Genomic DNA, 114,761 nt, shown 5'->3' with positions numbered 1-114,761 from the left:
CAGACGAGCCCGCCGAGTCGGGCGCACGGAAGCGCCGCCGCGGCACCGCCCGCAAGGCCGCGGGGTCGACAGCGTCCGCGGCCGCCGACGCTCCCGAGAGCGCCGAGCCGGAGACGGACGGCGGACAGACTGCCGCGCAGCGCACGGCACAGCCCCCGGTGGCGCTCTTCCAGGCGCCCGTGTTCACCGAGCCTGAGTTCCAGACCCCGCAGAGCGCCGCCGCCGCTGCCGCTGCCGATTCGGCGGCCGAAGAGGCCGACGAGCTGGAAGAGGACGAAGAGGAGGCGCCCGCGGCCTCCGAGCGTCCCCGCCGTCGTCGCCGCCGCGCCGACACGTCCGGCGACGGCCAGGGTGCGGACCAGGGTGCCGAGGGCGACGAAAGCGACGACGAGGCCAAGGAGTCCGGCGCGGACGACGCGTCCGACGAGGGCCAGGACGAGCGTCCCGCACGCCGTCGTCGCCGTGGTGGGCGGCGCCGCCGCCGCGGTGACAGCTCCGAGTCTTCGGACGAGGCCGCCGCGGATTCCGGTGCCGGTGGCCGTGAGGGCCAGTCGCAGCAGCGTGGCGACGCCGAGAGCGAGGGCGAAGAGGCCGCGGAGTCCGACGAGGCCGACGAGGATGCCGAGGAGACCCGGGGCGGTTCGGGAGGCGGCTCCGGCTCGTCCAGCAGCTCACGTCGCCGTCGCCGTCGCCGCCGTCGTGGCAGCGACTCCGGCGATTCCGGTGCGGGCCGCGAGAGCGAGGACGACGACCCGGAGCGCACCGTCGTCAAGATCCGCGAGCCTCGCCGCAAGAAGGACGAACCCGTCGACGAGGTGCAGGCGATCAAGGGATCGACGCGCCTGGAAGCGAAGAAGCAGCGCCGTCGCGAGGGGCGCGAGCAGGGCCGCCGCAGGGTGCCGATCATCACCGAGTCGGAGTTCCTGGCGCGCCGTGAGGCCGTGAAGCGGGAGATGATCGTCCGGCAGAGCGGTGAGCGCACGCAGATCGGCGTGCTTGAGGACGACGTGCTGGTCGAGCACTTCGTCAACAAGGAGCAGTCCACCTCGTACGTCGGCAACGTCTACCTCGGCAAGGTGCAGAACGTCCTGCCGTCGATGGAGGCCGCCTTCGTCGACATCGGCAAGGGTCGCAACGCCGTTCTGTACGCCGGCGAGGTCAACTTCGAGGCGCTGGGCATGGCCAACGGCCCGCGTCGCATCGAGACCGCGCTGAAGTCCGGCCAGTCGGTGCTGGTGCAGGTCACCAAGGACCCGATGGGTCACAAGGGTGCCCGCCTGACCAGCCAGGTCTCGCTGCCCGGCCGCTACCTGGTCTACGTGCCCGAAGGGTCGATGACCGGCATCAGCCGCAAGCTGCCCGACACCGAGCGCTCGCGTCTGAAGCAGATCCTGAAGAAGGTCGTCCCCGAGGACGCGGGCGTCATCGTCCGCACGGCCGCCGAAGGCGCCAGCGAGGACGAGCTGCGCCGCGACGTCGAACGGCTGCAGTCGCAGTGGGAGGACATCCAGCGCAAGTCGCAGAAGGGCAACGCCCCGACGCTGCTCTACGGCGAGCCGGACATGACGGTGCGCGTCGTGCGCGACATCTTCAACGAGGACTTCTCCAAGGTCATCGTCAGCGGTGACGAGGCATGGGAGACCATCCACGGCTACGTCTCGCACGTCGCGCCTGACCTCGCGGAGCGGCTGGAGAGGTGGACGTCGGACGTGGACGTCTTCGCCACGTACCGCATCGACGAGCAGCTGATGAAGGCGCTGGACCGCAAGGTGTGGCTGCCGAGCGGCGGTTCGCTGGTGATCGACCGGACGGAGGCGATGATCGTCGTCGACGTCAACACCGGCAAGTTCACCGGCCAGGGCGGCAACCTGGAGGAGACCGTCACCAGGAACAACCTGGAGGCGGCCGAGGAGATCGTGCGCCAGCTGCGGCTGCGCGACCTCGGCGGCATCATCGTGATCGACTTCATCGACATGGTGCTGGAGTCCAACCGGGACCTGGTGCTGCGGCGCCTGCTGGAGTGCCTGGGCCGGGACCGTACGAAGCACCAGGTCGCCGAGGTGACGTCGCTGGGGCTCGTGCAGATGACGCGGAAGCGCGTCGGGCAGGGGCTGCTGGAGTCCTTCTCGGAGCCGTGCGTGCACTGCAACGGGCGCGGCGTCCACGTGCACATGGAGCAGCCCGCTGCCGCCGGCGGCAAGAAGGGCAAGAAGCGGGGCGGCAAGAGCGGCGGCGAGAAGCAGGCGCAGCTCCAGACCAAGGCCCCGTCCGAGACCGAGGCAGAGCCCGTGTCCCTGCCCGAGCCTGAGGCGGCCGCCGAGGCCGAGGGCACGAAGGGTGCCAAGGGTGTAAAGGCAGGCAAGGCCGGCAAGGCAGCGGCCAAGGCCGAAAAGGCCTACGCGGACGAGGAGTTCACGCCGGACGAGGAGCTGTACGGCTCGGTCGCTGAGGCCGAAGCCGCAGCCGCGTCCGGACGCCGCACCCGGCGCCGTGGCAGCCGTAAGGCGACGGCACCGCAGGGTGCTCCGCAGCCGGCACCGGTGCAGGGCGAGCAGGAGTCCGCGGAGCGGGAGCCGGTGCCGGTCGCCGCTGCTTCCGTGTCGGAGCCGGTGACGCAGACCTCCGCGCAGACCCTGCCGGCGGCGCCGGCGAGCGGAAGTACGGACCGCGAGAAATCCGAGCAGCCGAGAACGGGCCCCGTCGATACCGACGAGAGCACCCCGAAGGGGGCCACCGGCCCGGGAAACGGGCAAGGCCGCTCGCGGGAAAGCTCCGAAGCTGGTGGCAGGGTCGCCACCGCTGACGTGAGTGACGCGGGCGGCGTTCAGCAGGACGCCGGTCATCCGGAGCCGGGCGCGCAGCCGGAAACGGAGCGCCCCGCCCGGAGCCGCCGCCGGGTCGCCCGCAAGGCCTCGGCCCCCGCGGGGGCGCCGCCCGCCTCCGAGGAGGCTGTGGTGACCGTCGTGGCGTCGAAGGCGGACGAGCAGTCGGCGCAGGAGCAGCCGTCGGTCGAGGCGGTGCCGGATGCGTCGGCTCCGGAGGCGGCTCCTCCGGTGCGTGCGCGGCGCCGCGTCAGCCGCAGCGTCTCCGCTCCGGCGGGGTCGCCGTCGGCGTCGGACGATGCGGACGCGATCGTGCTGCCATCTTCGGAGCTCACGGCCGCACCGCAGCAGCCGTCGGTCGAGGCGGTGCCGGATGCGTCGGCTTCGGAGGCGGCTCCTCCGGTGCGTGCGCGGCGCCGTGCCACCCGCAGCGTCTCCGCTCCGGCGGGGTCGCCGTCGGCGTCGGACGATGCGGACGCGGAGCCGGAGTCCTCTGATGCCGGTGACGGCGACGAGGACGGCACGGCGGACGCCGCCTCCGGGATGTCCACCGCGAAGAAGTCCGCGGCGAAGAGGGCGACGGCGAAGAGGGCCACGGCGAAGAAGGCGGCTTCCGCTGCCAAGAGGTCGGCCACGTCTAGGAAGACGGCCGCGGCCGAGCAGGACGCACCGTCCTCGGTGTCCGCCCCGGCCGACGAGGAGCAGCCGGAGGACTGACGGGACTGACCGGACCGACCGGCGAGAAGCGGAAGGGCCGCTCACGGCGCACACACGCCGTCGAGCGGCCCTTGCCCGTACGGGGTCGGCGTTCCGGGTCGGCGATCCGTTGCGGACCGTCCACGGCAACGCCCTAGGCCCTTTCCCGCAGAGGGATTCCGCCCCGCCGGGCATCCGCAGAGCGTCGGGGACGCCGAGGGCACCGGTTTGACCAGCGTGTGCGGCGCCCCGTAACCTTGAGCGCTGGCGTGTCAATCGGGATGCGCCACGCTCCTGAGCAACTCCCTCCCGCTGTACCAGCACGGGAGAGGCCGCTCAATCCACTCGGATCAGATCGTGGAGCCCCGGCTGCGGTGTCCTCACCGCCTGCCGGATCCATGCCGGGCGGCTGGCGTCAGGGGTTCCGTGACGAGAGAGAGAGTTCCGCGTGTACGCAATCGTGCGCACCGGCGGCCGCCAGCAGAAGGTGGCTGTAGGCGACGTCATCGAGGTCGACCGTATTTCCGAGAGCAAGGCCGGCGAGCGCGTCGAGCTCTCAGCCCTGCTCGTCGTGGACGGTGACACGGTCACCAGCGACCCGTGGGTGCTGGACGGGGTGAAGATCGCGGCCGAGGTCGTGGACCACCACAAGGGCGACAAGATCCGCATCCAGAAGTACAAGAACAAGACCGGTTACAAGAAGCGGATCGGTCACCGCCAGCTGCACACCGCGCTGAAGATCACCGACATCCCCACGCCGGCCAAGAAGAAGAAGTAAGGACTGAGCTAGAGATGGCACACAAGAAGGGCGCATCGTCCACCCGGAACGGCCGCGACTCCAACCCTCAGTACCTGGGTGTGAAGCGCTTCGGCGGTCAGCTCGTCAACGCCGGTGAGATCATCGTCCGCCAGCGCGGCACCCACTTCCACCCCGGTGCGGGTGTCGGCCGCGGCGGCGACGACACGCTGTTCGCGCTGGACGCCGGTGCGGTGCAGTTCGGCACGCGCCGTGGCCGCAGGGTCGTGAACATCGTTCCTGCCGCTGAGTAATCAGCCGCGCCAGTAGCGCATCGCAGCACGTATCACCACCGAGGGCGGACGGCCGCTCCCGTGCGTACGCATCACTCGTACATACGGGAAGCGGGTCCGCCCTCGGTGCGTTGGCACCCTCATCGACGGGCCGCCCCGGGGGCACGTCCCGCCGTCGGCACGTCCGCCGCGGTAACCCGCGGCACGCACACCATGCACCGAACCTCAGCCTGGAGGCACTTCACATGACCACCTTCGTGGACCGCGTCGAGCTGTATGTCGCCGCGGGTAACGGGGGCCACGGCTGTGCCTCCGTCCACCGGGAGAAGTTCAAGCCGCTCGGCGGTCCGGACGGCGGCAACGGCGGCCGTGGCGGTGACGTCGTCCTCGTCGTCGACCCCGACGTGACGACCCTGCTCGACTACCACCACAGCCCGCACCGCAAGGCCACCAACGGCAGGCCGGGGGAGGGCGGTGACCGCTCCGGGGCCGACGGCAAGGACCTGGTGCTGCCCGTTCCGGACGGCACGGTCGTCCTCGGCAGGAACGGCGAGGTACTGGCCGACATGGTCGGCAAGGGCACCGTCTTCATCGCGGGCCAGGGAGGCCGCGGCGGACTCGGCAACGCCGCCCTCGCCTCACCCCGGCGCAAGGCCCCGGGATTCGCGCTGCTCGGCGAGCCCGGTGAGGCACGCGACATCGTGCTGGAGCTGAAGACCGTCGCGGACGTGGCCCTCGTCGGCTATCCGTCGGCGGGCAAGTCCTCGCTCATCTCCGTGCTTTCGGCGGCGAAGCCGAAGATCGCCGACTATCCCTTCACCACGCTCGTTCCCAACCTCGGTGTGGTCACGGCCGGTTCGTCGGTCTTCACGATCGCGGACGTCCCCGGTCTGATCCCGGGGGCGAGCGAAGGCAAGGGGCTGGGGCTGGACTTCCTGCGGCACGTCGAGCGCTGCTCGGTCCTCGTGCACGTACTGGACTGCGCGACCCTCGAATCCGACCGCGACCCGGTCAGCGACCTGGACGTCATCGAGGCCGAACTGGCGCAGTACGGCGGCCTGGAGGGACGGCCGCGCGTCGTCGTACTCAACAAGGTCGACATCCCCGACGGCCAGGACCTCGCCGACATCATCCGCCCCGACCTCCAGGACCGCGGCTACCAGGTGTTCGAGGTCTCCGCGGTTTCCCGGCAGGGGCTGAAGGAGCTGTCGTTCGCCCTCGCCAAGGTCGTCGACGAGGCGCGCGCCGCCAGGCCGAAGGAGGAGACGACGCGGGTCGTCATCCGCCCGAAGGCCGTGGACGACGCGGGCTTCAAGGTCACGAAGGAGGCCGACGGCTTCTTCCGTGTCCGCGGTGAGAAGCCCGAACGCTGGGTCCACCAGACCGACTTCAACAACGACGAGGCCGTCGGCTACCTCGCCGACCGCCTCAACCGCCTCGGTGTCGAGGACGAGTTGATGAAGGCGGGTGCACGCGAGGGCGACGGCGTCGCGATCGGCGGGGAGGACGACGCGGTCGTCTTCGACTGGGAGCCGACGATGATGGCGGGCGCGGAGATGCTCGGCCGCCGCGGCGAGGACCACCGCATGGAGGCCCCGCGTCCGGCCGCCCAGCGCCGGCGTGACCGCGAGGCGGAGCGCGACGAAGCGCTGGGCGAGTACGAGGACTTCGACCCGTTCGAGGAGTAGACCGGCTGCCGCCTCACCTGGGGGAGTCGGTGGGTCTCCGTGACGCCGGGCGATCGGCGTCACGCCGATTCCGTCCTCGGACCATGAGCCGCGTGTTCTCGGCGAGCGCGGTCACCGTCCACTTGGCCGCACCGTGGATGTTGCCCTTCGAAGACCGCTTCGTGGTCCGACGCGCCGCCGCGGATCGTCAACAGCTCCTCGGGCCGCCCGGGTTCGTCCGCGAACCGCTCGAGGCGGCCGCCGTCGCGGCCGCCGGGCCCGTGCCGTCCGAGTCCCGGTTTCGTCCTCGCACCCGCGGGTGTGGTGCAAGGATCGGTTCTCACGTCCTTTCGTGAGGAGCCACCCCTTGAATCCCGACGAGCTGTTCGGCGATCTCGCCGACGAACTCGCCCCGCGCGGCGCCGTTGCCGGCGCCATGTTCGGCAAGCGTGCCCTCAAGGCGGGCGGAAAGGCATTCGCCTGCCTCAAGGGAGACGTCCTTGCCGTCAAGCTCGGGGACGGCACCCCTGCGCACGCCGAGGCGCACGCGCTGAGCGGTGCCGAGCTCTTCGACCCTTCCGGCAAGGGGCGCCCCTTCAAGGACTGGGTGGCCATCCCCGTCAGCCATGCCGGACAGTGGCCGCACTACGCCGGCACCGCGCTCGACGGTCTCGGCTGAGCACGCCCGGCCTCAAGGAATTAGCCAAGGCTCCCGCGGCAGCGGACTGCCCGTCTCCAGCAGGGACTTGAGGTTCGACAGCACCGCCGCCCAGCCGGCGGCCGCCTGCTCCCGCTCGTTCTCGTCCTCCAGATCCTCGTGGGTCACTGTGAGCCGGACGATCTCTCCGTGCGGCTCGATGTCGAAGGTGACCCGCGAGGGCTCGTCCGCCGGCTGCGCAGCCGGGTCCGACCAGGTCGTCACGAGGCGCGTGGGAGGCTCGCTGACCGCCACCGTCCCGACGACGTCCGCCACCCCTGAGCCGTCCGTGCGCTGGTGCTCCCACGAGGAGCCGGCCTGCCAGTCGGAGACGTTGCGGTGGCCCCAGTAGGAGCCGGAGATGTCGGCGTCGGTGAGTGCCTGCCACACCTTCTCCGGGGTGCTTTCGATGTAGACGACGTACACGAATCGCGGCTTGTCGGCCATGGCGTTCTCCGCTCGTTGCTTGAGTGCGCTCAGCGACCGGAGGCGCGGGCGCTCGAACTTGTCGATCCACCGTTCCTGGATCGTGTGAAGGGGGACGGGGTTGAGGTAGTGGAGCTTCTCCCTGCCCCGCCGCACCGTGCTGACCAGGTTGGCCGCCTCCAGAATCGCCAGGTGCTGCGTCGCCGCCTGGCGGGTCATCTCGAGGCGCCCGCACAGCTCGCCCAGGGTCTGCCCGTTGTGTTCGTGCAGACGGTCCAGCAGATGCCGCCTGGTCCGGTCGGCCAGGGCCTTGAAGACCGTGTCCACGTCTGTGCTCACAGCTCCATCATGCAAGTAAATACCTGCATGTTCAAGCCCATGTGCGACGGGTCCAGTGCTCGGGTGGCTTTCTCCGTGGTCCCAGGCCAGAGGTAGCAGGGGAAAGGGCGTGGCCACCGGTGGTCACAGCGTGCGAAGACGAGTGACCGACCGGTGGCCACGGGTGGAGGGCGGGCGTCAGCCGACCCCGACCGCTCCGACCTCTCCCGTGCGCTTGAGCTTCTGCCAGCGCATGCGTCCGCCGGTGGCCGCGGTGACGCACGAGTGGATCAGCACCAGATACATCAGCTGCCGGTACACGATCTGCTGCAGCGGCAGCATCAGCAGGTAGCGGTACCTCTCCCTGTCCAGCCGGAAGGCGTACGCGGCGGACATCAGCTGGACGGCCAGGACGAGCCCCCAGGCGGCCAGCGACTTCAGCGGATCGATGAAGATTGCCGCGTAGAGCGTGAAGAGGTCGATCAGCGGCGCGAGGAGCGGTGTGACGATCTGGAAGAGGACGACCATCGGCATCCCGACCCGCCCGAACCGCCCCGACGGTCCGGGGTCGAGGACGGACCGGCGGTGCTTCCAGAGCGCCTGCATCGTGCCGTAGCTCCAGCGGTAACGCTGCCGCCACAACTGCCGCATGGAACCCGGCGCCTCCGTCCAGGCGATGGCGTGCTCGGCGTACACGACCCGCCAGCCGCTGCGTTGCAGGGCGATGGTGACGTCCGTGTCCTCCGCGAGGGTCCCCTCGCTCATGCCGCCGGTGCAGGCGAGTGCCTCGCGGCGGAAGGCGCCGACGGCACCCGGGATGGTGGGCATGCAGCGCAGCAGGTCGTACATGCGGCGGTCGAGGTTGAAGCCCATCACGTATTCGATGTGCTGCCAGGCCCCGATGAGGGTTCTGCGGTTGCCGACCTTGGCGTTGCCCGCGACCGCGCCGACGGACGGGTCGCCGAAGGGCTGCACCAGCGCGTGGATCGTGTCCGGTTCGAAGACCGTGTCGCCGTCCATCATCACCACGATGCCCCAACGGGCATGTGCGACCCCTCTGTTGAGAGCGGTGGCCTTGCCCGAGTTCTCCTGCCTCACGACCCTGACGTTGCGCAGTGTGAGCGCCTCGACCAGCTCCGGGGTGCCGTCCGTCGAACCGTCGTCGACCACGATGATCTCGATGGGATGCGTGCTCCGGGCGAGCGAGGTGACCGTGCCGACGATGCATTCCTTCTCGTTGTACGCCGGGACGATGACGCTCACCGGTTCCACCACCTGCGGGCCCCAGAAGAAGCCCGGGCGGTTGCGCTGCCGGTGGTGGCGGCGGGCCAGGACGAGCATGAGCGCGGAGCGGCCGAGCACGGCGAGGCCGACGACGGTGAGCCCGACGACCAGCCCCGGCATCGTGAACTCCGCGACCGCCGTTGCCGCGACGAGTGCCTTGCCCTGCCACAGAGGGGGCCCGGAGGCCGGCCGGTGGGCGCTGGGCCGTCGCACCGCCTCGCTGACGGTGGTGAAGTCGTAGCCGCGGGCCTTCATCTTCTCGATGTACTCGGGCAGCGCCCTGAGTGTCTGGGAGCGATCGCCCCCGGAATCGTGGAAGAGCACCGACGTGCCCTTGGCGCCCTTGGGGGTGGCGTTCTCGACGATCTTCGACACCCCGGGGTTCTGCCAGTCCTCGCTGTCGGTGTCCACGAAGGCGCTCGTGTAGCCGTTGGTGCCGAGCCGCCGGTAGACGGGCCAGCTGTAGTTGTCTACGGCGTCCGGTGTGGAGGAGTAAGGGGCCCGGAAGAGCGAGGTGTTGATCCCCGCGGCGCCGGCGAGCGCGAGCTGCGTCTGTGCGATCTCCCGGTCGACGCGCTCGGCGCTCTGGTACGAGAGGTCGACGTGCGTGAAGGTGTGGATGCCGACCTCGTTGCCCCCGTCGACGATCTCGCGCACGGCGTCCGGATAGCGGGCCGTCATCGATCCGACGACGAAGAAGGTGCCCGGTACGTCGTACTTCTCGAGGATGGCGAGGACCTTCGGGGTCCACTTCGGGTCGGGGCCGTCGTCGAAGGTGAGCGCGATGGTCCTGCGCGGGACGGGCCGGTTGCGTGCCTTGCCGTTGGGGAACGACAGCGTGGACCCGCCACTCAGGACTCTCTTCGGGACGCGGTCGGAGGAGGCGTTCTCGCGCACGCGCGTGTCGTCGCCCAGTTCGGCGTGCAGATACCCGTTGAAGAGCATCACGCCGACCAGCGCGAACAGGGCGAGTAAGGCGAGGACGGCGCGTGGTCCGAAGAAGGCGGGGCGGCGCGTGGCGGACAGCTGGCCCGGCTTGGCGTGTCTGGCGCGTGTGGCGGTGGAGGTCATCTGCTTCGGGGGCCCCTCACCGGACGGATGCAGGGGCGGAGCGAGTGGGCGTCGCACCTGCGGGTTCGTTCACCGTCCTGTCCGGCAGCCTCTTTCTGCAGGCGGCCTTTCCGAGGTGCTTCCTGCAGATCTTGCGGCACTGCTTGCGGCACGGCCGCACGGAGTTGCGTGCGGAGGGTGAGTTGTCCTTGCGGACACTTTCGGTGCCGGGGTCCTTTGTGTTGCTGACGCTGTCGAACGGGGCGATTTCCGAAGGGGCGAGCGAGGGACCTCCCATGAAGGACACGCCGACCATCCCCCCGTACACGAGGAACGCGGCGCCGAGCACGATCCCCGCCCGGCGCAGGAGAAGAGCCCGGCGGCCGGTGGCGTCCACGAAGACGAGCTTGTCCGCTTCCCCGGACTGATCAGCGCTCCCGTGCCGTCTGCGGTCGTCGGAAGGCGCGTCGGTAGGCGAGAGAGTCATGGCCGGGCATCCTGGAGACCTTTCTTGTGATTTCTCTGTGTCTCCGTCCGGCACACCGGATGAGTGCCATGGTTTCTGCTGAGCCGGGTGCTCTCGCGAACTGCTGTCCTGCGAGGGCCACTTCGAACGATGCGACGAGGGCCACTTCGAACGATGCGGAACGACGTGGAAACGGCACGGGAAGGGGTGATCGGCGTGCGGCGCTGGATGGTGCGGCTCGCAGGCGTTCTCGCGGTCGTCTGCGCCGGATGCTCGCCGTCCGCCGCGCCGCCTGACGGCGCCGAGCGCGGCGGAGCCGGATCCGCCGTCCCCTTCGCTCCGTACGTGAACGCCACCACGGCCGCCGGCACGGAAACCGCCGGCATGCCCTCGGCGTTCCACGTGTCGTTCGCCGTCGCCTCGGGGGACGACGAGTGCGCCCCCATGTGGGACGACGAGACCGCCATCGACGACGCGGCCGCGAAGAAACGGATCGGAGGGCTGCGGGAGAGCGGTGCGGACATCCGCGTCTCCTTCGGCGGCGCGACCGACACCGAACTCGCCCTGGCCTGCGACAGCCCGGCCGAACTCGCCGCCGCCTACGAGCAGGTGCTGGACCGGACGGGTGCGAAGGCGGCGGACTTCGACATCGAAGGGGACACGCTCGGGGACTCCGCGGCCACGGCGCGCCGCGCGCAGGCGATCGAACTCCTTCAGAGCCGGCGCGACGGACTGGAGGTGTCGTTCACGCTTCCCGTGATGCCCTCAGGACTGACGCCGCAGGGCAAGGAGTTGCTCCGCAACGCCGCCGATCAGGACGTGGAGATCTCCGCCGTGAACGTCATGGCGATGAGCTACAGCCCGTCCCACACAGGCGACATGGGCGACTACGCGATGGTGGCGGCGCGGTCCACGCACGACGAGTTGACCGGTCTCCTCGGTCTGTCCGACGCCGACGCCTGGCGGGCGCTGCGGCTGACGGTGATGATCGGCGTCAACGACATCGAGGCCGAGACCTTCACGCTGGACGACGCGGCACAACTGGCCGCGTTCGCAGCGAAGAGAGACCTCGGCGGGCTGTCCATGTGGTCCTCCGCACGCGACCGGGAGTGCGCGGGCGGCGAGCAGGCGGAGGTGGACGAAACCTGCAGCGGTGTCGCCCAGGACAAGGGCGCCTTCGCGGCCGCGCTGTCGGGCTGAGCGGGCTGCGGCCGCGAGACGAGCGGCGAGCCCCCGTCCGGCACCGGCAGCGCCACCGGTGGAGCGCCGAAAATGCGGTGCGTCCCGGAGCGGGGACGGGCTAGCGTCCCGGCATGACGACGCCTCCTCGCATACGTCCGCGGTTCGACGCCGACGAGCGGACCCAGCTCGTCGCATGGCTCGACATGCAGCGCGCCGTCATCCACTGGAAGTGCGAGGGGCTCTCCGAGGCGGACGCCCACCGGTCCGTGCTGCCCGCCTCGCCGCACATGACGATGGCCGGACTCGTCTCCCACATGCGCTGGGTCGAGCACTGCTGGTTCGAGGTCCTGCTGATCGGAGGGCCCGCCGAAGGGCCACTCTTCGAGGACGGGCCCGAGGACGCGGAGATGATGGTCGAGGGCATCCCCCTCGCGCGGCTGCTGGAGGAGTACGGGCGGCAGTGCGAGGTGTCGAACCGGATCACCGCGTCGCACGAGCTCGACACCGTGGGCCGGTACCCCGGCCACAAGGCGGATCAGACGTCTCTGCGGTGGATCCTGCACCACATGATCGAGGAGACGGCCCGCCATGCCGGCCACGCGGATGTCGTCCGTGAGCTGCTCGACGGGAGGAAGGGGTACTTCTGACCGGGGGCGGGGGAGGGCGAGGCGCTAGGAGGCCCGAGGACGAGTTCACCGCGCTCCGGGCCCGGGCGGCCGGGGACCCGCACGTGCTCGGAGTGGTCCTCAGCGGCTCGCAGGCACGCGAGGGCACGGCGACTTCCCTCTCGGACCACGACGTACTGCTCGTCATCGACGACGCGCGGGAGGCGCCGGCCGGTGAAGAACGGCGGGATGCGCGCCTCGACGTCACCGTGATGCCGCTGAGGGAGTTCCGCGGGCACGCGCTGCCCGGCTCCGGCACGGAGTGGAACCGGGCGGCGTTCACCCGCGCCAAGGTGCTGAAGGACACCGAAGAGGGCCTCATCGCCGAACTCGTCGAGCAGAAGGGCAAGTTGACGCCGGGGGAGGCCTCGGAATGCGCGCCGGGACTCCTAGACGCCTTCCTGAACAGCATCTACCGGTGCCTGAAGAACGACCGGGACGGCAACACCGTCGCCGCGCGCCTCGACGCCGCCGAGTGCGTCCCCTTTCATCTCGCGTACGTGTTTGCCCTGCACGAGCGGGTGCGGCCGTACAACAAGTATCTGAGCTGGGAGTTGCGGCACCACCCGCTCGGCCGCCACGCATGGGCCCACGACCATCTTCTCGGGCTGCTCGCCGAAGTGGTCTCTCCTCGATGCGCCACCGCGGTACGGCAGTTGTTCAAGGAGCTGGAACCGCATGCCCGTTCCGCCGGGCACGGGCATGTGCTGGATTCGTGGGGCGACGACGTGCTGCTCATGCGCGGTGGGGCGTGATGCCCGATGGGTTGCCGCGTACCGAGCGCGGCCGGAAGGGGACGAGAGCGGTCTCACACTGGAAGAGGCCATCTCGGCGAGGTTCGACAACGGCTCCTGCTGAACCGTACGGCCTGCTCCGGCAGGTCCTTCCCCGGTCTCCGACGAGCAGCCCTGACAGGGGAGTTGGAGTGGCGGTTATTCAGGTGAGCCGCCCGTCCTTCGGCGCTAGGTTGAGACCATGGCAGTAGGCAGTCTTTTCCTCTGACGGGTCCCCTCGATGCATCCGAGAGGCCGTGTGCACCGCACCGGCGCCGGTTGACCCTGCGCATCGCCGAGTTGCCGCGCCCCTTGTACACGCGCGGCTGTCCCGACCCGCTGAGCCGAAAGACGGTTTCGACCCATGCCTGAGCAGTCCTCTTCCCGTGACGTACTTGCCGATTGGTTCCGCGAGCACGCCACCACTCTTTCAACCCTCGATCCGCGGCAACCGCTGGACGATCTCGAGCCGCTCCGCGACATCGTGGGAGAAGCCCGCGTCGTGGCCGTGGGCGAGAACGCCCATTTCGTCGAGGAGTTCTCCCTCGCTCGCCGGCGGGTGCTGCGCTTTCTCGCGGAACGGTGCGGATTCACCGTCTTCGCCTTCGAGTTCGGCTTCAGCGAGGCCTTCGCGCTCGACCGGTGGCTCCAAGGCGAGGGTGACAACGGCGACTTGGCGAATGTGAGCCGGAGCGCGGCCGATTGGGGTGCCGCGGAGCTGATGCACTGGCTGCGCCGCCACAACCGCACCAGCCGCCACCCTCTCCGGTTCGCAGGTATCGACCTCCCCGAGGCCGGCGGTGCCCTACGTCCGGCCCTGGAACCGGTGGCCCAATACCTCCGCGAGGCCGACCCCGCTGCTCTCCCCGTACTGGAGACCGCTCTGGAGATCAGCGACCGGTTCCTCGACGGTGCGGGCTCCGGCGCCGCGGCAGCCCCCGCGTGGGCAGGTCTTCCCGCCGCTGAACAGGACGCGCTGACCGCCTCGTTGGCACGTCTGCTGCTCCGCATGCGCGCCGTCGAGCCCCTCTGTGTCTCCCGCAGCAGTCAGAACCGCTTCGACATCGCCCTGCGCCGGGTGGAGGCGGCATGCCACACCGACTACATGTTCCGGGCGATGAACGGCCTGATGTCCGGGCAGGGAGCCGCGGCCGATCTGTCGGTTCGGGAGATCTTCATGGCCGAATCGGTGCGCCGGCACCTCGATCTCGCCGGACCGGACGCCCGGATCGTGCTCGCCGCCCACAACAACCACATCCAGACGACGGCGCTGGAGTTCGACGGCGCGCTCACGGCGCTCCCCATGGGACAGCACCTGCGGCGCATGCTCGGTCAGGGCTACAGGTCGGTTGCCCTCGTCCACACCGCCGACCACGTCCCGGAGATGTTTCCCGATCCGAGCGCCGGGGTCGGCTTCACACTCGCCGACGCCGATCTCGAACCTCCTCAGGAGGGCAGCGTCGAGGCCGCACTCGTCGATGCCGGGCACGGCGGCGACATCACGCTCACCGATCTGCGCCGGTCACCGCGCGACGCGGAGCGGAAGCCACTGCTCCAGCGGATCCGCACGCAGAGCGCAGTCCTGTCCATCCCGGTCCCCGACGCGTTCGACGCCGTCCTCGCCGTCTCGACGGTCACCCGGGACCGGACAGTGCGGTTCTGACAGCCGCCTTCTTCTGCGCGCCGGGACTCCTCAACTCCCTGGCCGGCAGGGGTGGTCGGGGCCTTCGCCCTCCGTCTCCGCGGCCCCTCCGCACCGGACCGTCGCGTTTTCTTCACCCCAGCCGGGGCAACCGCTGAACCGCCGGGCGCCCGACGCCCGGCGTGGTCCAGGGCAGGGGAGGCGGCAGCCATGAACGCACCGGCAGTGATGAGACGGGGGCGGCGGAGCGCGAAGCGGGTCGCCGACAGCACGATGCTCGAAGGCGTCGCCCGGGCAGGCATGGTCGCTCAGGGCGTGCTGTACATCCTCGTCGGTCTGGCCGCGCTGCGCATCGCCTTCGGCGACGGGGGCGGCAGCCAGGCCGATCAGAGCGGTGCGTTGCGGGAGCTGGCGGCGCAGCCCTTCGGCCGCCTGCTCGTGTGGGCCGTCGGAATCGGGCTGGCGGGGCTCGCCCTGTGGCGGTTGTCCGAGGCCGTGTTCGGCGCGTCGGAGAAGGGCGGCCGCAAGAAGCGCAAGCGGCTGATGTCGGCGGGACGGTTCGTGGTGTACGCAGTGCTGGCCGTCTCTGTGCTCTCGTTCGCCAACGGGGCGAAGAGCGGCGGCTCCAGCGATGCGAAGTCGGAGGACATCACCGCCCGGGCGCTGTCCGTACCGGCGGGGGAGTTGCTGGTCGGCGGAGTCGGGCTGGTCGTCGCGGCGTTCGGCGCCTGGGGTGCGGTGCAGGCCCTACGGCGCAAGTATCACGACCAGTTGAGGATGTCGCGCATTCCGCGGCGGAACCGCAAGTGGGTGGACCTGCTGGGTGTGAGCGGCGGCGTCGCCCGGGGAGCGGTCCTCGTGGCCCTGGGATTCTTCGCGATGGAGGCGGCCTGGTCCTCCGACGCCGACGAAGCCAAGGGCATGGACGGCGCGTTGCGGTCGTTCGCCGACACCCCCGCGGGCCCGTGGCTGCTCGTCGCCATCGCCGTGGGCGTCGCCCTCTACGGCCTCTTCTCCTTCATGCTGGCCCGATGGCGCCGCGTTTGAGTGTCCGTCCGAAAGCGGGAACGGCGGCACTGCCCCGGGGCTCAATTCCCGCTCGGCTGAAGGGGCTTTGCCATACCGATTCGTGCTGCCCGTCCGGGAGCGGAGCGCCGGGCAGCCCGGTTTCCTCGAAACCGTGACGGCGGTACAGGGCGATCGATCGCGCGGCCGTTCCCGGGGATGACGGCAAGGCTCAGCAGCCCGGCGCCCGACCTGACGGGCGCCCGGAGGCTCCGGTGCCGGGCGCACGGGAGCACCGCACGGCCCTGCCGTCAGTGACGGCCCCGGCCGAGCTCCGCGACCGCACGGTCGAACGCCGAGTCCCGGTCGTACTCGAACTCCTCGTCGGTGAAGACCGGTTCGGCGATGTGCGGCGGGATGCCGGTGCCGTCGAAGGTGCGTCCGTCGCGGGTGCGGAACTCCTCGTGGAGGAGCAGGAAGCTCCAGCCGTTCGGGAGGCGCCGCTCCAGCGTGTCGGAGAAGACGCCCTGCGTGTGCCGGACGGACCTGGCCGAACGAGCGCGGAGCGCCGTCAATCGGTGGCCGTTCGGCGGCGACCAGGCATACGGCCCGGCGGCGAAGCGCCCCGGGACGCGGATGCCTCCCGGGGCCTCGTCAGGGCGTGCCGCCGTTCTCAGGCGGCACTCTTCTCCCTCAGCGTCCGCAGAACCTGCCGCGCGGTGTCGGCGCTGGACTGCGGGTTCTGGCCGGTGACCAGGTTGCCGTCGGTCACGACCTTGCTCGCCCAGGCCGGACCGGTCTTGACGAGGGCGCCGAGCTCGCGGAGCCTGCTCTCCACGAAGTACGGCACCGCCTCGCCGAGTCCGCCCTGCCGCTCCTCCTCGTCGGTGAAGACGGTGAGCCTGCGGCCGGCGAAGGGGAAGCCGTCGCGGGCCTCCTGGCCGCTGGTGCTGAGCAATCCCGCGGGACCGTGGCACAGCGCCGCGACGACCTTGCCGCTCCGGTCCGTGTCCCTGAGCAGACGGGCGAGGTCCGCGTCCTGAGCCAGGTCCTCCATGGGGCCGTGACCGCCGGGGATGTAGACCCCGTCGTAGTCGGCGGCACGCAGGTCACCGAGGGCGAGCGGCTTGTCCAACTGGTCGGAGAGTCCCTCCAGATAGGCGCGGAACTCCTTCGCGGAGGCCTCGTCCACGTTGCCGCGCTCGTCGAGGCTGATCGGGTCGACGGTGGGCGGTACGCCGCCGGGGGTGGCGATGTCCACGTCGATGCCTGCCTCCCGCAGTACGCGGTGCGAGACGGCGACCTCCTCGGCCCAGAAGCCGGTGGGGTGGGTCGTGCCGTCGGCGAGCGTGAGCCGGTCGGCGGCGGAGACGACCATCAGGATCTTTGCCATGGCGGAAAACTTCCTTCTTTCTCTGTGTGGGTGTTCGTCCGGCGTCCACCTCAACACTCACGTCCCTCGGAATTCCTTCGCTAATCTGCTCTGTGCCATCAGTTTTCTTATGTCAGGAGCTTGCGTGCCGGACCTCGACCTGCTGGCCACCTTCCTGGAGATCTACCGGGGCGGGTCGATCACGGCCGCCGCGGCCCGGCGCGGCCTGAGCCAGCCCGCCGTCAGCGGTCAACTCGCCCGCCTGGAGGAGCAGTTCGGCGAGCCTCTGTTCGTACGGTCACGCCGCGGTGCCGTCCCCACGGAGCGGGCCTACGAGCTGGCCCGGCGGATCGGCACCCACCTCGACGAGCTCAAGGACGCCCTCGGCTCGGCGGGCGACGGCCAGGCCGGCCACCGGGGCACGGTGCATCTGGCCGGACCGTCGGACCTGATGGCCATGCGCGTGGTGCCCGCGCTCGCCCCGCTGACCGCCCGTGGCCTGCGGCTGAGGATCACTCTGGGTCTGGCGGAGGAACTGCTGGCGGCGCTCGCCGCGGCCCGTGTCGATCTGGTGGTCTCGGCGGTGCGGCCGCGGCTGGAGAACGTGGTGGCGACCCCGTTCGCGGACGAGGAGTTCCTTCTGGTGGGTCCGCCCGGCCTCGCCCGCACCGTCGACCAGGGCCGGCTCGCCGAGGAGCCGGTCCGTGCGCTGGCGCACCTGCCGCTCGTCGCGTACGGGGAGGAGCTGCCCATCGTCCGCCGGTACTGGCGCAGCGAGTTCGGCCGCCGTCCGCCGAACCCTCTCGCCGTGACGGTTCCCGATCTGCGCGCGGTGCTCGCCGCGGTGATCGCGGGCGCCGGAGTGTCCGTACTGCCGCGCTATCTCGCCGAACCGGCGCTCGCGTCGGGCTCCGTGGAGACGCTGCACCAGCCGCAGGTGCGTCCGCTGAACACCCTGTATCTGGCGGCCCGCGCCGGTGCCCCTGCCAACCCCGCCGCGGCCGTGGTCCGGCGGCAGCTGGCCGAGCGTTCGCGGGAGTGGGACCTGCTGTAGGCGGAGCGCCGGACAGCGCGGGCCGCCGCCACGGCGAGGCGGTGCGTGCCCGCCGGAGGCGCCGCCCTCCTCCCGTACGACGGAGGTCCCGGGACGCTCGGTGAGCATCCCAGGACCTCCGGACGAAGCGGGTGTGGCCTCAGGCCGTGACCTGGTCGGCCTCCTCCGGGTCGGCAGGGATGCCGCCGTTCCCCGCGGCCTCCAACTCGGCTTCCTCCGCCGCTTCCTGGGCCTCCGTCTCGCGCTGCCCCGGGATGTCGTTCGTGCGGCGGGCGACGCGCTCGTTGCGAGCCGCCGTGGCCTCGCACAGGTCGGCCGTCGCCTTGTTGAAGCGAGTCATCGACGGCGGGTCCGAGGGACCGAGAAGGTGGACCTTCAGCTCCGCACGGGCCTTGGCGAGCGTGTCCTTGGACGCGTCGCGCACCGCCTCCAGCAGAGCCGGCACCTCCTCCGCCCCGGGGGAGAGGATCGCGGCGGCACGCACCGTCGGGAACCCGGCCCGGAACTCGTCCTCGGTCAGACCGCTGGTGTTGGCGACCGCGTAGGGCTTCTCGCTCGTCAGATAGTCCGAGACGACGGACGAGACGTCGGAGATGAGCAGGTCGGACTCGTTGAAGCAGCTGTAGATCGTCGGCCGCGGGCCGGTGATGATCTGGTGCTCCCACTCCGGCAGCGAGGCCAAGTTGGCGGCCTCCCAGGCGGCGGTGGCGGCCGCCACGCGCTCGGCCCTGTCCGTCTCCGGCGTGGACTGGAGCATCATCCGCTCCACCTCGTCCGCGCCACGGCGGAAGGCGGTGGTCGTCAGATCGTCCAGTTCTTGTACGCGGCGCTCCAGTTCGACCCCGGTCTCGGGGCCGGGACGCTCACCGGAGCGCTTCGAGTTCGCCTCGACGATCATCTCCTGGATGCGGACGTTGGCCGCGCCGGCCCGGGGGTCGACGGAGCCGGTCATCGGGTGCGGCTTGTACAGCAGCCGCACGCCCGGGTCCGCCAGCAGCGCACGGACGATGTTCTCGCCGGCCAGGATGATCGAGGTGTTGCCGGGGTCGTTCGTCCAGCCCTCCCAGGTGGGGGCGTACAGGACGGTGGTGAACTTGCCCGCCGGCGGGCCCGCGGACGGCTCGATGGGGGAGAGCTGCGGGCGGCCGACCTCGACCACGTCACGGTCGTCCACGCCGATGTCGGCGAGCTGGTAGCGCTCGCGGGCGGCGGGTCCGGCGACCCAGACCTCGTCGTAGGCCTTGGCGTACGGGTTGCAGGAGGAGAGCTTGTCGCTCTCACCGTGGTTGATGAAGGCGTGCTTGATCGTGGGGATGCGCAGCACCTGCGAGGTCTTGCCCGAGTTCGCCGGATGCAGCATCACCTTCAGCGTCGAGTGCTCCAGGTGCATCAGGTGAGCGACCTTCGGGATGCAGATGATCGGGACGTCCGTCGCCTCGATCTTCTGCACCATGAAGCGCTCGCGGAGCACGATGATCGGATTCCCGTCGAGCTGGGCGAGCGTGGAGAGCCACATGTTCGCCTGGTACGCGGAGGTGGTGCCGCCGGAGAAGTACATGCCGACGGTGGGCTTGTACGTCGCCAGCCAGCGGCCGAGCCACTCCAGCGCCTGCTGCTCGTTCGCGTGCCGCTTCTTCGGCAGCATCCACGTGCCCAGATAGACGGCGCCGCCGAGGGAGAGCGCGATGCTCAGGCCGAGGCCGATGATGCCCCAGACCTCGGAGGCCAGCGCCGCGCTCAGCATCAGCCCGACGGTGCCGGGGATGGAGAACCGAAGCAGGCGGCGGCTGGGCTGGCGGGCCAGCAGACGCGGCGGCGCGATGGTCAGCCGCAGGTCCGAGGCGTCGATGTTGCGGGTGAGGATCGGCAGGGTGCGGCTTCGTCGCACGAACTGGGCGACGGCCTGGCACAGGAAGTGGGTCGCGTAGGCGGCCAGCAGCAGAAGCGTCAGGGGGCGCTCGATGTCCGGCGGGACGTCGGGGATGCGCACCAGGCCGATGACGATGAGCATGTCGCGCAGCAGCTGGCGGGTCGTGACGTCGAAACGGACCTTGCCGAGCAGGGCGAGCAGGCCGGGCTGCTTGTGCGTGAGATAGATGTCGAGCGTGATCCCCGCCAATGAGGCGACGATGAAGACGGGCACGTTCGGCAGCAGCGCGCCCGCGAGCTGTGCGGCGTAGAACACCGACAGTGCGAGCAGCGCCGTCAGCTGGACGGCGCGTCGGGGGGAGAGACCGGCAGAGGGCACGGGACTGGACTCCTGGCAGGAGGTCGAGGGTCGGGACGGAAACCGGCCGGTGGGGGTGGCGGCCGTGGTCGACCACTGACCGTATGCCGGGCACGGGTGCGGTGACAATCTGCGTCGGGGTGTCCGGAGCTGATACGCGGACAAAGGTCATTATCCCCACCCGTCCACTGGTCGGAACGGATGAGCGGGCCCGGCGGGTACTCCCGTAGATTGCGAGGACGGGGCTCCGGAACGCGTGTGAGGCGGCCCCTCGCGGGACGCCGCGGGATCAGCGGCACACCGGGACCGTACGGGACGCATCCGCGCCCTGCGGCGCATACGGGGTGCAACAGGAACGGATACGTCTGTGCGGCATGAAACGCCCAGGCGTGACAGAGGGAACAGGCAGGCAGCGGGACGTGGGCACCAGTACGGCAGCGGGCTCGGGCGACTCCGGCAGGGACGACTCCGCGACGGGCACCCGTGGCGCACCGCACGGCGAGGGAAGCGCGCAGCGCGCAGACGTGACGGGTGCGCGGCGCATCGTCGTCAAGGTCGGATCCTCCTCGCTGACCACGGCCGCCGGCGGCCTGGACGCGGACCGCGTCGACGCCCTCGTCGACGTACTGGCCAAGCATGCCGGACCGGCGGACGGCGCGACGGGCTCCCCGCAGCGGGAGATCGTCCTCGTCTCCTCCGGCGCCATCGCGGCGGGCCTCGCGCCGCTGGGCCTGCCGAAGCGGCCCCGCGATCTGGCCCGCCAGCAGGCGGCGGCCAGCGTGGGTCAGGGGCTCCTGGTCGCCCGCTACACCGCCTCGTTCGCGCGCTACGGGCGCCGCGTCGGGCAGGTGCTGCTCACCTCCGACGACACCAGCCGGCGCGCCCACTACCGCAACGCCTACCGCACGTTGGAGCAGCTGCTGGCCATGGGCGCGGTGCCCGTCGTCAACGAGAACGACACCGTCGCCACCGAGGAGATCCGGTTCGGCGACAACGACAGGCTCGCCGCGCTCGTCGCCCATCTCGTGCGGGCCGACCTGCTGGTGCTGCTCTCCGATGTCGACGGCCTCTACGACGGCAACCCGGCCTCTCCCGGCACCTCACGCATCACCGAGGTGACGGGCCCGGGGGACCTGGAGGGCGTCGAGATCGGCAGCGCGGGCAGCGCCGGCGTCGGCAGCGGCGGCATGGTGACGAAGGTCGAGGCCGCCCGTATCGCCGCCGCGGCGGGTGTGCCGGTGGTGCTCGCGTCCGCCACGCACGCCGCGGACGCGCTGGCGGGCCGCGGCACCGGCACGTACTTCCACCGGACGGGCCGCCGCGCCGCCGGCCGGCTGCTGTGGCTCGCGCATGCCTCGACGCCGAGGGGTGCGCTGACGCTGGACGACGGCGCCGTACGGGCGGTCGTGCAGCGGCGCAGCTCGCTCCTGGCGGCGGGAATCGCGGGAGTCGAGGGCGAGTTCGCGGCCGGTGACCCCGTGGAACTGCGCGACGAGCGCGGGGTTGCCGTCGCCCGCGGCCTGGTCAACTTCGACGCCAAGGAGATCCCGCAGTTGCTGGGACGGTCGACGCCGGAGCTGGCCCGGGAGCTGGGGCCCGCGTACGAGCGGGAGATCGTGCACCGGGACGACCTGGTGCTGCTCGACTCCTGAACCCGGCCGCCCCGTGCGCGAACTCCCACCCGACAGCCGTCCCGCGGAAGCCCGGCCCGCGCACCCGCGCGGGCGCACGCTCCGTCTCCGCGCCGTGGCGTGAAATGTTCGTGTAGAGGGCGGGGGAGTGGTGTCCGAACCGTCATCGGCCGGGAGAAAAGACCAGCCTTTCCACGGACACCTTCCCGAAAACGGCCACGCGGCCGGTCCCGGGCTGGTCAACTTTGTAGAGGGGGTCGTGCAGCAGGTGAGCGACGCCCGGAACCGAGAGCATCCACCGGACGAGGAGGCCACCCGTGAGACGGCTGGTCAGCGTTGACCCAGAGCAGCGGGCCGAATCACGTGCGGGCGCGGGTGTGGAAAGGCGTGAACACGCCAGGTTGTGGCACATCACACTGAGCGTTGCCGGCGAGGAGGCGCCCCTCAAGGAGGTGCGGCGTGCCCTGGAACAGCTCGCCTACGATCATCCTTTCCTTCTGAACAGCCGGTATGCGAACGATCACGCTGAGATCCGCTACTGGGAAGAGGCCCGCGACCTGCACGACGCCGCCGCTGTCGCGCTGCGGCTGTGGGGGGAGCACCGCAATTCGGCGCAGCTTCCGCCGTGGGAGATCGTCGGCCTCGAGGTCATCGGGCGCGAGACGTACCAGCAGCGGGTGGCCGAGGGATACGGCCCGCCGCCCGCCGCCTCCATGGGGGTCCACCCCTTCTAGGCCCACGCGCCCCTCCTGAGCCTCGCACCGCAAGGCCGTTTCAGGCCGACCTGCGGGCCCGTCCCAGGTAGAGAAGCGAGGGCACCCTGGTCATCACGCACCGACGACGCCGGCGTCGTGGGCGATCAGTCCGGCCTGCGTCCGGTTCACACAGCCCAACTTGTCCAGCACGCGCGAGACATATCCCTTGACCGTGGCCTCCGAGAGGTACAACCGCGCCGCGATCCGCGCGTTGGGCATGCCCTCCCCGAGGCAGGCGAGCACCTCGGCCTCCCGCTCGGTCAGCGAACCGATGAGCTCGCGCGCCCGATCGCGTGCCGAGTGCCTGTCGGAGGACGCCGCGACCAGCCGCCGTGCGGCAGCAGCGGAGAGCACGGTGTGCCCTTCGGCGGCCACGCGTACGAGTCCGATCAGATCCTCCGGCGGCGTCGACTTGACGAGGAACCCCACGGCGCCCGCCCGCAGCGCGCGCAGCACGTACTGGTCGGCGTCGAAGGTCGTCAGCACCACGACGGCTGGGGCGTCGGCCAGTTCGCGGATCCGCTCGATCGCTGTCAGCCCGTCGACGCCCGGCATGCGCAGATCCATGAGCACGACGTCGGGTCTGCTCCGTACGACCGCCTCGACGCCCGCCGCTCCGTCGTGCGCCTCCTCGACCACCTCGATGTCGTCCGAGGAACCGAGGATGGTCCGCAGGAAGCCGCACACCATCGGCTCGTCGTCGACCACGGCCACACGGATGGTCCGACCTGCGGCACCGGTTCCGGTCACGCTGCTACACCGCCGCTTCGACGGTCGGCACATACGCCGGCAAAGTGGCCTCGACGCTGAAGCCGCCCTCCGGTGACGGCCCGGCCCGCAAGGTGCCCCGCACCAGTTCCAGGCGCCGGCGCAGGCCCGCGAGGCCGAGGCCGGAGCCCGTGCCGACGAGCGCGGCGGCGGTGGCCGCGACATCGGCGGTGACCGCCGCGGATGCCGTGGGCACCGGGGCCGCCCTGACCGCCTCGGCCGTGGTGCCGCCGGTGGCGCCCGTGCCGGCGCCGGCGAGTGCACCTTCCGTGCCTTTCACCGGGGGTGGCGTGTTGCGGACCGTGAGCCGCACCTGTGTCTCGCGGTACTCGACATGCACGGTCACCTGTGCGCCGGCCGCGTGCTTGCGGGCATTGGTCAGCGCCTCCCGCACCACGCGGTACGCCGTGCGCCCCACGACGGGTGAGGCGAGCGTCCTGTCCCCGTCCTCGACGAGCTCGGCCGGAGTTCCCACTGCCGCAGATTCGGCCACCAGACCGGCGAGGCCCGCCACCGACTCCGTCGAGGAATGCTCCTCCGGGTCCCTGCGCAGGATGCCGACCAGGTCGCGGAGTTCCTCCAGAGCCTGGCAGCCCGCCGCGCGCAGCTCCTCCGCGGCCTGCCTGGTCGCCTCGTCCGGGGCCGTCATGCGCAGGGCACCGGCCTGCAGCGCCATCAGGCTCACCCTGTGCGTCACCACGTCGTGCATCTCGCCGGCCAGCCGGGCCCGCTCCTCGGCGCGGGCACGCTCGGCGAGGAGGTGACGCTCCCGCTCCGCGCGCTCGGCGCGTTCCGTCAGCGCCCGCACCAGACGCCTGCGGGCCTCGAAGTACAGCGCCAGCAGAGGTCCCACAGCGGTGCGCAGCAGACCGATCGTGATGATCGTGAACGACGCCTCCCACGGGCGTGCGACGACGAAGGTGAAGAGGGCGAGCGCGAGGAAGGCGGTGCGGCGGTCTCCCGGCCGGTAGAAGACCGGACCGTATGCGGCCAGCGCCGTCGAGAGGGGCGCCCACACGTTCCACCTCTCCGCGGGCGTCAGGACCCCTGCGGGTGAGATCAGCAGCGTCACGGTGAGCGTGAACCCGCCCAGGACGGCGACGACCGTGATCGGAGCGCGGCGGCGGAACACGAGCGAGCCGCACGCGGCGGCCTGAACCCCCAGCAGGACCCAGGCCAGGGTCCCCGGACGCTGGGGCCACCAACTCTCACCGGCGAGAGTCAGCCCGGTGTCCAGCAGTACGAAGAAGACCGCGAGGCCGGCGTCCACAGTCCTGCGGTGACGGCTCAGGCTGTGCCACGGTCCACACCGCCCCTTTGTCATGGCATCACGGTATGTCAGCTCGTGGCGCAGGGAGTTCGTCGTGCGGCGACCCGGAACGATCGGCGGGTGAGGCACCCTACGAAAGTCGTATGCCTCCCGCGCCCGGCGGCCTTCCGTCTTACACGGAGCCGACGGTCCGCCCTGCCGCGGCATGGTCCCGCCGGCGTCCACTGAGGGCATGGAAACCGAACAGGAACGCAGCAGGACGGCTCCCAGGGCGCCCGGGCCGGGCCGCTACGAGATCGACACCGTCAGCTCCGTGCTCGAGTTCACCACCCGGCACGTCTTCGGGCTTCTGCCGGTGAGCGGCACGTTCGCCATCCGGGCGGGGACCGTCGACGTCACCGAGCCGCTCGCCACCTCCCGGATCCACGCGGAGATCGCGGCGGCAGGGTTCGACACGGGGAACCGCTCACGGGACGCCGCCGTGCGATCGCGGCGGTTCCTCGATGCCGATCGGCACCCTCTCATCTCATTCGACGCCGACGCCCTGGAGGAGACGGCGGACGGGGCGCGCATCACGGGGACGCTCACAGCGTCGGGCGTCAGCACGCTCGTGAGCTTGACGGCCGGGGAGTGCGCGGTGACGCCGCGGGGGTTCACCGTCCGCGCCACGGCCCGTGTCGACCGCAAGGATTTCGGGGTGACCGCGTCTCCCGGGATGGCCGGGCGCCACCTGGACGTCGTCCTGCGCATCAGCTGCGTGCGGGTCTGACAGGGGCGCAGCCGGGGGGGGAAGGGGACGGTCGCCGGTACGGGGGTCCGGCGGCCGTCCCGCACGGTGGACGGCGGGGCACCGCCGCCGCGCCCGTCGTTAAGCTCGAAGACATGAGCGCAACGCAGAATTCGCCCGTCACCGAGACCGCCCGCCGCGCGAAGGAGGCCGCCGCCGAACTCGCCCCGCTGCCGCGCACGGCACGGGACGCGGCGCTGCTCGCCGTCGCCGACGCGCTCGTCGCCCGTACGGACGAGATCGTCGCCGCCAACGCCGCCGACATCGACAAGGCCCGTGCCGCCGGGACGCCGGACGCCATCGTCGACCGCCTGACGCTCACGCCGGAGCGCATCGAGGCCATCGCCTCCGACGTGCGCGACGTGGTCGCCCTTCCCGACCCCGTAGGCGAGGTCGTGCGCGGCTCGACGCTGCCCAACGGGCTCGAACTGCGCCAAGTGCGCGTCCCCCTCGGCGTCGTCGGGATCATCTACGAGGCACGCCCCAACGTCACGGTCGACGCCGCCGCGCTGTGCCTGAAGTCCGGCAACGCGGTACTGCTGCGCGGCTCCTCCTCCGCGTACGCCTCGAACGGTGCCCTCGTCGAGGTGCTGCGTGACGCCGTCGCCGGTGCCGGCGTGCCCGCCGACGCCGTGCAGCTCGTGCCGGGTGAGAGCAGGGACAGCGTGCGTGATCTCATGCGCGCCCGCGGCCTGGTGGACGTGCTGATTCCGCGGGGCGGGGCCTCGCTCATCCGTTCCGTGGTCGAGGAGTCCACCGTCCCCGTCATCGAGACGGGTGTCGGCAACTGCCACGTGTACATCGACGAGGCCGCCGACCTCGAGACCGCCGTCGCGATCCTCGTCAACTCCAAGGCGCAGCGCCCCAGTGTCTGCAACTCCGCCGAGACCGTCCTCGTGCACGAAGGTGTGGCGGCGGAGTTCCTGCCGCTCGCCGTGGAGGCCCTCGCCGAGGCGGGCGTGACGGTGCACGGCGACGAGGCGTGGCAGAAGGCGGGCGCGCAGGTCGTCCCCGCCACCGACGAGGACTGGGGCACCGAGTACCTCTCGTACGACATCGCCGCAGCTGTCGTGCCGTCACTGGACGCCGCGGTGCGGCACATCCGCGAGTGGAGTTCGGGTCACACGGAGGCGATCGTCACCCGCGACACCGCGGCTGCGCGCCGCTTCACATCGCTGGTCGACTCGACCGCCGTGATGGTCAATGCGTCCACACGTTTCACGGACGGCGGCCAGTTCGGTTTCGGGGCCGAGATCGGCATCTCCACGCAGAAGCTGCACGCTCGCGGCCCGATGGGCCTCCCGGAGCTGACCTCCACGAAGTACGTGGTCACGGGGGACGGTCACACCCGCGGCTAGTGCATGCGGGGCCGTCATGGGGGCGGTTGCGCATGTTCTGACGGAATCCCGCTTCTCCCTGCCCTTATTGACCACAAAGGTCTACGCTGACAGCGTGCCGGACGACGTGGGGGGCCAGCCGTTCCCGGACGGCGAGGAGCCCGAGTACCGCTACGGGGCTGCGGACGAGGAGTTCGCCGCCCTGGTGCTCGACGAGGACTTCGTACGGTCCGCGGTCATTCACGAGCCCACCGCCGTCGAACGCATATTGGCGGCCGCGCAGTCGCACGCCGAGAGCGAGACTGTCCGCGGCTTCGAGGACGGCTATGGGTACGCGCCGGGCACCGAGGGCGAGTTCAGCCTGGACGAGGACGATCCGGAAGGAGCCGGCGACCCGGACGGGCTGGCCGGCGCGGAGGATCCGGACGACGACGATGACGAGGGGCGTTTCGACCGCTCCGACTACACCGAGTACCTGGAGTCGTCCGAGGGGGACGAGTACGACCACTACGGGCCGCACGAGTCGTTCGGGCCGTACGGGCCGTACAACTACAACCCCAACTCCTTCGGCGACACCGGCCATTACGCCCCGTACCAGTACGGCCGATTTGTCGACTACGACCAGCAGGACCAGTACGGGCAGTACATCCGATTCGGCATCAACCGCCGCTATGACCCCCGTTTCGACCTGGGGGAGGAGCACGGTTCCGACTACCGCCGCCCCGGCGAACGCCGCTCCGACAACCGTCGTTCCGGGCGCGGCAAGCATGGCGCCGCCCCGCGCCGCCGCGTCTACCGCGGCCACATGCGGTGGCAGCGGCCCGTCGCGTGGCTGCTCGCCCTGGTGATGGGCATCGGCATGGTCGCCCTCGCGCTCGGCGCGGTCTACCGGGGCACGTCGCAGCAACGGCAGGACCCTTCGCCTCCGCCCGCGACGACCGACGTCGACTCCTCCGGCAAGGACCAGGACGGCGCGCAGCGAACGCCTGACGTCCCCGCGCAGCCGAAGTCCGGCTGAGGCCGGCCGCCCGGCGCGCGTACGGGTGCACGCCGTACGGACCGCACGGTCACCGGCTCGTCACGCCGGGGCGACAAGGTGTTCACGAACACGCGCATCTGCCGGGTTGTCGGCGCACCGAAGCGTTTACGGAGAGCCGGGCGGACCTACTCTGTTGGTATGGCCGGGCGAGGCAACCCCCCAGAGGGAACACCCGACGACGCGTCCGGGGGCGACGACGAGTATCGCGACGACTACCGATCCGTCGTCTTCGATGAGTCCTTCATCAAGGCTGCGCGGCTCCAGGAGTACTCCGCGCGCGAGCGCATGGAGGACGAGGAGCACGCCGCCGTACGCAACCGTGCCTTCTCGCCGCCCGGCGACGTCACCGACGAGGAGCAGAACGGCACTTACGCCCGGGGTTCCATCACCGCCTCCCGGCAGGGCATCGTCCTGGTGCTGCTGATCGTCCTCGCCTTCGGCACGGCGATCTACATGGGAATCCGCAACCCCTACCAGGCTCCGCCCGAACCGCCCGCCGAACCGATGCGCAACGCGCTGCTTCCCCTGGCGCCCCGTGACGAAGTGCCGGGCGCCACGCCCGCGGACCTCTTCCAGCACAGCCCGGCCGCACAGTTCCGCGCCGGGGCCGACGGCGTGACGCTGCCGCCCGTGCGCCGCACCCGGCACTTCTCCGAGAGCCAGGTGCTGTCGTCCCTGACAGCCGCCAAGGAGTACATCGTCACCAGCTCGCTCGACCCGTCCGTGCTGAGCGGGAACAGCGTCCGTGACGTGCGGATAATGCTCGACCCTGTGCAGCACGAGCAGTTCGACCAGAGCATGGACCATCCGCGCAACGACGGGCGGCACTCCGCGACGGGCTGGATGGTCCGCTTCGACCCGTCGAAGACGGCGCTCGCCGACGCGGGGGTCCGGGTCAACGGCACCATGACCGTGCAGGAGGCGGGCCCCGACGCACTGGAAGTCGTCGCGGACCACGTCTTCGTCTACGCGGTGCGGGCGACGGACGAGGGGGAGGGACAGAACGCCGCGAAGAATTCGTCCCTGTTCACGGTGCGGCGCGAAGTGCGCTTCCAGGTCGACCGCGAGGACCTGAGGCGGCAGCAACTGAGCGTGCTTCAGGTGTCGATGCGCGCCGGGCCGCTGCCCTGCTCCGCCGACATGTCGGGCGCGCTCGCGCCGCTGCTGGCCGGCGAGAAGGCCAAGGATGACGGGGCGGCCGGCACAGACCCGTACGCGCGCGGACGGTCCTCGGCCTCGCTGTGCGGTGTGCTCTCCACCAGCTCACAGCCGAGCCCGGCCGCGAAGAAGGACGACTAGCCACACCGGCGGACTTCAGGGCCGGTAAGTGAGGCCAGTACGAACTCCCGCGTGCCGGGCCCGTGCTGACGGAGATTCGAGCTGCCGCTCTAACTGGACCTGTCGCCGCCCGAGTTGCCGCCGCCGCTCTCGCCGTTGCCGCCGCTGCTCCCCGTGTTCTTTCCGGTGAAGGTGTCGCGCAGCTTGCCGCCCAGGTCGCCGGCGCCGCCCGCGATGTCGCGGACGAGACCCATCAGCGGGTCCTTGCTGTTCTTGAACGACTCCGTGTAGTGGCCGGCCGACTGCTTGAACGAGTCGGAGACCGACGTCTGCTTGTCGTCCTCACGCCGGTCGTAGTGGCCGTCCATGATGCGCTGGTGGTCGCGGCTCTCGGCCCACTTCTTCAACTCGGCCGCACGCACCGCGGTGAAGGGGTGGCTGCGCGGCAGCACGTTCATGATCTTCAGCACGGAGTCGCGGATGTCGCCGCCCGACTCGTACTCCTCGGCCTGCGCGAGGAAGGAGTCCACGTTCATCGAGTGCAGGTGGTTGCCGCCGGCGAGCTTCATCAGCCCGCGCATCGAAGCCTGCAGATCCTGCCCGACGAGCAGCCCCGCACGGTCCGCCGAAAGCTCCGACTTGCGGAACCACTCCCGCAGCGCCGTCACTATCGCCATGATCGCGACGTTGCCCAGCGGGATCCACGCGACCTTGAGCGCGAGATTCGTCAGGAAGAGCAGGATGGTGCGGTAGACGGCGTGCCCCGAGAGGGCGTGGCCCACCTCGTGGCCGATGACCGTCCGCATCTCCTCCTCGTCCAGCAGCTCGACGAGACCCGTGGTGACGACGATGACGGGTGCGTCGAGCCCGATGCACATCGCGTTCGGATTCGGGTCCTGACTGACGTACATCGGCGGGACCTTCTCCAGGTCCAGTATGTAACAGGCGTCCCGCAGCATCGAGTTGAGATGCGCGAACTGCTCGTCGTTGACGCGCACCGAGTTGGCGAGGAAGAGCAGCCTGAGGCTGCGCTCGGTCACCAGCCCGCTCAGTGCCTTGAAGACGGAGTCGAAACCGCTCAGTTTGCGCAGCGCGACGAGCGCCGAGCGGTCCGAGGGATGTTCGTACGCCCGGGAGGAGATCCCCGGGAAGCGGCGCCGGTTGCGGCCGGGCAGCCGCTCGGTGCCTGCGTTGTCGCTCATTGCGTTCCCCCTGTCGCTTCACCACTGTTCGCGGTGGATTGAGGTCAGCCTAGGCGCTCGGAACCGGAATCCCCGGGGCGAACGCGTCCGATGGGAAACCCCGGACGTGGGGAGGAGACGTCGCCGGGCCCCCGGAAGGTTGCGTGGAGGCGACGGACGAGCGCGATGCGGGGCCGGGTACGGCGGCGCGGGCGAAGGTGAGTTCCCCTGCGGACAGCCCAACGACAGCCGAGGCCGGGAGAGGAAGCGAGAGGTGCCGTCGGCCCGCCGACAGCCCCCGCATACGATGTGCAGCACACAACGTACTGTCCGGCTCACAGTGGATAGGTCCTGCCGAGATGACGCTTCCCAGCACCGCCCACCACGCCTTCGCCGCTCTGGCCTCCGAGGGGGGCGAGCACGCGGGCGAGCACGACCCCGTGCTTCCCTACATCACCGGTGGCGGCGCGCTGCTGGCTCTGCTTCTCCTGCTGTGGATCACCACTCGCTTCAACCGGGACCGCTGACCCTCACGCGATCCGCTGCCCTCCCGGGCGTCCCGTAACTCCTGGACGTCGCCTCGTCGTGTCGTGCCCGTGGCCCACGCGTCGTACGGGCGGAGCAGCGGAGCGCGGAACGAGGGGATAAGGTCGGCTCGCATGGGAGAGGACATAGTGCCCGGCACCGGCAAGCGGCGGCTGGGAGTGATGGGCGGGACATTCGACCCGATCCACCACGGGCACCTCGTCGCCGCCAGCGAGGTGGCCACGCGCTTCCACCTCGACGAAGTCGTCTTCGTACCGACCGGGCAGCCGTGGCAGAAGAGCCACCAGCAGGTCTCGCCCGCCGAGGACCGCTATCTGATGACGGTCATCGCGACGGCCTCCAACCCGCAGTTCTCGGTCAGCCGCATCGACATCGACCGCGGTGGCCGCACCTACACCATCGACACACTGCGTGATCTGCGAGCCGCCAACCCGGAGACGGACCTCTTCTTCATCACCGGCGCGGACGCCCTCGCCCAGATCCTGGGCTGGCGCGACGCCGACGAGCTGTTCTCCCTGGCCCACTTCATCGGCGCCACCCGGCCCGGGCACACGCTGACCGATCCGGGCCTGCCGGACGGAGGAGTGTCGCTGGTGGAGGTCCCGGCGCTGGCCATCTCCTCGACGGACTGCCGTGCGCGGGTCCGGCGGGGAGACCCCGTCTGGTATCTGGTCCCGGACGGCGTCGTGCGCTACATCAACAAGCGGGGGCTGTACGGGGAGGAGGCGCCCCACACATGAACGAGCGCTACGGATACGACCCGTACGGGCAGCAGCAGGGCCGGCAGCCGCCCGAGGAGCCCCGGTTCCTCGGCTACGACGAGCACGGGCAGCCCGTCTACGGCTACGAGGAGAGCGGGCCGTACGGGCAGCAGACCGCACAGCCGGGCCAGTCGACGCAACCGGGGCAGCCCGAACCGCAGGGCTACGGCTACGACACCTACGACGGGCGCGGCGGACAGGAGGGTTACGGCGCGTACGGACAGCAGGCGCCGCCGCAGCCGTACCCGCAGAACCCGTACCCGCAGAACCCGGTGCCGCAGCCCCAGACGCAGCAGCACACACAGCAGGAGTGGATCCCGCAGCAGCAGGCACCCGCGGGCGCGGGCCTGACCGGCGACCGCGCACAGGCGGGCGGCCAGGGCCAGGGCTCCGACGGCGGGTACCGCACGGAGGAGTTCTCCTTCGTCGAGGAGCAGGCGGACGACTCCGAGGACGTCATCGACTGGCTCAAGTTCAGCGAGAGCCGCACCGAGCGCCGCGAGGAGGCCAAGCGCCGCGGCCGCAACCGCATCGTCCTCCTCGTCGTGGCCCTCGTCATGATCGCGGCCGGCGGCGTCGGCTACCTCTGGTACGCGGGCAAGCTGCCGGACCTGAACGGGGACAAGGGCGGCGCCGCCACGGCGGCCGGCCAGCAGCGCGACGTGATCGTCGTGCATCTGCGCTCGCTGAACGGCGGCGGCAGTTCGACCGCGCTGCTCGTGGACAACGTCGACGCCAAGCGCGGCAACACGGTCCTGCTCCCGAACTCGCTCGCCGTCTCCGGCGAGAACGGTACGACGACCACCCTTGCCAAGGCGGTCGAGGACGAGGGAACGGCTCCCACCAGGGAGGCCCTCGGAACGCTCCTGGGCGCCGACATCAAGGGCAGCTGGCGGCTGGACACCCCGTACCTGGAGAACCTCGTCGAGCTGGTCGGCGGCATCAAGATCGACGCGAATGCCACCGTCCCCGGCGAGAAGAAGGGCGACGAACCGCTGGTCAAGCGCGGCAGGGCGCAGACCCTGGACGGGCGCGCGGCGGTCGGCTACGCGACCTACCGCGGGAAGGGCGAGCCCCAGACGCGTCAGCTGGAGCGCTTCGGCGAGGTCATGCACCAGACACTGCGGAAGCTCTCCAGCGACTCCAAGTCGGCGACGAGGACGGTGGAGACCCTCGGCCAGATCCCCGACCCGTCCCTGCCGGAGCCCGAACTGGGCGCCTCCCTGGCGAAGCTGGCGAGCCAGGCGAAGGGCGGCGCGTACAAGACGCAGGTGCTGCCCGTCAGGGCCAACGGCACGCTCAGCGAAGGTACGAGCGAGGGCCTGGTGAAGCAGGTGCTCGGCGGCACGGTCAAGAACACCGACCCCGACGCGGCACCCAGGGTGAAGATCGTCAACGCCAGCGGCAAGGGCGGCAGCGACGACACGGCGTCCGCGGCACTGGTCAACAGCGGCTACACCGTCGTCAAGGGCGGTGCAGGCGACAAGGCGCAGGCCCGGTCCCAGGTGACGTACTCCGACGGCAAGTACAAGGCCAAGGCGGAGGAAGTGGCCAAGACCCTCGGCCTGCCCGGGAACGCCGTGCGCAAGGGCAAGGGAGCGGCGAACGCGGATGTGGCGGTCGTGCTGGGCCGGGACTACAAGGAGTGAGAGTCCCCGGCCGGGCGTGAGATCCTTGTTCTGATACGCACACATGACCGCTGCTCCCGATGCGAAAGCTTTGCCTGTGACCGCCACGGACCGTTCCATCGAGCTGATCGACGCCGCCGCCCAGGCGGCCGCGGACAAGCTCGCGCACGACATCGTCGCCTACGACGTCAGCGACGTGCTCGCCATCACCGACGCCTTCCTGCTCGCCTCCGCACCCAACGACCGCCAGGTCAAGGCCATCGTCGACGAGATCGAGGAGCGGCTGCTGAAGGAGCAGGGCGCCAAGCCGGCCCGCCGCGAGGGCGAGCGGGACGGCCGCTGGGTTCTCCTCGACTTCGTCGACATCGTGGTGCACGTCCAGCACAGCGAGGAACGGGTCTTCTACGCCCTGGAACGGCTCTGGAAGGACTGCCCCGAGCTCGACCTGCCCGACGACGCCAAGGCGACGCACGGCAAGGGCCGCGAGCACGCCGTGCAGGAGGCGGCGGCCGGCAGGGGCGACGGCGACGGCCCGACGGACGCCTCCGCGCCGTACGGGGCATCGGAGCGGGACGGAAGCGAAGGACTGCGGTGACGGCGCCTGCCGTGACCCCCGGGCCGACGGTGCGCCGCGACCGCAGGGTCGTGCTCTGGCGGCACGGGCAGACCGCCTGGAACCTCGAGCGCCGCTTCCAGGGCTCCACCGACATCGAGCTGACCCCGGCAGGCCTGGAGCAGGCGCGCCGCTCCGCCCGCCTGCTGGCCGCCCTGCGGCCCGACGCGATCCTCGCCTCCGACTTGCGCCGTACCGCCGACACGGCGGCCGAGCTCGCCTCCATCACCGGGCTCGACGTGATGCACGACGAGGCACTGCGTGAGACCTACGCGGGCGCGTGGCAGGGCCTCACGCACGAGGAGATCGTCGAGAGGTACGGCGACGAGTACGCGGCATGGAAGCGCGGCGAACCGGTGCGGCGCGGCGGCGGTGAGCTGGAGACCGAGGTCGCCGACCGGGCCGCCCCCGTCGTGGAGCGGAACGCGGAGAAGCTTCCGCCCGGAGGCACGCTGGTCGTCGTCAGTCACGGCGGCACCATCCGCACGACCATCGGACGGCTGCTCGGCCTCGTACCCCAGACATGGGAAGCGCTCGGCGGGCTCTCCAACTGCTGCTGGTCCGTGCTCGGTGAGGGCCTGCGAGGCTGGCGGCTGCTGGAGCACAACGCGGGCACACTCCCGCAGCCGGTGCTCGGCGACGACGACTGATCCAGGCCTCGCTGATTTCCCATCCGGCCTGGTCACGGGTTAGGCTTCCTCCCGTTCACGAGGCCGTGCCACGTCCGGCCGGTGCGTGAACTGCCCGGGGCTATAGCTCAGTTGGTAGAGCGCTTGCATGGCATGCAAGAGGTCAGGAGTTCGATTCTCCTTAGCTCCACGAGTGCGAGGGTGATCTGTGTCCGCGGAGAGCGCGGACCGGGTCGCCCTCGTTGTTTTTGCGAGGCTGCGCCTCGGGGTGCGGGGGCTCCGCCCCCGCACCCCCGGCGGGGGCTCCGCCACCTGCGGCCCCTTTTGCAGGGGGTTGCGCCCCTGCGCCCCGTCGTGGCTGGTCCTTGATCCTCGCTTTCCGTTGTGGGGGGCGTCCGACCCCCTGCGCGCCCGGTGTGGTTGAGGTCGTCGTCCCGCAATCGACCGCGGTGCGCCGCGGGTTCATGGTGGGTCATGGACACAAATGTGGGGTTCTCGTGGGGTTCGGACCCGGAACAACCAGGGGTGTGCCGGACGTTCCCCGATGGGCCCGCCGCCGCGGGCACGGTTGGTGAGGCGCAGGCCGGAACCGGAATGGGTCCGGTTCCGTCGACTCTGCGAGGCTTCGCCTCACAACACGGTCCGCCCCCTATCGCCGACCAGGTCTCCTGAGCAATGGGAGAACGTGGCAGAATCGTGATGGCCGGAGGGGGGAAGGCCGAGGGAGGGCGCGTGCGATGTCGGCAGAAGTCCTCGTCGAGGGCGGTCGGCATTCGGTTCGTCCAGGCACAAGCCCAGCCATCGGTCCGGCAGCGGTGTCATCACGGACGTTGCTGTGTCCGGCATGCGGTTCATCGGACGTTGCCCAGATGCTCGGCGACAATGGAGGAGTTTCCTACGTGTGCACGACCTGCGGCCACAGCTGGGGCTGATGACTGATGGGTGCACACAGCCGGAAGTGCGACTGGTGCGGCAGCGGTACGCCCGTTGTCCGCGACATGGAACCGGTCAACCCCGAGTTCCAGTTCTGGTGTGAGGACTGCGCGAGGGCGCTGATCATAAAGGGCGATCCGATCGAGACATACCGGGAGCTGGACGGCGAGCCCATCTACGGCCGCCTGCTCGACGAGCACTGCACCCTGAAGCGCTTCTACTCCTTCGTGACCGCCTGACCGCACACCCCGAGGGTCAACCTGTTGGTGACGCGGCGGGATTGGCGACACGGTCCGGCTCGTAAGGGGCGGGCTTGCGCAGGGCCCGGACCGCCAGCACACCTGTCAGCGCCACAAAGCCCAGGCCACCGGCCGGATAGAGCGCCGAGAGGGCCATCTCACCCGCCGTCTGGTGGAGTTCGGGCTTCACCGGGCCCGGTTCACCGTGCGGAACCAACCACAGCGCGTACGAGCAGAACAGCAGCATCGCGGCCGCGGCCGACGCCCGCCACAACAGGGCCCGTTCGCGCTCCAGCGCCTCGGTGACCAGCAGCATGACGAGTGGAACGCACCACACCCAGTGATGCGACCACGAGACGGGGCTCACCAGCAGAGCCGTGAAGGCACACGCCAGAGCCGCCCACGCCGGTGCGTACGGCAGCCGCCGGCTGCCCGCCGAGGCCGCCGCGACGGCGACGGCCAGACCGGCCAGGGTTACCAGGGCCGCGGCCAGGAGCCAGGGCCAGCCCGGTTCGCCGGTGTGCAGCAACCGGGCGACGACCCCGCGCAGCGACTGGTTGTCGGTGATCTCCGTATGCCCGACGCGGTCCGACCGGAAGAGGGCGTCGAACCAGAACCGCCGCGAGTCGTACGGCAGAACCAGCGCGCTCAGCAGCACCGTGCCGGCGAACGCCCCCGCGGCGACGGCCGATTGCCGCAACTGGTGATTCCACGCGGCCGCCCGGCCGCTGCCGCGCACGGCCCGCACCGTGCCGTACAGCGCGAGGAAGACCGCGAACAGAGCCGGTGTCAGCTTGATCCCCGCGGCGAATCCGATGCCCGCACCCGCGAAGCGGTGACCGGGACGGCGCGAGAGGTCCCACAGCACAAGTGCCGTCAGCAGCAGGTTGATCTGCCCGTAGCGCAGCGTCGTCCACAGCGGCTCGCACCACACGAGCACGGCCGAGATCAGCAGCACGGCAGCGGGACGCGGCAGGTCGGCGAAGCGGGACGACCGGGAGGAGCGCCCGATCAGCCGGAAGGAGAGATGGACGACCGCCACCAGCAGGATCAGGTTGCCGGCGGTCGCCGCCGTCCGCATCGCCGCGACGTCCAGCAGCGTCAACGGCACGAACAGCAGTGCCGCGAAAGGCGGATATGTGGTGGGGAGATCCGCGTACGTGGCACGCATCGCATACAGATCGCCACCGGTGCGCACGGTCCAGCCCTCCGCCCGGTAGACCATGACGTCGATCAGGGACACGCCGCTGATCCGCTGGGCCGTCCAGAACGCGGCGAAGGAGATCAGGCAGACACCGGAAGCGATCAGTACCGGTCGCCGCAGTACGACGGCCATGAGCGGGCTACGGCCTCGGAACCTGCTCTGTGCGAACTGCTGCAGTGCGCTCACGGCGGTGCGGGCTCCGGAGTCGTGATCGTGGGAGAGGCGGACGGCGGGCGGGGGAGGGCGTCGACAGTACCCGTCGGCCAGTCAGGCCGGGAGCCCGACCGCGAGAGGCGGCGGGAAACGGATTTGGCGGAACGTGGCAGAGGCCGTGTAAGGTTGGCGACGCCGCCGAGGGGCGAACCCCGGCGGACCAGTATCGGGGCTATAGCTCAGTTGGTAGAGCGCTTGCATGGCATGCAAGAGGTCAGGAGTTCGATTCTCCTTAGCTCCACGAGTGCGAGGGTGATCTGTGTCCGCGGAGAGCGCGGACGGGGTCGCCCTCTTTGATTTTGCGAGGCTTCGCCTCGCGGGGCGGGGGCTCCGCCACCCGCACCCCCGGCGGGGGCTGCGCCCCCTGCGACCCCCTTTTGCGGGGGCTGCGCCCCCTGCGCCCCGTCGTGGCTGGGGCTTGATCCTGGCTCTTTGCGGGGGCTGCGCCCCCTGCACCCCGTCGTGGCTGGGGTTTGATCCTGGCTCTTTGCGGGGCTGCGCCCCTGCGCCCCGTCGTGGCTGGGGTTTCGCCCTCTCGCCCCGTCGTGGCCGAGGTTTGATCCTGGCTGTCTGTTGCGGGGGCTGCACCCCGGTGTGGCTGGGGTTGACCGTTGCTCTTCCTGGCGGGGCTGCGCTCTCTGGATGGCGCACTGGCCGGGTTCGGGCTCCGGTGGGGCAACTCGGTGGTGCGGGCACGGACTTCGTGGGCGCGGGCGGCGGAGGGGCGTGAAGCAGCTCACCGGTGGGCCGGAGGCCGGGGGAATCCCGTACGACGGGGCACGGCCCTTGCGGTACCCTGACCGCATGCGTGCCGCACGCCTTCTGCTTAGCTGGCCGCGCTGATCAGTCCCGGTCCCCGGATCCGAAGATCGGAAGGACCGGAATCGGCGCGGCGTCCCCTCCTGTGCGAGGGGTTTTTTCATTTGCGCTCGGCAGAGACGACCGATGGAGCTTTGAGGACGATGAGCGAGACCACGAACGCCGCGGAGAACGCGGCTCCCCATCGCTACACGGCGGCACTGGCCGCCGACATCGAGGCGCGCTGGCAGGACTTCTGGGAGAAGCAGGGCACCTACGAGACACCCAACCCCGGCGACGGCGACCTGTCCGGCGATCCGGCGGCGGTGGCCAAGCCCAAGAAGTTCATCATGGACATGTTTCCGTATCCCTCGGGTGCGGGCCTGCACGTGGGTCACCCGCTGGGATACATCGCCACCGACGTCTTCGCCCGCCACCAGCGGATGACGGGGCACAACGTCCTGCACACCCTGGGCTTCGACGCCTTCGGCCTGCCCGCCGAGCAGTACGCGGTGCAGACCGGCACGCACCCGCGGGCGTCGACCGAGGCCAACATCGTTCAGATGAAGGCGCAGCTGCGCCGCCTGGGCCTGGGGCACGACCAGCGCCGCGGCTTCGCGACGATCGACCCGGAGTACTACAAGTGGACGCAGTGGATCTTCCTGCAGATCTTCAACTCCTGGTACGACCCCGAGGCGGACAAGGCACGTCCGATCGGCACGCTGATCGACCAGTTCGCATCGGGGCAGCGTGAGACGCCGGAGGGCTTCGACCGCTGGGACGAACTGAACGATGTGCAGAGGGCCGAGGTCCTGGGCGAGTACCGCCTGGCGTACGCCTCGGACGCCCCCGTCAACTGGTGCCCCGGGCTGGGCACCGTGCTGGCCAACGAGGAAGTCACGGCCGAGGGCCGCTCCGAGCGCGGCAACTATCCCGTCTTCAAGGCGGAGCTGCGCCAGTGGAACATGCGCATCACCGCCTACGCGGACCGGCTGCTGACCGACCTGGACGGCTTGGACTGGCCCGAGGCGATCAAGCTGCAGCAGCGCAACTGGATCGGACGGAGCGAAGGCGCCCGCGTCGAATTCCCGCTGGGCGACAGCACGATCGAGATCTTCACCACCCGGCAGGACACCCTGTTCGGCGCGACCTACATGGTGCTGGCTCCCGAACATCCCATGGTCGACAGCGTCGTGCCCGTGGAGTGGCCCGAAGGAACCCACGATGTATGGACGGGCGGCCACGCCGACCCCGCAGCCGCCGTCGCCGCCTACCGCGCGCAGGCCGCCTCGAAGTCGGACGTCGAGCGGCAGGCGGAGGCCAAGGACAAGACAGGGGTGTTCACCGGCGCCTACGCCACGAACCCTGTCAACGGCGAACGGATCCCCGTCTTCATCGCCGACTACGTGCTGATGGGTTACGGCACCGGCGCCATCATGGCCGTCCCGGCGCACGACCACCGCGACTTCGCCTTCGCGCGTGCCTTCGAACTGCCCATGCGGTGCGTGGTGGAGCCCTCCGACGACCGCGGCACGGACACCGACCGGTGGGACGAAGCCTTCGTCTCGTACGACGCGAGGATCGTCAATTCGACCGGTGACGTCTCGCTGGACGGGCTGGGCGTGACCGAGGCCAAGGCCCGGATCACCGAGTGGCTGGAGAGCCGCGGAATCGGCGCCGGCACTGTCAACTTCCGTCTGCGTGACTGGCTGTTCAGCCGCCAGCGGTACTGGGGCGAGCCCTTCCCGATCATCTACGACGAGGAAGGCGTCGCGCACGCGCTGCCCGAGTCGATGCTGCCGCTGCAACTGCCTGAGGTCGACGACTACTCGCCGCGGACCTTCGAGCCCGACGACGCCGACACCGTTCCCGAGACGCCTCTGTCGCGCAACGAGGAGTGGGTGAACGTCACCCTGGACCTCGGCGACGGCAAGGGCCCGCGACGCTTCCGCCGCGAGACCAACACGATGCCCAACTGGGCCGGTTCGTGCTGGTACGAGCTGCGCTACCTGGACCCGCACAACCGTGAGCAGCTGGTCGACCCCGGGGTCGAGCGCTACTGGATGGGCCCCCGCGAGGGCATCCCGCACGGCGGTGTCGACCTGTACGTCGGCGGCGCCGAACACGCCGTGCTGCACCTGCTGTACGCGCGTTTCTGGTCGAAGGTGCTGTACGACCTGGGGCACGTCTCCTCCGCGGAGCCGTTCCACAAGCTGTACAACCAGGGCATGATCCAGGCCTACGTCTACCGCGACAGCCGCGGCATCGCCGTACCGGCCGCCGAGGTGGAAGAGGCCGACGGCGAGTACTTCCACAACGGCGAGCGGGTCAGCCGGCTGCTGGGGAAGATGGGCAAGTCCCTGAAGAACGCCGTCACACCGGATGAGATCTGCGCCGAGTACGGTGCGGACACGCTGCGCCTGTACGAGATGGCGATGGGCCCGCTGGACGTCTCGCGGCCCTGGGACACGCGTGCGGTCGTCGGCCAGTACCGGCTGCTGCAGCGCCTGTGGCGCAACGTGGTCGACGAGACGACCGGTGAGGTCACGGTCGTCGACGCGGAGCCGGACGAGGACACTCTGCGTGCCCTGCACAAGGCGATCGACGGCGTCACGCAGGACATGGCGGCGCTGCGCTTCAACACGGCCATCGCGAAGATCACCGAGCTGAACAACCACGTCACCAAGGTGCGCGAGGTGCCGCGCTCGGTGGCGGAGCGGATGCTGCTGCTGATCGCCCCGCTGGCACCGCACATCGCCGAGGAGCTGTGGCGGAGGCTGGGCCACGAAGAGAGCGTCGTGTACGAGGACTTCCCCGTCGCCGACCCCGCGTATCTGGTCGACGAGACCGTGACCTGCGTGGTGCAGGTGAAGGGCAAGGTCAAGGCGCGGCTGGAGGTCTCCCCGTCGATCTCGGAGGCCGATCTGGAGGCGCAGGCGCTGGCCGAGCCGGCGATCGTCGGTGCGCTGGGCGGCGCGGCCATCCGGAAGGTGATCGTGCGGGCGCCGAAGCTGGTGAACGTCGTACCGGGCTGAGCGCATCGCACGCCGGGGTCCGGGCGCTCAGGCGTTCCGGGCCCCGCGGTCGTGCTGCATCACTGCCTCGTGCGGCCACCCCGTACGCCGTCCCCCACGGGACGGTGAGGGGAGAGTCCGGGCTTCGTGGAACGCCTGGCCCGGCAGGTCCGTTTAGGCTGGAGAGTGACGGCCCGTGGTGGACGGATGAAGGAGCTCGCTCGTGGAATTCGTCATCGGCGTTCTGGCGCTGCTCTTCGTGCTCTTCGTGACCTTCGGCGTCATCGCTGCGGTGCGGGTGACGCGGGCGGTGCAGCGCGGCGTCGAGCGGACGGGCACGCAGGTGCGACGCACGGTCGAGGAGACGACGCTGCGCGCGAGGAGCGCACAGCCCGGCCCGGTCGGTGAGCTGGCCCGCCGACGGCTGGAGCTGCGTACGTCCATCGACGGTACGCGCAGGGCTCTGGAGTCGGACATCTCGCGGGACCCGTCCCTTCAGGAAGCGCTCGGTCTTCTCGACCGCTTGCACGAGCACGCGCGGCAGCTCGACGGAGAGATGCAGCTCCTGATGGAACGCGAGCCGGACAAGGCACGTACCGCTGCGCTCATGCCGGAGGTTCGTGAACGCGTCGCACGGATCAAGGAGTCCGCCGACTCGCTGCGCTTCGCGGCCCAGGACCGCACCAGCCGCTACGACGCCGAATCGCTGGGCGCGCTGCGTGAGCAGATCGAGATCGAATCCGGCGCCCTGCGCCACTGGCACAGTGAGAGCGCGCCAGCCGCCCGTGAGGTCGAGGGGGCCGCGGAGCGGCAGCGGAGGGACGTGCCTCCCGGGATCGAGAAGGGCCGTCCGCAGAGCGCCTCCTGAGACGGCGGGTAGCCTCCCTCCATGTCCCGCACCACCTCACGCCAGGTCGCGATCGTCACCGATTCCACGGCCTACCTCCCGGCGTCGGCTCTGTCGCAGCACAGGATCGACGTGGTGCCGCTGACCGTGGTGCTCGGGGACAGGGCCCTGGAGGAGGGCAACGAGATCTCGGCGCGTTCCCTGGCCGAGGCGCTGCGTGGGAGGCGTCCGGTGACCACGTCCAGGCCCAGCCCCGCGGTCTTCGCGGAGCGGTACCGGGCCGTGGCGGAAGGGGGTGCGGAGGGCATCGTCTCGCTGCACCTGTCCAGCGAGATCTCCGGAACCTATGACGCGGCCGTCGTCGCCGCCCGCGAGGCACCCGTGCCGGTGCGGGTGGTGGACAGCGGCCTGGTGGCCATGGCTCTGGGCTTCTGCGCGCTCGAGGCGGCCCGCACCGCCGAGGGTGGCGGATCCCTCGACGAGGCCGTGGCTGCAGCGGAGAAGCGGGCCGAGGGGATGTCTGCCTACTTCTACGTCGACACCCTCGAGTATCTGCGCCGCGGCGGCCGCATCGGCGCCGCGCAGAAGCTCCTCGGCTCGGCGCTGGCCGTCAAGCCGATCCTGGAGCTGGCGGACGGCCGGATCACGATGCTGGAGAAGGTGCGGACTGCGTCGAAGGCGATCGCCCGGCTGGAGGAGATCGTGGTGGAGCGGGCGGGCGACGCCAACGTCGACATCGCCGTGCACCATCTCGCGGCACAGGAACGTGCCGATCAGTTGGCCGAGCATCTGCGCGAACGAGTGCCGGGGCTGGGGGAGATGCATGTGAGCGAGGTGGGCGCCGTGATCGGGGCACACACCGGGCCGGGGCTGCTGGGAACGGTCGTTTCACTGAAGTGAGTGACGCCGTTATCCACAACTGATGGGTTGTCCCCGGGAATTGAGCAAGATCACATTGGGTCGCTGATCGTCTCTAGCGTCTGTCGGCATGAGCACTCGATCTCGTCTCGTCTCCCGCCACCGCGCCGGTCGTCATCAGCGCAGGGACGCTGTCCCCACAGACACTGGCGCGCGGCCGCGTCGCCGGTCCCGGAGCCGGCCCGGCTCCCCGCCCGGTGCAGTCGCGGGGTCGGATTCCACGCGGCGGCCCGGTGGGCCTCGAGGTCACGCTTCCCGGGCGGGGCGCGGGCGGCGTCGCTCCCCGTCGGAGCCGTACGGCAGCACCGCCGACGACGCGCTGCCGTACGGGCCTGGGGAACGGGCCGCGTCGCTGCTCGCCGATGACGCGGGGGAAGACGAAGACTCCGGGAGTCGCGATCCCGGCGGCGGCACGGGCCTCGATCCTCCGGCGCCTCGTGGCCGTGGCACACCGGGCGCGGTGGTGCTGCCGCGTGCCGCCGCCATGGCGAGCGCGCGGGAGTCCGTACGGCGCAGCCGCGCGCGGCGTGCGGCGATGCGTCCCTCCGCACTTGCTCCGACCGGCGCTGCGGCCAGGGGAGTCGGGGACGGGGCCCGGCCCGCGCCGGAGTCGGCAGCACCCGCGACTGGGGACGTGGCCGGGACGCTCGGCGCCTGGGGGAGAGCCCGGTTGGCGCTGTGCGAACGGCTCCCGCTGTGGGTGCAGTTGCGCTGCGGGATCGAGCCGAGGACTTTGCTCGCGCTCGCCGTCGTGCTCGTCGTCGCCGTCGGATTCGCCGTCCACCACTTCTGGACGGGGCGCCCAGAGGCCGTGCGGGCACCCGCGGCGGAGCGGGCCCCTGCGGGCTCGGCGGCGGAAGAGCGGAGCCCTGCGGCGGGTGCTTCGAATGTCTCCGGTCAACTGCCCGGCGGGCGGCTCGTGGTGGACGTTTCCGGCACGGTACGCAGGCCCGGTATCTACAAGTTGCCGAACGGCGCCCGGGTCGCCGACGCCCTGGAGGCGGCCGGTGGCGTCCGCCCCGGCACGGATGTCAGCGGCCTCAACCGTGCCCGGCGCGTGGTCGACGGGGAGCAGATCGTCGCTGGGGGAGCGTCCCCGGGAAGCGGTGCGCGGCCAGGTGCAGGGGGTGCCGGCACGGGCGCGGACCAGAGTGGCGGACCGGCAGCGGGTGGCGCACAGTCGCGAGGGCTTGTGAGCCTCAGTTCCGCGACCACGGAGCAGTTGGAGACGCTCCCCGGTGTCGGCCCTGTCCTCGCGCAGCACATCGTGGAGTACCGGGAGGAGCACGGCGGCTTCACCTCCCTGGATCAGCTCAAGGAGGTCAACGGCATCGGCGACCGCCGCTTCGCCGACATCCGGCCGAAGGTGAGCCCATGACCGGCGGCGTCGTGCCCGTGACCGGCACCCTCGCGGCGGGCTCCGCACGGAGCGGGACCGTTCCGGGGCGGGATGCCACCGCTGACCTGCGGCTCGTTCCGCTCGCGCTGGCCGCATGGGCCGGCGCGGCGCTGACGTGGGGCGTCTCCGGTGCCGTGGCCGCCGTGGGGGTGGCGGCATGCGTTCTGGGAGCGGCCCTGTTGCTCTTACGGGCGGGACGCGGGCCATGGCGGCCGGGCGGAGCTGCCGGGTCGCCTTCCCAGCCCCTGTCGCGGTTCCGCACCGGCCTGCGAGAGGGGCCGGGCAGTCGCTCTCCCGTTTTGTTCACGGCCGCCGCGGCTCTGCTGTGCGCGGCGGCCGGGGGCGGGGTAGCGGCTCTCCACTCGGCGGACCTGCGCCGGGGGCCGCTGCCGCGTCTCGCGGAGCAACACGCCACGGCAATCGTGGACTTGACCGTGAAGGAAGACCCGCGGCTGATCCGGCCACGGGTGCGTGGGGCTCAGCAGACCCCGGGAGCCCTGCTGTTCCGTGCCGAGGCCACCCATGTCACGACCCGGGGCTCTCCGGCATCGGTCCGCGGCACATCATCCGGGCCCGTCGACCGCTCCGTGCGTACGCCGGTGCTCGTCATCGTCCAGCAGCGGGACGGGCCACCGCCCGCACGGTGGCAACGCCTGCTGCCCTCGACAGGCCTGAGGGCCGAGGCACGGCTCGCGATGCCCCTGCGCACGGGTCACGGACAGGACGCCGCCGCTGTGGTCCGCCTGACGGCCGACGGGCCGCCACACGTGGTCAACGGCCCCACGGAACTTCACCGCATCGCCGGCAGCCTGCGTGCGGGGCTGCGGCAAGCGGCGGACGGACTGAGCGGGGACGCGCGCGGTCTGCTGCCAGGCCTGGTCGTGGGCGACACCTCGCGGCTGCGGCCGGACCTCGAAGAGGCCTTCCGCGTCACGGACATGGTGCACTTGCTCGCGGTCAGCGGTGCGAACTTGACCGTGATGTTGGCAGTGCTCATCGGGCCGCCGGGAACCGCTCATCTCGCCGAGCGTGGGGGCCTCGCCCCACGGCTGGGCATCTCACTGCGCGCCACGGCCGTCCTCGGCGCACTGGTCACGCTCGCCTTCGTCGTCATCTGCCGCCCCGAGCCGAGCGTCATACGGGCTGCCGGCTGCGGCCTGATCACGCTGGTCGCCCTCGTCACCGGGAGGCGGCGCTCCCTGCTGCCCGCGCTGGCCGCTGTGGTGTTGCTGCTCGTGCTCCACGACCCTCGGCTTGCGCTGGACTTCGGCTTCCTGCTGTCCGTGCTGGCCACCGGCGCGCTGCTCACGCTGGCGCCTCGCTGGAGCTCGGCCCTGCGGCGCCGGGGGATGAATGGACGGCTCGCGGAGGCTCTCGCGGCGGCCGCTGCCGCACAGGTCGTGTGCGCGCCTGTGGTGGTGGTGCTGGCGTCGCATGTCAGCCTCGTCGCCGTACCGTGCAACCTCCTCGCGGAGTTCGCTGTCGCTCCTGCGACCGTGCTGGGCTTCGCTGCCCTGGCTGCGGCGCCGTTCGCGATGCCGGTCGCCAAGTCGCTTGCGTGGCTCGGGGGTTGGCCCGCCGAGGGCATCGCCGAGCTGGCACGCACGGGCGCCGCCCTGCCGGGCGCGGAGATCGTCTGGCCCGGCAGCTGGACGGGTGCGCTGCTGCTCGCGGCACTCACCGCCGCCGTGCTGATTCTGGGCAGGAGAGCAGGGCTGTCGGCACTGCTGAGACATCCGTGGCTGTGCGCGGCGTGCGTGGTGCTCCTGCTGCTGGCAGTGGTGCGTCCGGTGCCGCTCGTACGGCCCTTCACCGGCTGGCCACCTTCCGGGTGGCGGCTCGTGGCATGCGACGTCGGACAGGGCGACGCGCTGGCTCTTGCGACCGGAGTGGCGCACCAGGCGGTGGTCGTCGATGCTGGCCCGGACCCGGAGGCCGTCGACCGGTGCCTGCGCACTCTCGGTGTCACGTCTGTCCCGCTGCTCGTTCTGAGCCACTTCCACGCGGACCACGTGGCGGGTCTGCCGGGTGTTCTGAAGGGCCGGAGCATCGGGGCGATCCAGATCACGTCGCTCGAAGAGCCGCCCGGGCAGGCGGAGTTCGTGCGCCGCACTGCCGCCCGTGCCGGAGTCCGCGTCATCGGCTCGACGGCGGGCGAGCGACGGCACGTGGGGAAACTGTCCTGGCAGGCACTGTGGCCAGGTCGGCCGGGGTCCGCACCGGCCATGCTCCGGCCCGAGGAGGCCAACGACGCCAGCATCACGCTGCTCTTCCGCACGGGCGGGATGTCCCTGCTGCTGCCCGGAGACCTCGAACCGGGCGCGCAGAGCGGCCTGTTGGCGGCCTACCCGGCCCTGCCGTCCGTGGACGTCCTGAAAGTCGCACACCACGGCTCCGCCTACCAGGACGCGCGGCTGCTGGCGCGGCTCCGTCCACGCATCGCCCTGATCAGCTGCGGTGCGGACAACCCGTACGGTCACCCCGCGCCGCGGACCGTCGCCGCGCTCCAAGCGGCGGGCGCCCTGGTCCGCCGCACGGACCGCAGCGGCGCGCTGGCGGTGACGGGCCCGCGGATACGGGGTCATTCCCGGGGTGGCAATGGTGCCCCGGCCGTCGTCGCGGAGCACGCGGCGGGAGATGAACCGCCCGCAGGACGCCCGCCTCCCGTCCGTCCTGGCTGATCTGCGAGCCCGACGGGACCGGGCATTGCCCTCTCGGGCGGAAGCGGGAGTGACGTGAGGGGGCGGTGCGCGGGGGCCGCGGTTCTTCCCTGCGCCCGGGGAGCCATCGCCCGTGGGCCCGCTCGGTCCTGCCCGGACCTTCGACGGGCGAGTAGCCAAACGTGCGGATCACCGCCTGCTCGCGCCCACCTCGAACAGGAGCCAGAGGAATCCGGCGAAGAGGTGGCCCGCCACGAGGTAGATGAAGAGACGAACGGCGAGCCCCCGCGGGATCCGCTCATTTGCCCGCCTGCGATCGTCGAAGTGGCCCTGGCTCATGGTCGGTCACCTTCATCGTGTGGGCGTCCGCCGCCGATGCACATCTCGGAGGCGGGACTGCGCAGCAGCGTGTGGACGAAGAGCATTTCGACTGCGTCATCCCCGGCGGCCGAGATGCGGTGGGGGACGAGCGAGTCGAAGTGCGCAGAGTCACCGGGGTCGAGCACGTAGTCGGCGCTGCCCAGGCCGAGCGCCAGCCGCCCGGTGAGGACGTGGAGCCATTCCTCTCCGGGGTGCACCCGGACCAGGCTGTCCTGCGCGGCCACAGGCACCGTCACGCGCAGAGCCTGCATCGCGCGCCCCGGGTTTCCCGCCGCCCGGTAGAGCCACCCGCCGGCACGGGGCGCCTGGCCCTCGTCGCCACGCACCACGGGCGAGTGCCCGGGCGGCGTCTCGCCGAGGAGGTCGGAGACCGTCGTGCCGTAGCAGCGGGACAATGTGAGCAGCACGGGAAGCGACGGCTGCCGTTGGCCCGTCTCCAGCCGGGACAGGTGTGCGACGGAGAGACCGGCACGCGAGGCCCCTGCCTCGAGAGTCAGTCCGGCTGCGCGGCGCCGCTGCCGGAGGTTGGGTGCCACGGAGGGCACGCCGCTCGCGGGGCCTCCGTCTGTGGAGTGCATATGTCCATGGAGCCCTACGGGATGCCTCTGAGGCAAATCTTTTGCCTCAGAGGCAAAGGCCCTGGCTTCCTCGCGCCTCCCGGCAGCCTCGGCGGCATCGGCCCGGCGCTGCTCTCAGTCCCACTCCAGCCAGCCGTCGTACTCGTCAGCGAGCGCGTCCAGCAGCTTCGGGTCGTACCGTCCATGCGCGGCCTCGAGGACCACCAGCCACTGGGCGTCCTCGGCGTCGTCCTCACCCGCCAGCGCCTCCCGCACCAGCTGCGGCTCCTCGTGCGGCCCCTCGAAGCGCTGGATCAGCTCCTCAGCGACCTCTTCGGCGGCGTCGCGGTCGGGCAGCACCAGGATGTGTCGTACGTCCGTCACACCGGCATTCTGCTCCGGCCAGGAGTGTCAGTGCGCCGTGGGATGCTGTTCCGCGATGGCCGGCACGCAGAAGAAGACGACGGACGACCCGCTGACCCCTGTCACCGTCGCGGTGGGACAGGAGGAGCTCCTGCTGGAGCGGGCGGTGCGCGAGGTGGTCGCCGCGGCACGTGCCGCCGACGCGGACACCGATGTGCGCGAGCTCGCCTCCGCGGACCTCCAGCCGGGCACACTGGCCGAGCTGACCAGCCCGTCCCTCTTCGCGGAGCGCAAGGTCGTCGCCGTGTACGACTCGCAGGATCTCTCGGCGGAGTCCGTCAAGGACGTGAAGGCCTATCTCGCCGCCCCGGCCGAGGAGATCACACTCGTCCTGCTGCACGCGGGAGGAGCCAAGGGCAAGGGGCTGCTCGATGCGGCGCGCAAGGCCGGTGCGCGCGAGGTGGCGTGCGCCAAGCTGACCAAGCCGGCCGACAGGCTCGCGTTCGTACGGGGCGAATTCCGCCGGCTCGGCAGATCGGCGGCACCAGAGACGGCCCAGGCGCTCATCGACGCCGTGGGCAGCGATCTGCGTGAACTGTCCTCCGCCTGCAACCAGTTGGTTGCGGACGTCGAGGGCACCATCGACGAGGCCGTCGTCGCCCGCTACTACACCGGGCGGGCCGAGGCCTCCGGCTTCACCGTCGCCGATCGCGCCGTGGAGGGCCGTGCGGCAGAAGCACTGGAGACGTTGCGCTGGGCGATGGCGACCGGCGTCGCCCCCGTGCTGATCACCAGCGCGCTGGCGCAAGGCGTACGCGGCATCGGCAAGCTGGCCTCCGCGCCTCGCGGCATGCGTGTCGGCGACCTGGCGCGCGAACTGGGCATGCCGCCCTGGAAGGTCGACAGGGTCCGTCAGCAGATGCGTGGGTGGTCGGCGGACGGAGTCTCCACGGCGTTGCGTGCGGTGGCGGCGGCAGACGAGGCGGTCAAGGGCGGCGGGGACGACCCGGAGTACGCGCTGGAGCAGGCCGTGATCGCCGTCGCGCAGGCCGCCCGCTCCCGTTGACCCGCCGGACGCTCGGTCCGGTGGCGCGCCGCTCCCGGGGCCCGGGTGACGAGCGTGCTCGGCGCACGCCCTCACTGCCCGTCCCTGTAGGCCGGTGGACTCCCGGCCCTCTCTCGCGAAGGACCTCGTCCTCACGAACTGCCTTCTATTGACGGTGAATCACGGATCCGGACCCGGACCGGGCCCCGGGATCCGCGGCCAGGGCCCGGCGGACAAAACGGCGACCAGCACGGCCGGGAACGGCAGCGCACGCGCACCGTAGGCTGCGGGGCAGCCCGAGCCCTCCACATCAGCCGTTGAGCCGATACGGACGGCAGCGCATCCCCGTGCATCTCGGCCGAATTGCCGAGGTGCAGGGGGGTGCGGCTCCCGTACCGTTCCGTCATGCTCAGCGCGTTCAGCTCCCTCCCCCTCCACCGGCAGGTCGTCCTCGTGACCACCACCGGGGTGCTGCTCGGTTTCCTCGCCCTCGAAGGGTGGGACACGGAGTTCCTGCCGACGGCTGCGGCCACCGTCGTGACGGGTGCGCTCTGCTGGGCCGCGCTCGCCGTGCCCCTGGAACTGCTGCCCCGCTGTGCTGCGCTCGCCGTCACAGCGTCGGCGGCGCTCTCCGTCGTCTCGGCGAATCTGTCTCAACGCCCTGAGCACACACCGGGGTTGCTGGAGGTGTGTGCCCTGCTCGCCCTTGTCGCCCGTGCGGTCCGGCACTTGAGACCGGTGAAGGCGGAGGCCGTCGTGGCCGCGGCCGGTATCGCCGTCGGGCTGGTGCCGCTGCGGCTGTCGGAGGTCAACGCCGAGCATCTGAATCTGCTGGAGACCGCCCTAATCTTCTGCGTTCTCACCGCGATTCCGGCCGGGCTGTGCCTCCGGTTGCGGGACCGGCTGCGGGCGCGGGAGCGGGAGAGCATCCGCGAGGCCCAACGGCTCGAATACGCACGGGACCTGCACGACTTCGTCGCCCATCACGTGACGGCGATCGTGACGCAGACGAGGGCCGCCCGGTTCACCGCCAAGCAGGGCCGCGAGCAGGATCCCGCGGAGCTCGACGAGATGCTGGAGGGAATCGAGAACGCGGCCTCGCAGTCGCTGAGTTCGATGCGCGGCATGGTCTCCGTACTGCGCAGCACCACCCCGCCGCAGGCGCCTCCCGAGGAAGAACTGTCGCAGGCGCTGGGGCGTGCCGCGGAGACGTTCTCCTCGACCGGTCCACCGCCGGTGACAGTAGACGTGGACGCGTGTCTCGCCGGACGGCGTCTGCCGCCCTGGCTGGTGGGCGTCGCTCACGGGGTCGTACGGGAGGCGCTGACCAACGCCCGCAGGTATGCCCCCGGGGCCACGTCCGTGGTCGTGGCCGCCCGTCCGCAACCGGACTCCCCGCACATGTTCGAGCTGAGCGTGACGGACGACGGTGGCGCGTCCGGCGAACCGTCCGTCGTCGGCGGCGGGTTCGGCCTGAAGGGGCTCGCCGAGCGGGTCGAAGGAGTCGGGGGCAGTTTCACCGCCGGGCCCATGGAGGACGCGGGCTGGAGCGTCGAGGCGTGCCTGCCGCTGCCGGCGGCGACCTGAACACGGCCGCCGCCGACCGGCCTTCTGACACCATGAGCGGAATGACGATCCGGCTGCTCATCGCCGACGACCAGGAGATGGTCCGGTCAGCCTTCCGCATGATCCTGAGCTCCCAGCCGGACATGGAGGTCGTGGCCGAAGCAGCTGACGGCGTCACGGCCGTCGAGGAGGCGGAGCGGCTGCGCCCCGATGTGTGTCTCCTGGACATCCGCATGCCCGGGCTCGACGGCCTGGAGGCCACGCGCCTGCTCGCGGGCCCCGGCGTCGCCGACCCGCTCAACGTCCTGATCGCCACGACCTTCGACCTCGACGAGTACGTCTACCGCGCCCTGCGCAACGGAGCCTGCGGCTTCCTTCTCAAGGACGGGTCGCCCGCGCTGCTGACGGAGGCCGTGCGGGCGGCGGCGTCGGGGGACGCCATGATCGCGCCGTCGGTCACGGTCCGGCTGCTCTCCCGCATGGCGGCCGGCGGCGCCGGCGGTCCCGAAGGGGGAGGGGCCGAGACCCCGAGGAGGGAGAAGCGGGAGAGGAAGGCGGAACGGGCGTCCCGGGGGAAGATGCCCACCGAGCCGCTGACGCCTCGCGAGCTGGATGTGGTCCGGCTCGTCGCCCGCGGCCGCACGAACGAAGAACTGGCCTGCGAGCTCTACGTCAGTCTCTCCACCGTCAAGACCCACCTGGCCAACGCGCAGCGCAAGCTCGCGGCCCGCAACCGCGTCGAGATCGCCGCCTGGGCCTGGGAGAACAACCTCTGCCCCGGCTGACTCGCGGCCCACCGGCCTCCTTCTCCACCGGCTCCCAGGGCCTCGTGCTCTGGAGGTCTCCTGCCCCGGCCCGTCCTCCTGCCCCGGCGCGTACGACGCCCCCGCCCGGTACACCGCGGACACCGCAGACACCGCGAAGGCCCCGCAGACGCTGGGGAAAGCGTTGCGGGGCCTTCGTCGGTTCTGTGAGCGATCGCGAAGCGATCTCCCGTGCCGCACCCGCGTGGCGAACGCAGGCCGCGTGCGGCGCGGGGATCACACCGTGAGGTCCGTGGACGTACGAGAACGGCCACGAAGCCTGTTGCACGCTGTGAAGGCCGGTACGGAACGGAATGAGAGGGCCCGTGGGACCCGCACCGGCGGAGAGGGTGCTGTCAGCCCTTGAGGCCGGACACGCGCTTGGCGAGAGCGGACTTCTTGTTCGCCGCGTTGTTCTTGTGCAGCACGCCCTTGCTGACGGCCTTGTCGAGCTTCCGGCCGGCGGCACGCTGGGCCTCGGTGGCCTTCGCCTGGTCGCCGGCGGTGACGGCCTCGTGAGTGCGGCGGATCGCCGTCTTGATCTCCGACTTGACCGCCTTGTTGCGCTGACGCGCCTTCTCGTTGGTCTTGATCCGCTTGATCTGGGACTTGATGTTCGCCACGAAAAAGAGCCTTTACGGGTTCGGTGATGGTGCCTTCCGTACCACCGTGAGCTTCTGCTGCGGGCGCCGGCTTCGAGCCGTCGCCGCGATCGGAACGATTCGCGGGAGCCAGGACCGGAGTGATCGGCGTGATGAAGTGATCAGTCCGGCCTGCTGCAGAGCGCACGAGGCACAGTCGGTCAGGCTACCAGCAGCCTCCGTGGCCTCCCAATCCGGCCCGTACCGCGCGCGCATGGGACCATGGAGGCTGCGAATTCGTACGAGAGCTTCCCGGAGAGCCTCGCTGAGGCCCTTCCCGCCGACCCCCGACAGACCCGACAGGACCTTGCGTGCCCGCGACCCCTTCGAACGTGCCGGAGCCGAGCCGCACCGACCCGGCGCTGATCCGTAACTTCTGCATCATCGCGCACATCGACCACGGCAAGTCGACGCTCGCCGACCGCATGCTCCAACTGACCGGCATCGTCGAGGACCGGCAGATGCGCGCCCAGTACCTCGACCGCATGGACATCGAGCGTGAGCGCGGCATCACGATCAAGTCGCAGGCCGTGCGCATGCCCTGGGCACCCACGGAGGCCAAGGACACCCCGCACATCCTGAACATGATCGACACCCCGGGCCACGTCGACTTCACCTACGAGGTCTCCCGGTCGCTCGCCGCGTGCGAGGGGTGCATCCTGCTGGTCGACGCGGCTCAGGGGATCGAGGCGCAGACGCTCGCCAACCTGTATCTGGCGATGGAGCACGACCTCACGATCATCCCGGTCCTCAACAAGATCGACCTGCCGGCGGCCCAGCCCGAGAAGTTCGCCGCGGAGCTCGCCCACCTCATCGGCTGCGAGGTCGGGGATGTGCTGAAGGTCTCCGCGAAGACCGGTGAGGGCGTGGAGGAGCTGCTGGACGAGGTGGTCCGGCAGGTGCCGCAGCCCGTCGGCGTCCCGGACGCGCCCGCTCGCGCGATGATCTTCGACTCGGTCTACGACGCGTACCGCGGTGTCGTCACGTACATCAAGGTCGTCGACGGGCGGATGGGCAAGCGCGAGCGCATCCGCATGATGTCGACCGGCGCCACCCACGAGCTGCTGGAGATCGGCACCAACTCACCGGAGATGACGGCCTCCGACGGTCTGGCCGTCGGCGAGGTCGGCTACCTGATCACCGGTGTGAAGGACGTGCGCCAGTCCAAGGTCGGCGACACCGTGACCAGCTTCACAAAGGGAGCCGAGCAGGCGCTGCCCGGGTACAAGGACCCGAAGCCCATGGTCTTCTCCGGCCTGTATCCGCTGGACGGCTCCGACTACCCGGAGCTGCGCGACGCCCTGGACAAGCTCCAGCTCAACGACGCGGCGCTGACGTACGAACCCGAGACCTCAGTGGCGCTCGGTTTCGGCTTCCGCGTCGGCTTCCTGGGGCTGCTGCACCTGGAGGTGGTCCGGGCCCGCCTGGAGCGCGAGTTCGGCCTGGACCTCATCGCCACCGCTCCCAACGTCATCTACCGCGTGGAGATGGAGGACGGCACCGAGCACACGGTCACCAACCCCAGCGAGTTCCCGACCGGCAAGATCGACAAGGTGCACGAGCCGATGGTGCGCGGGACGCTGATCGCCCCCAGCGAATTCGTCGGCGCGATCATGGAGTTGTGCCAGTCGCGCCGCGGCAACCTGCAGGGCATGGACTACCTCTCCGAGGACCGTGTGGAGCTGCGCTACACCCTCCCGCTCGCGGAGATCATCTTCGACTTCTTCGACGCGCTGAAGTCCCGCACCCGCGGCTACGCCTCGCTCGACTACGAGCCGACCGGTGAGCAGTCGGCCGACCTGGTCAAGGTCGACATCTTGCTGCAGGGCGACCAGGTCGACGCGTTCTCGGCGATCGTCCACAAGGACAAGGCGTACTCCTACGGCTCGCGCATGGCGAACAAGCTGCGTGAGCTCATCCCCCGCCAGCAGTTCGAGGTGCCCATCCAGGCCGCCATCGGCGCCCGCGTCATCGCACGCGAGACCGTCCGCGCGATCCGCAAGGACGTGCTTGCGAAGTGCTACGGCGGCGACATCTCCCGCAAGCGGAAGCTCCTGGAGAAGCAGAAGGAAGGCAAGAAGCGGATGAAGGTCGTGGGCCGCGTCGAGGTGCCGCAGGAGGCATTCATCGCCGCGCTCTCCACGGACGGCGCGGGCGGCGGCGGCGACGGCGCCAAAGCGAAGAAATGAAAAATAACGAAAGGGCTACTTGAGCGGCCCCGAAAAGACGCAGAAACAGGGTGAGACGGGCCGTTGGCGGCCCGTCTCTCTGTGTTTCCTGGGGAGCCTGTGACGATCGCGAGGTGATCGACGCATTGCGAGCCACGACCCCCTTACGTTGGGGAGCGACGGCCTCTAGGCTGGCCGCTGTTTCTAGTTACTCGTGAGTCAACAAGTACTCACCCCCACGCAAATCACACCGACCTAAGGTGCGGGCCAGCGGAGGATGTCGTGAGCGACACACAACCCCTGATCGAGAACCGGCCGCCCTCCGTGGCGACACTCTTCCTGGAAAGGGTCGAGGCCACCCCGGATGCCGAGGCATACCGCTATCCGGTGCCCTCCGCCGCGGGCGAAGGACCCGACGACTGGCGCAGCTACACCTGGGGCCAGGCCGCGAAGCGCGTCTTCGGAATCGCCGCGGGCCTGATGACCCTCGGTGTCGCCCCCGAGGAGCGCGTGGCCATCGCCTCCGGCACGCGGGTCGACTGGATCCTCGCCGACCTCGGAATCCTGTGCGCCGGTGCCGCGACCACCACGGTCTACCCGAGCACCAACGAGGAGGAGACCGCGTACATCCTGGCGGACTCCGACAGCCGTGTCCTCTTCGCGGAGGACGCCGAGCAGCTGGCGAAGGTGCGGCAGCGCCGCGCGGAGCTGCCCAACCTCAAGCACGTCGTCGTCATCGACGCCGGTGACGTCTCCGAGTCCGGCGGCGTCTCCGGAGCGGGCCCCGAGTACGGCGACCCCGAGGGCTGGGTGATCAGCCTCGACGAGCTGACCAGGCGCGGCAACGAGCACCTCCTGCAGAACTCCGACTGCGTCAAGAAGACGGTGCAGGCGCTGCGTTCGGACCAGCTCGCCACGCTCATCTACACCTCCGGCACGACCGGCAAGCCCAAGGGCGTGCGGCTGCCCCACGACTGCTGGGCATACATGGCGAAGGCCATCGCGCAGTCCGGCCTCGTGACGGTCGAGGACGTGCAGTACCTGTGGCTGCCGCTGGCTCACGTCTTCGGCAAGGTGCTCACGGCCGGTCAGATCGAGGTCGGGCACGTGACCGCCGTGGACGGCCGCATTGACAAGATCATCGAGAATCTGCCGGTCGTGCAGCCGACGTACATGGCCGCCGTCCCCCGGATCTTCGAGAAGGTCTACAACGGTGTCGCCTCCAAGGCGAAGGCCGGCGGTGCCGCCAAGTTCAAGATCTTCCAGTGGGCGGCCGGCGTCGCCCGCGAGTACGCCAAGGTCACGCAGGAGAACTTCCGCCGCACCGGCAACGCCACGGCGCCCGCAGGTCTGAAGGCCAAGCACGCCGTCGCGGACCGGCTCGTCTACGCCAAGCTGCGTGACGCGTTCGGCGGGCGGCTGCGCGCCTGCGTCTCCGGCTCGGCCGCTCTCGCCCCCGACATCGGTTTCTTCTTCTCCGGTGCCGGCATCCACATCCTCGAGGGGTACGGGCTCACCGAGTCCTCCGCCGCGAGCTTCGTCAACCCCGGCGAGGCGTACCGGACGGGCACCGTCGGCAAGCCGCTGCCCGGCACCGAGGTGCGCATCGCCCAGGACGGCGAGATCCTGCTGCGCGGCCCCGGGATCATGGAGGGCTACCACGGGCTGCCGGACAAGACGGCCGAAGTCCTGGAGTCGGACGGCTGGTTCCACACCGGCGACATCGGCGAGCTGTCGGAGGACGGCTACCTGCGGATCACCGACCGCAAGAAGGACCTGATCAAGACCTCCGGCGGCAAGTACATCGCGCCGGCCGAGGTCGAGGGTCAGTTCAAGGCCCTGTGCCCGTACGTCTCCAACATCCTGGTGCACGGCGCCGACCGCAACTTCTGCACCGCCCTCATCGCGCTGGACGAGGTGAGCCTCACCGCGTGGGCGGAGGAGCAGGAGTCGCTGAAGGGCAAGCCGTACACCCAGGTCGTCACGAGCGACGAGGTGCGTCAGATGGTCGACGGCTACGTGGAGGAGCTCAACGGCACGCTCCAGCGCTGGCAGACCATCAAGAAGTTCCGCGTGCTGCCCCGCGACCTGGACATCGAGCACGGTGAGCTGACGCCCAGCCTGAAGCTCAAGAGGCCAGTGGTGGAGCGGGAGTTCGGGCACCTGATCGAGGAGATGTACGCAGGTGCGCGCGAGGCCTGAGGGCGCGGTCCGCGTGATGTGAGCCAGACGGCGTGAGCCGGGCGGTGCCTACGACGACCGCCCGGCTCACGCCCCGTTCCCGTACCGGGGTTCCGCGTGCGTGTCCGGCGCCGGGGGGGGGTCCGCCGAGCTGTAGCGGGTGGGCTGCGCTCAGGGCAGGTCGCTGCGCATCTGATGCAGCGCGTCGGCCAACTCGCCTATGCGACGCGCGAGTTCCGGCACATCGCGCACGGCCGGTGAGTTCCCGGTCTCGCTCCCCGCAGCCTCCGTCGAGCCGGCCGCGCTGCCGCCGCCCGGAGCCAGACAGCGCTCCAGGGCCTCGAGCCGCACCGCGAACTCGCCGAGCCGGTCGCGCTCGCCCGCCAGCAGCTGCTGCAACTGCTGGTTCTTGCGGTGCAGTTCGAGGAAGACGGACACCTTGGAGCGCAGCATCCACGGGTCGAACGGCTTGGTCAGATAGTCGGCCGCGCCGGTCGCGTATCCCCGGAATGCGTAGCCGGCCTCGGCGGCCACGTCGGCTCCGGTCAGGAAGATGATCGGCACGTCCCGAGTCTGGTCGAGGCGCTTTATGTGGCCGGCGGTCTCGAAGCCGTCCATGCCCGGCATCAGCACGTCCAGCAGGATGACGGCGAACTCCTGGCGGAGCAGTGCCTTCATCGCCTCCTCACCGGACGTCGCCCGCACCAGCGGCACTTCGAGCGTGCCCAGCACCGCTTCCAGCGCGACGAGATTGTCCTCGCGGTCGTCCACCAGAAGGACGCCCGCCTCCTCGGCGTCGCCTCTGTACGAGGAGTGCGGTATGCGGGTGTGGAGTTCGGATGTCATCGCGGCCTCGGTGAAGAGTGTGGGTCGAGCAGTGAGAGCAGCGTGCCGAGCAACGCTTCGACGGCCACCGGCTTGGGCACATACGCGGAGGCTCCCGCGGAGAGCGACTGCTCGCCGTCCCCGGGCATGGCCTGTGCGGTGAGCGCGACGACGGGCAATGCCTCGAAGCGCAGGTCGGCACGGAGGTTACGGATGGCCTCGTAACCATCCATCTTCGGCATCATGATGTCCATGAGCACGACATCGACGGGTGGTCCGCTCTCCAGTGTGGTCAGCGCCTCGGATCCGTTCTCCGCGTAGCGGACGGACATCCCGACCCTGCCCAGGAGATGGGTCAGCGCGTAGACGTTGCGGATGTCGTCGTCCACGATCAGCACGCGCTTGTCCCGCAGCACGCGCCCGGCGTGCCCGCTCTGCCAGGCCGTGAGACCGGACTCCGCTACCTGCGCCGCCGCCTGGACGCTCTCCGTACGGGCACCGTCGGCGCGGGAGATGCCACCGCTGCCGGTGGAGCAGCCGTTGCTGCGGGGCGGCGGCAGCTGGGCCGGCACGACCGCGGCGGGGGGTTCGGCCGTCTGCGGTGCGCCACCGACGGGCGGGGCCGGGGACGAGGCGGGCACGTACAGCGTGAAGGTGCTGCCCGCGCCGGGCGTGCTCTCCACCGTGATGCGCCCGCCGAGCAGCTCCGCCAGCTCCCGGCTGATGGCGAGGCCCAGCCCGGTGCCGCCGTAGGTGCGGTGGGAGGAGCCGTCGCCCTGCTGGAACGCCTCGAAGATGCGCGGCAGTTGCTCCGGCTCGATGCCGATGCCGGTGTCCCCGACCCTGAACGCGATCAGTGGTTCGCCGTCGGTGCCGCGCTCCGCCGCGGGCTCCGCGTGCAGTTCGACGCTGCCGTCGGCGGTGAACTTCAGCGCGTTGGACAGGAGATTGCGCAGCACCTGCTGCAACCGCCGTTCGTCCACGTGGAGTTCGTCGGGCGCGTCGTCCGCGGACGTGACCGAGAACCGCAGACCGCGGTCGTGTGCGATCGGACGGAAGGTGTCCTCGACGTACGTGAGCAGCTTCGTCAGCGTCAGATCGTGCGGACGGGCCTCCATCCGGCCGGACTCGATCTTGGCGAGGTCCAGCACATCGTTGATCAGTGACAGCAGGTCCGTGCCCGAGCGGTGGATGGTCTGCGCGAAGCGGACCTCCTCGTCCGAGAGCCGGGCCCCCTCGTTGTCCGCGAGCAGCCGGGACAGCACCAGCAGCGAGTTGAGGGGGGTGCGCAGCTCGTGCGACATGTTCGCGAGGAACTGCGTCTTGTACTGGGAGGACGCGGCCAGCAGCGCGGCCTTCTCGGAGAGTGCGGTGTTCGCCCTGATGGTGTGCAGAGCGACGCCCATGGTGTGGACGAACTGGTCGAAGAAGGCCAGGTGGATGTCGCTGAACGTACTGAACGAGGCGAGCTCCAGCACGCCCAGCAGCGTGTCCTCGTACAGCACCGGAAGGATCACCACGCACGCCGGCCGCGCCTCGCCGAGGCCGGAGCCGATGGGCAGGTAGTCCGGCGGCAGGTCGGTCAGCAGCAACCGCCGCTTCTCCGCCGCGACCTGGGCGATCAGGCTGTGCCCGTGGACGCCGCCACGCGGGCGAGCACCGGGCGAGTAGGCGGCGGTGCCGTAACCGGCGACGTAAGACAGCTCCCCGTCGCCAGGGGGAGCACCCTCCTCGGGATTCCCCGCGAGGAAGAACGCGCCGAACTGGGCGCCCACCAGCGGCGGCAGCTCCCGCATGATCGGCTCGGCGATCTCCCGGATGTCCCGGCGTCCCTGCATGAGGGAGGCGAGGCGGGTGAGATTGGACTCCAGCCACTCCTTGGCCTGTGTGGTCTCACGCAGGTCGGAGACCATCCTGTTCACGGCCTCGGCCGCGTCCCGCCAGCTGCCGGACAGTCCGCTGACGGTGGTGTGCGCGGTGACCGGGCCGCCGTGCTTGCCGCCCGGCCCGCGGCCTGTGCCCTCACCGTCCTCGTCGAGCGCGGCACGCGTCACCTCGTCCGTGAAGAGGGCGATTTGATCGGTCATGCGGTTCACCGTGCGTCCCAGGCGCCGCAGTTCGCCACGCAGGGCCCTGCCGTCCTCGTGCAGATCGACCCGACGCGAGAGATCGCCGTCGGCGACTGCCGCAAGGACGCGAGTGGCCTCCGCCGTCGATCCGAGAAGCGTCTCCAGCAAGGTGTTGACCGCGTGTACGGAGTCCGTCCACATGCCTTGGCCGGGACTTGCCGTAAGGCGCTCGTCGACACGGCCGCGGCGCACCACGTTCGCGCGCACCCGCGTCAGCTCGCCCGCGAGATGTTCGGCGCGCGTCGCGAGCTGGTTGACCGTGTCGGCGAGCTCGGTGTGGACGCCGGGTGCGGCGTCCGCGGCGACCTGGACCCTCGCGCTGAAGTCCCCGTCGCGCAGCGCGCGCAGAGCGCAGAGCACGGGGTGCAGTCCCGCACCCGCGTTCGAAGAGCCCTCCGGAAGTCCGGACACTTCACCACTCATTGCAGTGCCGCCTCATCGGTTTCGTCACCCGACGCATATGGATCAGCTCAGTCTGTCACCCTTGCGATAATGCCGTGGGGAGTAACCGGAGAAGTGGTGGGGGCAGACACAGTGGGGACGTCGTTGACGCGGTGGGGGGAAGCGGACGAGGCGGGGCAGAGGGCACGGCACGATGCCGGCCCGCCGCCCGGATCCGCGCTGGTACGGGCGTCGTTGGCGGGCAACGCGCGAGCGCCTGCCGCGGCGCGCGCCTACGTGCGTGACGCACTGCGCGGCTGGGACGTGCCGGACGGCACCGCGGAGGACGTGACGCTGCTGGTCAGCGAGCTGGTGACGAACGCGGTCGTGCACGCGGGCACCTCGGTGCGCCTGGAGTGCCGGCACGAGGGCGGCACCCTGTCCGTCGAGGTCGCCGACAGCCACCCGACGCGTGCCGTGGAGACCCGTGCCGCGAGCGAGGACGCCGACGGCACACGTGAGGGCCACCAGGGTCACGGCCTGCGACTGCTGTCAGCTCTGGCCGGGGAGTGGGGCGTCACGTACAGGCGGGACGGCAAGACGGTGTGGTTCCGGCTGCCGTGCGGTCCCGCGGCGGCCTCGGGTCCGTCCGTTCCCGCGCAGGCTTCCGCGGCCGCGGACGAGTCGCGTGAGCCGGCAGCAGGCAGTCTGACCGGGAGCCTCGCGCCCACCCCGCAGCGCTCCACGGCCTTGCGCCGCCACGACCCCGACTGGATCGACCACGGCATCCTCTCCTTCCTCGCGGAGGCCTCCGACCTCCTCGCGGGCCAGACCGACGAGGACCGGGTCGCCTCCCTGGCCTGCCAGTTGCTGGTGCCCCGCTTCGCCGACTGGTGCGGCGTCTGGCTCACCGACCCCGACGCCGCGACCCCGCTCCGTCTCTCGCGCGTGTGGCACACCCAGGAGGAGCGGACGGACGAGCTGCGCAGCGAGTTGAAGAAGACACCGCCCGTGCTCGGAGGCCGCGCGCCCTCCGGGCGTGCCGTCCCCTGGACGTGGCCGGGCAAGGAGTCCGCGTACGGGCCCGGCGGCGCCGCCGTCGGCTGCCGGCTCGTCGTCGGGGGACGGACCGTTGGCACACTCGTCATCGGGCGTGCAGGTCTGCACCGCATCCCGGGCGAAGTCGTGGGCATCGTCGAGGACTTCACCCGCCGCGTGGCCCAGGCGGTGCTCTCGGCCCGCCGCTACACGCGTCAGGCCACCATCAGCCGGGTCCTCCAGCGGGGGCTGCTGCCCTCCGGCGACGTGGCCGTACCGGGTGTCGAGACCGCCGTCGTCTACGAACCGGCCGGAGAGGGCTCCTGGGCCGGCGGCGACTTCTACGACTTCTTCGAAGGGACCGACGGGCGCTGGAGGTTCGCACTCGGCGACGTGTGCGGCAACGGCCCCGAAGCGGCCGTCGTCACCGGTCTCGCGCGTCCCGTGCTGCGGCTGCTGGCCCGCGAGGGTTACAGCGTTCCCGAGGTCATGGACCGGCTCAACCGCGAGGTGGGCGAGCAGACCCGCTTCCTGTCCCTGATCTACGGGGAGTTGACGCCGCGATCAGCCGCCGCGGGCGGCGGGACCCTGTGCACGCTGGTCTGCGCCGGCCATCCCCTGCCGCTGGTGCGTGACGCCTCCGGGAAGGTACGTCCCGCCGCCGAGCCCCAACTCCTCCTCGGCGTCGAGGAGGACGTCTCGTACGAGAGCCAGAGCGTCGTTCTGGAGCCGGGCGAGACGCTGCTGTGCGTCACGGACGGTGTCACCGAACGCCGTTCCGGCCAATGGCAGTTCGATGACGACGACGGACTCGCGGCGGTACTCGCCGAGTGCAGCGGCCTCGACGCCGCGCAGACGGCGGAGAAGCTGCGCCGCGCGGTGCACGCCTTCGGCGACGGCGCGGCGGCGGACGACCTTGCCATGCTGGTGCTCCAGGCCCGCGGGGACGGCTGAAGGACAACGGCGGCCGGTCCGGCCGCCGTTGCCGGACCGGCCGCGTGAGCCCACCGGGCCGCGCGGCGGCGGACCGGCGCGTCAGTCCACGAGGTCGCGCACCACCGCGTCGGCCAGCAGTCGTCCGCGCAGCGTGAGCACTGCCCGCCCCTGCTCGTACGGGCCCGGCTGCAGCAGCCCGTCGTCCAGTGCGCGGCGTGCGGCCTCCGCGCCTGCGGGCGCGAGCAGCCCGAGCGGGCAGCCCGCCGCCAGCCGCAGCTCCAGCAGGATGCGCTCGACACGCCTGTCCTCGGGCGTCAGCACCTCGCGGCCCGCGCCGGGGGAGCGGCCCTCGGCCAGGGCTCGTGCGTAGGCGGCAGGGTGCTTCACGTTCCACCAGCGGACCCCGCCCACGTGGGAGTGCGCGCCGGGCCCGGCACCCCACCAGTCGCCGCCCGTCCAGTACAGCTCGTTGTGGCGGCAGGGGGCCGAAGGGTCCGACGCCACGGCCCAGTTGGAGACCTCGTACCAGCTCATGCCCGCGGCGGAGAGCATCTCCTCCGCGATGAGATAGCGGTCCGCGTGCACGTCGTCGTCCGTCGGCGGCACCTCGCCGCGCCGGATGCGGCGCGCGAGGCGCGTGCCCTCCTCGACGATCAGGGCGTACGCGGAGATGTGGTCGGCCCCCGCGGACAGGGCGGAGTCCAGGGAGGCCCGCCAGTCGTCGTCGCTCTCCCCGGGTGTGCCGTAGATCAGGTCGAGATTGACGTGCTTGAACCCCGCGGCACGGGCCTCCGCGACGCATTCCTCGGGCCTGCCGGGCGTGTGGCTGCGGTCGAGTACCTCGAGCACGTGGGCGCGTGCGCTCTGCATGCCGAAGGAGATCCGGTTGAAGCCCGCCTCACGCAGCCGCTCCAGAGAGGCGGGGCCGACGGACTCGGGATTCGCCTCGGTGGTCACTTCCGCGTCCTCGGTCAGCCCGAACTCGTCCCGCACGGTCGCGAGCATCGAGCCGAGGTCCTCGGGGGGCAGCAGCGTGGGGGTGCCCCCCCCGACGAAGACGGTGCTGACGCGGCGCGGGTCGTCGCCGAGGACCTTGCGGGCGAGCCGGATCTCGTCGGCGAGCGTGGACGCGTAGTTCTCCCGCGAGGCCAGTACGCCGCCGGAGCCGCGCAGCTCGGAGGCGGTGTAGGTGTTGAAGTCGCAGTAGCCGCAGCGGGTCGCGCAGTACGGCACGTGCAGGTAGAAGCCGAGCGGCCGCGAGTCGCGGCCCGCCAGGGCGTCGGACGGCAGCGACCCGCTCTCGGGCACGGGCTCGCCGTCGGGGAGTGCGGAGGGCATGCGTCCCATTGTCCGCGATGCCGCACGGCGCCCGTCACGGCAGCGGACGACGGAGCTTCGCCCGGCGGGCGCCCCTCCCCGCAGTCGTGCGGACCCCGCTACGAGAAGCCGACCGTCACATGGTCGATGAGCTGCTCCACGCGCCCCAGCAGGGCGGGCTCCAGGTCCCGGTAGTCGTGTACGTGCCCGAGGATCCGCTGCCATGCCGCGCCGGTGTTCGCGGGCCAGCCCAGGGCGGCGCACACGCCGCTCTTCCAGTCCTGCCCGTGCGGTACACGGGGCCAGGCGTCGATGCCGACGGAGGAGGGCTTCACCGCCTCCCAGATGTCGATGTACGGGTGTCCGACCACCAGCACGTGCTCGTCCGTGACCTCGGCCGCGATGCGGGACTCCTTCGAGCCCGGCACCAGGTGGTCGACGAGGACCCCGAGCCTGGCCTCCGGGCCGGGCTCGAAGTCCCGTACGACGGCGGGGAGATCGTCGATGCCCTCCAGGTACTCGACGACGACGCCCTCGATCCGCAGGTCGTCGCCCCAGACCTTCTCGACGAGTTCCGCGTCGTGCCGCCCCTCCACGTAGATCCGCCCCGCACGTGCCACCCGGGCCCGTGCGCCCGGCACGGACAGCGACCCGGACGCAGTGCGCCGCGGGCCCTCCGCGCCGCCCGCCGAGGCGGACTCCGGCGGCCGCGCCGGTCGTACGAGCGTGACGGTGCGGCCCTCGAGCAGGAATCCGCGGGGAGCCATCGGGAAGACACGGTGCTTGCCGAACCGGTCCTCCAGCGTGACGGTGGGGCCCTCGGCGGTCTTCTCGGTGCGGATCACGGCACCGCAGAAGCCGGTGGTGATCTCCTCCACCACCAGGTCGGGGTCTGCCGGCACCTCCGGCACGGGCCGCTGCTTCTTCCACGGCGGCGTCAGATCGGGATCGTAGGAACGGCTGCGCATGGCGGCATTCTTCACGACCGGCGCGACGTCAGGACAGTCCGAAACGGTCTGCCAGGGCGTCGCGTTGGGCCCGTACGAAGTCCGCGCCGACGACCGCGCCGTGCCCCGGCACGTACAGCGCGTCCTCGCCGCCGAGGGCGAGCAGCCGGCCGAGAGCCTCCGGCCACCGCGACGGATTGGCGTCGGGTCCGGCCTGCGGTTCACCGGACTCCTCGACGAGGTCGCCGCAGAAGACGACGCGGGGGGCGCCGTCCCGGTCGCTCACGACCACCGCCAGGTCGAACGGGCTGTGTGCCGCGCCCATGTTCACCAGGCGCACTTCGCGCTCGCCCGGCGTCATCGTGAGCTGCTCGGAGATGCCGTGCTGCGGCGGCACCAGCCCCGCCGCCGACTCCGCCGCCGCGTCCGGGGCCATGCCGTGCGCCACCGCGTCCCGGCGCAACTCCTCGCGCGCGCCCGCGAGATACTCGCCGAGACCCTGCGCCCCGTACACGTGGGCACCCTCGAACGCCGCCGTGCCGAAGACGTGGTCGAAGTGGGAGTGCGTGAGCGCGGCGTGCGTCACCGGCAGTCCGAAGAGGCCGCGCAGCCCGTCGCGGATCTCCGCGCCCTCCGCGACACCGGAGCCGGTGTCGACGACGAGCACTCCCTTCGTGCCCCGCACGGCGCCCACCGTCGCGTCCCAGCCGGGCAGCCTGCGCCGTGCGACGCCGGGCGCCAGCTGCTCCCAGAGACCCTCTCCGGGTGGTCCTTCGCGGTGTTTGTCCCTGTTCCAGGCCATGTGACGACGCTACTGGGACGTACCCCGCAGCGCGCCACCGCGATACGGTCAGAGCTGACGGCTCTTGCCCATGCCCAGGCAACCGGCCGTACACTGACCCAGGGGATCTGGCACTCCGTCGAGGAGAGTGCCAGGGACGCCGGAGAGACGCCGGGGGAGCGAGTGGCGCCGGCGGCCCCGGATCGAAATGTCGCAGGCAGAGGCAAGGCCGGACGGGAGGTGCGCGATGCTGAGTGAACGCAGGCTCGAAGTGCTGCGCGCGATCGTCCAGGACTATGTCGGTACCGAGGAGCCCGTGGGCTCCAAGGCCCTCACGGAGCGGCACAACCTCCAGGTGTCACCGGCCACCGTGCGCAACGACATGGCGGTGCTCGAGGACGAGGGCTACATCGCGCAGCCGCACACCAGCGCCGGCCGCATCCCGACCGACAAGGGCTACCGCCTCTTCGTGGACAAGCTGGCCGGGGTGAAGCCGCTCTCCTCTCCCGAGCGCCGCGCCATCCAGAACTTCCTGGAGGGCGCCGTCGACCTCGACGACGTGGTGGGGCGCACGGTGCGGCTGCTGGCGCAGCTGACGCGTCAGGTCGCCGTCGTGCAGTACCCGTCGCTGACGCGGTCGACGGTGCGGCATGTGGAGTTGCTCTCCCTCGCGCCCGCCCGGCTGATGCTGGTGCTGATCACCGACACCGGCCGCGTCGAGCAGCGGCTGGTCGACTGCCAGGCGCCCATCGGCGATTCCGCGCTGGCGGACCTGCGGGCCCGGCTCAACAGCCGTGTGGTGGGGCAGCGTTTCACCGAGGTGCCCTCCCTGGTGCAGGATCTCCCGGACGCCTTCGAGGGCGACGACCGCGGCACGGTGTCCACGGTGCTGGCCACCCTGCTGGAAACACTCGTGGAGGAGACCGAGGAACGCCTGATCATCGGCGGCACCTCCAACCTCACACGCTTCGGCCACGACTTCCCGCTGACCATCCGGCCCGTGCTGGAGGCGCTGGAGGAACAGGTCGTGCTGCTGAAGCTGCTCGGGGAAGCCAAGGACCCGGGCATGACCGTACGAATCGGGCATGAGAATGCCCATGAAGGACTGAGTTCCACATCGGTGGTTTCGGTCGGCTACGGTTCGGGCGACGAAGCAGTCGCCAAGCTCGGCGTGGTCGGACCGACCCGCATGGACTACCCCGGAACGATGGGAGCTGTACGCGCAGTGGCACGGTACGTCGGACAGATCCTCGCGGAGTCGTAAGTGGCGACGGACTACTACGCGGTCCTCGGCGTGCAGCGCGACGCCTCGCAGGACGACATCAAGAAGGCCTTCCGCAGGCTCGCGCGCGAGCTGCACCCTGACGTCAATCCTGACCCGAAGACGCAGGAGCGGTTCAAGGAGATCAACACCGCCTACGAGATCCTCTCCGACCCGCAGAAGAAGCAGGTCTACGATCTCGGCGGCGACCCGGCGGCCGGTGCCGCCGGTGGAGCGGGCGGCTTCGGCGGCGCGGGCGGCTTCGGCAACTTCTCGGACATCATGGACGCCTTCTTCGGCACCGCCTCGCAGCGCGGGCCGAGGTCGCGTACACGCCGGGGCCAAGACGCCATGATCCGGCTCGACATCGAGCTCGACGAGTCCGCCTTCGGCACGACGAAGGACATCCAGGTCGACACGGCCATCGTCTGCAACACCTGCAACGGTGAGGGCGCGGCGCCGGGCACCTCGGCGCAGACCTGCGACATGTGCCGCGGCCGGGGAGAGGTCTCCCAGGTCACCAGGTCCTTCCTCGGCCAGGTCATGACTTCGCGTCCGTGCCCGCAGTGCCAGGGCTTCGGCACGGTCGTGCCCAGCCCCTGCCCGGAGTGCGCGGGGGACGGGCGCATCCGTTCGCGCCGCAGCCTGACGGTCAAGATCCCCGCCGGTGTCGACAACGGCACCCGCATCCAGCTCGCGGGCGAGGGCGAGGTCGGCCCCGGCGGCGGTCCCGCCGGCGACCTGTACGTGGAGATCCACGAGACCGCGCACCCCGTCTTCCAGCGTCGCGGTGACGACCTGCACTGCACAGTCACCATCCCGATGACGGCCGCCGCCCTCGGGACGAAGGTGCCGCTGGAGACGCTGGACGGCCTGGAGGAGGTCGACATCCGGCCGGGCACGCAGTCCGGGCAGTCGATCCCCCTGCACGAGCGCGGCGTCACGCATCTGCGCGGCGGCGGGCGCGGGCAGCTCATCGTCCACGTCGAGGTGACGACGCCGTCCAATCTGGAGCCGGAGCAGGAGGAGTTGCTGCGGCGGCTGGCGGAGATGCGCGGTGAGGAGCGGCCGACGGGTCAGTTCCAGCCAGGGCAGCAGGGCCTGTTCTCGCGGCTCAAGGACGCGTTCAACGGCCGCTGAGGCAGCGGTTCCTGGCTGATCCCGGCGGTCCGGTGCGGGCCGTCCGCACGTACGCGTCGAGGCCCCTCCGCACGTACGCGTCGAGGCCCCTCCGCACGTACGGGCCGAGCGGGTCATGTACGTAGGAGTGCCCGTCCGACCGGTGGGACCTGCCGGTTCTGCACACCGGCCCGGTCCAGCGGTACGGCCGGTCCGCCGGCATCCGGCTCGGCGCCCCCGCTCACCGGCGATCCTTTCGCTGCCGTGGCGTCACCGCAGGACAGGTCCGGGCCGGGGCGGCCGCGGGCCCCGTGACAGGATGTGCGCATGCCCTCCGCATCGATCCCGTTCTCCGACCTCACGGAGCATCCGATTGTGCAGGCCCCCATGGCGGGCGGGCCCTCGTGTCCGGAGCTGGCCGGGAAGGTGAGCGAGGCGGGCGGCATGGGCTTCCTCGCCGCCGGCTACAAGACGCCCGAGGCGATGTACGAGGAGATCAAGCAGCTGCGCGGGCAGACCCAACGCCCCTTCGGCGTCAATCTGTTCATGCCGCAGCCCGACAACGCCGACGCGGGGGCACTGGAGCGCTACCGGGCGCAGCTCGCGGGCGAGGCGATGTGGTTCGAGACCGAACTCGGCGAGACCGACCACACGACCGACGACGCCTACGAGGCCAAGCTCGCCATACTCTTCGACGACCCCGTCCCCGTCGTCTCCTTCACCTTCGGCTGTCCGACCCGGCATGTGCTGGAGCGGTTCGCCAAGCGCGGGACGTACACCGTCGTGACCGTCACCTCCGCCCACGAGGCGGAGACCGCGGAGTTTCAAGGAGCAGACGCTGTGTGCGTACAGGGCGTCGAGGCGGGAGGCCACCAGAGCACCCACCGCGACGACCCGCAGATGGACGGCACCGGCAGCGGCCTGGGGCTGCTCTCCCTGATCACCCAGGTCAAGGAGACCGTGCGGCTGCCCGTCGTCGCCGCGGGCGGGCTGATGCGCGGCAAGCAGATCGCGGCGGTGCTGGCGGCGGGCGCGAGCGCCGCACAGCTCGGCACGGCTTTCCTCGTCTGCCCCGAGTCGGGCGCCGATGTCGTGCACAAGCAGGCCATGACCAATCCCCTCTTCGCACGCACCGAGTTGACCCGTGCCTTCACGGGGCGGCCCGCCCGTGCGCTCGTCAACCGCTTCCTGCGGGAGCACGGCCCGTACGCTCCCGCCGCCTATCCGCAGGTGCACCACCTGACCGCCCCGGTGCGCAAGGCCGCGGCCAAGGCGAAGGACCCGCAGGGAATGGCCCTTTGGGCGGGCCAGGGGCACAGGCTCGCCCGTGATCTGCCGGCGGAGCAGCTGATGGACGTACTGGTCACGGAGCTGGCGATGGCCCGCGAGAGGCTCGCGAAGCAGGGCGGGTCGGAAGCCGGCGGCCCCGTATGACCGCTCCCGTCTTTCTGGCGGACACCACTCAACTCGCGGACGTAGCAGGGCAAGACGGGGGCACCGTCGTGCTGGAGGGCCCCGAGGGCCGGCACGCGGTGTCGGTGCGGCGGCTGCGCCCCGGCGAGGAGATCGTGCTCACGGACGGAGCGGGCACCGGCGCGCACGGCACGGTGACGGCGGTCTCCGGCAAGGACCGCCTGGAAGTGGCCGTCACCTCGGTACGCAAGGAGGCCGAGCCCCGCCCCCGCATCACCGTCGTACAGGCGCTCCCGAAGGGCGACCGCGGCGAGCTGGCCGTCGAGACGATGACGGAGACGGGGGCCGACGCGATCGTGCCGTGGGCGGCGTCCCGCTGCGTGACGCAGTGGAAGGGCGAGCGCGGCCTCAAGTCGCTTGCGAAATGGCGCTCCACGGCGCGTGAGGCCGGCAAGCAGTCGCGCCGGCTGCGCTTCCCGGACGTCGCGGACCTCGCGACGACGGCGCAGGTGGCCGAGCTGCTGGCGGAAGCCGGGCTGGGGGTCGTCCTGCATGAGGAGGGAGACCTGCCGCTGGCCACCGCCGAACTGCCCTCGGACGGTGGCATCGTGCTGGTCGTCGGGCCCGAAGGCGGCGTGTCCCCACAGGAGTTGACCGCCTTCGCGGATGCGGGCGCGCGTACCTGCAGACTCGGCCCGAGCGTGCTGCGCACCTCAACCGCCGGTACGGCGGCGACGGCACTGCTGCTGGGTCGCACCCGACGCTGGGACTGAAGCGCGCCCGGCCACGACGGCATCCCCGGGCGCCTGCGGCGGGCAGTGGTGATTCGGGAGGGTGCGGCGGCGGCGAGCACAGGTAGCATCCCCGGCATGGCTGGAGAACCGCAGGCCGACTGCCTGTTCTGCAAGATCGTCGCCGGTGAGGTCCCGGCGACGGTGGTACGGGAGTCTGCGACGACCGTCGCATTCCGGGACATCAACCCGCAGGCGCCCACGCATGTCCTCGTGATCCCCAAGGCGCACTACCCCGACGCCGTCTCCCTCGCCGCGGCGGAGCCGCAGCTCGCCGTGGACCTGCTGCTCGAAGCGGGCGAGGTCGCCGCCGAGGAGAACATCGTCGCCGACGACGCCGGGCCCGGCACCGGCTACCGCGTCGTCTTCAACACCGGCTCCGGCGCGGGACAGACCGTCTTCCACGCGCACGCCCATGTGCTGGGGGGCCGGGGCTTCAACTGGCCGCCCGGCTGACCCGCCGCCCGCGCAGAGATGTCCTCGCGTGAACTGGTCGTGCTGGGCACCGCCAGCCAGGTCCCGACCCGGCACCGCAACCACAACGGCTACGTGCTGCTCTGGGACGGCCACGGCATCCTCTTCGACCCCGGCGAGGGCACCCAGCGCCAGATGCTGCGCGCGGGCGTCTCGGCCCACGACCTGACCAGGATCTGCGTCACACACTTCCACGGTGATCACTCCCTGGGGCTGGCCGGCGTCATCCAGCGCATCAACCTGGACCGGGTGCCGCACACCGTGACGGCGCACTACCCGGCGAGCGGCGAGCGCTTCTTCGAGCGGCTGCGGTACGCCACGGCGTACCGCGAGACGGTGGAGCTGCGGCAGGAACCCGTCACCGCCACGGGCGAGTTGACGGCAACCGCAACCGCAACCGCAACCGCAACCGCAACCGCAACCGCACCCGCACCGGTGGCCGGGTCCTCCGGCGCTGCGGCTGCCCCGGGAGCCGGCGAGCCCCCGCCCTTCATGCTCTTCGCGCACCGGCTGTCGCACCCCGTCGACGCGTACGGATACCGGCTCGCCGAACCGGACTCGCGCCGCATGCTTCCGGAGCGGCTGGAGTCACGCGGCATCCGCGGCCCCGACATCTCCCGCTTGAAGCGCACGGGCGAACTGCACGGCGTGCGGCTGGAAGAGGTCAGCGAGCCGCGGCCCGGGCAGCGCTTCGCGTTCATCATGGACACCCGTATGTGCGACGGCGTCCTCGCCCTGGCGCAGGACTGCGACCTGCTCGTCATCGAGTCCACGTTCCTGGACGAGGACGCGGCGCTCGCCGAGGAGCACGGCCACCTCACGGCCGGTCAGGCGGGCCGCGCGGCCGCGGAGGCGGGCGTGCGGAGCCTCGTGCTCACCCACTTCTCACAGCGGTACACGGACGCCTCGCTCTTCGCCCGGCAGGCCCGACGGGCAGGATTCGAGGGGGAGTTGACGGTGGCGGAGGACCTGATGCGCGTCCCGGTGCCGAAGCGCCGGGCCTGAGCAGCGCCTTGGTGCCGCGAGCTTCCGGGGCAGACGGCCGGAGCGGACACGCGCGCACCCCGTACACATCGTGCGCCCGCGTCAAGTTCCTTGCTGATCCCTGATAACAACTCTGCAACGCCCGAAGTTTGTACGTACCTTCGGCATCGGTGTGGGGCGTTCCTCTCAGAACTGGAGCAGTCAATGTCCCGGAAGCGGAAGAGCAGTCTGAAGGTCAAGGCCGCCGCAGGTCTCGGAGCCACCGTGCTCGCGGTCGGGATCGCAGCGGTGAGCATGACCACCAGCCAGGCGGCGACGGAGAACTGTGCGGGCCTGGAGCAGGCGCTGAAGAACAACCAGAACTTCATCGCCGGGCAGCAGGCCAACCCCGACGCCCAGTCGGAGGCGAGGATCGCCAACCGGCAGGCCGTCATCGACAACATCCAGCAGCGCCTGCAGGCGGCGGGCTGCCAGTGACCCACTGGGCCCACCGGGCCCACTGACCGATCAGAACCGGATCGAGCGGAATCGCGCGTCCAAGATCCTCGGCGGCACAGGGCGGCTCGCCGAGTAGGAACGGCCGGCACCTCCTGCCCAGGTGCCGGCCGTTCGCCGTCCCACGAGTGATGTGCGCCGGTCCGCCCCACGGCGGCCCGGCGCAGTCAGGTCCCGTCCGGATCCTCCTGCATCAGCTCCAGGAAGCGCCTTGTGCCCACGTTGCCACCGGAGATGACGACGCCGACCCGTGCCGGAACCGGGTCGATCCGACCGGCCAGCAGTGCCGCCAGACCCGTCGCCCCGCTCGGCTCGATCACGATCTTCAGCCTCTCGAAGGCGAAGCGCATCGCCGCCCGGATCTCCACGTCGCTCACCAGCTCCACGCCCGCCAGCAGGCGCCGGTTGACGGAGAAGGTCAACTCGCCCGGCGTCGTGGCGGCCTGACCGTCCGCGATGGTGCGCGGTACGGCGTCCAGCTCGACGCGGCTGCCCGCGGCGAGTGAGCGGCGCGTGTCGTCGCCCGCCTCCGGCTCGATACCGACGACGCGCAGCCGCGGATACAGCGCCGCCGTCACCGTCGCCGTGCCGGCGGCGAGTCCGCCGCCGCCGACGGGGACGAGGAGGGCGTCCAACTCCCCTGTCTCCTCCAGCAGTTCCAGCGCGGCCGTGCCCTGTCCCGCGATGACGTGCGGATGCTCGTACGGAGGCACGAGCGCCAGCCCCCGCTCCTGCGCCACGCGCCTGCCGATGACCTCACGGTCCTCGGTGTAGCGGTCGTAGGTGACGATCTCGGCGCCGTAGTCGGCAGTGGCGTCCATCTTGGAGGGCGGGGTGTCCTCGGGCATCACGATGACGGCCCTGCTGCCCAGCTCACGGGCGGCGAGGGCGACGGCCTGTGCGTGATTGCCGGAGGAGTAGGCCGCGACGCCGTTCGCCAGCTGCTCGGGCGGCAGTTGTGAGACGGCGTTGTAGGCACCGCGGAACTTGAACGCGCCCATCCGCTGGAAGTTCTCGCACTTGAGGTGGACCTCCGCGCCCACCATCCGGTCAAGGGTCCGGGAGCGGAGCACCGGTGTGCGGTGCGCCGCTCCCTTCAGCCGGTCCGCCGCGGTGCGCACGTCCTCGAGCGTCACGGGTCCGGTGCCCGGGGCTTCCGGGCCGTCCGTCGTCGGGCTGCTGCTCATGGATGCTTCGCTCCTCCTCCCGGGGGCCGGCGGACTCCTCAGGCCCGCACGTGTGCCCCCTAGCAGCTACATCCTCGCCCGCTTTGCCCGCGAATCCGAGTGCGTTTCTACGGCAGGAAGTACATCGGGTTCGGCATCTTGTACGTCCGCTCGGCGTGGCCGCCCTTGAGGTCGCTGAACTGGTCGCCGAAGTTGGCGAGGATCCTGTAGCCCTTCGACTCGAGGTGCTTGCGCGTACCGGACTTGTACTCGACCGTCGTGCAGTCGCTGCCGCACTCCAGGTACGGCGGCGGGTGCTCCTTGTCCTTGAGGTAGAAGTGCTTGGTGTCGACCGGGGCCTTGTAGCCGACGTTCTTGAGGTTGCGGACGCTCCAGTCACGCTGGTGCTCGGCGCGGCCGGTGAGGAAGAAGACCGTGATGCCGTTCTTGTGCGCCCAGTTGACCAGCTTCTTCATGCCGAAGACCGCGTCCATGTCGGTGGTGCGCAGGTACTCGTCCTGGAGCTTGGGGTCGAAGTTGTAGCCGATCTGCCGCTCGAAGTTGTAGGTGAGCAGCGTGGTGTCGTCGACGTCGAAGACGACGGCCGGCTTGTGGTTGTGGCGCGACTTCTCGCTCTCCTTGGCCATGGAGCGCTTCAGGTCGCGCTGGGCGTCGGCGGCGATGCCGCGAACCTGCTTGGCGTAGTCGCTCTTCGGGGACGCGTAGTGCTCACCGTCAGGGGTCTCGATGTCGCCGTAGTAGTCGGCGATCTTCTCCTTGACCTTGTCGATGTTGGGGATCTCGCGGTCCGTGCCCGGCGCGGAGCGCTCGGCGGTCGCCTGCCCGGCACCGAAGAGGGCGGTGCCGGCGAGGGCGGCGGTGACGGTGATCGCGGCTATCGCGGCGCGTCGTCCGCGCGGGAGGGAGGCGAACGGGCGGCGTGTAGTGCTGTCTTCGGTGGGCGGCATGGGGGGGGGCTCCAAGGAATGTGCGGCCCCGAGCGGGGCCCCTGCTGTTCGACGGGATGCGGTCGGCGTGGTGCAGGGGGAAGCTAACAGAGACCTGGTCATCGTTCTACGCGCGGAGATGGAACTTTGCCGTGAACTTTGCCGAACGCCGGCACCGACAGCACGGGCGACACCCTGCCGCGTGGTCGACGGTTCGCCTCCCGGGCGGCACAGTTGGGCGCAACCGACAATCCGTGGTCACGACGGGGTGACCGCGGGACGAGCACGGAGGGTCCGGATGTCACAGGAGGTGCGCGGCGTCGTCGCGCCGGGCAAGGACGAACCGGTACGCGTGGAGACCGTCGTGGTGCCGGACCCCGGCCCCGGGGAGGCCGTGGTGAAGGTGCAGGCGTGCGGCGTCTGCCACACCGATCTGCACTACAAACAGGGCGGCATCAACGACGACTTCCCCTTCCTCCTCGGCCACGAGGCCGCGGGCGTGGTCGAGTCCGTGGGCTCCGGCACGACCGAGGTGGAGCCCGGCGACTTCGTGATCCTCAACTGGCGTGCCGTGTGCGGCCAGTGCCGCGCCTGCAGCCGCGGACGCCCCTGGTACTGCTTCGACACGCACAACGCCCGTCAGCCGATGACGCTGGCCGGGGGCCGGGAGCTCTCCCCGGCGCTGGGCATTGGCGCCTTCGCGGAGAAGACGCTCGTGGCTGCGGGGCAGTGCACCAAGGTCGACCCCGAAGTCGACCCCGCCGTCGCGGGTCTGCTCGGCTGCGGCGTGATGGCGGGAATCGGTGCCGCCGTCAACACCGGTCAGGTGGGGCGCGGCGACTCCGTCGCGGTCATCGGCTGCGGCGGCGTGGGTGACGCGGCCATCGTCGGCGCACGGCTCGCGGGAGCCTCCCGCGTGATCGCCGTCGACATCGACGAACGCAAGCTGCGGCAGGCCGAGTCCATGGGCGCCACCCACACCGTCGACTCACGCAAGTCCGACGTGGTCGAGACGATCAGGGAACTGACCGGCGGCTTCGGCGCGGACGTCGTCATCGAGGCGGTAGGCCGCCCCGAGACCTACGAACAGGCCTTCTACGCCCGGGACCTGGCCGGCACCGTCGTGCTGGTCGGGGTGCCGACACCGGAGATGCGCCTCGACCTTCCGCTGCTGGACGTCTTCGGCCGCGGCGGCTCGCTCAAGTCGTCCTGGTACGGGGACTGTCTGCCCTCACGCGACTTCCCGATGCTCATCGACCTGCACAAGCAAGGGCGCCTGCCTCTGGACAAGTTCGTCACGGAACGGATCGCCCTGGACGAGGTCGAGCATGCCTTCGACCGCATGCACGCCGGGGACGTGCTGCGCTCCGTCGTCGTTTTCTGACGCGAGGGCCGCGGGGCGTCGCGGCGCGGACATGTGCCGGCGGTCGGGTGGCACAGGCCGGTCGCGTGGCCTCGCCGGACGCCCTGGGGGCAGATGTCGTCCGACATCTGCCGCTGTCCTTCCGCGACCCCGCCGGACCGCGGACCGAATCTGCTGTGCGTCGTGCCCTGGCGTAAGGCAGGGTTCCGCCCGAACGCACTCCGAAGGGAAGCCCATGTCGCTGCGCCACCATGAGATCGCCGAAGCCGGGAACCGCATCCTCAATCCCTTCACCGAGGAGAAGCTGCGGCTGCTCGGAACGGTGACGGCGCCCCGGCCGGGCGCCCATCACCTCGATCTGGCATGCGGCAAGGGTGAGTTGCTTTCGACCTGGGCACGTGACCACGGCACCGAAGGCATCGGCGTGGACATCAGCGGGGTCTTCCTCGAAGCTGCCCGCGAGCGAGCGGCGGACTTGGGAGTCGAGGAGCGGCTGCACTTCGAGCGTGCGGACGCGGGATCGTACGAGGCCGAGCCCGGCGGCCACGACCTGGTGACCTGCCTCGGCGCCACCTGGATCGGCGGGGGCCTCGCCGGCACGCTGGAGCTGATGCGCCGCGCACTGCGGGCGGACGGCACGCTGGTCGTCGGTGAGGTGTTCTGGCTGTCCGAGCCGTCCGACGAGGCGTGCCGCGCCCTGGAGATGGAGCCGGACGACTTCGCGAGCCTTGCCGGCACCAACGAGCGCTTCGAGGAAGCCGGCTTCGAACTCGTCGAAATGGTCCTCGCGGATCCGGACAGCTGGGATCGGTACGCCGCCTCACAGTGGCGCACCGTCAGCGACTGGCTGCGCGCGCACCCGGAGCACCCGGATGCCCCGGACATGCGCGACTTCCTCCGGCACTCCCGCACGTCGCATCTCGCCCACGGGCGTGACCTGCTGGGTTGGGGCGCATTCGTGCTCCGTCCGGTGAGCTGAGGTGGTACGGGGCGTTCGTCCGCCCTTGCCTTTCGGGAACGCCGCGCCGGGGAAGAGTGACGCCGCGAGTGGGGGCGAGGCCGGGGCGGCGCGAGCGAGGTGTCAGCGCCAGTCGGGGGCGCCGCTGCCCGCGGCCAGGCCCGCGGACTCGATCCGTTCGCGGATCTCCCGCATCACGGTCACGATGCGCTGCTCGTGCTCCTCGCTGAGACGGCCGACCGGCACGGAGCAGCTGACGGCGTCGGTCGCGGGGGATTCCCCCGAGGCGTCGCGGAGGGCGAAGCCGAAGCCCGCGATGCCGACGACTCCCTCCTCGCGGTCGATGGCGTAGCCGCGCTCCCGCACCCGCGCCAGGTCCGCCAGCAGCGAGGCACGCCGGGTGTGGCTGTGCGGGGTCAGGGCGCGCAACGGGTCCTCGGGGAGCGGGAGTTCGGAGTCCGGCCGCTCGGCCAGCAGCACCTTGCCGAGGGCGCCGACGTGCGCGGGCAGGCGGCGGCCGACGCGGCTGAGCGTGCGCTGATACTCGTGCGACTCCCGTGTGGCCAGGTAGACGACGTCGCCGCGGTCCAGCCGGGCCAGGTGGATGGTCTCGCCCAGCCTCTCGGAGGCCTCCGCGAGATACGGGCGGGCGGCCCGCACCCTCGCGTCGCTGTCGAGATAGCTGGTGCCGGTGAGCAGGGCGCGGATGCCGATGCCGTAGAGGGAACCGGTGGCGTCCGTGCGTACCCAGCCGCGTTCGATGAGGGTCTGCAGCAGTGCGTACATGCTGCTTCGCGGCACTTGGAGTTCCTCGGCGAGCTCACGCAGCCGGGCGGGCCGGTCGCCTCGGGCGGCCAGTACCTCCAGCAGATCGACGGCGCGGGAGGCGGACTTCACGGCGCGCACGCCTCCGGGCTCCGGCATGCGCTGATCGTAGGGCATGTGTGGTCGTGCCCCCCGGGGCTGCGGCGGGAGGACCGAGCTGCGGGAGTCGGCGGTCCGCCGGTGGCCGTTGGCACTCCGGCTGACGAGACGGCTCCCCGCCCACTCCGGATCCGTCGTCGCCGGCAGACGGGACGGTCCGCTTTGCCCCGGCAGCAGGGTCTCTTTACCGATCGATTACCCTGGTGCCCGTGATCGCCCATCGCAAGGACCGGCCCCGACGCCGGTCCTGAAGCCGACGTGACGGGGGCCAAGTTGCATCCGACCCACCGCCGGTCCGTGAAGCCGCCCTCGTCGGCGTCGCCCGCACGCCGCTCCCGCAGCCCGCGCCCCCGGGCATGCGCAGGAAGATGCCGCCGCCCGCGGCAGCGCGCACGGCAGCAACGGCACAGACCGCTCCGGCCTCCCACGCGCACGGGGGAAGTGCCCCGCCCCCGCGTGCCGGTCGCCGCCGGCCCGTCGCCACACCCGGCACCCGTCCCGTACGTGACGTCGTCACCGAGCCGACGCGTACGAGGACGAGCCGGACGCCGCTGCTGAACCGACCCGGAGGTCAGACGCCCGTGCACGACACCACCGCCATGCTCATCGAACTCGGGGCGATCATCCTCGCCCTGGGCCTGCTGGGAAGATTCGCCGGGCGCATCGGCTTCTCCCCGATCCCCCTCTACCTGCTCGCCGGGCTCGCCTTCGGCCACGGCGGCATCGTTCCGCTGCAGGCGAGCGAGGAATTCGTCGCCACCGGGGCCGAGATCGGGGTGATCCTGCTCCTGCTCCTGCTTGGGCTGGAGTACAGCGCCTCCGAACTCGTCACCAATCTCAAGACGCAATACCCCTCCGGCGCCGTCGACTTCGTCCTCAACGCGCTGCCCGGCGCCGCGGCCGCTCTGCTGCTGGGATGGGGTCCCGTCGCCGCCGTGGTCCTGGCCGGCGTCACGTGGATCTCCTCGTCGGGCGTCATCGCCAAGGTCCTCGGCGACCTCGGGCGCCTCGGCAACCGCGAGACGCCGGTGATCCTCGGCGTGCTGGTCATCGAGGACCTCGCGATGGCCGTCTATCTGCCGATCCTCACCGCGATCCTCGCCGGCGTGAGCCTGGCGGGCGGCGCGGTGACGCTGCTGATCTCGCTCGGCACCGTCGGCGCCGTGCTCTATCTCGCCCTGCGGCACGGCCGCCTGATCAGCCGCGTGGTCTCGTCCGACAACGCGGAGATGCTGCTGCTCGTCGTGCTCGGCCTCACGCTGCTGGTCGCCGGGATCGCCCAGGAACTGCAAGTCTCGGCAGCCGTCGGTGCGTTCCTCGTGGGGATCGCACTCTCGGACGAGGTGGCCGAGGGCGCCCACAGTCTGCTCACGCCGCTCCGCGACCTCTTCGCCGCGGTCTTCTTCGTCTTCTTCGGCCTGTCCACCGAGCCGTCCGCGATCCCGCCCGTGCTGCTGCCCGCCCTGATCCTGGCCGTCGTCACCGCTCTGACGAAGATCGCCACCGGCTGGTACGCCGCACGCCGTGCCGGCATCCGGTCCCCGGGGCGCTGGCGGGCCGGCGGCACGCTCGTGGCACGAGGCGAGTTCTCCATCGTGATCGCGGGACTCGCGGCGGGGGCAGAGCCGCGCATCGGTCCGCTGGCCACCGCGTACGTCCTCATCCTCGTCATTGTGGGACCGCTCACCGCCCGCTGGGCCGAACCGGCCGCCCGGCGGCTGACCCGGCGCACGGCTTCGGCCGGGACGGCAACTGCGAAGCCGGCCACGGCTTCGGAGGGTGCCGGCCAGGAGGATGCCCTCCCGCGGAGCGAGGATCCGGAGACCGAAGGTCCGCAGGCCGCGGGCACGGACGCAGCCGGCCCGGCGGATGCGCGCCCGGAGCAAGAGCCCCCGGGCCCCGCCGTGGAGGAGTCCGACCCCGCACGCACATCACGCTGACCTCTCCGTGCGCAGGTCCTGAACACCGGCCCCGCTGCCCTCGGTCCGTGCCATTCCCCGCCCCCGCGAGCTGCGACGCGGGGGCGGCTGTATGTGCCGCTCCGTCGGGAGTGGAGGGCCGTGTGCGAAGTATTGACCGGTGAAGTTCAGATCCTTAGCCTTCATCTCCATACGTAGACGCCATCTACGTATGGAGACGTGCCGACGGATGCGACGGGAGCAGCCCCATGACCGCCGACCTGACCATCTCCGATGTACGGCTCACACCCGTCCTCGTCTCCGACCCGCCCCTGCTCAACACCCAGGGCGTGCACCAGCCCTACGCGGCACGGCTCATCGTCGAGATCGTCACCGCGGGGGGCGCCACCGGCTTCGGCGAGACCTACGGCGACACGAAGTACCTGGACATGGCCCGCCCGCTGGCGGAAGCACTGCCGGGCCGCCACGTCACGGACCTGAACGGGCTGTTCGCGCTCGCAGGCAGCGTCGCGGTCGACCCGGCACAAATGGGCTCCGCCGACGTCGGCGGACAGCGCGGCGTGCAGACCGCCGACAAGCTCCGGCTCTCCGTCGCCTCGGCCTTCGAGGTCGCCTGCCTCGACGCGCTCGGCAAGGCCCGGGAGTTGCCCGTGCACGCGCTGCTGGGGCACAAGGTCCGAGACCGCGTCGAGTACAGCGCGTACCTCTTCTACCGCTGGGAGCAACACCCCGGCGGCCAGGGCGAGTCCGACGACTGGGGCGCCGCGACCGACCCCGCCGGAATCGTGGCGCAGGCCCGCCGCTTCGCGCGCGACCACGGCTTCCGCTCCTTCAAGCTCAAGGGCGGCGTGTACGAACCCGCCGAAGAGATCGCCGCCGTCCGCGCACTGGCCGAAGCGTTCCCCGACGCACCGCTGCGCCTGGACCCCAACGGCGCCTGGTCCGTGCCCACTTCGCTCGATGTCGCCGAGGAACTGCGCGACGTCCTGCAGTATCTGGAGGACCCGACGACGGGAACCCCAGGCATGGCGGAGGTCGCGTCCCGGACGGGAGTGCCGCTCGCGACCAACATGTGCGTGACGACCTTCCCCGAGATCCCCGAAGCCTTCGCCACCGGGGCCGTACAGGTCGTGCTCAGCGACCACCACTACTGGGGCGGGCTGGTCCGCACCCGCGAACTGGCCGCCGTCTGCCGCACGTTCGGCGTCGGCCTGTCCATGCACTCCAACACCCACCTGGGGATCTCGCTCGCCGCGATGACCCACGTCGCGGCCACCGTCCCGAATCTGGACTACGCCTGCGACAGCCACTACCCCTGGCAGCCGGAGGACGTCCTCACCCACCGGCTGACCTTCCGCGACGGCTGCCTCGAGGTCTCCGACGCACCCGGCCTCGGCGTCGAAGTGGACCGCGACAGGCTCGCCGTCCTGCACCGCCGCTGGCTCGACGACGACGGGACGATGCGCGACCGCGACGACGCCGCCGCCATGCGCAGGGCCGACCCGGGCTGGGTGGCCCCGAGCGTTCCCCGCTGGTGAACCCGCCCGTCCCGTGAGCGGCCGCCGACGGGACGAACCCGGCGAACGCCGACGCAACTTCCTCGTGGCCCCCGCCCACACCCTGGGCCAGGGACACGGCCACGCGGAGCGGGGCTCGGACTGGCCCGATGTCCGAGCCGCGCGGTACACCGGAGACACCACTCGAAGCCGTACAGGTGCCGAAGGAGTACAGGGTGAGCACGGGCGCGGTGAACAACCAGGGGGAGGAGCGGGAGCCGGAGGCCGGTCGCGGCGCCTCCGCCCTGCCCGACGGTGTCGGCGCCCGCACACACGGCACGCTGCCCGCGCAGCAGCACCCCTTCGACCCGCTCGCCGCGCTCCGCGCACCCGGCGACCCTGCCTGCGACGTCTACCTGGCCGGCACCGTCTTCCTCGACATCATCTTCACCGGCCTCGACTCCGCACCCGTACGCGGCACCGAGTCCTGGGCCCGCGGCATGGGCTCCAGCCCCGGCGGCGTGGCCAACATGGCCACCGCCCTGGCACGCCTCGGTCTGCGCACGTCCCTCGCTGCCGCTTTCGGCGACGACATGTACGGCGACTACTGCCGCGAGGCCCTCGACAAGGGCGAAGGCATCGACCTCGCCCTCTCCCACACCGTCCCCGGCTGGCACTCGCCGGTGACCGTCTCCATGGCGTACGAGGGCGAACGCACGATGATCTCCCACGGACACGAGGCGCCGCCCCCCGAGCCCACGGCATCTCCCGCCGCACTCGGCCTGGGCGGGGCACCCATCGACCCGGAGGCCCCGGGCTGCCCGCCGCCCGCGCGTGCCTGCGTCACGTCACTGGCGCCGGGCGACGGCCAGGAGTGGATCGCCCTCGCCGCCCGCCACGGCAGCCGCGTCTTCGCCGACGTCGGTTGGGACGACACCGGCCGCTGGGACCTCGGTGCCCTGCCGGACCTGGAGCACTGCGAGGCCTTCCTCCCCAACGCAGAGGAGGCCATGCGCTACACGCGCACCGACTGCCCGCGAGCCGCTGCGCGCGCGCTCAGCGAGAGAGTGCCGCTCGCGGTCGTCACGCTGGGGGCGCAGGGCTCGTGCGCCGTCGACGGCCGTACGGGCGAGAGCGCGGAGGTCCCCGGCATCCCCGTGGACGCCCTCGACACGACGGGCGCCGGCGACGTCTTCGTCGCGGGGTTCGTCATGGGCTCCCTCGCCGGCTGGCCCCTCGCGGACCGGCTGGCCTTCGCGGGGCTGACGGCGGCGCTCTCCGTCCAGGAGTTCGGCGGGTCGCTCTCGGCGCCGGGCTGGTCCGAGATCGCGGCGTGGTGGAGCCGGGTACGGGCCGGCGGTCCGCGGGCCGACGTGGCCGGGGCAGCCGGGGCACGGCAGGTGGACGGGCCGTGCGAGGGCACCTACGGGTTCCTGGACGCCGTCCTCACGGGATGCCCCGGCTCCGCTCCCCGCCGCCGGGCTCTCCCCACGATCGGTTTCGGGCGCACGACCGGGGCCCGATAGCCCCGTACGGACGCAGCCGCACCGCACCGGCAAACGGGCCGGAGCCCGGGCCCCGCACGGAAATCGCGTTCTTGCTTGTCAGTGCCGCGTCGTATTCTTGGAAGCCAACCGCCAGGAGAGACAGAGAGGGATGAGGAAGGCCCGACCCGGGTCACCCATGACGCAGACAACGACGAATCAGGCGGGGTCCCCGAAGGCACCTCAGGCCACGGCCCGCTTCACCGTCCCGGCCAAGCATCCGATGGTGACGGTGCTGGGTTCCGGTGACTCCCTGTTGCGCGTGATCGAGCAGGCGTTCCCCGCCGCCGACATCCATGTGCGCGGCAACGAGATCAGCGCCTCGGGCGAGGCCGCGGAGGTCGATCTCATCCAGCGTCTCTTCGACGAGATGATGCTGGTCCTGCGCACCGGCCAGCCCATGACGGAGGACGCGGTCGAGCGCTCCATCTCCATGCTCCGTGACCAGCAGGACGGCTCCGCCGGCGAGACCCCGGCCGAAGTGCTGACGCAGAACATCCTCTCCAACCGCGGCCGCACGATCCGTCCGAAGACGCTCAACCAGAAGCGCTACGTCGACGCGATCGACAAGCACACGGTCGTCTTCGGCATCGGCCCCGCGGGCACCGGCAAGACCTATCTCGCGATGGCCAAGGCCGTTCAGGCGCTGCAGTCCAAGCAGGTCAACCGGATCATCCTGACCAGGCCGGCGGTCGAGGCGGGGGAGCGGCTCGGCTTCCTGCCCGGCACCCTCTACGAGAAGATCGACCCGTATCTGCGCCCGCTCTACGACGCCCTGCACGACATGCTCGACCCGGATTCCATCCCGCGCCTGATGGCCGCGGGCACGATCGAGGTGGCGCCGCTGGCCTATATGCGCGGTCGGGCCCAGCCCGTCTTCACCAAGGTCATGACGCCCGACGGCTGGCGCCCGATCGGAGAGCTTCAGGTGGGCGACCTGGTCACCGGGTCGAACGGCGAGCCGACCCCTGTGCTCGGGGTGTACCCGCAGGGCGAGAAGGACATCTACCGGGTCACCGCCCAGGACGGTTCCTGGACGTTGTGCTGCGGTGAGCACCTGTGGACGGTTCGCACCGCTTCGGATCGCCGGCGCAACCGGCCGTGGAGGGTTCTCGAAACGAAGGACATGATCGGCAACCTCTGTGCCGCGCACGCCCGCCGGTACGAACTGCCGATGCTGACCGCCCCGGCGTCCTTCCCCGAGCGGGTAGTGCCCATGGATCCCTACGCCCTGGGACTGCTGCTCGGGGACGGGTGTCTGACAGGCTCCACGACCCCGTCGTTCGCCACCGCGGATCCGGAGCTCGCAAGTGCTCTCGAGGCATCGCTGCCGGGCGTCACAGTGCGGCACAAGGGTGGGCCCGACTATGTGCTGAACCGGGTCAAGAGGCCGGGGGACGTTGTCACGCTGGAGAAGCCGGTCACGCGCGTGATGCGGGAGCTGGATCTGCTGGGCAGCCGCTCGAACACGAAGCTCGTGCCCGACGCGTACCTGTACAACTCCGCGGAGGTCCGGCTCGGGTTGCTCCAGGGGCTGCTCGATTCCGACGGCGGCCCGGTCTCTCAGACCGACCGCACCTGCCGGGTCCAGTACACGACTACGTCGATCCTGCTCCGCGATGATGTCGTCTCACTCGTCCAGTCCCTGGGAGGAGTGGCCTACACGCGGCGCAGGGCGGCCGCGGGCCGAACTCCCGGGCGTGCAGGCAACCGGGATGTCGCGTACCGCTACGACGCTCATGTCGTGGACATCCGTCTCCCGGAGGGCATCGAACCCTTCCGTCTCGCACGTAAGCGCGAGAAGTACCACGCCGAAGGGGGCGGCGGACGTCCGATGCGTTTCATCGACAGCATTGAGCCGGCGGGCCGCGAGGAAACGGTGTGCATCCAGGTCGCGGCTGAGGATTCGCTCTACGTCACTCAGGACTACCTGCTGACGCACAACACCCTGAATGACGCCTTCATCATCCTCGACGAGGCGCAGAACACGAACCCCGAGCAGATGAAGATGTTCCTCACCAGGCTCGGCTTCGAGTCGAAGATCGTGATCACCGGGGACGTCACCCAGGTCGACCTTCCGGGCGGCACGAAGAGCGGTCTGCGCCAGGTCCGGGAGATCCTGGACGGCGTGGACGACGTGCACTTCAGCATGCTCGACAGCTCCGACGTGGTGCGGCACAAGCTCGTCAGCCGCATCGTCGACGCCTACGAGCGCTACGACGTACGGAACGGGGCGGACACAGCGGCCCACGGTCCCTCGGGAGCCCAGGGCACCGGCGGCAGGTCCGGAGACCGTCACGGCCACGGGAAGCGCTGAGCCTGCCCCATGACGATCGACGTCAACAACGAATCCGGGCGGACCGTCGACGAGCAGGCCCTGCTCGACATCGCCCGCTACTCCCTTAACCGCATGCGGATCCATCCCCTCTCGGAGCTCTCGGTGATCGTCGTCGACGCCGACGCGATGGAGCAGCTGCACCTGCAGTGGATGGATCTGCCGGGGCCCACCGACGTGATGTCGTTCCCCATGGACGAACTGCGCCCGCCCGTGCGGGAAGAGGAGGAGCCGCCGCCCGGACTCCTCGGTGACATCGTGCTGTGCCCCGAGGTCGCCGAGCAGCAGGGCGCCGACGCTCCCACGCAGCACTCGATGGACGAGGAGCTCCAACTGCTCACCGTCCACGGGGTGCTGCACCTGCTGGGTTACGACCACGAGGAGGCAGCCGAGAAGGCCGAGATGTTCGGTCTGCAGTCGGCGATCCTGGACGGGTGGCGCGGCGAGCGCGGCCTGACGGGGCCCTCTCCCGCCCCCACGACGGCGTCGTGACGGCCCGGCTGATCGCCGCGGCGGTCCTGTTGCTCGTCGTCGCCTGGCTGGCCGCGTGTGCGGAGGCCGGACTGGCCCGTACGACCAGCTACCGCGCGGAGGAAGCGGTCCGCCAGGGCCGGCGCGGCGCCGAGCGGCTGGCGGTCGTGGCGGACGACCCGACGCGCTATCTCAACCTGGCGCTGCTGGTGCGCGTGGCGTGCGAGGTCTCCTCCGGTGTGCTGGTGACGTACGCGTGTCTGCGGGCCTTCGAGGACACATGGCAGTCGCTGGCGGTCGCGATGGGCGTGATGGTGCTGGTCAGCTATGTCGCCATCGGGGTCTCGCCGCGCACCATCGGCCGTCAGCATCCGCTGAACACGGCCACGGCCGCGTCGTACGTGCTGGTCCCGCTGGTGCGCATTCTGGGGCCGGTGCCGCAGTTGCTGATCCTCGTCGGTAACGCGCTCACGCCCGGAAAGGGCTTCCGCAAGGGCCCGTTCGCGAGCGAGGCCGAGCTGCGCGCCATGGTCGACCTGGCCGAGCAGGAGTCCCTGATCGAGGCCGAGGAGCGGAAGATGGTGCACTCCGTCTTCCAGCTCGGCGACACGATCGTGCGTGAAGTGATGGTTCCGCGTACGGACTTGATCACCATCGAGCGGTTCAAGACGATACGGCAGGCGCTGACTCTCGCCCTGCGCTCCGGTTTCTCCCGCATCCCCGTCGTGGGGGAGAGCGAGGACGACATCGTGGGCATCGTCTATCTCAAGGACCTCGCGCGGAGGGTGCACATCAGCCGCGAGGCCGAGACGGAGCTGGTCTCCACGGCGATGCGTCCGGCGGCGTTCGTGCCGGACACGAAGAACGCGGGCGACCTGCTGCGCGAGATGCAGCAGGACCGCATCCATGTGGCCGTCGTCATCGACGAGTACGGCGGCACGGCCGGGATCGTGACGATCGAGGACATCCTGGAGGAGATCGTCGGCGAGATCACCGACGAGTACGACCGTGAGCTGCCTCCCGTTCAGGAGCTGGGCGAGGGCCGCTACCGCGTCACCGCCCGTCTCGACATCGGGGACCTGGGCGAGCTGTACGACCTGGTTGGTCTCGACGACGAGGACGTGGAGACGGTCGGCGGTCTGCTCGCGAAGTCGCTCGGCCGTGTGCCCATCGCGGGCGCCACGGCGACGGTCGACGTCACCGAGGACCGCTCCGACCCGGAGTTGACGGCTCTGCGGCTGACGGCGGAAGCCCCGGCGGGTCGGCGGAACAGGATCGTCACGGTGCTGGTCGAACCGGTCCGCTCCGCCGAGGACGCCGACGAGTCCTCCACAGACGAGCCGGCCAACGCGTGAGGCCGGGTCCGCGCGGGCCGGACCGGCGCCGCGCGAGCCCCTGCCGGCGCCCGCGCCGGGTGGGACCCTGGGCCTCATGACACCCGATGAGCTGCGGGGTTTCTGCCTCGGGCTGAACGGCGCCGCCGAGGACCGTCCCTTCCCGCGGAACCCGGGGCTGTCGGCCTTCAGGGTCGGCGGGAAGATCTTCGCGTTCTGCGCGCTGGACGAGAGCCCGCTGCGGGTGAGCCTGAAGTGCGAACCGGAACTGGCCGTGCGGCTGAGGCAGGCGCACCCGGCCATCACGCCTGGCTACCACCTCAACAAGCGCCACTGGAACACCGTCGTAGCCGACGACGGCACGCTCACGGAGCGGATGCTGAGGGAGCTCGTCGAGGACTCCTACGACCTGGTGGTCGCCGGGCTGCCCCGCCGCGAGCGACTTCTGCTCGACCGTTCCTGAACGGCTCCCGGTGGGCCGGGGGTTCCGGGGTGGCAGCCCCCGGCAAAGCCTCGCGCGGCGCGACATATGCTCGGGCGTATGAGTGACCAGAGTGATCAGGCACTGGACCCCGAGGACCGCAAGCTCCTCACGCTGGCCCGCAGCGCCCGGGCGCGCAACGGCGTCCCGGAGGGCGCGGCGGTACGGGACGAGACGGGCCGCACATACGTGGCCGGTTCGGTGGCCCTGCCCTCTCTGCAGCTCAGCGCCCTCCAGACGGCCGTGGCGATGGCTGTCGCGTCCGGCGCCGAGTCGCTGGAGGCCGCGGCGGTCGTCACGGAGTCGGAGCTGATTCCGGCCGCGGACCTGTCGGCCGTGCACGACCTGTCCGGCCAGGCGACCACCGTGCTGCTGGCGGGCCCCGACGGGCAGCTGCGCGCCACGGTCGCGGCCGGCTGACCCCGGCGGGGCCGCGGAACGTCCCTGGGCGCCCGGCCTCACCACCGGTCAGGGGCACTCACCCGATCGGGGACAATGGTCGCCATGGACGTACCTTCTTCCCCGGCCGACTCCTCCCAGGCACCGCACCGCTCCGGGTTCGCGTGCTTCGTCGGCCGTCCCAACGCGGGCAAGTCGACCCTGACCAATGCGCTGGTGGGCACGAAGGTCGCGATCACGTCCAACCGTCCGCAGACCACCCGGCACACCGTGCGCGGCATCGTGCACCGTCCCGAAGCGCAGCTGGTTCTCGTGGACACCCCGGGGCTGCACAAGCCGCGGACGCTGCTGGGGGAGCGGCTCAACGACGTCGTCCGTACGACGTGGGCGGAGGTCGACATCATCGGCTTCTGCCTGCCCGCCGACCAGCGGATCGGCCCGGGCGACCGCTTCATCGCCGCCGAACTGGCCGGCCTCAAGCGGACCCCGAAGGTGGCCGTGGTCACCAAGTCCGATCTGGCCGACTCCAGGACGATGGCCGAGCAGTTGATCGCCGTCGACCGGCTCGGCAAGGAGTGCGGGATCGAGTGGGCCGAGATCGTGCCGGTCTCGGCCGCCGAGGACCGGCAGGTGTCCCTGCTGGCCGACCTGCTGGCCCCGATGCTCCCCGAGGGTCCGCCGCTCTACCCGGACGGTGACCTGACGGACGAGCCGGAGCAGGTCATGGTCGCCGAACTCATCCGTGAAGCCACGCTCGAGGGTGTGCGGGACGAACTGCCGCACTCCATCGCGGTCGTCGTCGAGGAGATGCTGCCCCGTGAGGACCGGCCCGCGGACCGGCCTCTGCTGGACATCCACGCCAACATCTTCCTGGAGCGCCCCAGCCAGAAGGGCATCGTCATCGGCCCGAAGGGCAAGCGGCTCAAGGACGTCGGCACGACGTCGCGCAAGCACATCGAGGCCCTGCTGGGCACGCCCGTGTATCTGGATCTGCATGTGAAGGTCGCCAAGGACTGGCAGCGCGACCCGAAGCAGCTGCGCAGGCTGGGGTTCTAGGAGGAGCGGGACGTTCGCGGTGTCCGCAACGAGACCCGGGACCGCTCAGGAGCGGTGAGCCTCCTGCGCCTGGTGCCGCCGCGGCCGGCTCGTGTGAGGTCGGCGGCGGACGCGCTTCCCGCCACGCTGCACAGGGACTTCGATGACCTCACCGCGCTGCTGGAGGAGTGCGGAGGGGACACCGAGGCATGGCGGGAGCTGCTGAGGCGACTGGTGAAGGAGCCGCGGGCCGCGCATGCCCCGGTGGAAACCTCACCGGCTCAACTCCCCTCCTTGAACACCCTCTTGATCAGCTTCGACTGGGCCTCCGTGAGGCTGGGGTCGGCGCCGTACGAGGTGCCGTCGTCCGTCTCGATCTCGTACTGGAACCCGTCCGGAACGCCCAGGGGGCGCCGGGAGACACCCTCGGAGTGGGCACTTCTCGCGAGGTCCTCCAGGTCGGCGGCGTCCGGTCTGCCGTCCGTGGTGAGGGTCGCCCGGCGGGTGAGGCCGCCGAAGCCGCCGGTTCGGGTGACGGTGATACGCATGTCTCCATCCTCGCGCGACTTCGGCGGCCGCGCCCGGCTAGGACCTGTCCGGCGGATCCTCTCGGGCCCGCGACGCCTGGCACGCACGCTCGCTGCGTTGTCGGAGTCATCCGAGTACGCCCAGTACGAGGATGATCCTCCGCCTTGCGATCGCACGCACCAGGCGACGCGGGCTGGTCCTCAAAGATCCGCCGGACAGGCCCTAAGCCACCTCCGCTTCCGCGGCGTTCGCCGCTTCGACCGGTGTGACGCCCACCAGGGACCACGACTTGACCACCGCCTCACGCTCCGGGCTGCCCTCCCCGTACCGGCCCGACGCCGCGGCGACGGTGGCACCCGCGAAGTCTGCGAACTCCGCGTCCGGCGAGAGGCTGCCGGAGGTGAGGGTGTCGTACCAGATCTGTCCCGCACGCTCCCACGCGTGACCGCCCAGCTCCGTCGCCAGCTGGTAGAAGGCGTGGTTGGGGATGCCCGAGTTGATGTGCACGCCGCCGTTGTCGGAGCCCGTGTGCACGTAGTCCTCCATCGTCGCCGGCTGCGGATCCTTGCCGAGGACGTCGTCGTCGTACGCCGTGCCCGGGGCCTTCATCGAGCGCAGGGCCGTGCCCTCGACGCGGTCGGTGAAGAGGTTGTCACCGATCAGCCAGTCGGCGGCCTCGGCGGTCTGACCGAGTCCGTACTGCTTGATCAGGGAGCCGAAGACGTCCGACAGCGACTCGTTGAGCGCCCCCGACTGCCCGAAGTACGCGAGATTCGCGGTGTGTTGAGTGACGCCATGGGTCAGCTCGTGACCGATGACGTCGACCGGCAGCGTGAAGTCGCGGAAGATCTCGCCGTCTCCGTCCCCGAAGACCATGCGTTCGCCGTCCCAGAACGCGTTGCCGTAGTTGCGGCCGTAGCGGACGGTGGCGTCGAGGGGCATGCCCGCGCCGTCGATCGAATAGCGGGAGAAGACGCTGAGGTAGAGCTCGAACGTGGCGCCGAGGCCCGCGTACGCGCGGTTCACGCTGGCGTCCTCGACGGGCTCCTCACCCTCGGACCGCACGGTCGTGCCCGGCAGCTGCTCGCCGTGCTCCGCGTCGCTGATGGTGCGCTTCGGTTTCTTCTCCGCGCTCCCGTCGTCGGCCGGTCCCGTGGCCGTCCCCGCCGTCATGCGGACGGTGGTGATGCGGCGCCGGGTCCGTTGGAGCGCGTCGCGCTCCAGGGTGCGGCGCGCCGGCTCGTACAGAGTGGGATCGCCGGAGCGGGAGAGATGGTCAAGGAGGTGCGGCGGGACGATGCCGCAGAAGACGGGGTTCACGCGGCGTGACTGACTCGTGTGCTCCGAGTGTGCGTTCATACACAGAACGTGGCACAGGGTCATGGTGATGTCACTCCCTGCTGCGGCAATTGGCGTGGAAAGTCCATGAATCGACATGAAGAGGGACGGCGGTGCTCAACTCCCGTGCACTGTCCGTGACTCCGGGGTTCCGGCCGGCCGGAGTGAGGCGTGAACAAATGCACAGTCCCGCATGGTGATACGGGGCTCGGGGATCCGCGCAGTCTCCGTTAGACTCGCTGATCATGCGTTTCGGGCTGCTTCTTCTTAGCTGCCGCGGCGAGGGTCTGTAGTCGTACGGCCGACCCCCTCCCCGCGGAGACCGGTGCTGCCACCGTCGGCCCTCGAAGCCCACTCGCGCGGAGCCCCCTCCGTGATCAGGAGCCAACGCATCATGACTTCCTCAGCTTCCCTCGGCGCATCCACGCCCATCACCGCGGCGACCGTACGGCAGAAGCCGTCCGGAATGCCTGTGCACAAGTACGGCCCGTACGAGGCCGTGGACATTCCGGACCGCACCTGGCCCGACAACCGCATCACCAAAGCCCCTCGCTGGCTGTCGACCGATCTGCGGGACGGCAATCAGGCGCTGATCGACCCCATGTCGCCCGCCCGCAAGCGGGCGATGTTCGACCTGCTCGTGTCGATGGGCTACAAGGAGATCGAGGTCGGCTTCCCGGCCTCGGGCCAGACCGATTTCGACTTCGTGCGCTCCATCATCGAAGAGGACGCGATCCCGGACGACGTGACGATCTCCGTCCTCACCCAGGCCCGCGAGGAGCTGATCGAGCGGACCGTGGAGTCCCTGAAGGGCGCCCGCAACGCGACCGTCCACCTCTACAACGCGACCGCTCCCGTCTTCCGCGAGGTCGTCTTCCGCGGCACGCGCGAGCAGGTACGGCAGATCGCGGTGGACGGCACGCGGCTGGTGACGGAGTACGCGGAGAAGCTGCTGGATGCCCGCACGACCTTCGGTTACCAGTACAGCCCGGAGATCTTCACCGACACCGAGCTGGACTTCGCCCTCGAGGTCTGCGAGAGCGTGATGGACGTGTGGCAGCCCGAGGACGGCCGCGAGATCATCCTCAACCTGCCGGCGACGGTGGAGCGTTCGACGCCCTCCACGCACGCCGACCGCTTCGAGTGGATGTCCCGCAACCTCTCGCGGCGCGAGCACGTATGCCTGTCCGTACACCCGCACAACGACCGTGGCACGGCGGTGGCGGCCGCCGAGTTGGCGATCATGGCGGGCGCGGACCGTATCGAGGGCTGTCTGTTCGGGCAGGGTGAGCGCACGGGCAATGTGGATCTGGTGACGCTGGGGATGAATCTCTTCTCCCAGGGTGTGGATCCGCAGATCGACTTCTCGCAGATCGACGAGGTCAAGCGCACCGCGGAGTACTGCAACCAGATGGAGGTCCACTCCCGGCATCCCTACGTCGGTGATCTCGTCTACACGTCCTTCTCCGGCTCCCACCAGGACGCCATCAAGAAGGGCTTCGAAGCCATGGAGGTCCGCGCCGAGCGTGAGGGCAAGAGCGTGGACGAGTTGGAGTGGGCCGTGCCGTATCTGCCCATCGACCCCAAGGACGTCGGCCGTTCCTACGAGGCGGTCATCCGCGTCAACTCCCAGTCCGGCAAGGGCGGCATCGCCTATGTGCTGAAGGGCGGGCACAGCCTGGACCTGCCGCGGCGGATGCAGGTCGAGTTCTCCAAGATCATCCAGGAGCGTACGGACAGCGAGGGCGGCGAGGTCACCCCGGCCGACATCTGGGAGATCTTCCAGCACGAGTACCTGCCCACCCCGGAGAACCCCTGGGGCCGCATCGCGCTGCGCACCGGGCAGACGACGACCACGGTGGACGGCCAGGACGCGGTCACCGTCGAGGCCGTCATCGACGGCGAGGAGACCGAGCTCGCGGGCAGCGGCAACGGTCCACTGGCAGCCTTCTTCAACGCCCTGCAGGCCATCGACGTCGACGTGCGGCTGCTGGACTACGTCGAGCACACCATGAGCGAAGGCGCGGGAGCCGAGGCGGCCGCGTACATCGAGTGCGCCATCGACGGGAAAGTGCTGTGGGGCGTGGGAATCGACGCCAACATCGTCCGCGCGTCGATCAAGGCCGTCGTCTCGGCGGTCAACCGCGCCTCCCGCTGATCGCGTTCGCGCTCCGCGTACCGGCGCGTAAAGGGCCGTCGCCCACGTCGCCTCTCCGGCCCCGGGCCGGCGTCATCGCAGCGTTCCGCGGGTCTCACCCACTTCCGGGTGAGGCCCGCGGCCGTCTCCTGCCCCCGCTGGTGCCGCGTCCGCCGTGAATCGTCCGGAACGGGGTGCTGACGGCGCACTTCCGCTGTGGTTAACATCACGCTCACCGGCAGCGTGGCCGAATCGTGACGGAGGTACGGCGTGGGCGACGCAAGACGTTCCCGTGACCAGCAAGGACAGCGCCCAGGCCTGCGCCTGGCAGGTGTTCGCACCAGCTGGCACACCGTGGACGACGGGGACTTCTTCTGTCCCGGCTGCGGCGGCGACCGCAGCTACCGCCGACGTGCGGGCAGGCGCCGTTTCGTACTGCTCGGTGTGCCGCTGCTCTCCCGCGGCCAGGTCGCCCCGGTCCTCGAATGCGCCGCCTGCCACGGGCACTTCGGCACCGAGGCCCTCGACCACCCCACCACCAACCGCCTCGCGCTCCTGCTGCGCGACGCCGTCCACGCCATCGCGCTCACCGTGCTCACCGCGGGCGGCCGCGAGAACCGTGCCGCCCGTGAGGCCGCCGTGCACTCCGTGCGCAGCGCCGGCTACACCGGCTGCACCGAGGAGCAGCTGCTGACGCTGCTGGCCGCCGTCTCCGCCGAACGGGACTCCGAGGACAGCGTCTCCGCGGAGATCGAACTGCACGAGGCGCTGGCCCCGCTCGCGCCCCACCTCGCTCCGTCGGGCCGCGAGTCCCTGCTGCTGCACGGAGCGCGCATCGCGCTGGCCGACGGCCCGTACTGCTCGGCGGAGCGTGAGGCGCTCGCGGCGGTGGGCAGGTCGCTGCGGATCGACGAGGACGACGTCGACCGCCTCCTCGCCCGCGCCCGCACGCCGTCCTGAGAGCGGCCCTGACCGGGCCGGCGGCCTTGGCCGGTGGCACTCGCTGCGGAGCTTCGTCAGATGTCCCGGTCCACTCGTGGGCGGGTCCCAGTCCGCAGCCCGTCCTTGGACGTCGCTGAGGTCCTCGCCTCGGGCAGGCGTCCCGAGGCAGGGTCCCTGCGCGCGTAGCGCCCCGGAGTGATGCCCACGACCCGTTTGAAGTGCCGGGTCAGGTGCGACTGGTCGTAGAAGCCAACTGCGGATGCCACCTCCGCGGGAGGCCGGCCGTCGAGGAGCAGCTGTCGGGCGCGGTCGACCCGGCGGGCCATGACGTACTGGTGCGGGGCGATGCCGAAGGCGGCGGTGAACGCCCGCACCAGGTGCGTGGGGTGGGCGTGCACCAGTGCCGCGGCCTCGTCCAGGCTCACGCCGTGGAGCGATCGTTCGTCGAGGAGCTCCCGCAGGCTGTGGGCCACGCCGCGGTTTGATTCCGGTGCGCGGCGGACGATCCGCGGCCTCAGGTGGCTGCGCAACCGTTCACCGATCAGTGCGAGACGGCTCTCCGCTTCCAGCTCGTCGCCCCGGCGTGACAAGGCTGAGTGCAGTTGTCCGACGCGTCGGCGCAGCAAGTCGTCGACCATGTCGGGGCCGTCCACCGCAGGGCCGATGAAGCTCTCGTCCAGCTGGGACAGGTCCAGGTAGAGAACCCGCTTGCGGAAGCCCTGCGAGGTGGCGGACGAGCCGTTGTGCGGTACCTGCGGAGGAAGCAGGGACACCGTGTCATGCGGGGTGCCGTGCTCGTGGCGGTTCAAGTCGTAGCGGACCGTACCGTCGTCGACGATCAGCAATGTCCACACGTCGTGGACGTGCATCGGATACGCGTGCTCGGTGAAATGGGCATGGAAGACTTCCACGACACCCGGGACCCTCGGGCGCCACGCGGAAACCTCTTGCCGTGCCACCATGCCAAGAACGTACAAGAAAGCGCCGCGGGGTGGTCGGCAGTCTCAGAGCATGACGACCGAGAAGACCCCCGTACGTTTCGACACCAAGATCGCCGTTCTGCTGCGGGAGGACCTGGAGCCATGGCAGCGGCTGAATGTGGCCGCGTTCGTGGTCAGCGGCCTCGGCTCGGAGCTCCCTGAAGTGATCGGCGAACAGTACGCCGACGCCGACGGCACCCCGTATCTGCCCATGTTCCGCCAGCCAGTCCTGGTCTTCGAGGGGACGAAGGAGACACTGACCGCCGCGCACAGCCGCGCCTTGTCTCGTTCGCTTCCTCGGGCAGTGTTCACCTCCGACCTCTTCGCCACGGCCAACGACCAGGACAACCGCGCGGCGGTACGGGCTGTGCCGAAGGACCAGTTGGATCTTGTGGGTCTCGCCGTGTACGGACCGCGCAACGGGGTCGACAAGGTGCTCAAGGGCGCTCGCATGCATCCCTGAGCACGCCGGAAAGCGGGAGTCTGGAGCCTGCGTCGGGACGTGCGTCGGGACGGGCGCCGGGTGGCGGCGTGCCAGACCGCTCCGCTCCGGACGGTCAACTCCTGGACTTGACCCGGCAGATGAAGGCCGACCAGGCACGCGTGCCGAAGAGGACGGCGCGGCCGAAGACCACGGTGGGGCCGTCGGGGGACTTGCCTAAGGCTTCGCGTTGCGTCGTAGGGTGAGCGGGTCAGCACGCGGCGCAATCGTCGGGGGATTCTGTGGATCCGGAGATCACGGCACTGGCAACCACCGCCGGGACGACCGTCGTCACCTTGATGGCCACGGACGCGTGGGAACGCACTCGCGACGCCGTTACCTCGCTCTGGCGCCGCACGCACCCCGAACGCACCGACAGGGTCGCCGGGGAACTCGACGCCACCCGCGAGGAGTTGCTGGCGGCCGAGCCGGAAGGGGAGACGGAAACCCGACACGAGTTGCAGGCGGAGTGGCAGGGCCGTATCCGGCGCCTGCTGGTGGCCCGGCCAGAGGCGGCGGAGGAGCTTCGGACCCTTCTCCGGGAGATGGGCACAGACGAAGCGGCGGGTCCGGTGGTCACGCAACATGCGACCGCCTCGGGCAATGCCAGGGTCTATCAGGCCGGACGCGATCAGCGCATCGAAGAGCGAGGCGGCGAAGGATGAACGGCGCCATGGATGGCCGCGCCTACAGTCAGGGCCGCGTTTATCAGGCGTCCGGCGACCAGCACATCACCGAGCATCATCACTATGGCGCGGATGTCTCGGGAGTCAGCCCCGACTCGGTGCGTAGGCCGGCCTTCGGTCGTCCACCAGTGGCCCTGAGGAATCGCGAGCAGCTCATGAACCGGCTGCGGGGCGCCATCGACGCGGACACCCGCGGCCAGGTGTACGTCCTGCACGGAATGGGGGGCTGCGGCAAGACCGCTGTGGCGTACTCGCTGTTCCAGTACGCCTCGACCGAGCGCGACCGCGTCGGGTTATGGGTGAACGCCTCCGACAAGGCGGCGCTGCGTGGCGGAATGCTTGCAGTCGCCGCGGACCGCGGGGCTTCGGAGGGCGAACTGCAGGCCGCGCGCAGTGGGTTACGGGCGGCGGCCGACCTGGTCTGGGAACGGCTCGACGACTCCGACCAGCCCTGGCTGCTCGTCCTGGACAACGCCGACGACCCCGCGATTCTGCAGGACGGCTGGCTCCGTACGAGCCCACGCGGCACCGTTCTCGTCAGCACCCGGCAGTCGGCCCCGCATTGGTGGCCGTACGCCGAACTGCACCACGTCGGAGTGCTGCCGCGCCAGGCAGCGGCGCAGGTGCTGTGCGACCTGGCCCCGGAAGCGGGCACTGCCGAGGACGCCGCCGAAATCGCGGAGAAACTCGGCCGGTTGCCGCTGGCGCTCACCCTCGCGGGCGGCTTCCTCTCCCACCAGGTGATTCAGCCCTGGACGATGACGCAGTACGGTTCGCGACTCGACGGACGTGAACAGGTGGGCCTCATCGACCGGGGAGCAGTGCCCCACCAGGGTCAGGACTCGCGGCAACTGGTCAGCCGCACCTGGCAGTTGTCCCTCGACGCACTCGCGGCACAGGGTTTCCAGGAGTCGACGGCGCTTCTTCGGCTTCTCGCCTGCTACGGGTCCGATCCCTTGCCGCTGTCCGTGCTCAGCGGTCCCCACCTGGCTGCCTTGCTGCCGCAGGAGCGAGCCGAAGCCGCGCTCCGCGGGCTGCTGGACCATTCCCTCACGGCGCTGGTCGACGTCGGCGTGCGCTGCATCCGGACGCACGGGGTGCTGCTCGCAAGCGTCGCCGCCGGCACTCCGGCACCGCGGCTCCCGGGCATCTGTGCCACAGCCGCGAAGTTGCTGAACACTGTCGTGCCCACCGTTCCCGAGCCGGGCCAGAACGATCTGAAACTGCGCCTTCTGGCGCCCCACGTCCTCGCTTTGATGCGGCAGACGGAGGAGGAACCGACTGTGGCAGAGGCGCTGGACGTCGCAGTCCGGCTGGCGACTTCGCTGCACCGTGACGGCGACTATCTGGCGGCCCTCGAACTGGTTTCTGCCGCAGGGGACTTGGCGGAGCCGGTGGTTGGGCGGGAACACCGGCTGGTGCTGACGGCGCAGGAGCGCGCGGGGCGGGCGCTGCTGCGCCTGGGGCGATTCGAGGAATCGGTCTCAGTCCATCGCCGCGTGCTCAACGAGCGGGAGCGGCTCTTCGGGGTCGCGGACGCCGACACGCTCAGCAGTTGTCTGGGCATCAACATGGTGCTGCAAGAGCTTGATCAGGGCTCAGAAGGGCTCCCGCTGCTCCGGCGTGCGGCGGCAGGCCGAAGGAAGCTGCTCGGCCCCGGCCACCCGCTCACCCTTCGGGCCCGATCTGACCTGCTGGCGTTTCTGCCCTTTTCGGAACTGGCGGATTGGATAGACGGGGCGGAGATTCCGTTTCCGGAGGAGTGCGCTTCGCATCTCGGGCACGAACACGCTGTGAGCCGGCACGCACGGTTCAACTTCGGTTTCGCTCTCTTTACGCTGGGTCGCTACGAGGCGGCCAGGGATCAGGGAGGTGTGGTCGCGGAGGATTATGTACGTTGGCTGGGCGCCGACCATTCACTCTCATTGGCTGCTCAGACTTTGCACGCCCGGGCTCTCGGTGCCCTCGGGGAGTTGACTCCGGCTATCGCGTTGCTGACCGAGGTTGCGTACCGACGCGAACGGAATCTGGGCGCTGAGCATCCACATACGCGAAACACTCACGCGTACATCGAAAAGCTTGAAGGGAGCGGCTGATCACCGACCGCCAGCAACCCAGGTGAGAACGGCTAGCTCGTCACCAGCCTGATGAAGGCCGACCAGGCAGCTGTGCCGACGATCAGGGCGGGTCCGGCTGGGTCCTTGCTGTCGCGTACCGGGACGAGGCCGGTCAGGTCGTCCGAGACTTCCACGCACTCCCCGCTGTTGCTGTAGCTGCTCTTGCGCCACTTTGCGCCGCCCAAGTCAGTCTGGTTGTTCGTCATTTCGATAGCCCTCTGCCGCTGCCTCGATCATGGCCAGGGACACCGTCGGTGGCAGTGCGGCGGCCCTGAGCAGATCGTACGACCTTTGGTATTGCTTCACGGTCCTTGGATCATCGATGGTGTCTCCGCTGTGTGGGGCCTCCGTGTAGACCATGGGCGGTGCGTCAGGGAAGGTCATGATTACGGCGCTCCCGAGCATGAGCGGATGCGCCCCGGCGTTCCACGGCATTACTTGTGGAATGATCCGGTGGCTTCTCCCCAGCTGTGCGATGTGGTCGAGCTGTTCGGCCGTCTCCTTCGGGGGAAGGACGGTCGGCTGCAGCAGCGCCTCGTGGAGGATCACCCAGTACACCGGCGTCGTGCGGTCATCTCGGAGGAGACTGGCTCGTGCGAGCCGAGCGTCGACGGTGCTGTCGACGTCATCGAACCCTCCGAATGTGCGGGTTGCTCTGAGAACCGCTCGCGCGTACGAGGCCGTCTGCAACAACCCCGGAATCAGCGTGGGACACCACTCCTCGATGGAGTCCGCCCGCCTCTCCGCTTCCAGCACCCTTTCGAAGTAGTCGGGGTGTCCCCTCCGTTTCGCCTTCCGCACGTCCTCGCAGCGCCGGGCGAAGAACCCGTCCGTGCCGAGGAGTTGGTCCACGTGCCGCGCCAGATCGAGCGGCATGCGCCGCTCGCCGCGCTCGATCTCGCTCAGGTGGCTGGCACCGTAGAAGCTGCCCTCGACGAGTCTCTGCTGTGTGAACCCGGCCTGTTCCCGCTTCCACCGCAACTCCTTGCCGTAGAAGGTCGGGAGGCTCGCCGAACCGTCGATGTCCTTGGGGCCGGGCATGGTTCACCGCCGTCGATGCACAGTTCCGGGTCGTTCCTGCCGGGCCCGGCGGTTTCCCGCCTTTCCACAGCGGCGCGTACGCCTTCCGCGCGTCGCGGCCGGGAGCCCGAACCACTGGCACGTTACGCGAAACGACAGCATTCTGTGAGGTGTTCGTCACACACAGCAAAGGAAGGTGCGGCATGCACGGCCACGACCTCGGCTGGGGCCACGGCCCCGGCGACGACCCCGACGGCGTCCAGGACTGCGTGACCGATCTCCGTGACGCGCTCGCGGCCCACGGCATCACGCTGCCCTCCGTCGGAGTCGAGCTCCCCGGCTTCGCAGCCAGGCCACAGTCGCCTCTGGTGGCGCTCGGTAACTGCAACGTCGACACCGCACGCAGGCTCACCGCCGTACTCCGTACGGCATGGCGCGGGGAGGCACAGCCGTGACGTCTCGCGGCTGGCGCATCGACCGCGTTCCCGCGAAGCCCGTCCAGCGCGCGGCGGACGGGCGCGTCAGCGTCCCGCTGTGGCTGCTGCGCGACGGCGTTCACCACTCCGACCTCGACCTGCGCCTCTCGCCCGCCGAGGCCGAACTGCTGCGCACCCAGCTCTCCCGCGCCCTCGACGACGGCGACCCGGTCATCGGCGGATGACGCGCCCGCGACCCTGCCCACCGGCCATGCGGGATACTGAGCCCCATGAGCCTGTTCCGCGACGACGGCATCGTGCTGCGCACCCAGAAGCTGGGTGAGGCGGACCGGATCATCACGCTGCTCACGCGCGGGCACGGCCGGGTGCGGGCGGTCGCGCGCGGGGTGCGGCGGACGAAGTCGAAGTTCGGGGCCCGGCTGGAGCCCTTCAGCCACGTCGATGTGCAGTTCTTCGCACGCGGCAGTGAACTGATCGGCCGCGGGCTGCCGTTGTGCACCCAGACGGAGACCATCGCCCCCTACGGGCAGACCATCGTCTCCGACTACACGCGCTACACCGCCGGCACGGCCATGCTGGAGACCGCCGAGCGCTTCACCGACCACGAGGGCGAGCCCAATGTGCAGCAGTACCTGCTGCTGGTGGGCGGGCTGCGCACGCTGGCCGCCGGGGAGCATACGCCCGGCCTGGTGCTGGACGCCTTCCTGCTGCGGTCCCTGGCCATGGGCGGTTACGCACCGAGCTTCGACGACTGCGCCAAGTGCGGACTGCACGGTCCCAACCGCTTCTTCTCCGTCGCCTCCGGCGGTGTGGTGTGCGGCGACTGCCGGGTGCCGGGCAGCGTCGTACCGTCGCCGGAGACGCTGCGGCTGCTCGGCGCGCTGCTGACCGGCGACTGGGAGACGGCCGACGCGTGTGAGGCCAGGCATGCCCGGGAGGGCACCGGGCTCGTCTCGGCCTATCTGCACTGGCACATGGAGCGCGGGCTGCGCTCGCTGCGCTACGTCGACCGCACACAGGGTGGCCGGGGCGTTCCGGACCCCTCCGGTGCGCGACCGCCGGCCGAACCGGAGGCCCGGCAGTCCTGACCGGCGTCCTGACCAGCGCGGGTGCCTCGGCGTCGGCTACGCTCGCCGTGTCCCCGCGCGTCCCGCATCCGACCCGTCCCATCCCTGGAGCTGAACGACCATGGCACGCCGCGCAATGCTGCAGAGGCAGCGTCGCGAGTACGTCACACCCGAGCCGCACCCCTCCGGTGAACGCCCGCCCGACATCCCGCCGGAGCTCGTCCCCGGCCATGTGGCTTGCGTCATGGACGGCAACGGCCGGTGGGCGAAGCAACGGGGACTTCCGCGCACCGAGGGGCACAAGGTGGGCGAGGGTGTCGTGCTCGACGTCCTCAAGGGCTGCCTGGAGATGGGCGTGAAGAACCTCTCCCTCTACGCCTTCTCCACGGAGAACTGGAAGCGGTCGCCCGACGAGGTCCGCTTCCTCATGAACTTCAACCGGGACGTCATCCGCCGCCGCCGCGACGAGATGGACGAGCTGGGCATCCGCATCCGTTGGGTCGGACGGATGCCGAAGCTGTGGAAGTCCGTGGTGCGTGAGTTGCAGGTCGCCCAGGAACAGACCGTGGACAACGACGCGATGACGCTCTACTTCTGCGTCAACTACGGGGGCCGCGCGGAAATCGCGGACGCGGTCCAGGCCGTCGCCGAGGACGTGAAGGCGGGGAAGCTCGACCCCTCGAAGGTGAACGAGAAGACCTTCGCCAAGTACCTCTACTACCCGGACATGCCGGACGTGGACCTGTTCCTGCGCCCTTCCGGCGAGCAGCGCACGTCCAACTACCTGATCTGGCAGAGCGCTTACGCCGAGATGGTCTACCAGGACGTGCTGTGGCCGGACTTCGACCGCCGCGACCTGTGGCGGGCCTGCCTCGAGTACGCCAAGCGGGACCGCCGCTTCGGCGGCGCGCGGGACGGCGGCGGGAAGAAGCCCTGACAGGCGGCTCCATCCGCCGTGCCGGCACCCGGAGTTCCTTTCCGGGGTACGAGTCCCTTTCCGGGGTACGTGCCCGGCCCGGCGCCTGGCGCTCCTCGCGGCGCGCTCCCCAGGGGCGCTCGGGCGAGCACGCGACGGTGCTGCGCAACGTGGGGCTCGTGCACACGAAACGCGCGGGACACAGGAGCCGGCACAGCCTCACGCCGCTCGGAGCCGAGCTGCTGGGAGCCGCCGTCACACGGTGAACGGCTCCCGGGGACGGCCCGCGGGAGCGCCGCTCACTTGCCGGCGGCGCAGTCCCCGCACGTACCGAAGATCTCGACGGTGTGGCCGACATCCACGAAACCGTGCTCCTCGGCGATGGAGTCGGCCCACTTCTCCACGGCCGGGCCCTCGACCTCGACGGCCTTGCCGCAGTGGCGGCACACGAGGTGGTGATGGTGGTCGTCGCTGTGGCAGCGGCGGTAGACCGACTCGCCCTCGTCGGTGCGGAGTACGTCGACCTCGCCGGCGTCGGCGAGGGACTGCAGCGTGCGGTAGACCGTCGTCAGGCCGACCGAATCCCCGCGGTGCTTGAGCATGTCGTGAAGCTCCTGCGCACTGCGGAACTCCTCGACCTCGGCCAGTGCCGCCGAGACGGCGGCTCTCTGCCGCGTCGACCTGCCGCGGACAGGGGGACCTGCGGTGGTCACGCTGTCTCCTTTGCTCGTCTCGCTCGCTCACGGGGCCTGCCCGGTCATTGTGCCAGGCACCGGGGACAGGAGACCCTCACGCCCGGGAACCGGGAGCCTACGCTGCGCCTTCGGCGCCCCTGCCGTCTCCGGAGGAGCCCGGGCCGCCGTCCCGGGCCTTCGCAGCGCGGCCGGAGCCGCCGTCCGTCAGCGCTCCGCCCGCGACCGCCACCTTCTCGCCGAGGCCGTCGCCGTCGGTGGTGCCGTCGGTGCCGTGTCCGCCGCCGTGCACCGCCCTGTGCTTGGCGAGCGGTGCCGCCAGCGCCGTGATCAGCGCGAAGAGCGCGATCGCCAGGACGACGATGCTGGCGCCGGGCGGTACGTCCGCGTAGTACGAGGTGCTCGTTCCGGACAGCGTCACCGCCACCCCGAAGATCACTGACAGCCCGAGCGTGCTCGCGAAGCCGCGCGTGAGCTGCTGTGCGGTGGCGACCGGGATCACCATCAGCGCACTCACCAGCAGCAGTCCCACCACCCGCATGGCGACGGTGACCGTCACCGCCGCGGTCACCGCCAGCAGGAGGTTCAGCAGCCGCACCGGCAACCCGGTGACCCGTGCGAACTCCTCGTCCTGGCAGACGGCGAACAGCTGGCGGCGAAGCCCCAGCGAGCCGGCCAGGACGAAGGCCGACAGGCAGACGATGGCGACGACGTCCGAGTCGGAGACGGTGGTGACCGAACCGAAGAGATAGGCGGTGAGGCTCGCGTTGGAACCGTTCGGCGCGAGGTTGATGATCATGACGCCGCCGGCCATTCCGCCGTAGAAGAGCATCGCCAGCGCGAGATCCCCGCGTGCCTTCCCGTGCCAGCGGATCAGCTCCATGGCGACCGCGCCGAGCGAGGCGACGCCGACCGCCATCCACACCGGGTTCGTGCCGAGCAGGAAGCCGAGGGCGACGCCGGTGAGCGCGACGTGGCCGATGCCGTCGCCCATGATCGCCTGGCGCCGCTGTACGAGGTAGATGCCGACGGCCGGGGCGGCGATGCCGACCAGCAGAGCGGCGAGCAGGGCGCGCTGCATGAACGGGTAGTGCAGCAGCTCGGTCATACGTGGGTCCCTGGGTCGGTCTCGCTGACGGACAGTCCGGTCTGGATGGCGGCGGCCGCTGCCGCACCCGGGGTGTCGTGCGGATGGCAGGCAAGGTCGTGGAGGCGGTCCGGGTTCGCGACGAGCTCGACCCGGCCCTCGCGCAGCAGCACCGCGCGGTCGATCAGCGGTGCGAAGGGCCCGAGTTCGTGCAGGACGAGCAGTACGGACGTGCCGCGGCCGACCTGTTCGCGCAGCGCGCCCGCCAGTACGTCCTGGCCGGTCAGGTCCACACCCGCGATCGGCTCGTCCATGATCAGCAGGTCGGGTTCGGCGGCGAGTGCCCGAGCGATCAGCACGCGCTGGTGCTGCCCGCCGGAGAGCGCGTTGACGGAGTCCTTGGCGCGGTGCGTGAGCCCGACGACCTCCAGGGCACGGCCGACGGCTGCCTTGTCGGCGCGGCCCAGCGGACGCAGCTTCGTACGGGCGAGACGGCCGGAGGAGACGACCTCCCGCACGGTGGCGGGGACGCCCGCGGCCGCCGTGGAGCGCTGCGGTACGTAGCCGATGCGGCGCCAGTCGCGGAAGCGGGGGAACGGGGTGCCGAACAGTTCCAACTCGCCCCCGGACAGGGGCACCTGGCCGATGACGGTACGGATCGTCGTCGACTTCCCCGAACCGTTGGAGCCGAGAAGGGCGACGACCTCGCCGCGGTCCACGGTCAGGTCGAGGCCGCGCAGAACGGTGCGCGCCCCGAGCGAGGCGGTGGCGCCCCGAAGGGACATCACTGGCTGAGGCTCGGCCATGGGAAGGGCCCTTCCTCGGTGGTCGGTGCTGGGGATCGGGGTCCGGTGGCGGGGACCAGGACGGCAGGGCGGCGGATCTGACGGATGTAGCGGCCCTCAGTTGGCGCCGAGCGCGTTCTGCAGCGAGAAGAGGTTCTGGTGCATGACCGAGAAGTAGTCCTCGTTCTTCTTCACGCCCTCCAGGGGGCTGAGGACGCCTGTCTTGAGGTTCAGATCGCCGGCGAGCGTCCGCGCAGTCTTGTCGCTGGCGCTCGACTCGAAGAAGACGGTGTCGACCCGGTCGGCCTTGGCGATCTTGTGCAGCTGCTTCATGCGGGCGCCGCTGGGTTCGGACTCCGGGTCGATGCCGGAGACGGCGGCCTGGTGAAGCCCGTACCGCTCGGCGAGATAGCCGAAGGCGGCGTGGGTCGTGATGAAGGTGTCGGTCTTCTTGCGCGCCAGACCCTTCTTGAACTCCTTGTCCAGCGACTGCAGGCGCTCGACAAGGGCCTCGGTGTTCTTCGCGTAGTCCTTCTTGTGTGCCGGGTCGGCCCCCGCGAGTTCCTTGCCCACACCCTTGGCGATCTGGGCGTAGCGAAGGGGATCGAGCCAGACGTGCGGGTCTGCGCCGTGCCCGGCGCCCGCGGCCTTGTGCGAGTGGTGCTTGCCGTGGTCCTCGCCGTGCACGTCCACCCTGTGCTTCTCCAGCGTCGCGTACGAGGAGGCGTCGGCCACGTGCTCCGGCTCGGCCTGCTGCACGCCCTCGTCGACCGCGGGCTGCAGGCCCTTGAGGTAGACGACGAGACCGGCTTCGCTCAGCCGTCCGGTCTGCTGGGGACTGAGTTCCAGGTCGTGCGGCTCTGTGCCCGGCTTGGTGAGGGATTCGGTCTCGACGTGCTCGCCGCCTATCTGCTGGGCGACGTACTGGAGGGGGTAGAAGGACGCGACGACGTCCACCTTCCCGTTCGCCTGCTCGTCGGCGGCCGAGTCGCTCGTGCAGGCGGTCAGGGTGAGCCCGCCGACGCCGAGAGCGGTGGCGGCGGCGAGGACACGTATGAGCCGACAGGAAGCGTTCATGACACTCATTTTCAACCTACTTGGAAACCATTGTCAAATGGGTCGCCTGAAGGCGGGCTGCCGACGCTTCGCGAATCGTGTCGCCGTACCGATAGCCCGGACCGATTTGATCCGCCCCCCTCCTGGCTCGGTAACCTGAAGTATTCCGTCCGCCGTTGATGAAGAGAGCACTGTGGCCGCCGACAAGATCGACACCATCGTCAGCCTGAGCAAGCGCCGTGGCTTCGTCTACCCGTGCAGTGAGATCTACGGCGGTCAGCGTGCCGCCTGGGACTACGGTCCGCTCGGTGTGGAGCTGAAGGAGAACATCAAGCGTCAGTGGTGGCGGGCCATGGTCACCTCGCGAGACGACATCGTCGGCATCGACTCGTCCGTGATCCTGGCGCCGCAGGTGTGGGAGGCCTCGGGTCACGTCGCCACCTTCACCGACCCCCTCACCGAGTGCACGTCATGCCACAAGCGCTTCCGTGCGGACCACCTCGAGGAGGCGTACGAGGCGAAGCACGGGCGGCTCCCGGCGCAGGGCCTCGCCGACATCAACTGCCCGCACTGCGGCAACAAGGGCGGCTTCACCGAGCCCAAGCAGTTCTCCGGGCTGCTCTCCACGCACCTCGGCCCGACGCAGGACGCCGGCTCCGTTGCCTACCTGCGGCCCGAGACGGCGCAGGGCATCTTCACCAACTTCGCGGCCGTGCAGCAGACTTCGCGCAAGAAGCCGCCGTTCGGCATCGCGCAGACGGGCAAGTCCTTCCGCAACGAGATCACCCCGGGCAACTTCATCTTCCGCACCCGCGAGTTCGAGCAGATGGAGATGGAGTTCTTCGTCAAGCCGGGCGAGGACGAGAAGTGGCACGAGTACTGGATGCAGCAGCGCTGGTCCTGGTACACGGGCCTCGGGCTGAGCGAAGAGAACATGCGCTGGTACGACCACCCGCAGGAGAAGCTCTCCCACTACTCCAAGCGCACCGCCGACATCGAGTACCGCTTCAACTTCGGCGGCAACGAGTTCTCCGAGCTCGAAGGCGTCGCCAACCGCACCGACTTCGACCTCACCGCGCACTCCAAGGCCTCGGGGCAGGACCTGTCCTACTTCGACCAGGAGGCCGGTGAGCGCTGGGTGCCGTACGTCATCGAGCCGGCGGCCGGTGTGAACCGCGCGATGCTCGCGTTCATGCTCGACGCCTACATCGAGGACGAGGCGCCCAACGCCAAGGGCAAGCTGGAGAAGCGCAACGTGATGCGGCTCGACCCGCGGCTCGCCCCCGTCAAGGTGGCCGTGCTGCCGCTGTCGCGCAACGAGAAGCTGTCGCCGAAGGCGCGCGGCCTCGCCGAGGCGCTGCGCAAGAACTGGAACATCGAGTTCGACGACGCCGGCGCCATCGGTCGCCGCTACCGCCGCCAGGACGAGATCGGCACGCCCTTCTGCGTCACGGTCGACTTCGACACCCTCGACGACAACGCCGTCACGGTTCGCGAGCGCGACACGATGAAGCAGGACCGCGTCTCGCTGGACCAGATCGAGGGCTACCTCGCGGGCCGGCTGCTGGGCTGCTGACCCGTACGGAAGGCGACGAGGGCCGGTTCCGCCAGGGCGCGGAACCGGCCCTCGTCGTATGTCAGTTGCGATCCGGCTGCCCGGTCTCCGGCTGCCCGGTCTCCGGCTGCCCGGTCTCCGCCTGCCCGGTCTCCGGCTGCCCGGTCTCCGGCTCCGCGGGAGCCTCGAAGCCGCTGGTGTCCAGTTCGCAGTCGAACGGCGCGGGGACGTGGAGCGTCTTCCCGAACGGCACCGTCGTCCGTGTAACCCTTCTCCGCCGGCGCCCAGAAGTCGGTGGCCGACTCCTCCGCCATGTCCAGGAGCGTCCGGCACATCGCCTCGAAGTCGGGCGGGCCGTCGGGGGTCTCTATGGGGGTGGATGACGTCGGTCGCTCAAGCATGACGGTCATGATGCGCCTTTCCCCTGGGTGATCCAGTCATCACCCAGAGTGTTCAACGGGTCTGACAACGGCGTCCCGCTCAGCTCAGACGGGCCGTCAGGCGCCGGGCCTGACGCTCCACCGTGCCGGGAGGGTTCCGGGGGCGCTCCCGCTCCTCGTCGAAGGAGAGCAGGAACAGCCATACGAGGGCGAGGAGGCGGCGGCAGTCCCGCAGCCGGGCGGACTCCTGCGCCGTCAGCGCGAACCGGCTCAGAAAGGCACGGACGTCGAGAGGTTCGACCACCCAGGAGCCCACGTGCTCGGTGATCTCCGCGAGTTCGAACGCCCGGTCGCTGCGGCCCGAGTCCTCGAAGTCGACGATCCTCACGCGGGATCCGTCCCAGAGGTAGTTGGCGAGGTTTCCGTCCCCGGCGCCGAAGACCGGCGGCACGTCCTCTGCTGCGGATTCCATGTCCGACCGGTCCAGCCATCGGAGCCCGAGATCCATCGCGGCACCGACCTCGCCGCGACGCGGAACCTGGACCCGGGACGCCCAGGAGCGGAGGTGCGCCCTCAGGTCGTGGGCGAGGCCGGGCCTGGGAGGGACATCGGCGAGGACGGCGGGCGGGAGCGCGGAGTGGAGCGTCCGCACCGCTTCCGCCAGGGCGTCGAGGGCCCGCCCGTCGTGGGGGCGGTCACGCATTCGCCGGCCGGGCAGCCGCGACATCGTGATCGCCGGTTCCTCCGCGCCGAGTTCGGCCGCGAGGGGAGCGGGCGCGAGTCCGGGCGCGTGCCCGGCGAGCAACTGCAGCGCGCGCCACTCCCGTTCGCCTTCTTCGCGGTCACCCGCGCGGAAGCGTTTGACGACCCGGTGAGGGCCCAGCTCGATCGCGTGGGTGCCGTGCGTGCCGCCGGTGCTCAATCGTCCGCGGGTCAGGCGCGCAGGCCGCGCAGGATCAGGGCGCGCACTGCCGCGAACGCCTCCTCGATCCCGGGGCGCGACCACTCCGGGGCGTACGCGGGGTCGTGGAACCTTCCCGTCGCGTGGAAGACGGCACGTGCGGTCTCGGCGGCGGAGCCGACGGAGTCGGAGGCGAAGACGCCCTGCGTGCGCCCGTCCTCGATGATCCGGGACAGCTGGCCGACCAGCTCGTCGATGTGCCGGTCCACGACGGTGTTCACGTCGTCCGTCAGCACCGAGTAGGTGGCGAACAGTTCCGGATCGTCGCCCGCCTTGTGGCGCTTGGCCTCGAAGAGCGTCGTCAGCCATCTGTCGAGGCGTTCGTCGGCCGGGCCGGGCCCGGTGACGGCGGTGACGAGTCGCTCACTGGTGCGGTCCAGCCAGCGCTGCGTCACGGCCTCGCGGAGGGCGGCCTTGGTGCGGAAGTGCCGGTAGACGCTGCCGTGGCTGACGCCGAGGGCGCGGGCCACGTCGACGACCGTGGCTTTGCCGGGGCCGTAGCGGCGCAGCACCTCCTCGGTGGCCTCGAGGATGCGCTCCGGAGTCAGCGCTTCCGACACCATCCGGCCCCCTGTTTCTCGCTATTTCTCGCTGTCGAGGTGCGCCATCTGGGCTGCCGGGTACCGGTCGCCGGCGGCGGAACCGGCGGGCACCGCCTGCTCGATGGCCTCGAGATCGTCTGCGTCGAGAGTAACGTCAAGCGCCGCCAGCGACTCCGCCAGCCGCTCACGGGTGCGGGCGCCGATCAGCGGGACGATGTCCTCGCCGCGGGAGAGCACCCATGCGACGGCCGTCTGGGCGACGGTGATCCCCTTGCCGTCGGCGACCCGGCGCAGGGCCTCGATGAGGTCGAGGTTGCGGTCCAGATTCTCGCCGGAGAAGCGGGGGCTCATGCCGCGGAAGTCGCCCGGGGCGAGCTCCCGTTCGCGTGACCAGTTGCCGCTGATGAGTCCGCGGGACAGGACGCCGTACGCGGTGACGCCGATGCCCAGCTCGCGGCAGACCGGGAGGATCTCCTCCTCGATGCCGCGCGAGATCAGCGAGTACTCGATCTGGAGGTCGCTGACCGGGGCCACCGCCGCGGCCCTGCGGATGGTGTCGGCGCCGACCTCCGAGAGGCCGATGTGCCGCACATGGCCCGCCTTCACCAGTTCCGCGACGGCGCCGACGGTCTCCTCGATCGGGACGGCGGGGTCGAGGCGGGCGAGCCGGTAGATGTCGATGTGGCCGGTGCCGAGGCGCTGCAACGAGTACGCGGCGAAGTTCCCGACCGCCTCCGGGCGGCCGTCGACCCCGGTGAAACCGCCTTCCACGGTTCGCAGTGCCCCGAACTTCACGCTGGTCAGGGCCTGTTCGCGGCGAGCGGCGGGTGCGGTGCGCAGCGCCTCGTCGATGAGCAGCTCGTTGTGGCCCATTCCGTAGAAGTCGCCGGTGTCCAGCAGGGTCACTCCCGCTTCGAGCGCGGCGTGGATCGTCGCGACGGATTCTGCCCGGTCGGTTCGGCCGTAGAGGGCGGACATGCCCATGCAGCCGAGGCCGAGGGCGGAGGTACGGAGGCCGTTGCTGCCGAGGGTGCGGGTCTGCATGGTGTGCGCTCCTTGCGTGCTGCCGGATCTGCCACTGCCGAGAGTGGCAAATGGAATGACAGATTTCAATATCTGTTATTCCATCTTTGTTCCCCGGGTGAGCCTTCACGCCCCTGACCTCCGCCTGGCCGGGGGCGGGACTGCCCGTCGCACGGGCCCGTGCCGATGCGGGAGAATGGGATGCCGCGCCGCCCCGCGCGGACACCGCGCCGCGCGCACACCCGCACACCCGCACACGCGAGCGGCGCCGGGCCAGGCCGGCCCAGCCCCGTAAGCCCGTACGTCTCGGAGGACGCCGACGTCATGACGCCGCCGCTCCACATCGGTCCCCACGCCGTCCAGCCGCCCGTGGTGCTGGCGCCGATGGCCGGGATCACGAACGCGCCGTTCCGCACGCTGTGCCGGGAGTTCAGCGGAGGTAAGGGACTCTTCGTCAGCGAGATGATCACGACGAGGGCCCTCGTCGAGCGCAACGCGAAGACCATGCAGCTCGTGCGCTTCGACGACAGCGAGAGGCCGCGTTCGATCCAGCTGTACGGGGTGGACCCGGTCACGGTCGGCAAGGCCGTCCGGATGATCACGGACGAGGACCTCGCCGACCACATCGACCTCAACTTCGGCTGCCCGGTGCCCAAGGTGACGCGCAAGGGCGGCGGTTCGGCACTCCCGTACAAGCGGCCGCTGCTGCGCGCGATCCTGCACGAGGCCGTCGGCAACGCGGGCGGACTGCCCGTCACGATGAAGATGCGCAAGGGCATCGACGACGGCCACCTGACGTACCTGGACGCCGGCCGCATCGCCGTCGACGAGGGAATCACCGCGATCGCCCTGCACGGCCGCACCGCCGCACAGCACTACGGCGGCACCGCCGACTGGGACGCCATCGCCCGGCTCAAGGAGGCCGTGCCCGAGATCCCGGTGCTCGGCAACGGCGACATCTGGTCCGCGGACGACGCGACGCGGATGGTGCGCGAGACCGGCTGCGACGGCGTGGTCGTCGGCCGCGGCTGCCTCGGACGGCCCTGGCTGTTCGGCGATCTCGTCGCGGCTTTCGCGGGCGAGGGCCCGGAGGCGTACGCGCGGCCGTCCTTCGGCGAGGTGGCGTGCGTGATGCTGCGTCACGCGACGCTGCTCGGGGAGTGGCTGGGCGACGAGGCGCGCGGCGTCATCGACTTCCGTAAGCACGTGGCCTGGTACACCAAGGGGTTCTCGATCGGCTCGCAGGCCCGTCAGCGGCTTGCGGTGGCAGCGTCGCTGGAGGAGCTGGCCGGGCTGCTCGACGGTCTCGACGCGGACCAGCCGTGGCCGCACGACGCGGACGGTCCGCGAGGCCGCACCCACGGGCGCAACAAGGTCGTGCTGCCCGACGGCTGGCTCGACGACCCGTACGACTGCGCCGAAGGCGTCGGTGCCGATGCGGAACTGGACACTTCGGGCGGTTGAACATCCTCGTCGCAGGGCTTGGTGAAGACCAATCGGACTTTTATCCAGTACGGCTAACCAACGTCCTGTGCAGGTTGGGTGACTGGGACACTGTGCCCTTGTGAAGGCAATTGTCTACGAGGAGTTCGGGCAGCACCCGGCGCTCCGTTCCGTACCCGACCCCGCGCCCGCCCCGGGCGGCGTGGTGATCGAAGTCGACGCCACCGGTCTGTGCCGCAGTGACTGGCACGCCTGGCGCGGTCACGACCCCGATGTGAAGCTTCCGCACGTAGGGGGCCACGAGTTCGCCGGGACGGTCGTCGCTGCCGGCTCCGGCTCGGCGCTGCCGTGGGTGGGACGGCGTGTGACCGTGCCCTTCGTGTGCGGCTGCGGCACCTGCGCCCAGTGCGTCACGGGGAACCAGCAGGTCTGCGAGCAGCAGACACAACCCGGATTCAGCCACTGGGGCTCCTTCGCCCAGTACGTCGCGATCGACAACGCCGACGGCAACCTCGTGTCGATCCCCGACTCGATCAAGTCGCCCGCTGCCGCCGCGCTCGGCTGCCGCTTCGGCACGGCCTACCGTGCCGTCGTGCGCCAGGGCCGGGTCACCGCCGGCGAGTGGGTAGCCGTCCACGGTTGCGGCGGCGTCGGGCTCTCAGCGGTGATGATCGCCGTGGCGAACGGCGCGCGGGTCGTGGCCGTGGACATCTCCAGGGCCGCGCTGAAGGTCGCCCGCGACCTCGGTGCGGAGGCGACCGTGGACGTCTCCGACGTGGACGATCCGGGGGCGGCCGTCATCGAACGCACCCTGGGCGGCGCGCACTTGTCCCTCGACTGCCTCGGCGATCCGCGCACCTGCTGCGCGTCCGTACGGAGCCTGCGGCGGCGGGGACGCCATGTGCAGGTCGGTCTGCTGCCGCCCGACGAGGGCTCCCCGGCGATCCCGATGGACCGGATCGTCGCCCACGAGCTGGAGGTGCTCGGCAGCCACGGCATCCAGGCCCACGAGTACCCGGCCCTGCTGGGACTCGTCGAAGCCGAGGTGCTCCACCCGGAGCTGCTGGTGCGGCGCACCATCGATCTGTCCGAGGCGCCCGCCGCACTGATGGAGATGGACATCCCGGTGCCCGGCACCCCCGGCGTGACGGTCATCAGGCCGGAGTCGCCGAAGTCCTGAACGTGTCCGTGCCGGGCGGCGGGGAGCCGCTCGGCACCAGGCGTCAGGCGGACCCGCCGCCCTCCAGGCGGAACCCCACCTTCATGCAGACCTGGTAGTGCTCGATCCGCCCGTCCTCGATCTGGCCGCGCACCTGTGTGACCTCGAACCAGTCCAGATTGCGCAGCGTCTCCGAAGCACGGCTGATCGCGTTGTGGATCGCGCTGTCCACGCCCTCGTGGGACGTGCCGACGATCTCGGTCACCCGGTAGGTGTGCTCGCTCATGAGGACCTCCGCTGGCTCGTTCGACCGGTTCGTCCCTCCACGGTGCCCGGATACGCCCGGATTACGCAGATCCCTGGATTTGCGCCGCCCCGTCGGTCACCGCGCACGACGGAGGCCGCCCCCGGCCGCAGGGGGGACGGCGGCCGGGGGCGGCGGGTGAGGGACGCCCGGGCTGTCAGGTGCCCGGTGCGCCCCCCACGGCTGTGAGCAGCGCGAGCGGCGTGGCAGCGGCCCACGCCTGCGGGGAACAGGCATGCGGATAGGGGACGGGGTCGGGGTGATCGGTGCGGCCGTAGCCGGCGAGCACCTCGGGCAGCCGGTAGTTCTGCCTGGCCGCGGCCTCGACCATTCCGGTGGCGAGAGTGCGGGCCTCCTCGTGCATGCCGTAGCGGGCGAGCCCGAGGGCGATGACCGCGTTGTCCTGCGGCCAGATGCTGCCCCGGTGGTAGGAGAGCGGGTGGTACGGGGCCTGGCCGGACGCCAGGGTGCGCACACCCCAGCCCGAGAAGAAGTCGTCCGCCATCAGCCGCCGGCCCACCTGCTCACCCGCCTCCTGGCCGAGGATTCCCGACCACAGCAGGTGCCCCGCGTTGGAGGCGAGTGCGTCGGCGCGCATGCCGTCCCCCGGCCCCCGGCCGGAGGTGCCTTCGGCGAGGGCGAGCAGCGGGAAGTTCTCCTCCGGCATCCAGAAGTCGGACTCGAAGCGTTCACGCAGGGCCGCGGCCGCCTTCGACAGCCGTTCCGCATACGCCTCGTCCTGCCAGACCGTACGGGCCAGCTCCGCCGTGCGGCACAGGGCGTCGTAGGCGTAGCCCTGGACCTCGGCGACCATGACCGCCCCGGTGGGTCGTGTGCCGTCGGTGCTGCACACCGCTCCCGGGGAGTCCTTCCAATTCTGGTTGGCCAGGCCGCCCTCGTGCGCGTGATAGGCGAGGTAGCCGTGTTCGTCCAGGCCGCCGTGGGTGAACATCCAGTCCACGGCGGCTCGTGCATGTGGCTCCAAACGGCGGGCCAGGGGCGGCCGTTCACTCTCTTGGTCCTGCAGGTTGTCCTTCTCCCGCGTCAGTTCGCTGTACGCGCCGAGGAGGATCAGGAAGAGCGGCGTGGAGTCGACCGAGCCGTAGTAGCGCCCGTAGGGGACCTGACCGAAGTGGGCCAGTTCGCCGTGACGCACCTCGTGCACGATCTTGCCCGGCTGGGCGAGACGTTCGGGCTCGTCCTCGCGCGCCTGGGTGGCGGCGAGCGCCAGCAGCGTGGGCTCGGCGAGCTGCGGGCGGTAGGGGAGCGCGAAGAGCGAGGTGAGCAGCGAGTCCCGGCCGAAGAGGGTCAGGAACCAGGGAACTCCCGCGCCGGGTATGAGCAGTTGTTCACCGTCGGGGCCGCGCGCCTTCACGCGCAGCCCGGCCAGGTCGGCCAGGCCCTGCTCGCAGGCGCGGGCCAGCTTCGGCCAGTCCGTCAGGCGGGACGGGACGGGGTCGGCCGAAGTGAACTCGTCCGTGCGGGACTTGAGCCACGAGGTGACGGCGGCCGGATCGCCGTCCGGTACGTCTGCGGCCTCGCGGCGTTCCGGTGCGCCGTGGGGGTGTGCCGTCACCCGGAGCGTCAACTCGGCCGTGCCGTGCGGCGGCAATTCCAGCAGCCAGCCCAACTGCCGTGCGGAGCTGCCGGTCTCCTCGACGGTCATGGGGTGGGGCTCGGCGGTGAGAGTGGTGCGGGAGTGCCACTCGCCGCGTCGGTACCCGAACTCGACGCCGTCCGGGTGCACTTCGTGCGTGCGTACCGTGTGCGGCTTGTCGTACGAGCGGTGGTCGGAGCGCAGCTCGAACTGGTCCGCGAAGTCGGCGTCGGCGGTGAGCGTCAGACGTGCCGTCGTGGCCTCGCCCAGATTGCTCGTGAGCCGGATCCGTTCGGTGAACTCGCCGCTGACGACGGCCTGTTCCCGGAAGACCGTGTAGGCGGGCGGCTCCTCACGGGTGCCGTGCGGCGTGAGAACGGCGGTGCCGTTGCTGTCGGACGCCGGCACCAGAACGGCTGGGGAGGAGCCGTCGACGGTCAGCTGCCAGCGGCTCAGATGCCGAGCGTCGCGTACGAACAGGCCCTCCGGAACCGTCCCTTCGGACTGGGCGCTCGGCAGCGCCCAGCCGGGCGGGCCGCTGATGTCGCCGGAGGGGCCCAGCACGGCGAAGGTGCCTTCGTGCACGAGCAGACGGTGCTCGGTCGCGTTCAAGGTCAGGGTCCTTCCTCGGACTCGGGTGACTCGGGTGCGAACTCTGCTCGGCTCATTGACGTGAATCCGCCCGGTTGAACCTCGGGTTCGGACTCCTGGCCTGAATCCGGTGCCTTCAGCAGATCCAGGGCGAGAGCCGCGGTCCAGCTGAAGTCGCGGGCGCCATGGCCCGCGCCCGTGTACGGGTCGATGTACTCGGCGAAGCCGGACGCGGCGGCGGCGCCGAGCACGTCGGCACGCAGCGTGTCGGCGAGTTCACTCTCTCCGCAGCGGCGCAGGCCCCGTTCGAGCAGCCAGTTGACGTTGAACCAGGCGGGTCCGCGCCAGTAGCGGTGCGGATCGAAGTCCGGGCCGATCAAGTCGTAGCTCGGCAGGAGCCGCACCCTCGTGCCCAGTCCGAAGTGTTCACCGGTGACGGTGCGCAGCAGCTCCGCCGTGATGGGAGCGGGCAGGCCGGGGGCGATCAGGGGCAGCAGACCCGTTGCGCCTCGCGCCGCCACGAGCGCGCCGGAAGGGCCGGAGGAGTCAGAGGCGCCCGAACCGGAGGCCGCCGAGCCGTTCCCGCCGCGCAGATCCCTGCACAGGAACTGGCCCGCCTCCGGCGACCACAGCCGCCGCACCAGGGCGTCCGTCTGCGCGGCGGCATGTTCGCCGTGGGGGGCCGCGTCGCCGCCGAGTTCGCTGTCGATCGACGCCAGCGCGTGCCCGGAGACGATGAGCAGGGCGTTGAAGGACGGATCCTCGACGGCGAAGGGGTGCGGTGCCTCCGCGTCCCGGTACCCGTGGTCGCGGTAGCCGGCGGCGAGAGCGACGTAACGCCCGTAGTCCAGGTCGGTCGGCCGGTCGTCGGCCACGCCGTGCCTGAGGTCGGCCCGCCGGAAGGAGTCCGCGGCGGCCGGTTCGACGCGGGAGAGGGGGCCGTCCCAGCACGGGCTGTTGTCCATGCCGGACTCCCACGGATGGACGATCGCGGCCAGACCGCCTCCGCCGAGGTCGCGTTCGCCGGCGAGGTATCGGTGCCAGGCCGCCAGCCGCGGCCGGACACGCTCCAGGAATCCCCGGCGCCGGGAGACCGCTGGATCGGCCTGATGCACCAGCCAGGCGGCGAGCGCGTGCACGGGCGGC

101 protein-coding genes, 2 tRNA genes and 2 pseudogenes (2 of these 105 cut by a window edge) are annotated in these 114,761 nt (G+C 70.7%); 67 read left to right on the top strand and 38 right to left on the bottom strand.

Going from position 1 to position 114,761, the window contains the following annotated elements:
- The 5 genes from I004_RS32990 to I004_RS0108485 all read left to right on the top strand — a co-directional run.
- Positions 1-3,539: the 3' portion of an Rne/Rng family ribonuclease gene (locus I004_RS32990; protein ID WP_106965293.1), read on the top strand. It extends 985 nt beyond the left edge of the window; 3,539 of the gene's 4,524 nt are visible here — the last part of the coding sequence; its start codon lies off the left edge, out of view; the stop codon is at positions 3,537-3,539.
- Between the two features lie 427 nt (positions 3,540-3,966).
- The gene (gene rplU / locus I004_RS0108505; RefSeq protein ID WP_028435121.1) at positions 3,967-4,296 is read left to right on the top strand and encodes a 50S ribosomal protein L21; all 330 of its coding nucleotides are present in this window, start codon (positions 3,967-3,969) and stop codon (positions 4,294-4,296) included.
- A gap of 14 nt (positions 4,297-4,310) precedes the next feature.
- Positions 4,311-4,568, top strand: a complete 258-nt coding sequence (gene rpmA, locus I004_RS0108500) for a 50S ribosomal protein L27 (RefSeq protein WP_028435120.1) — start codon at positions 4,311-4,313, stop codon at positions 4,566-4,568.
- Between the two features lie 224 nt (positions 4,569-4,792).
- A complete protein-coding gene (gene obgE, locus I004_RS0108495; RefSeq protein ID WP_028435119.1) occupies positions 4,793-6,235 on the top strand; it encodes a GTPase ObgE in 1,443 nt (480 codons plus the stop codon).
- A 346-nt stretch (positions 6,236-6,581) separates the two neighbouring features.
- Entirely contained in the window at positions 6,582-6,893 is a 312-nt protein-coding gene (locus I004_RS0108485; protein WP_028435117.1) for a hypothetical protein, read from the top strand.
- 12 nt (positions 6,894-6,905) lie between these two features.
- Here I004_RS0108485 and I004_RS0108480 read toward each other — a convergent pair whose 3' ends face one another.
- From I004_RS0108480 to I004_RS32985, 3 genes are all read right to left on the bottom strand, one after another.
- On the bottom strand, positions 6,906-7,664 hold the full coding sequence (locus I004_RS0108480; protein ID WP_028435116.1) for a metalloregulator ArsR/SmtB family transcription factor: 759 nt from the start codon (positions 7,662-7,664) through the stop codon (positions 6,906-6,908).
- 189 nt (positions 7,665-7,853) lie between these two features.
- Positions 7,854-10,010 (bottom strand): bifunctional polysaccharide deacetylase/glycosyltransferase family 2 protein, encoded by a 2,157-nt coding sequence (locus I004_RS0108475; protein WP_028435115.1) that lies wholly within the window; start codon positions 10,008-10,010, stop codon positions 7,854-7,856.
- 16 nt (positions 10,011-10,026) lie between these two features.
- Positions 10,027-10,476, bottom strand: coding sequence for a hypothetical protein (locus I004_RS32985; protein ID WP_037975394.1), 450 nt, complete (start codon positions 10,474-10,476; stop codon positions 10,027-10,029).
- A 153-nt stretch (positions 10,477-10,629) separates the two neighbouring features.
- Here I004_RS32985 and I004_RS0108465 point away from each other — a divergent pair, with 153 nt between their 5' ends.
- The 5 genes from I004_RS0108465 to I004_RS0108445 all read left to right on the top strand — a co-directional run bounded on the left by I004_RS0108465 (position 10,630) and on the right by I004_RS0108445 (position 15,764).
- A complete protein-coding gene (locus tag I004_RS0108465) occupies positions 10,630-11,655 on the top strand; it encodes a chitinase (protein ID WP_486579859.1) in 1,026 nt (341 codons plus the stop codon).
- A gap of 113 nt (positions 11,656-11,768) precedes the next feature.
- Positions 11,769-12,284, top strand: a complete 516-nt coding sequence (locus I004_RS0108460) for a DinB family protein (protein WP_028435113.1) — start codon at positions 11,769-11,771, stop codon at positions 12,282-12,284.
- Positions 12,285-12,367: 83 nt separating this feature from the next.
- Entirely contained in the window at positions 12,368-13,057 is a 690-nt protein-coding gene (locus tag I004_RS0108455; RefSeq protein ID WP_051344847.1) for a hypothetical protein, read from the top strand.
- 382 nt (positions 13,058-13,439) lie between these two features.
- The gene (locus tag I004_RS0108450) at positions 13,440-14,738 is read left to right on the top strand and encodes an erythromycin esterase family protein (RefSeq protein ID WP_028435111.1); all 1,299 of its coding nucleotides are present in this window, start codon (positions 13,440-13,442) and stop codon (positions 14,736-14,738) included.
- A gap of 189 nt (positions 14,739-14,927) precedes the next feature.
- Complete coding sequence (locus tag I004_RS0108445) at positions 14,928-15,764, top strand: DUF1206 domain-containing protein (RefSeq protein ID WP_028435110.1); 837 nt, start codon at positions 14,928-14,930, stop codon at positions 15,762-15,764.
- Positions 15,765-16,033: 269 nt separating this feature from the next.
- Here I004_RS0108445 and I004_RS0108440 read toward each other — a convergent pair.
- Positions 16,034-16,291 (bottom strand): annotated as a pseudogene (locus I004_RS0108440) (S41 family peptidase); the annotation flags it as partial.
- Between the two features lie 104 nt (positions 16,292-16,395).
- Positions 16,396-17,115: a type 1 glutamine amidotransferase domain-containing protein gene (locus tag I004_RS0108435; protein WP_028435108.1), complete on the bottom strand. Its 720-nt coding sequence runs from the start codon at positions 17,113-17,115 to the stop codon at positions 16,396-16,398.
- Positions 17,116-17,239: 124 nt separating this feature from the next.
- Between I004_RS0108435 and I004_RS0108430 the strand changes: the two genes are divergently transcribed.
- Positions 17,240-18,148 (top strand): LysR family transcriptional regulator, encoded by a 909-nt coding sequence (locus I004_RS0108430; RefSeq protein WP_028435107.1) that lies wholly within the window; start codon positions 17,240-17,242, stop codon positions 18,146-18,148.
- A 139-nt stretch (positions 18,149-18,287) separates the two neighbouring features.
- On the opposite strand, the gene I004_RS0108425 is transcribed toward I004_RS0108430, so the two are convergent.
- Positions 18,288-20,396, bottom strand: a complete 2,109-nt coding sequence (locus I004_RS0108425; RefSeq protein ID WP_028435106.1) for a membrane protein — start codon at positions 20,394-20,396, stop codon at positions 18,288-18,290.
- 503 nt (positions 20,397-20,899) lie between these two features.
- On the opposite strand from I004_RS0108425, the gene proB reads away from it, so the two are divergent.
- Together proB and I004_RS32980 are read left to right on the top strand one after the other, a co-directional pair.
- On the top strand, positions 20,900-22,027 hold the full coding sequence (gene proB / locus I004_RS0108420) for a glutamate 5-kinase (protein ID WP_028435105.1): 1,128 nt from the start codon (positions 20,900-20,902) through the stop codon (positions 22,025-22,027).
- Positions 22,028-22,323: 296 nt separating this feature from the next.
- Positions 22,324-22,740, top strand: coding sequence for a hypothetical protein (locus I004_RS32980; RefSeq protein ID WP_486579858.1), 417 nt, complete (start codon positions 22,324-22,326; stop codon positions 22,738-22,740).
- A 93-nt stretch (positions 22,741-22,833) separates the two neighbouring features.
- On the opposite strand, the gene I004_RS0108410 is transcribed toward I004_RS32980, so the two are convergent.
- Together I004_RS0108410 and I004_RS0108405 are read right to left on the bottom strand one after the other, a co-directional pair.
- Entirely contained in the window at positions 22,834-23,511 is a 678-nt protein-coding gene (locus I004_RS0108410; protein ID WP_028435104.1) for a response regulator, read from the bottom strand.
- Between the two features lie 4 nt (positions 23,512-23,515).
- Positions 23,516-24,853: a sensor histidine kinase gene (locus I004_RS0108405; protein WP_028435103.1), complete on the bottom strand. Its 1,338-nt coding sequence runs from the start codon at positions 24,851-24,853 to the stop codon at positions 23,516-23,518.
- A gap of 178 nt (positions 24,854-25,031) precedes the next feature.
- Here I004_RS0108405 and I004_RS0108400 point away from each other — a divergent pair, with 178 nt between their 5' ends.
- The 4 genes from I004_RS0108400 to I004_RS0108385 all read left to right on the top strand — a co-directional run bounded on the left by I004_RS0108400 (position 25,032) and on the right by I004_RS0108385 (position 29,261).
- Complete coding sequence (locus tag I004_RS0108400) at positions 25,032-25,568, top strand: YceI family protein (RefSeq protein WP_028435102.1); 537 nt, start codon at positions 25,032-25,034, stop codon at positions 25,566-25,568.
- A 113-nt stretch (positions 25,569-25,681) separates the two neighbouring features.
- Positions 25,682-26,944, top strand: coding sequence for a glutamate-5-semialdehyde dehydrogenase (locus I004_RS0108395; RefSeq protein WP_028435101.1), 1,263 nt, complete (start codon positions 25,682-25,684; stop codon positions 26,942-26,944).
- A 94-nt stretch (positions 26,945-27,038) separates the two neighbouring features.
- On the top strand, positions 27,039-27,941 hold the full coding sequence (locus I004_RS37475) for an SCO2584 family spore wall biosynthesis protein (RefSeq protein WP_028435100.1): 903 nt from the start codon (positions 27,039-27,041) through the stop codon (positions 27,939-27,941).
- A gap of 159 nt (positions 27,942-28,100) precedes the next feature.
- Positions 28,101-29,261: an SCO2583 family membrane protein gene (locus I004_RS0108385; protein ID WP_028435099.1), complete on the top strand. Its 1,161-nt coding sequence runs from the start codon at positions 28,101-28,103 to the stop codon at positions 29,259-29,261.
- An 89-nt stretch (positions 29,262-29,350) separates the two neighbouring features.
- Here I004_RS0108385 and I004_RS0108380 read toward each other — a convergent pair whose 3' ends face one another.
- Complete coding sequence (locus I004_RS0108380; protein WP_028435098.1) at positions 29,351-30,442, bottom strand: M48 family metallopeptidase; 1,092 nt, start codon at positions 30,440-30,442, stop codon at positions 29,351-29,353.
- A 338-nt stretch (positions 30,443-30,780) separates the two neighbouring features.
- Here I004_RS0108380 and I004_RS39825 point away from each other — a divergent pair, with 338 nt between their 5' ends.
- The 8 genes from I004_RS39825 (at position 30,781) to I004_RS0108345 (ending at position 35,770) form a co-directional block, all read left to right on the top strand.
- Positions 30,781-30,948, top strand: a complete 168-nt coding sequence (locus I004_RS39825; RefSeq protein WP_037975391.1) for a hypothetical protein — start codon at positions 30,781-30,783, stop codon at positions 30,946-30,948.
- 132 nt (positions 30,949-31,080) lie between these two features.
- Positions 31,081-31,707, top strand: a complete 627-nt coding sequence (nadD, locus tag I004_RS0108370; RefSeq protein WP_028435097.1) for a nicotinate-nucleotide adenylyltransferase — start codon at positions 31,081-31,083, stop codon at positions 31,705-31,707.
- Entirely contained in the window at positions 31,704-33,377 is a 1,674-nt protein-coding gene (locus I004_RS0108365; protein WP_028435096.1) for an LCP family protein, read from the top strand. Before nadD ends, I004_RS0108365 begins: the two co-directional genes overlap by 4 nt.
- A 76-nt stretch (positions 33,378-33,453) precedes the next feature.
- Complete coding sequence (gene rsfS, locus I004_RS32960; RefSeq protein WP_051344845.1) at positions 33,454-33,951, top strand: ribosome silencing factor; 498 nt, start codon at positions 33,454-33,456, stop codon at positions 33,949-33,951.
- A complete protein-coding gene (locus I004_RS0108355; protein ID WP_486579857.1) occupies positions 33,948-34,619 on the top strand; it encodes a histidine phosphatase family protein in 672 nt (223 codons plus the stop codon). Before rsfS ends, I004_RS0108355 begins: the two co-directional genes overlap by 4 nt.
- A 96-nt stretch (positions 34,620-34,715) precedes the next feature.
- A tRNA-Ala gene (locus I004_RS0108350) sits at positions 34,716-34,788 on the top strand.
- Positions 34,789-35,335: 547 nt separating this feature from the next.
- The gene (locus I004_RS40215; protein ID WP_078510939.1) at positions 35,336-35,530 is read left to right on the top strand and encodes a hypothetical protein; all 195 of its coding nucleotides are present in this window, start codon (positions 35,336-35,338) and stop codon (positions 35,528-35,530) included.
- Between the two features lie 6 nt (positions 35,531-35,536).
- Positions 35,537-35,770 (top strand): hypothetical protein, encoded by a 234-nt coding sequence (locus I004_RS0108345; RefSeq protein WP_028435094.1) that lies wholly within the window; start codon positions 35,537-35,539, stop codon positions 35,768-35,770.
- A 16-nt stretch (positions 35,771-35,786) separates the two neighbouring features.
- Here the strand turns inward: I004_RS0108345 and I004_RS32955 are convergent, their stop codons facing one another.
- Entirely contained in the window at positions 35,787-37,160 is a 1,374-nt protein-coding gene (locus I004_RS32955; protein WP_051344844.1) for a glycosyltransferase 87 family protein, read from the bottom strand.
- 195 nt (positions 37,161-37,355) lie between these two features.
- Between I004_RS32955 and I004_RS0108335 the strand changes: the two genes are divergently transcribed.
- From I004_RS0108335 to I004_RS32945, 6 genes are all read left to right on the top strand, one after another.
- Positions 37,356-37,428, top strand: a tRNA-Ala gene (locus I004_RS0108335).
- A gap of 721 nt (positions 37,429-38,149) precedes the next feature.
- Positions 38,150-41,020 (top strand): leucine--tRNA ligase, encoded by a 2,871-nt coding sequence (leuS, locus tag I004_RS0108330; RefSeq protein WP_028435093.1) that lies wholly within the window; start codon positions 38,150-38,152, stop codon positions 41,018-41,020.
- A 202-nt stretch (positions 41,021-41,222) separates the two neighbouring features.
- Positions 41,223-41,867 carry a hypothetical protein gene (locus I004_RS32950; RefSeq protein WP_199779351.1) on the top strand — a complete coding sequence of 215 codons (645 nt, stop codon included), beginning with the start codon at positions 41,223-41,225 and terminating at the stop codon, positions 41,865-41,867.
- 21 nt (positions 41,868-41,888) lie between these two features.
- A complete protein-coding gene (locus tag I004_RS0108320; protein ID WP_028435092.1) occupies positions 41,889-42,746 on the top strand; it encodes a DegV family protein in 858 nt (285 codons plus the stop codon).
- Positions 42,747-43,224: 478 nt separating this feature from the next.
- Positions 43,225-44,142 carry a ComEA family DNA-binding protein gene (locus I004_RS38055; RefSeq protein WP_486579856.1) on the top strand — a complete coding sequence of 306 codons (918 nt, stop codon included), beginning with the start codon at positions 43,225-43,227 and terminating at the stop codon, positions 44,140-44,142.
- Positions 44,139-46,844 carry a ComEC/Rec2 family competence protein gene (locus I004_RS32945; RefSeq protein WP_078510937.1) on the top strand — a complete coding sequence of 902 codons (2,706 nt, stop codon included), beginning with the start codon at positions 44,139-44,141 and terminating at the stop codon, positions 46,842-46,844. Before I004_RS38055 ends, I004_RS32945 begins: the two co-directional genes overlap by 4 nt.
- Positions 46,845-47,012: 168 nt before the next feature.
- Here the strand turns inward: I004_RS32945 and I004_RS32940 are convergent, their stop codons facing one another.
- The 3 genes from I004_RS32940 to I004_RS0108295 form a co-directional block, all read right to left on the bottom strand.
- The gene (locus I004_RS32940) at positions 47,013-47,162 is read right to left on the bottom strand and encodes a DUF6126 family protein (protein WP_051344843.1); all 150 of its coding nucleotides are present in this window, start codon (positions 47,160-47,162) and stop codon (positions 47,013-47,015) included.
- Positions 47,159-47,782 (bottom strand): cupin domain-containing protein, encoded by a 624-nt coding sequence (locus tag I004_RS0108300; RefSeq protein ID WP_028435090.1) that lies wholly within the window; start codon positions 47,780-47,782, stop codon positions 47,159-47,161. Before I004_RS0108300 ends, I004_RS32940 begins: the two co-directional genes overlap by 4 nt.
- A 114-nt stretch (positions 47,783-47,896) precedes the next feature.
- On the bottom strand, positions 47,897-48,145 hold the full coding sequence (locus tag I004_RS0108295; protein ID WP_028435089.1) for a hypothetical protein: 249 nt from the start codon (positions 48,143-48,145) through the stop codon (positions 47,897-47,899).
- Between the two features lie 55 nt (positions 48,146-48,200).
- Here I004_RS0108295 and holA point away from each other — a divergent pair, with 55 nt between their 5' ends.
- The 3 genes from holA to I004_RS0108280 all read left to right on the top strand — a co-directional run bounded on the left by holA (position 48,201) and on the right by I004_RS0108280 (position 51,520).
- A complete protein-coding gene (holA, locus tag I004_RS0108290) occupies positions 48,201-49,190 on the top strand; it encodes a DNA polymerase III subunit delta (RefSeq protein ID WP_028435088.1) in 990 nt (329 codons plus the stop codon).
- A 384-nt stretch (positions 49,191-49,574) separates the two neighbouring features.
- Complete coding sequence (locus tag I004_RS0108285; protein ID WP_028435087.1) at positions 49,575-50,756, top strand: histidine kinase; 1,182 nt, start codon at positions 49,575-49,577, stop codon at positions 50,754-50,756.
- 32 nt (positions 50,757-50,788) lie between these two features.
- Positions 50,789-51,520 (top strand): response regulator transcription factor, encoded by a 732-nt coding sequence (locus I004_RS0108280; RefSeq protein WP_486579873.1) that lies wholly within the window; start codon positions 50,789-50,791, stop codon positions 51,518-51,520.
- A gap of 374 nt (positions 51,521-51,894) precedes the next feature.
- On the opposite strand, the gene rpsT is transcribed toward I004_RS0108280, so the two are convergent.
- The gene (gene rpsT, locus I004_RS0108275; RefSeq protein ID WP_028435085.1) at positions 51,895-52,161 is read right to left on the bottom strand and encodes a 30S ribosomal protein S20; all 267 of its coding nucleotides are present in this window, start codon (positions 52,159-52,161) and stop codon (positions 51,895-51,897) included.
- Between the two features lie 329 nt (positions 52,162-52,490).
- Here rpsT and lepA point away from each other — a divergent pair, with 329 nt between their 5' ends.
- Positions 52,491-54,368, top strand: a complete 1,878-nt coding sequence (lepA, locus tag I004_RS0108270) for a translation elongation factor 4 (RefSeq protein ID WP_028435084.1) — start codon at positions 52,491-52,493, stop codon at positions 54,366-54,368.
- Between the two features lie 261 nt (positions 54,369-54,629).
- Positions 54,630-56,549 (top strand): AMP-dependent synthetase/ligase, encoded by a 1,920-nt coding sequence (locus I004_RS0108265; protein WP_028435083.1) that lies wholly within the window; start codon positions 54,630-54,632, stop codon positions 56,547-56,549.
- Between the two features lie 150 nt (positions 56,550-56,699).
- On the opposite strand, the gene I004_RS32935 is transcribed toward I004_RS0108265, so the two are convergent.
- Both I004_RS32935 and I004_RS32930 read right to left on the bottom strand, forming a co-directional pair.
- Positions 56,700-57,374, bottom strand: a complete 675-nt coding sequence (locus I004_RS32935) for a response regulator (RefSeq protein ID WP_078510936.1) — start codon at positions 57,372-57,374, stop codon at positions 56,700-56,702.
- The gene (locus I004_RS32930; protein WP_051344841.1) at positions 57,371-59,893 is read right to left on the bottom strand and encodes an ATP-binding protein; all 2,523 of its coding nucleotides are present in this window, start codon (positions 59,891-59,893) and stop codon (positions 57,371-57,373) included. Before I004_RS32930 ends, I004_RS32935 begins: the two co-directional genes overlap by 4 nt.
- An 81-nt stretch (positions 59,894-59,974) precedes the next feature.
- Between I004_RS32930 and I004_RS0108250 the strand changes: the two genes are divergently transcribed.
- Complete coding sequence (locus tag I004_RS0108250) at positions 59,975-61,855, top strand: ATP-binding SpoIIE family protein phosphatase (RefSeq protein WP_078510934.1); 1,881 nt, start codon at positions 59,975-59,977, stop codon at positions 61,853-61,855.
- 81 nt (positions 61,856-61,936) lie between these two features.
- Here the strand turns inward: I004_RS0108250 and hemW are convergent, their stop codons facing one another.
- The 3 genes from hemW to I004_RS0108235 form a co-directional block, all read right to left on the bottom strand.
- Positions 61,937-63,175: a radical SAM family heme chaperone HemW gene (hemW, locus tag I004_RS0108245; protein ID WP_028435081.1), complete on the bottom strand. Its 1,239-nt coding sequence runs from the start codon at positions 63,173-63,175 to the stop codon at positions 61,937-61,939.
- 98 nt (positions 63,176-63,273) lie between these two features.
- The gene (locus I004_RS0108240) at positions 63,274-64,122 is read right to left on the bottom strand and encodes a DUF3097 domain-containing protein (RefSeq protein WP_028435080.1); all 849 of its coding nucleotides are present in this window, start codon (positions 64,120-64,122) and stop codon (positions 63,274-63,276) included.
- A 28-nt stretch (positions 64,123-64,150) separates the two neighbouring features.
- Positions 64,151-64,903: an MBL fold metallo-hydrolase gene (locus tag I004_RS0108235; protein ID WP_051344840.1), complete on the bottom strand. Its 753-nt coding sequence runs from the start codon at positions 64,901-64,903 to the stop codon at positions 64,151-64,153.
- 226 nt (positions 64,904-65,129) lie between these two features.
- On the opposite strand from I004_RS0108235, the gene hrcA reads away from it, so the two are divergent.
- The 7 genes from hrcA (at position 65,130) to I004_RS37470 (ending at position 71,401) form a co-directional block, all read left to right on the top strand.
- Complete coding sequence (gene hrcA / locus I004_RS0108230) at positions 65,130-66,146, top strand: heat-inducible transcriptional repressor HrcA (RefSeq protein WP_028435078.1); 1,017 nt, start codon at positions 65,130-65,132, stop codon at positions 66,144-66,146.
- Positions 66,147-67,283: a molecular chaperone DnaJ gene (gene dnaJ / locus I004_RS0108225; protein ID WP_028435077.1), complete on the top strand. Its 1,137-nt coding sequence runs from the start codon at positions 66,147-66,149 to the stop codon at positions 67,281-67,283.
- A gap of 306 nt (positions 67,284-67,589) precedes the next feature.
- The gene (locus I004_RS0108220) at positions 67,590-68,696 is read left to right on the top strand and encodes a nitronate monooxygenase (protein ID WP_028435076.1); all 1,107 of its coding nucleotides are present in this window, start codon (positions 67,590-67,592) and stop codon (positions 68,694-68,696) included.
- Positions 68,693-69,448: a 16S rRNA (uracil(1498)-N(3))-methyltransferase gene (locus tag I004_RS0108215; RefSeq protein WP_028435075.1), complete on the top strand. Its 756-nt coding sequence runs from the start codon at positions 68,693-68,695 to the stop codon at positions 69,446-69,448. The genes I004_RS0108220 and I004_RS0108215 overlap by 4 nt, the downstream gene beginning before the upstream one ends.
- A gap of 96 nt (positions 69,449-69,544) precedes the next feature.
- Complete coding sequence (locus I004_RS0108210; protein WP_028435074.1) at positions 69,545-69,922, top strand: histidine triad nucleotide-binding protein; 378 nt, start codon at positions 69,545-69,547, stop codon at positions 69,920-69,922.
- An 18-nt stretch (positions 69,923-69,940) separates the two neighbouring features.
- Positions 69,941-70,945, top strand: coding sequence for a ribonuclease Z (locus I004_RS0108205; RefSeq protein WP_028435073.1), 1,005 nt, complete (start codon positions 69,941-69,943; stop codon positions 70,943-70,945).
- A 183-nt stretch (positions 70,946-71,128) separates the two neighbouring features.
- Positions 71,129-71,401: a hypothetical protein gene (locus I004_RS37470; RefSeq protein ID WP_051344839.1), complete on the top strand. Its 273-nt coding sequence runs from the start codon at positions 71,129-71,131 to the stop codon at positions 71,399-71,401.
- A 185-nt stretch (positions 71,402-71,586) separates the two neighbouring features.
- Here the strand turns inward: I004_RS37470 and I004_RS0108195 are convergent, their stop codons facing one another.
- Positions 71,587-72,606, bottom strand: a complete 1,020-nt coding sequence (locus tag I004_RS0108195) for a pyridoxal-phosphate dependent enzyme (RefSeq protein ID WP_051344838.1) — start codon at positions 72,604-72,606, stop codon at positions 71,587-71,589.
- Positions 72,607-72,713: 107 nt separating this feature from the next.
- Positions 72,714-73,553, bottom strand: coding sequence for an HAD family acid phosphatase (locus tag I004_RS0108190; RefSeq protein WP_078510933.1), 840 nt, complete (start codon positions 73,551-73,553; stop codon positions 72,714-72,716).
- Positions 73,554-73,830: 277 nt separating this feature from the next.
- On the opposite strand from I004_RS0108190, the gene I004_RS0108185 reads away from it, so the two are divergent.
- Entirely contained in the window at positions 73,831-74,916 is a 1,086-nt protein-coding gene (locus tag I004_RS0108185) for an S-(hydroxymethyl)mycothiol dehydrogenase (protein WP_028435070.1), read from the top strand.
- Positions 74,917-75,130: 214 nt separating this feature from the next.
- A complete protein-coding gene (locus I004_RS0108180; RefSeq protein ID WP_028435069.1) occupies positions 75,131-75,874 on the top strand; it encodes a class I SAM-dependent methyltransferase in 744 nt (247 codons plus the stop codon).
- A gap of 102 nt (positions 75,875-75,976) precedes the next feature.
- On the opposite strand, the gene I004_RS0108175 is transcribed toward I004_RS0108180, so the two are convergent.
- Entirely contained in the window at positions 75,977-76,777 is an 801-nt protein-coding gene (locus tag I004_RS0108175) for an IclR family transcriptional regulator (protein ID WP_028435068.1), read from the bottom strand.
- 581 nt (positions 76,778-77,358) lie between these two features.
- Between I004_RS0108175 and I004_RS32920 the strand changes: the two genes are divergently transcribed.
- From I004_RS32920 to era, 9 genes are all read left to right on the top strand, one after another.
- Complete coding sequence (locus I004_RS32920) at positions 77,359-78,717, top strand: cation:proton antiporter (protein ID WP_486579855.1); 1,359 nt, start codon at positions 77,359-77,361, stop codon at positions 78,715-78,717.
- Positions 78,718-78,944: 227 nt separating this feature from the next.
- A complete protein-coding gene (locus tag I004_RS0108165; RefSeq protein WP_028435067.1) occupies positions 78,945-80,234 on the top strand; it encodes a glucarate dehydratase family protein in 1,290 nt (429 codons plus the stop codon).
- A gap of 194 nt (positions 80,235-80,428) precedes the next feature.
- On the top strand, positions 80,429-81,718 hold the full coding sequence (locus I004_RS32915; protein WP_486579854.1) for a carbohydrate kinase family protein: 1,290 nt from the start codon (positions 80,429-80,431) through the stop codon (positions 81,716-81,718).
- Between the two features lie 157 nt (positions 81,719-81,875).
- On the top strand, positions 81,876-84,053 hold the full coding sequence (locus tag I004_RS32910; protein ID WP_078510932.1) for a PhoH family protein: 2,178 nt from the start codon (positions 81,876-81,878) through the stop codon (positions 84,051-84,053).
- A gap of 9 nt (positions 84,054-84,062) precedes the next feature.
- On the top strand, positions 84,063-84,563 hold the full coding sequence (ybeY, locus tag I004_RS0108150; protein ID WP_028435066.1) for an rRNA maturation RNase YbeY: 501 nt from the start codon (positions 84,063-84,065) through the stop codon (positions 84,561-84,563).
- A complete protein-coding gene (locus tag I004_RS0108145) occupies positions 84,560-85,897 on the top strand; it encodes a hemolysin family protein (protein WP_028435065.1) in 1,338 nt (445 codons plus the stop codon). Before ybeY ends, I004_RS0108145 begins: the two co-directional genes overlap by 4 nt.
- A 76-nt stretch (positions 85,898-85,973) precedes the next feature.
- Entirely contained in the window at positions 85,974-86,339 is a 366-nt protein-coding gene (locus I004_RS0108140) for an MmcQ/YjbR family DNA-binding protein (RefSeq protein WP_028435064.1), read from the top strand.
- 66 nt (positions 86,340-86,405) lie between these two features.
- The gene (locus tag I004_RS0108135) at positions 86,406-86,777 is read left to right on the top strand and encodes a hypothetical protein (RefSeq protein WP_028435063.1); all 372 of its coding nucleotides are present in this window, start codon (positions 86,406-86,408) and stop codon (positions 86,775-86,777) included.
- A gap of 75 nt (positions 86,778-86,852) precedes the next feature.
- A complete protein-coding gene (era, locus tag I004_RS0108130) occupies positions 86,853-87,812 on the top strand; it encodes a GTPase Era (protein ID WP_028435062.1) in 960 nt (319 codons plus the stop codon).
- Positions 87,813-88,072: 260 nt separating this feature from the next.
- On the opposite strand, the gene I004_RS0108125 is transcribed toward era, so the two are convergent.
- Together I004_RS0108125 and I004_RS0108120 are read right to left on the bottom strand one after the other, a co-directional pair.
- Positions 88,073-88,339: a protealysin inhibitor emfourin gene (locus tag I004_RS0108125; RefSeq protein WP_028435061.1), complete on the bottom strand. Its 267-nt coding sequence runs from the start codon at positions 88,337-88,339 to the stop codon at positions 88,073-88,075.
- A gap of 202 nt (positions 88,340-88,541) precedes the next feature.
- On the bottom strand, positions 88,542-89,678 hold the full coding sequence (locus I004_RS0108120; protein WP_051344837.1) for a M4 family metallopeptidase: 1,137 nt from the start codon (positions 89,676-89,678) through the stop codon (positions 88,542-88,544).
- Positions 89,679-90,051: 373 nt separating this feature from the next.
- Here I004_RS0108120 and leuA point away from each other — a divergent pair, with 373 nt between their 5' ends.
- Together leuA and I004_RS0108110 are read left to right on the top strand one after the other, a co-directional pair.
- Positions 90,052-91,815, top strand: coding sequence for a 2-isopropylmalate synthase (gene leuA, locus I004_RS0108115; protein ID WP_028435059.1), 1,764 nt, complete (start codon positions 90,052-90,054; stop codon positions 91,813-91,815).
- Positions 91,816-92,064: 249 nt separating this feature from the next.
- Positions 92,065-92,754: a TerB family tellurite resistance protein gene (locus I004_RS0108110; RefSeq protein WP_486579853.1), complete on the top strand. Its 690-nt coding sequence runs from the start codon at positions 92,065-92,067 to the stop codon at positions 92,752-92,754.
- Positions 92,755-92,810: 56 nt separating this feature from the next.
- Here the strand turns inward: I004_RS0108110 and I004_RS32905 are convergent, their stop codons facing one another.
- A complete protein-coding gene (locus tag I004_RS32905) occupies positions 92,811-93,698 on the bottom strand; it encodes an AraC family transcriptional regulator (protein ID WP_078510931.1) in 888 nt (295 codons plus the stop codon).
- Positions 93,699-93,747: 49 nt separating this feature from the next.
- On the opposite strand from I004_RS32905, the gene I004_RS0108100 reads away from it, so the two are divergent.
- From I004_RS0108100 to I004_RS0108090, 3 genes are all read left to right on the top strand, one after another.
- Complete coding sequence (locus I004_RS0108100; protein WP_028435057.1) at positions 93,748-94,179, top strand: DUF2000 domain-containing protein; 432 nt, start codon at positions 93,748-93,750, stop codon at positions 94,177-94,179.
- A 260-nt stretch (positions 94,180-94,439) separates the two neighbouring features.
- Complete coding sequence (locus I004_RS0108095) at positions 94,440-94,862, top strand: hypothetical protein (protein WP_028435056.1); 423 nt, start codon at positions 94,440-94,442, stop codon at positions 94,860-94,862.
- On the top strand, positions 94,859-96,979 hold the full coding sequence (locus I004_RS0108090) for a tetratricopeptide repeat protein (RefSeq protein ID WP_037975379.1): 2,121 nt from the start codon (positions 94,859-94,861) through the stop codon (positions 96,977-96,979). The genes I004_RS0108095 and I004_RS0108090 overlap by 4 nt, the downstream gene beginning before the upstream one ends.
- A gap of 32 nt (positions 96,980-97,011) precedes the next feature.
- Here the strand turns inward: I004_RS0108090 and I004_RS0108085 are convergent, their stop codons facing one another.
- On the bottom strand, positions 97,012-97,206 hold the full coding sequence (locus I004_RS0108085) for a DUF397 domain-containing protein (protein ID WP_028435054.1): 195 nt from the start codon (positions 97,204-97,206) through the stop codon (positions 97,012-97,014).
- Positions 97,187-98,041: a Scr1 family TA system antitoxin-like transcriptional regulator gene (locus tag I004_RS0108080; protein ID WP_028435053.1), complete on the bottom strand. Its 855-nt coding sequence runs from the start codon at positions 98,039-98,041 to the stop codon at positions 97,187-97,189. The genes I004_RS0108085 and I004_RS0108080 overlap by 20 nt, the downstream gene beginning before the upstream one ends.
- Before the next feature lie 182 nt (positions 98,042-98,223).
- On the opposite strand from I004_RS0108080, the gene I004_RS32900 reads away from it, so the two are divergent.
- From I004_RS32900 to I004_RS0108060, 4 genes and pseudogenes are all read left to right on the top strand, one after another.
- Positions 98,224-98,475, top strand: a complete 252-nt coding sequence (locus I004_RS32900; RefSeq protein ID WP_486579852.1) for a hypothetical protein — start codon at positions 98,224-98,226, stop codon at positions 98,473-98,475.
- Positions 98,472-98,681 (top strand): hypothetical protein, encoded by a 210-nt coding sequence (locus I004_RS32895; RefSeq protein ID WP_051344836.1) that lies wholly within the window; start codon positions 98,472-98,474, stop codon positions 98,679-98,681. Before I004_RS32900 ends, I004_RS32895 begins: the two co-directional genes overlap by 4 nt.
- 45 nt (positions 98,682-98,726) lie before the next feature.
- Positions 98,727-99,470 (top strand): annotated as a pseudogene (recO, locus tag I004_RS32890) (DNA repair protein RecO); the annotation flags it as partial.
- Between the two features lie 175 nt (positions 99,471-99,645).
- Entirely contained in the window at positions 99,646-100,461 is an 816-nt protein-coding gene (locus I004_RS0108060; RefSeq protein ID WP_028435052.1) for an isoprenyl transferase, read from the top strand.
- 278 nt (positions 100,462-100,739) lie between these two features.
- On the opposite strand, the gene I004_RS0108050 is transcribed toward I004_RS0108060, so the two are convergent.
- From I004_RS0108050 to I004_RS0108035, 4 genes are all read right to left on the bottom strand, one after another.
- Complete coding sequence (locus I004_RS0108050) at positions 100,740-101,153, bottom strand: Fur family transcriptional regulator (protein ID WP_028435051.1); 414 nt, start codon at positions 101,151-101,153, stop codon at positions 100,740-100,742.
- 97 nt (positions 101,154-101,250) lie between these two features.
- Entirely contained in the window at positions 101,251-102,240 is a 990-nt protein-coding gene (locus I004_RS32885; RefSeq protein WP_078510929.1) for a metal ABC transporter permease, read from the bottom strand.
- Positions 102,237-103,025 carry a metal ABC transporter ATP-binding protein gene (locus I004_RS32880; RefSeq protein ID WP_051344834.1) on the bottom strand — a complete coding sequence of 263 codons (789 nt, stop codon included), beginning with the start codon at positions 103,023-103,025 and terminating at the stop codon, positions 102,237-102,239. The genes I004_RS32885 and I004_RS32880 overlap by 4 nt, the downstream gene beginning before the upstream one ends.
- A 96-nt stretch (positions 103,026-103,121) precedes the next feature.
- Positions 103,122-104,081 carry a metal ABC transporter substrate-binding protein gene (locus I004_RS0108035; RefSeq protein ID WP_028435050.1) on the bottom strand — a complete coding sequence of 320 codons (960 nt, stop codon included), beginning with the start codon at positions 104,079-104,081 and terminating at the stop codon, positions 103,122-103,124.
- Between the two features lie 172 nt (positions 104,082-104,253).
- Here I004_RS0108035 and I004_RS0108030 point away from each other — a divergent pair, with 172 nt between their 5' ends.
- Positions 104,254-105,636, top strand: a complete 1,383-nt coding sequence (locus I004_RS0108030) for a glycine--tRNA ligase (protein ID WP_028435049.1) — start codon at positions 104,254-104,256, stop codon at positions 105,634-105,636.
- 61 nt (positions 105,637-105,697) lie between these two features.
- Here I004_RS0108030 and I004_RS39820 read toward each other — a convergent pair whose 3' ends face one another.
- The 4 genes from I004_RS39820 to I004_RS0108010 all read right to left on the bottom strand — a co-directional run bounded on the left by I004_RS39820 (position 105,698) and on the right by I004_RS0108010 (position 108,542).
- Complete coding sequence (locus I004_RS39820; RefSeq protein WP_199779350.1) at positions 105,698-105,868, bottom strand: hypothetical protein; 171 nt, start codon at positions 105,866-105,868, stop codon at positions 105,698-105,700.
- 227 nt (positions 105,869-106,095) lie between these two features.
- Positions 106,096-106,917, bottom strand: a complete 822-nt coding sequence (locus I004_RS40210; RefSeq protein WP_486579851.1) for a phosphotransferase family protein — start codon at positions 106,915-106,917, stop codon at positions 106,096-106,098.
- An 11-nt stretch (positions 106,918-106,928) separates the two neighbouring features.
- Positions 106,929-107,519, bottom strand: a complete 591-nt coding sequence (locus I004_RS0108015) for a TetR family transcriptional regulator (RefSeq protein ID WP_028435048.1) — start codon at positions 107,517-107,519, stop codon at positions 106,929-106,931.
- Between the two features lie 18 nt (positions 107,520-107,537).
- A complete protein-coding gene (locus tag I004_RS0108010) occupies positions 107,538-108,542 on the bottom strand; it encodes an aldo/keto reductase (protein WP_028435047.1) in 1,005 nt (334 codons plus the stop codon).
- A gap of 303 nt (positions 108,543-108,845) precedes the next feature.
- Between I004_RS0108010 and dusB the strand changes: the two genes are divergently transcribed.
- A complete protein-coding gene (dusB, locus tag I004_RS0108005) occupies positions 108,846-109,985 on the top strand; it encodes a tRNA dihydrouridine synthase DusB (RefSeq protein ID WP_028435046.1) in 1,140 nt (379 codons plus the stop codon).
- A gap of 100 nt (positions 109,986-110,085) precedes the next feature.
- The gene (locus tag I004_RS0108000; protein WP_028435045.1) at positions 110,086-111,144 is read left to right on the top strand and encodes a zinc-dependent alcohol dehydrogenase family protein; all 1,059 of its coding nucleotides are present in this window, start codon (positions 110,086-110,088) and stop codon (positions 111,142-111,144) included.
- Between the two features lie 43 nt (positions 111,145-111,187).
- Here I004_RS0108000 and I004_RS0107995 read toward each other — a convergent pair whose 3' ends face one another.
- From I004_RS0107995 to I004_RS32875, 3 genes are all read right to left on the bottom strand, one after another.
- Positions 111,188-111,409, bottom strand: a complete 222-nt coding sequence (locus tag I004_RS0107995; protein WP_028435044.1) for a dodecin — start codon at positions 111,407-111,409, stop codon at positions 111,188-111,190.
- 175 nt (positions 111,410-111,584) lie between these two features.
- Positions 111,585-113,636 carry a glycogen debranching N-terminal domain-containing protein gene (locus I004_RS0107990; RefSeq protein WP_037975373.1) on the bottom strand — a complete coding sequence of 684 codons (2,052 nt, stop codon included), beginning with the start codon at positions 113,634-113,636 and terminating at the stop codon, positions 111,585-111,587.
- 2 nt (positions 113,637-113,638) lie between these two features.
- Positions 113,639-114,761, bottom strand: the 3' portion of a protein-coding gene (locus I004_RS32875; protein ID WP_486579850.1) for an MGH1-like glycoside hydrolase domain-containing protein. 542 nt of this gene lie beyond the right edge of the window; 1,123 of the gene's 1,665 nt are visible here — the last part of the coding sequence; the start codon falls outside the window, past its right edge; it ends in the stop codon at positions 113,639-113,641.

The organism is Streptomyces sp. TAA486, assembly GCF_000426165.1.
The sequence above is the reverse complement of the archived record's forward strand: the minus strand, read 5'-3'. Positions and strand labels throughout refer to the sequence as shown.

Bases quoted from the DNA above. Each gene is read 5' to 3' on its own strand.
- I004_RS0108235 (WP_051344840.1), bottom strand. From the start codon at position 64,903: ATGGCCTGGAACAGGGACAAACACCGCGAAGGACCACCCGGAGAGGGT.
- I004_RS0108215 (WP_028435075.1), top strand. From the start codon at position 68,693: ATGACCGCTCCCGTCTTTCTGGCGGACACCACTCAACTCGCGGACGTA.
- I004_RS0108460 (WP_028435113.1), top strand. From the start codon at position 11,769: ATGACGACGCCTCCTCGCATACGTCCGCGGTTCGACGCCGACGAGCGG.
- I004_RS32935 (WP_078510936.1), bottom strand. From the start codon at position 57,374: ATGACATCCGAACTCCACACCCGCATACCGCACTCCTCGTACAGAGGC.
- I004_RS32900 (WP_486579852.1), top strand. From the start codon at position 98,224: ATGCACGGCCACGACCTCGGCTGGGGCCACGGCCCCGGCGACGACCCC.
- I004_RS0108205 (WP_028435073.1), top strand. From the start codon at position 69,941: ATGTCCTCGCGTGAACTGGTCGTGCTGGGCACCGCCAGCCAGGTCCCG.
- I004_RS32945 (WP_078510937.1), top strand. From the start codon at position 44,139: ATGACCGGCGGCGTCGTGCCCGTGACCGGCACCCTCGCGGCGGGCTCC.
- I004_RS0108285 (WP_028435087.1), top strand. From the start codon at position 49,575: ATGCTCAGCGCGTTCAGCTCCCTCCCCCTCCACCGGCAGGTCGTCCTC.
- I004_RS0108010 (WP_028435047.1), bottom strand. From the start codon at position 108,542: ATGCAGACCCGCACCCTCGGCAGCAACGGCCTCCGTACCTCCGCCCTC.
- I004_RS0108080 (WP_028435053.1), bottom strand. From the start codon at position 98,041: ATGCCCGGCCCCAAGGACATCGACGGTTCGGCGAGCCTCCCGACCTTC.
- I004_RS0108405 (WP_028435103.1), bottom strand. From the start codon at position 24,853: ATGACAAAGGGGCGGTGTGGACCGTGGCACAGCCTGAGCCGTCACCGC.
- I004_RS0108175 (WP_028435068.1), bottom strand. From the start codon at position 76,777: ATGCCGGAGCCCGGAGGCGTGCGCGCCGTGAAGTCCGCCTCCCGCGCC.
- I004_RS0108400 (WP_028435102.1), top strand. From the start codon at position 25,032: ATGGAAACCGAACAGGAACGCAGCAGGACGGCTCCCAGGGCGCCCGGG.
- I004_RS0108450 (WP_028435111.1), top strand. From the start codon at position 13,440: ATGCCTGAGCAGTCCTCTTCCCGTGACGTACTTGCCGATTGGTTCCGC.
- I004_RS32940 (WP_051344843.1), bottom strand. From the start codon at position 47,162: ATGAGCCAGGGCCACTTCGACGATCGCAGGCGGGCAAATGAGCGGATC.
- I004_RS0108280 (WP_486579873.1), top strand. From the start codon at position 50,789: ATGAGCGGAATGACGATCCGGCTGCTCATCGCCGACGACCAGGAGATG.
- I004_RS0108435 (WP_028435108.1), bottom strand. From the start codon at position 17,115: ATGGCAAAGATCCTGATGGTCGTCTCCGCCGCCGACCGGCTCACGCTC.
- I004_RS40215 (WP_078510939.1), top strand. From the start codon at position 35,336: ATGTCGGCAGAAGTCCTCGTCGAGGGCGGTCGGCATTCGGTTCGTCCA.
- I004_RS0108195 (WP_051344838.1), bottom strand. From the start codon at position 72,606: ATGAGCAGCAGCCCGACGACGGACGGCCCGGAAGCCCCGGGCACCGGA.
- I004_RS0108100 (WP_028435057.1), top strand. From the start codon at position 93,748: ATGACGACCGAGAAGACCCCCGTACGTTTCGACACCAAGATCGCCGTT.
- I004_RS0108060 (WP_028435052.1), top strand. From the start codon at position 99,646: ATGGCACGCCGCGCAATGCTGCAGAGGCAGCGTCGCGAGTACGTCACA.
- I004_RS32985 (WP_037975394.1), bottom strand. From the start codon at position 10,476: ATGACTCTCTCGCCTACCGACGCGCCTTCCGACGACCGCAGACGGCAC.
- I004_RS0108085 (WP_028435054.1), bottom strand. From the start codon at position 97,206: ATGACGAACAACCAGACTGACTTGGGCGGCGCAAAGTGGCGCAAGAGC.
- I004_RS32885 (WP_078510929.1), bottom strand. From the start codon at position 102,240: ATGACCGAGCTGCTGCACTACCCGTTCATGCAGCGCGCCCTGCTCGCC.
- I004_RS0108180 (WP_028435069.1), top strand. From the start codon at position 75,131: ATGTCGCTGCGCCACCATGAGATCGCCGAAGCCGGGAACCGCATCCTC.
- I004_RS0108475 (WP_028435115.1), bottom strand. From the start codon at position 10,010: ATGACCTCCACCGCCACACGCGCCAGACACGCCAAGCCGGGCCAGCTG.
- I004_RS0108345 (WP_028435094.1), top strand. From the start codon at position 35,537: ATGGGTGCACACAGCCGGAAGTGCGACTGGTGCGGCAGCGGTACGCCC.
- I004_RS39825 (WP_037975391.1), top strand. From the start codon at position 30,781: ATGACGCTTCCCAGCACCGCCCACCACGCCTTCGCCGCTCTGGCCTCC.
- I004_RS0108090 (WP_037975379.1), top strand. From the start codon at position 94,859: ATGAACGGCGCCATGGATGGCCGCGCCTACAGTCAGGGCCGCGTTTAT.
- I004_RS0108135 (WP_028435063.1), top strand. From the start codon at position 86,406: ATGCTCGGGCGTATGAGTGACCAGAGTGATCAGGCACTGGACCCCGAG.
- I004_RS32880 (WP_051344834.1), bottom strand. From the start codon at position 103,025: ATGGCCGAGCCTCAGCCAGTGATGTCCCTTCGGGGCGCCACCGCCTCG.
- I004_RS0108320 (WP_028435092.1), top strand. From the start codon at position 41,889: ATGTCCCGCACCACCTCACGCCAGGTCGCGATCGTCACCGATTCCACG.
- I004_RS0108395 (WP_028435101.1), top strand. From the start codon at position 25,682: ATGAGCGCAACGCAGAATTCGCCCGTCACCGAGACCGCCCGCCGCGCG.
- I004_RS0108125 (WP_028435061.1), bottom strand. From the start codon at position 88,339: ATGCGTATCACCGTCACCCGAACCGGCGGCTTCGGCGGCCTCACCCGC.
- I004_RS32910 (WP_078510932.1), top strand. From the start codon at position 81,876: ATGACGCAGACAACGACGAATCAGGCGGGGTCCCCGAAGGCACCTCAG.
- I004_RS0108035 (WP_028435050.1), bottom strand. From the start codon at position 104,081: ATGAACGCTTCCTGTCGGCTCATACGTGTCCTCGCCGCCGCCACCGCT.
- hemW (WP_028435081.1), bottom strand. From the start codon at position 63,175: ATGCCCTCCGCACTCCCCGACGGCGAGCCCGTGCCCGAGAGCGGGTCG.
- I004_RS32905 (WP_078510931.1), bottom strand. From the start codon at position 93,698: ATGGTGGCACGGCAAGAGGTTTCCGCGTGGCGCCCGAGGGTCCCGGGT.
- I004_RS0108220 (WP_028435076.1), top strand. From the start codon at position 67,590: ATGCCCTCCGCATCGATCCCGTTCTCCGACCTCACGGAGCATCCGATT.
- I004_RS0108380 (WP_028435098.1), bottom strand. From the start codon at position 30,442: ATGAGCGACAACGCAGGCACCGAGCGGCTGCCCGGCCGCAACCGGCGC.
- I004_RS0108465 (WP_486579859.1), top strand. From the start codon at position 10,630: ATGCGGAACGACGTGGAAACGGCACGGGAAGGGGTGATCGGCGTGCGG.
- I004_RS0108250 (WP_078510934.1), top strand. From the start codon at position 59,975: ATGCCGTGGGGAGTAACCGGAGAAGTGGTGGGGGCAGACACAGTGGGG.
- ybeY (WP_028435066.1), top strand. From the start codon at position 84,063: ATGACGATCGACGTCAACAACGAATCCGGGCGGACCGTCGACGAGCAG.
- I004_RS0108185 (WP_028435070.1), top strand. From the start codon at position 73,831: ATGTCACAGGAGGTGCGCGGCGTCGTCGCGCCGGGCAAGGACGAACCG.
- I004_RS0108190 (WP_078510933.1), bottom strand. From the start codon at position 73,553: ATGCCGCCCACCGAAGACAGCACTACACGCCGCCCGTTCGCCTCCCTC.
- I004_RS0108140 (WP_028435064.1), top strand. From the start codon at position 85,974: ATGACACCCGATGAGCTGCGGGGTTTCTGCCTCGGGCTGAACGGCGCC.
- I004_RS0107995 (WP_028435044.1), bottom strand. From the start codon at position 111,409: ATGAGCGAGCACACCTACCGGGTGACCGAGATCGTCGGCACGTCCCAC.
- rpmA (WP_028435120.1), top strand. From the start codon at position 4,311: ATGGCACACAAGAAGGGCGCATCGTCCACCCGGAACGGCCGCGACTCC.
- I004_RS0108385 (WP_028435099.1), top strand. From the start codon at position 28,101: ATGGCCGGGCGAGGCAACCCCCCAGAGGGAACACCCGACGACGCGTCC.
- nadD (WP_028435097.1), top strand. From the start codon at position 31,081: ATGGGAGAGGACATAGTGCCCGGCACCGGCAAGCGGCGGCTGGGAGTG.
- leuS (WP_028435093.1), top strand. From the start codon at position 38,150: ATGAGCGAGACCACGAACGCCGCGGAGAACGCGGCTCCCCATCGCTAC.
- obgE (WP_028435119.1), top strand. From the start codon at position 4,793: ATGACCACCTTCGTGGACCGCGTCGAGCTGTATGTCGCCGCGGGTAAC.
- I004_RS0108240 (WP_028435080.1), bottom strand. From the start codon at position 64,122: ATGCGCAGCCGTTCCTACGATCCCGATCTGACGCCGCCGTGGAAGAAG.
- hrcA (WP_028435078.1), top strand. From the start codon at position 65,130: ATGCTGAGTGAACGCAGGCTCGAAGTGCTGCGCGCGATCGTCCAGGAC.
- holA (WP_028435088.1), top strand. From the start codon at position 48,201: ATGGCCGGCACGCAGAAGAAGACGACGGACGACCCGCTGACCCCTGTC.
- dusB (WP_028435046.1), top strand. From the start codon at position 108,846: ATGACGCCGCCGCTCCACATCGGTCCCCACGCCGTCCAGCCGCCCGTG.
- I004_RS0108300 (WP_028435090.1), bottom strand. From the start codon at position 47,782: ATGCACTCCACAGACGGAGGCCCCGCGAGCGGCGTGCCCTCCGTGGCA.
- I004_RS0108015 (WP_028435048.1), bottom strand. From the start codon at position 107,519: ATGGTGTCGGAAGCGCTGACTCCGGAGCGCATCCTCGAGGCCACCGAG.
- leuA (WP_028435059.1), top strand. From the start codon at position 90,052: ATGACTTCCTCAGCTTCCCTCGGCGCATCCACGCCCATCACCGCGGCG.
- I004_RS0108365 (WP_028435096.1), top strand. From the start codon at position 31,704: ATGAACGAGCGCTACGGATACGACCCGTACGGGCAGCAGCAGGGCCGG.
- I004_RS0108165 (WP_028435067.1), top strand. From the start codon at position 78,945: ATGACCGCCGACCTGACCATCTCCGATGTACGGCTCACACCCGTCCTC.
- era (WP_028435062.1), top strand. From the start codon at position 86,853: ATGGTCGCCATGGACGTACCTTCTTCCCCGGCCGACTCCTCCCAGGCA.
- I004_RS0108445 (WP_028435110.1), top strand. From the start codon at position 14,928: ATGAACGCACCGGCAGTGATGAGACGGGGGCGGCGGAGCGCGAAGCGG.
- I004_RS0108120 (WP_051344837.1), bottom strand. From the start codon at position 89,678: ATGAACGCACACTCGGAGCACACGAGTCAGTCACGCCGCGTGAACCCC.
- I004_RS0108210 (WP_028435074.1), top strand. From the start codon at position 69,545: ATGGCTGGAGAACCGCAGGCCGACTGCCTGTTCTGCAAGATCGTCGCC.
- I004_RS37470 (WP_051344839.1), top strand. From the start codon at position 71,129: ATGTCCCGGAAGCGGAAGAGCAGTCTGAAGGTCAAGGCCGCCGCAGGT.